The 95,683-nt window shown below is 71.0% G+C and carries 92 protein-coding genes, 1 tRNA gene and 1 pseudogene (1 of these 94 only partly in view); 55 read left to right on the forward strand and 39 right to left on the reverse strand.

All coding sequences use genetic code 11. The features are described from left to right. Nucleotides 1-684 carry the 3' portion of a GntR family transcriptional regulator gene (locus tag ITJ68_RS03390; RefSeq protein WP_228504449.1) on the forward strand. The gene continues 90 nt to the left of window position 1, outside the view, so 684 of the gene's 774 nt are visible here — the last part of the coding sequence; its start codon lies off the left edge, out of view; it ends in the stop codon at nucleotides 682-684. Nucleotides 685-952: 268 nt separating this feature from the next. Here ITJ68_RS03390 and ITJ68_RS03395 read toward each other — a convergent pair whose 3' ends face one another. Next, entirely contained in the window at nucleotides 953-1,405 is a 453-nt protein-coding gene (locus ITJ68_RS03395) for a PTS sugar transporter subunit IIA (RefSeq protein ID WP_194659911.1), read from the reverse strand. Then, the gene (locus tag ITJ68_RS03400; RefSeq protein ID WP_071279534.1) at nucleotides 1,402-1,638 is read right to left on the reverse strand and encodes a PTS transporter subunit EIIB; all 237 of its coding nucleotides are present in this window, start codon (nucleotides 1,636-1,638) and stop codon (nucleotides 1,402-1,404) included. The genes ITJ68_RS03395 and ITJ68_RS03400 overlap by 4 nt, the downstream gene beginning before the upstream one ends. 179 nt (nucleotides 1,639-1,817) lie before the next feature. Here ITJ68_RS03400 and ITJ68_RS03405 point away from each other — a divergent pair, with 179 nt between their 5' ends. The 14 genes from ITJ68_RS03405 (at nucleotide 1,818) to ITJ68_RS03470 (ending at nucleotide 13,881) form a co-directional block, all read left to right on the forward strand. Then, nucleotides 1,818-3,086 (forward strand): PTS transporter subunit EIIC, encoded by a 1,269-nt coding sequence (locus ITJ68_RS03405; protein WP_194659912.1) that lies wholly within the window; start codon nucleotides 1,818-1,820, stop codon nucleotides 3,084-3,086. Nucleotides 3,087-3,214: 128 nt separating this feature from the next. Then, nucleotides 3,215-4,126: a metal ABC transporter solute-binding protein, Zn/Mn family gene (locus tag ITJ68_RS03410; protein ID WP_194659913.1), complete on the forward strand. Its 912-nt coding sequence runs from the start codon at nucleotides 3,215-3,217 to the stop codon at nucleotides 4,124-4,126. Then, on the forward strand, nucleotides 4,123-5,016 hold the full coding sequence (locus ITJ68_RS03415; protein WP_194659914.1) for a metal ABC transporter ATP-binding protein: 894 nt from the start codon (nucleotides 4,123-4,125) through the stop codon (nucleotides 5,014-5,016). The genes ITJ68_RS03410 and ITJ68_RS03415 overlap by 4 nt, the downstream gene beginning before the upstream one ends. Further along, nucleotides 5,016-5,942, forward strand: a complete 927-nt coding sequence (locus ITJ68_RS03420; protein ID WP_228504450.1) for a metal ABC transporter permease — start codon at nucleotides 5,016-5,018, stop codon at nucleotides 5,940-5,942. The genes ITJ68_RS03415 and ITJ68_RS03420 overlap by 1 nt, the downstream gene beginning before the upstream one ends. Beyond that, complete coding sequence (locus ITJ68_RS03425) at nucleotides 5,939-6,370, forward strand: Fur family transcriptional regulator (protein ID WP_194659915.1); 432 nt, start codon at nucleotides 5,939-5,941, stop codon at nucleotides 6,368-6,370. Before ITJ68_RS03420 ends, ITJ68_RS03425 begins: the two co-directional genes overlap by 4 nt. 10 nt (nucleotides 6,371-6,380) lie before the next feature. Further along, nucleotides 6,381-7,076 carry an alpha/beta fold hydrolase gene (locus ITJ68_RS03430; RefSeq protein ID WP_194659916.1) on the forward strand — a complete coding sequence of 232 codons (696 nt, stop codon included), beginning with the start codon at nucleotides 6,381-6,383 and terminating at the stop codon, nucleotides 7,074-7,076. Nucleotides 7,077-7,267: 191 nt separating this feature from the next. Continuing rightward, on the forward strand, nucleotides 7,268-8,704 hold the full coding sequence (locus tag ITJ68_RS03435; protein ID WP_194659917.1) for a lipase maturation factor family protein: 1,437 nt from the start codon (nucleotides 7,268-7,270) through the stop codon (nucleotides 8,702-8,704). Continuing rightward, the gene (locus tag ITJ68_RS03440) at nucleotides 8,701-8,844 is read left to right on the forward strand and encodes a hypothetical protein (RefSeq protein WP_194659918.1); all 144 of its coding nucleotides are present in this window, start codon (nucleotides 8,701-8,703) and stop codon (nucleotides 8,842-8,844) included. Before ITJ68_RS03435 ends, ITJ68_RS03440 begins: the two co-directional genes overlap by 4 nt. A 214-nt stretch (nucleotides 8,845-9,058) precedes the next feature. Then, complete coding sequence (rpmB, locus tag ITJ68_RS03445) at nucleotides 9,059-9,295, forward strand: 50S ribosomal protein L28 (RefSeq protein ID WP_071279553.1); 237 nt, start codon at nucleotides 9,059-9,061, stop codon at nucleotides 9,293-9,295. Beyond that, a complete protein-coding gene (gene rpmG, locus ITJ68_RS03450; RefSeq protein WP_056123557.1) occupies nucleotides 9,295-9,465 on the forward strand; it encodes a 50S ribosomal protein L33 in 171 nt (56 codons plus the stop codon). Before rpmB ends, rpmG begins: the two co-directional genes overlap by 1 nt. Nucleotides 9,466-9,467: 2 nt before the next feature. Then, nucleotides 9,468-9,773, forward strand: coding sequence for a 30S ribosomal protein S14 (gene rpsN / locus ITJ68_RS03455; protein WP_071279555.1), 306 nt, complete (start codon nucleotides 9,468-9,470; stop codon nucleotides 9,771-9,773). A gap of 293 nt (nucleotides 9,774-10,066) precedes the next feature. After that, nucleotides 10,067-10,354, forward strand: a complete 288-nt coding sequence (locus ITJ68_RS03460) for an HU family DNA-binding protein (protein ID WP_056123550.1) — start codon at nucleotides 10,067-10,069, stop codon at nucleotides 10,352-10,354. Nucleotides 10,355-10,540: 186 nt separating this feature from the next. Beyond that, a complete protein-coding gene (locus ITJ68_RS03465; protein WP_194659919.1) occupies nucleotides 10,541-12,553 on the forward strand; it encodes a cytochrome c oxidase assembly protein in 2,013 nt (670 codons plus the stop codon). Beyond that, nucleotides 12,550-13,881, forward strand: a complete 1,332-nt coding sequence (locus ITJ68_RS03470) for an ATP-dependent DNA helicase (RefSeq protein ID WP_194659920.1) — start codon at nucleotides 12,550-12,552, stop codon at nucleotides 13,879-13,881. The genes ITJ68_RS03465 and ITJ68_RS03470 overlap by 4 nt, the downstream gene beginning before the upstream one ends. A gap of 570 nt (nucleotides 13,882-14,451) precedes the next feature. Here ITJ68_RS03470 and ITJ68_RS03475 read toward each other — a convergent pair. Next, a complete protein-coding gene (locus ITJ68_RS03475; protein ID WP_194629242.1) occupies nucleotides 14,452-14,898 on the reverse strand; it encodes a DUF4383 domain-containing protein in 447 nt (148 codons plus the stop codon). A gap of 244 nt (nucleotides 14,899-15,142) precedes the next feature. Between ITJ68_RS03475 and ITJ68_RS03480 the strand changes: the two genes are divergently transcribed. The 5 genes from ITJ68_RS03480 (at nucleotide 15,143) to ITJ68_RS03500 (ending at nucleotide 20,878) form a co-directional block, all read left to right on the forward strand. After that, nucleotides 15,143-16,051 (forward strand): phosphatase PAP2 family protein, encoded by a 909-nt coding sequence (locus tag ITJ68_RS03480; RefSeq protein ID WP_194659921.1) that lies wholly within the window; start codon nucleotides 15,143-15,145, stop codon nucleotides 16,049-16,051. A 180-nt stretch (nucleotides 16,052-16,231) separates the two neighbouring features. After that, nucleotides 16,232-17,371: an LLM class flavin-dependent oxidoreductase gene (locus tag ITJ68_RS03485; protein WP_194659922.1), complete on the forward strand. Its 1,140-nt coding sequence runs from the start codon at nucleotides 16,232-16,234 to the stop codon at nucleotides 17,369-17,371. Nucleotides 17,372-17,648: 277 nt separating this feature from the next. After that, nucleotides 17,649-18,665, forward strand: a complete 1,017-nt coding sequence (locus tag ITJ68_RS03490) for a permease (protein WP_194659923.1) — start codon at nucleotides 17,649-17,651, stop codon at nucleotides 18,663-18,665. After that, on the forward strand, nucleotides 18,652-19,485 hold the full coding sequence (locus tag ITJ68_RS03495) for a TIGR03943 family putative permease subunit (RefSeq protein WP_194659924.1): 834 nt from the start codon (nucleotides 18,652-18,654) through the stop codon (nucleotides 19,483-19,485). The genes ITJ68_RS03490 and ITJ68_RS03495 overlap by 14 nt, the downstream gene beginning before the upstream one ends. Continuing rightward, nucleotides 19,475-20,878, forward strand: a complete 1,404-nt coding sequence (locus ITJ68_RS03500; RefSeq protein WP_194659925.1) for a hypothetical protein — start codon at nucleotides 19,475-19,477, stop codon at nucleotides 20,876-20,878. Before ITJ68_RS03495 ends, ITJ68_RS03500 begins: the two co-directional genes overlap by 11 nt. An 85-nt stretch (nucleotides 20,879-20,963) precedes the next feature. Here the strand turns inward: ITJ68_RS03500 and ITJ68_RS03505 are convergent, their stop codons facing one another. Next, entirely contained in the window at nucleotides 20,964-22,010 is a 1,047-nt protein-coding gene (locus ITJ68_RS03505; protein WP_194659926.1) for an NAD(P)-dependent alcohol dehydrogenase, read from the reverse strand. 368 nt (nucleotides 22,011-22,378) lie between these two features. Between ITJ68_RS03505 and ITJ68_RS03510 the strand changes: the two genes are divergently transcribed. Further along, nucleotides 22,379-22,537 (forward strand): hypothetical protein, encoded by a 159-nt coding sequence (locus ITJ68_RS03510; RefSeq protein ID WP_194659927.1) that lies wholly within the window; start codon nucleotides 22,379-22,381, stop codon nucleotides 22,535-22,537. 30 nt (nucleotides 22,538-22,567) lie between these two features. Here ITJ68_RS03510 and ITJ68_RS03515 read toward each other — a convergent pair whose 3' ends face one another. The 10 genes from ITJ68_RS03515 to ITJ68_RS03560 all read right to left on the reverse strand — a co-directional run bounded on the left by ITJ68_RS03515 (nucleotide 22,568) and on the right by ITJ68_RS03560 (nucleotide 30,310). Continuing rightward, the gene (locus ITJ68_RS03515) at nucleotides 22,568-23,242 is read right to left on the reverse strand and encodes a DUF6766 family protein (protein ID WP_323743204.1); all 675 of its coding nucleotides are present in this window, start codon (nucleotides 23,240-23,242) and stop codon (nucleotides 22,568-22,570) included. Nucleotides 23,243-23,323: 81 nt separating this feature from the next. Next, complete coding sequence (locus ITJ68_RS03520) at nucleotides 23,324-23,770, reverse strand: hypothetical protein (RefSeq protein ID WP_194659928.1); 447 nt, start codon at nucleotides 23,768-23,770, stop codon at nucleotides 23,324-23,326. Between the two features lie 47 nt (nucleotides 23,771-23,817). Beyond that, complete coding sequence (locus tag ITJ68_RS03525) at nucleotides 23,818-24,009, reverse strand: hypothetical protein (protein WP_071279573.1); 192 nt, start codon at nucleotides 24,007-24,009, stop codon at nucleotides 23,818-23,820. A gap of 89 nt (nucleotides 24,010-24,098) precedes the next feature. Continuing rightward, the gene (locus tag ITJ68_RS03530) at nucleotides 24,099-25,274 is read right to left on the reverse strand and encodes a glycerate kinase (RefSeq protein ID WP_194659929.1); all 1,176 of its coding nucleotides are present in this window, start codon (nucleotides 25,272-25,274) and stop codon (nucleotides 24,099-24,101) included. A gap of 52 nt (nucleotides 25,275-25,326) precedes the next feature. Further along, the gene (locus ITJ68_RS03535) at nucleotides 25,327-26,436 is read right to left on the reverse strand and encodes an FAD-dependent oxidoreductase (protein WP_194659930.1); all 1,110 of its coding nucleotides are present in this window, start codon (nucleotides 26,434-26,436) and stop codon (nucleotides 25,327-25,329) included. Between the two features lie 255 nt (nucleotides 26,437-26,691). Then, a complete protein-coding gene (locus tag ITJ68_RS03540; RefSeq protein WP_194659931.1) occupies nucleotides 26,692-27,621 on the reverse strand; it encodes a helix-turn-helix transcriptional regulator in 930 nt (309 codons plus the stop codon). A gap of 121 nt (nucleotides 27,622-27,742) precedes the next feature. After that, the gene (locus ITJ68_RS03545; RefSeq protein ID WP_194659932.1) at nucleotides 27,743-28,105 is read right to left on the reverse strand and encodes a hypothetical protein; all 363 of its coding nucleotides are present in this window, start codon (nucleotides 28,103-28,105) and stop codon (nucleotides 27,743-27,745) included. A gap of 58 nt (nucleotides 28,106-28,163) precedes the next feature. Further along, nucleotides 28,164-28,709: a cysteine hydrolase family protein gene (locus ITJ68_RS03550; RefSeq protein ID WP_194659933.1), complete on the reverse strand. Its 546-nt coding sequence runs from the start codon at nucleotides 28,707-28,709 to the stop codon at nucleotides 28,164-28,166. Nucleotides 28,710-28,853: 144 nt separating this feature from the next. After that, the gene (locus ITJ68_RS03555) at nucleotides 28,854-29,759 is read right to left on the reverse strand and encodes a hypothetical protein (protein ID WP_194659934.1); all 906 of its coding nucleotides are present in this window, start codon (nucleotides 29,757-29,759) and stop codon (nucleotides 28,854-28,856) included. Further along, a complete protein-coding gene (locus tag ITJ68_RS03560; protein ID WP_194659935.1) occupies nucleotides 29,756-30,310 on the reverse strand; it encodes an RNA polymerase sigma factor in 555 nt (184 codons plus the stop codon). Before ITJ68_RS03560 ends, ITJ68_RS03555 begins: the two co-directional genes overlap by 4 nt. 61 nt (nucleotides 30,311-30,371) lie before the next feature. Between ITJ68_RS03560 and ITJ68_RS03565 the strand changes: the two genes are divergently transcribed. Together ITJ68_RS03565 and ITJ68_RS03570 are read left to right on the forward strand one after the other, a co-directional pair. Next, nucleotides 30,372-30,815, forward strand: a complete 444-nt coding sequence (locus tag ITJ68_RS03565; protein ID WP_194659936.1) for a barstar family protein — start codon at nucleotides 30,372-30,374, stop codon at nucleotides 30,813-30,815. Between the two features lie 211 nt (nucleotides 30,816-31,026). Then, nucleotides 31,027-31,458 carry a hypothetical protein gene (locus ITJ68_RS03570; RefSeq protein WP_194659937.1) on the forward strand — a complete coding sequence of 144 codons (432 nt, stop codon included), beginning with the start codon at nucleotides 31,027-31,029 and terminating at the stop codon, nucleotides 31,456-31,458. Between the two features lie 7 nt (nucleotides 31,459-31,465). Here ITJ68_RS03570 and ITJ68_RS19705 read toward each other — a convergent pair whose 3' ends face one another. The 3 genes from ITJ68_RS19705 to ITJ68_RS03585 all read right to left on the reverse strand — a co-directional run bounded on the left by ITJ68_RS19705 (nucleotide 31,466) and on the right by ITJ68_RS03585 (nucleotide 32,509). Further along, a complete protein-coding gene (locus ITJ68_RS19705; RefSeq protein ID WP_416354633.1) occupies nucleotides 31,466-31,960 on the reverse strand; it encodes a DUF4265 domain-containing protein in 495 nt (164 codons plus the stop codon). A gap of 85 nt (nucleotides 31,961-32,045) precedes the next feature. Then, entirely contained in the window at nucleotides 32,046-32,390 is a 345-nt protein-coding gene (locus ITJ68_RS03580; RefSeq protein WP_194659939.1) for a DUF2750 domain-containing protein, read from the reverse strand. Nucleotides 32,391-32,438: 48 nt separating this feature from the next. Then, nucleotides 32,439-32,509 (reverse strand) — tRNA-Gly (locus ITJ68_RS03585). A gap of 199 nt (nucleotides 32,510-32,708) precedes the next feature. Between ITJ68_RS03585 and ITJ68_RS03590 the strand changes: the two genes are divergently transcribed. Together ITJ68_RS03590 and ITJ68_RS03595 are read left to right on the forward strand one after the other, a co-directional pair. Continuing rightward, entirely contained in the window at nucleotides 32,709-33,836 is a 1,128-nt protein-coding gene (locus ITJ68_RS03590; protein WP_194659940.1) for a DUF6177 family protein, read from the forward strand. Next, nucleotides 33,826-34,173: a hypothetical protein gene (locus ITJ68_RS03595; RefSeq protein ID WP_139200826.1), complete on the forward strand. Its 348-nt coding sequence runs from the start codon at nucleotides 33,826-33,828 to the stop codon at nucleotides 34,171-34,173. The genes ITJ68_RS03590 and ITJ68_RS03595 overlap by 11 nt, the downstream gene beginning before the upstream one ends. A gap of 13 nt (nucleotides 34,174-34,186) precedes the next feature. Here ITJ68_RS03595 and ITJ68_RS03600 read toward each other — a convergent pair whose 3' ends face one another. The 3 genes from ITJ68_RS03600 to ITJ68_RS03610 form a co-directional block, all read right to left on the reverse strand. Beyond that, a complete protein-coding gene (locus tag ITJ68_RS03600) occupies nucleotides 34,187-36,232 on the reverse strand; it encodes a cytochrome c oxidase assembly protein (RefSeq protein WP_194659941.1) in 2,046 nt (681 codons plus the stop codon). Between the two features lie 86 nt (nucleotides 36,233-36,318). Further along, nucleotides 36,319-37,014 (reverse strand): DUF6882 domain-containing protein, encoded by a 696-nt coding sequence (locus ITJ68_RS03605; protein ID WP_194659942.1) that lies wholly within the window; start codon nucleotides 37,012-37,014, stop codon nucleotides 36,319-36,321. A 10-nt stretch (nucleotides 37,015-37,024) separates the two neighbouring features. Continuing rightward, nucleotides 37,025-38,173, reverse strand: coding sequence for a GNAT family N-acetyltransferase (locus ITJ68_RS03610; RefSeq protein ID WP_194659943.1), 1,149 nt, complete (start codon nucleotides 38,171-38,173; stop codon nucleotides 37,025-37,027). Nucleotides 38,174-38,259: 86 nt separating this feature from the next. On the opposite strand from ITJ68_RS03610, the gene dcd reads away from it, so the two are divergent. From dcd to ITJ68_RS03625, 3 genes are read left to right on the forward strand one after another with little or no spacing between them, the layout of a single operon-like run. Continuing rightward, the gene (gene dcd / locus ITJ68_RS03615) at nucleotides 38,260-38,847 is read left to right on the forward strand and encodes a dCTP deaminase (protein WP_071279613.1); all 588 of its coding nucleotides are present in this window, start codon (nucleotides 38,260-38,262) and stop codon (nucleotides 38,845-38,847) included. Nucleotides 38,848-38,891: 44 nt separating this feature from the next. Next, on the forward strand, nucleotides 38,892-39,407 hold the full coding sequence (locus ITJ68_RS03620; RefSeq protein ID WP_194659944.1) for a helix-turn-helix domain-containing protein: 516 nt from the start codon (nucleotides 38,892-38,894) through the stop codon (nucleotides 39,405-39,407). Further along, the gene (locus tag ITJ68_RS03625; protein ID WP_194659945.1) at nucleotides 39,404-39,733 is read left to right on the forward strand and encodes a DUF86 domain-containing protein; all 330 of its coding nucleotides are present in this window, start codon (nucleotides 39,404-39,406) and stop codon (nucleotides 39,731-39,733) included. The genes ITJ68_RS03620 and ITJ68_RS03625 overlap by 4 nt, the downstream gene beginning before the upstream one ends. Nucleotides 39,734-40,318: 585 nt before the next feature. On the opposite strand, the gene ITJ68_RS03630 is transcribed toward ITJ68_RS03625, so the two are convergent. The 5 genes from ITJ68_RS03630 to idi form a co-directional block, all read right to left on the reverse strand. Beyond that, nucleotides 40,319-41,422 carry a sugar-binding protein gene (locus ITJ68_RS03630; protein WP_194659946.1) on the reverse strand — a complete coding sequence of 368 codons (1,104 nt, stop codon included), beginning with the start codon at nucleotides 41,420-41,422 and terminating at the stop codon, nucleotides 40,319-40,321. 61 nt (nucleotides 41,423-41,483) lie between these two features. After that, nucleotides 41,484-42,776 (reverse strand): multiple monosaccharide ABC transporter permease, encoded by a 1,293-nt coding sequence (gene mmsB, locus ITJ68_RS03635; RefSeq protein ID WP_194659947.1) that lies wholly within the window; start codon nucleotides 42,774-42,776, stop codon nucleotides 41,484-41,486. Further along, nucleotides 42,773-44,296 (reverse strand): multiple monosaccharide ABC transporter ATP-binding protein, encoded by a 1,524-nt coding sequence (gene mmsA, locus ITJ68_RS03640; RefSeq protein ID WP_194660181.1) that lies wholly within the window; start codon nucleotides 44,294-44,296, stop codon nucleotides 42,773-42,775. Before mmsA ends, mmsB begins: the two co-directional genes overlap by 4 nt. 434 nt (nucleotides 44,297-44,730) lie before the next feature. Continuing rightward, nucleotides 44,731-45,753: a LacI family DNA-binding transcriptional regulator gene (locus ITJ68_RS03645; RefSeq protein ID WP_194629177.1), complete on the reverse strand. Its 1,023-nt coding sequence runs from the start codon at nucleotides 45,751-45,753 to the stop codon at nucleotides 44,731-44,733. Between the two features lie 390 nt (nucleotides 45,754-46,143). Next, nucleotides 46,144-46,677, reverse strand: a complete 534-nt coding sequence (gene idi, locus ITJ68_RS03650) for an isopentenyl-diphosphate Delta-isomerase (RefSeq protein WP_194659948.1) — start codon at nucleotides 46,675-46,677, stop codon at nucleotides 46,144-46,146. Nucleotides 46,678-46,698: 21 nt separating this feature from the next. Between idi and ITJ68_RS03655 the strand changes: the two genes are divergently transcribed. From ITJ68_RS03655 to ITJ68_RS03685, 7 genes are all read left to right on the forward strand, one after another. Beyond that, the gene (locus ITJ68_RS03655) at nucleotides 46,699-47,757 is read left to right on the forward strand and encodes a polyprenyl synthetase family protein (protein ID WP_194659949.1); all 1,059 of its coding nucleotides are present in this window, start codon (nucleotides 46,699-46,701) and stop codon (nucleotides 47,755-47,757) included. Further along, the gene (locus tag ITJ68_RS03660; RefSeq protein WP_194659950.1) at nucleotides 47,754-48,695 is read left to right on the forward strand and encodes a phytoene/squalene synthase family protein; all 942 of its coding nucleotides are present in this window, start codon (nucleotides 47,754-47,756) and stop codon (nucleotides 48,693-48,695) included. Before ITJ68_RS03655 ends, ITJ68_RS03660 begins: the two co-directional genes overlap by 4 nt. Further along, entirely contained in the window at nucleotides 48,692-50,362 is a 1,671-nt protein-coding gene (gene crtI / locus ITJ68_RS03665) for a phytoene desaturase family protein (RefSeq protein WP_194659951.1), read from the forward strand. Before ITJ68_RS03660 ends, crtI begins: the two co-directional genes overlap by 4 nt. Then, the gene (locus ITJ68_RS03670) at nucleotides 50,362-50,697 is read left to right on the forward strand and encodes a lycopene cyclase domain-containing protein (protein ID WP_194660182.1); all 336 of its coding nucleotides are present in this window, start codon (nucleotides 50,362-50,364) and stop codon (nucleotides 50,695-50,697) included. Before crtI ends, ITJ68_RS03670 begins: the two co-directional genes overlap by 1 nt. Beyond that, nucleotides 50,694-51,089, forward strand: a complete 396-nt coding sequence (locus tag ITJ68_RS03675) for a lycopene cyclase domain-containing protein (protein WP_323743205.1) — start codon at nucleotides 50,694-50,696, stop codon at nucleotides 51,087-51,089. Before ITJ68_RS03670 ends, ITJ68_RS03675 begins: the two co-directional genes overlap by 4 nt. Further along, a complete protein-coding gene (locus tag ITJ68_RS03680; protein WP_194659952.1) occupies nucleotides 51,086-52,012 on the forward strand; it encodes a prenyltransferase in 927 nt (308 codons plus the stop codon). The genes ITJ68_RS03675 and ITJ68_RS03680 overlap by 4 nt, the downstream gene beginning before the upstream one ends. Nucleotides 52,013-52,331: 319 nt before the next feature. Next, nucleotides 52,332-53,420, forward strand: a complete 1,089-nt coding sequence (locus ITJ68_RS03685) for a Gfo/Idh/MocA family protein (protein WP_194659953.1) — start codon at nucleotides 52,332-52,334, stop codon at nucleotides 53,418-53,420. Between the two features lie 140 nt (nucleotides 53,421-53,560). Here the strand turns inward: ITJ68_RS03685 and ITJ68_RS03690 are convergent, their stop codons facing one another. Continuing rightward, nucleotides 53,561-54,301 carry an MBL fold metallo-hydrolase gene (locus tag ITJ68_RS03690; protein ID WP_194659954.1) on the reverse strand — a complete coding sequence of 247 codons (741 nt, stop codon included), beginning with the start codon at nucleotides 54,299-54,301 and terminating at the stop codon, nucleotides 53,561-53,563. A 98-nt stretch (nucleotides 54,302-54,399) separates the two neighbouring features. On the opposite strand from ITJ68_RS03690, the gene ITJ68_RS03695 reads away from it, so the two are divergent. The 3 genes from ITJ68_RS03695 (at nucleotide 54,400) to ITJ68_RS03705 (ending at nucleotide 56,689) form a co-directional block, all read left to right on the forward strand. Next, entirely contained in the window at nucleotides 54,400-54,891 is a 492-nt protein-coding gene (locus ITJ68_RS03695) for a hypothetical protein (protein ID WP_194659955.1), read from the forward strand. A gap of 3 nt (nucleotides 54,892-54,894) precedes the next feature. Continuing rightward, on the forward strand, nucleotides 54,895-55,926 hold the full coding sequence (locus ITJ68_RS03700) for a YihY/virulence factor BrkB family protein (RefSeq protein ID WP_194659956.1): 1,032 nt from the start codon (nucleotides 54,895-54,897) through the stop codon (nucleotides 55,924-55,926). A gap of 67 nt (nucleotides 55,927-55,993) precedes the next feature. Then, entirely contained in the window at nucleotides 55,994-56,689 is a 696-nt protein-coding gene (locus ITJ68_RS03705) for an SDR family oxidoreductase (RefSeq protein WP_194659957.1), read from the forward strand. Between the two features lie 45 nt (nucleotides 56,690-56,734). Here ITJ68_RS03705 and ITJ68_RS03710 read toward each other — a convergent pair whose 3' ends face one another. Further along, nucleotides 56,735-58,312 carry an ABC-F family ATP-binding cassette domain-containing protein gene (locus ITJ68_RS03710; protein WP_194659958.1) on the reverse strand — a complete coding sequence of 526 codons (1,578 nt, stop codon included), beginning with the start codon at nucleotides 58,310-58,312 and terminating at the stop codon, nucleotides 56,735-56,737. 270 nt (nucleotides 58,313-58,582) lie between these two features. Here ITJ68_RS03710 and ITJ68_RS03715 point away from each other — a divergent pair, with 270 nt between their 5' ends. Continuing rightward, complete coding sequence (locus tag ITJ68_RS03715; RefSeq protein WP_194659959.1) at nucleotides 58,583-59,002, forward strand: DUF3151 domain-containing protein; 420 nt, start codon at nucleotides 58,583-58,585, stop codon at nucleotides 59,000-59,002. Nucleotides 59,003-59,116: 114 nt separating this feature from the next. Here the strand turns inward: ITJ68_RS03715 and ITJ68_RS03720 are convergent, their stop codons facing one another. The 4 genes and pseudogenes from ITJ68_RS03720 to ITJ68_RS03735 form a co-directional block, all read right to left on the reverse strand. Beyond that, nucleotides 59,117-62,143, reverse strand: a complete 3,027-nt coding sequence (locus ITJ68_RS03720; RefSeq protein ID WP_194659960.1) for a glycoside hydrolase family 2 TIM barrel-domain containing protein — start codon at nucleotides 62,141-62,143, stop codon at nucleotides 59,117-59,119. Further along, complete coding sequence (locus ITJ68_RS03725; RefSeq protein WP_228504453.1) at nucleotides 62,140-63,075, reverse strand: carbohydrate ABC transporter permease; 936 nt, start codon at nucleotides 63,073-63,075, stop codon at nucleotides 62,140-62,142. The genes ITJ68_RS03720 and ITJ68_RS03725 overlap by 4 nt, the downstream gene beginning before the upstream one ends. A 182-nt stretch (nucleotides 63,076-63,257) precedes the next feature. Then, nucleotides 63,258-64,100 (reverse strand): annotated as a pseudogene (locus ITJ68_RS03730) (carbohydrate ABC transporter permease); the annotation flags it as partial. A gap of 98 nt (nucleotides 64,101-64,198) precedes the next feature. Then, nucleotides 64,199-65,560, reverse strand: coding sequence for an ABC transporter substrate-binding protein (locus tag ITJ68_RS03735; protein WP_194659961.1), 1,362 nt, complete (start codon nucleotides 65,558-65,560; stop codon nucleotides 64,199-64,201). A gap of 200 nt (nucleotides 65,561-65,760) precedes the next feature. Between ITJ68_RS03735 and ITJ68_RS03740 the strand changes: the two genes are divergently transcribed. Both ITJ68_RS03740 and ITJ68_RS03745 read left to right on the forward strand, forming a co-directional pair. After that, complete coding sequence (locus ITJ68_RS03740) at nucleotides 65,761-66,147, forward strand: hypothetical protein (RefSeq protein ID WP_194659962.1); 387 nt, start codon at nucleotides 65,761-65,763, stop codon at nucleotides 66,145-66,147. Then, nucleotides 66,128-67,294, forward strand: a complete 1,167-nt coding sequence (locus ITJ68_RS03745) for a Vms1/Ankzf1 family peptidyl-tRNA hydrolase (protein ID WP_194659963.1) — start codon at nucleotides 66,128-66,130, stop codon at nucleotides 67,292-67,294. Before ITJ68_RS03740 ends, ITJ68_RS03745 begins: the two co-directional genes overlap by 20 nt. 108 nt (nucleotides 67,295-67,402) lie before the next feature. Here ITJ68_RS03745 and ITJ68_RS03750 read toward each other — a convergent pair whose 3' ends face one another. Beyond that, nucleotides 67,403-68,596 carry an MFS transporter gene (locus ITJ68_RS03750; RefSeq protein ID WP_194659964.1) on the reverse strand — a complete coding sequence of 398 codons (1,194 nt, stop codon included), beginning with the start codon at nucleotides 68,594-68,596 and terminating at the stop codon, nucleotides 67,403-67,405. Between the two features lie 81 nt (nucleotides 68,597-68,677). On the opposite strand from ITJ68_RS03750, the gene ITJ68_RS03755 reads away from it, so the two are divergent. The 8 genes from ITJ68_RS03755 to ITJ68_RS03790 all read left to right on the forward strand — a co-directional run bounded on the left by ITJ68_RS03755 (nucleotide 68,678) and on the right by ITJ68_RS03790 (nucleotide 78,634). Further along, nucleotides 68,678-69,394 carry a GntR family transcriptional regulator gene (locus tag ITJ68_RS03755; RefSeq protein WP_194659965.1) on the forward strand — a complete coding sequence of 239 codons (717 nt, stop codon included), beginning with the start codon at nucleotides 68,678-68,680 and terminating at the stop codon, nucleotides 69,392-69,394. A 524-nt stretch (nucleotides 69,395-69,918) separates the two neighbouring features. Beyond that, entirely contained in the window at nucleotides 69,919-71,019 is a 1,101-nt protein-coding gene (locus tag ITJ68_RS03760; RefSeq protein WP_194659966.1) for a LacI family DNA-binding transcriptional regulator, read from the forward strand. Nucleotides 71,020-71,112: 93 nt separating this feature from the next. After that, nucleotides 71,113-72,858: an ABC transporter substrate-binding protein gene (locus ITJ68_RS03765; protein WP_228504454.1), complete on the forward strand. Its 1,746-nt coding sequence runs from the start codon at nucleotides 71,113-71,115 to the stop codon at nucleotides 72,856-72,858. After that, the gene (locus tag ITJ68_RS03770) at nucleotides 72,855-73,835 is read left to right on the forward strand and encodes an ABC transporter permease (RefSeq protein ID WP_071279662.1); all 981 of its coding nucleotides are present in this window, start codon (nucleotides 72,855-72,857) and stop codon (nucleotides 73,833-73,835) included. Before ITJ68_RS03765 ends, ITJ68_RS03770 begins: the two co-directional genes overlap by 4 nt. Continuing rightward, nucleotides 73,832-74,788, forward strand: coding sequence for an ABC transporter permease (locus ITJ68_RS03775; RefSeq protein WP_194659967.1), 957 nt, complete (start codon nucleotides 73,832-73,834; stop codon nucleotides 74,786-74,788). Before ITJ68_RS03770 ends, ITJ68_RS03775 begins: the two co-directional genes overlap by 4 nt. Further along, the gene (locus tag ITJ68_RS03780) at nucleotides 74,785-76,569 is read left to right on the forward strand and encodes an ABC transporter ATP-binding protein (protein ID WP_228504455.1); all 1,785 of its coding nucleotides are present in this window, start codon (nucleotides 74,785-74,787) and stop codon (nucleotides 76,567-76,569) included. The genes ITJ68_RS03775 and ITJ68_RS03780 overlap by 4 nt, the downstream gene beginning before the upstream one ends. Next, nucleotides 76,566-77,438, forward strand: a complete 873-nt coding sequence (locus tag ITJ68_RS03785; protein WP_194659968.1) for an alpha/beta fold hydrolase — start codon at nucleotides 76,566-76,568, stop codon at nucleotides 77,436-77,438. The genes ITJ68_RS03780 and ITJ68_RS03785 overlap by 4 nt, the downstream gene beginning before the upstream one ends. Nucleotides 77,439-77,458: 20 nt before the next feature. Further along, nucleotides 77,459-78,634, forward strand: a complete 1,176-nt coding sequence (locus ITJ68_RS03790; protein WP_228504720.1) for a glycoside hydrolase family 1 protein — start codon at nucleotides 77,459-77,461, stop codon at nucleotides 78,632-78,634. A gap of 96 nt (nucleotides 78,635-78,730) precedes the next feature. Here the strand turns inward: ITJ68_RS03790 and ITJ68_RS19475 are convergent, their stop codons facing one another. Continuing rightward, on the reverse strand, nucleotides 78,731-79,936 hold the full coding sequence (locus tag ITJ68_RS19475; protein WP_194659969.1) for an ankyrin repeat domain-containing protein: 1,206 nt from the start codon (nucleotides 79,934-79,936) through the stop codon (nucleotides 78,731-78,733). Between the two features lie 72 nt (nucleotides 79,937-80,008). On the opposite strand from ITJ68_RS19475, the gene galE reads away from it, so the two are divergent. Beyond that, a complete protein-coding gene (gene galE, locus ITJ68_RS03800) occupies nucleotides 80,009-81,037 on the forward strand; it encodes a UDP-glucose 4-epimerase GalE (protein ID WP_194659970.1) in 1,029 nt (342 codons plus the stop codon). Between the two features lie 41 nt (nucleotides 81,038-81,078). Here galE and ITJ68_RS03805 read toward each other — a convergent pair whose 3' ends face one another. Beyond that, nucleotides 81,079-82,236, reverse strand: a complete 1,158-nt coding sequence (locus ITJ68_RS03805; protein ID WP_194659971.1) for a glycosyltransferase — start codon at nucleotides 82,234-82,236, stop codon at nucleotides 81,079-81,081. Nucleotides 82,237-82,265: 29 nt separating this feature from the next. Further along, entirely contained in the window at nucleotides 82,266-83,030 is a 765-nt protein-coding gene (locus ITJ68_RS03810; protein WP_194659972.1) for a glycosyltransferase, read from the reverse strand. Between the two features lie 84 nt (nucleotides 83,031-83,114). On the opposite strand from ITJ68_RS03810, the gene ITJ68_RS03815 reads away from it, so the two are divergent. From ITJ68_RS03815 to ITJ68_RS03830, 4 genes are read left to right on the forward strand one after another with little or no spacing between them, the layout of a single operon-like run. Beyond that, on the forward strand, nucleotides 83,115-84,419 hold the full coding sequence (locus ITJ68_RS03815; protein WP_194659973.1) for a hypothetical protein: 1,305 nt from the start codon (nucleotides 83,115-83,117) through the stop codon (nucleotides 84,417-84,419). After that, nucleotides 84,416-85,969, forward strand: a complete 1,554-nt coding sequence (locus tag ITJ68_RS03820; RefSeq protein WP_194659974.1) for a hypothetical protein — start codon at nucleotides 84,416-84,418, stop codon at nucleotides 85,967-85,969. The genes ITJ68_RS03815 and ITJ68_RS03820 overlap by 4 nt, the downstream gene beginning before the upstream one ends. Then, a complete protein-coding gene (locus ITJ68_RS03825) occupies nucleotides 85,966-86,976 on the forward strand; it encodes a glycosyltransferase family 4 protein (protein WP_194659975.1) in 1,011 nt (336 codons plus the stop codon). The genes ITJ68_RS03820 and ITJ68_RS03825 overlap by 4 nt, the downstream gene beginning before the upstream one ends. Before the next feature lie 43 nt (nucleotides 86,977-87,019). Beyond that, nucleotides 87,020-88,435, forward strand: coding sequence for a polysaccharide biosynthesis tyrosine autokinase (locus ITJ68_RS03830; RefSeq protein WP_194659976.1), 1,416 nt, complete (start codon nucleotides 87,020-87,022; stop codon nucleotides 88,433-88,435). Between the two features lie 3 nt (nucleotides 88,436-88,438). Here ITJ68_RS03830 and ITJ68_RS03835 read toward each other — a convergent pair whose 3' ends face one another. From ITJ68_RS03835 to dnaK, 4 genes are all read right to left on the reverse strand, one after another. Beyond that, nucleotides 88,439-88,849, reverse strand: coding sequence for a heat shock protein transcriptional repressor HspR (locus ITJ68_RS03835; protein ID WP_194660187.1), 411 nt, complete (start codon nucleotides 88,847-88,849; stop codon nucleotides 88,439-88,441). A gap of 115 nt (nucleotides 88,850-88,964) precedes the next feature. Further along, on the reverse strand, nucleotides 88,965-89,975 hold the full coding sequence (locus ITJ68_RS03840) for a DnaJ C-terminal domain-containing protein (protein WP_194659977.1): 1,011 nt from the start codon (nucleotides 89,973-89,975) through the stop codon (nucleotides 88,965-88,967). Nucleotides 89,976-90,016: 41 nt separating this feature from the next. Continuing rightward, nucleotides 90,017-90,646 (reverse strand): nucleotide exchange factor GrpE, encoded by a 630-nt coding sequence (locus ITJ68_RS03845; RefSeq protein ID WP_071279674.1) that lies wholly within the window; start codon nucleotides 90,644-90,646, stop codon nucleotides 90,017-90,019. A 3-nt stretch (nucleotides 90,647-90,649) separates the two neighbouring features. Further along, the gene (gene dnaK / locus ITJ68_RS03850; RefSeq protein ID WP_194659978.1) at nucleotides 90,650-92,521 is read right to left on the reverse strand and encodes a molecular chaperone DnaK; all 1,872 of its coding nucleotides are present in this window, start codon (nucleotides 92,519-92,521) and stop codon (nucleotides 90,650-90,652) included. An 850-nt stretch (nucleotides 92,522-93,371) separates the two neighbouring features. Between dnaK and ITJ68_RS03855 the strand changes: the two genes are divergently transcribed. Then, the coding region (locus tag ITJ68_RS03855) for a hypothetical protein (RefSeq protein WP_194659979.1) at nucleotides 93,372-95,683 on the forward strand (2,312 nt) is incomplete at its 3' end.

The following is a 95,683-nucleotide window of genomic DNA, read 5'->3' on the forward strand; positions in this document are numbered from 1 at the left end:
CGGCGCATCCTGCTCGAGCTCGCGACCGTCCGCCTGGCTCCTGGTGCGGCGATCCCCTCGGAGCGGCAGCTCATCGCCGAGTACGGCGTCTCGCGGATCACGGTGCGCGAGGCCCTCGGTCAGCTCGTCAACGAGGGCTACCTCGAACGGGTCCGCGGCAAGGGCACGTTCGTCGCTCACCGCCCGGTGCAGTCGACGCTGCACCTGGCCTCGTTCACCGAGGAGATGCGGGCGATGGGGCACGTGCCCACCACCGTGGTGCTCATCCGCGAGGAACGGGTGCCCCCGTCCGACACCGCCGCGGCCCTGCGGCTGGGCGAGCACGACACGGCGTACCACCTGAAGCGCCTGCGCATGGCCGACGGTGCCCCGGTGTCCATCGACGACGCCTGGCTCGCGGCGGACGCCTTCCCCGGGCTGCTCGAGCACGACCTGTCCGGGTCGGTGTACTCGATCGTCGCGAACGAGTACGGGCTGCCCATCGACCGGGCACAGCAGACCGTGGCGGCGAAACCCGCGGCGGACGACGTCGCGACCCTGCTCGGGACGAAGACGGGCGCCCCCGTGCTGGAGTTCGACCGGGTGTCCTACGCAGGGGACCGCCCCGTGGAGCACGCCCGCTCGTGGTACCGGTCCGACCGCTACCGCGTGCAGATGGAGGTCACGGCCACCCAGGTCGCGTGACCCCTGGTGCGCATGGTCCGCGTGCACCTGCGTCCGGCCCCCGCCGAGGCTGCCTGTCCGTGCCTTTCTGTGCGCCCACATGGAGCGACATCGGCGGTGCAGACGCGCGCCGCTTCCGCACCGATCGTGTCGCTCGCGCTCGATGCATCCACATCGAGCGACACCGGCCGGGCAGAAGCGCCGCGCAGACCGACGCGCGATGTCGCTTTCGCCGAACCGGACAGCCAGCCAGACGAGCGGAAGACACCGCTCCGCCGTCCGGCGGCCGCTAGACCGTGAAGAGCGTGTCGCCCTCGGCGACGGTCGTGCCGACGGCGTCCTGCGCGACGGAGTCCGCGGCAGAGCCGAGCACGACGACCGGGCACACCGGCGAGTAGCCGGCGGCGGTGATCGTGGCGGGGGTGAACCGGACGACGGGGTCCCCGGCGGCGACGGTGGCACCCTCGGCGACCAGGAGCTCGAAGCCCTCGCCGGCCATCTTCACGGTGTCGATGCCGACGTGCACGAGCAGGTCCGTGCCAGCCGAGCCGTGCATCGCGAAGGCGTGCGGGTGGAGCTTGACGATGGTGCCGTCGACCGGTGCCACCGCGGTGACCGTGCCGTCGACGCCCGTCGGGTCGACCGCGACCCCGGCACCGACGAGCTGTCCGGCGAACACCGGGTCCGGCACGTCGGCGAGTGCGACGACCGGCCCGGCGAACGGCGTGCGGACAGCCGTCACAGCTCGTCCTGGATGTCCTGCGCGAGGTTGTCGGCGATCGGGCCGACGATGACCTGCCAGCCGGTGCCGCCACCGACGACGGCCTGGGCGCCGGCGGTCTTGAGTGCGTCCTTGTCGACGAGGTCGCCGTCCTCCACCTCGACGCGGAGGCGCGTGATGCAGCCCTCGACCTCTTCGATGTTGTCGGCTCCGCCGAGTGCGGCGATGATGTCGGCTGCCTTGATGTCGGCCATCTGTTTCCTCCTCGTTACGGCTTCGCGATCAGGTTGACAGTCAGTACACAGGTCGTCGACACTACGTACTGGTCATGACCGGACAGGACCGGACCTCGCGACACTGCTGAGAGTACCGGCGCCGGCTGCACGACTCAACTCACCCCGACCAGCTCCACCCGATGACGAGAGGACCTCCGATGAGCACTGCTGCAACCACGGATGTGCCGGAGAAGAAGACGCCGAAGAAGCAGAGCAGGGTCTTCGCGAACGCGCAGCGACTCGGTCGGAGCCTGCTGCTCCCGATCGCGGTCATGCCCGCGGCCGGCATCCTGCTCCGTCTCGGCCAGAGCGACATGCTCGGCGCGATCCCCGGCTTCGAGAAGGGTGCCACGATCGTCGCCGCGGCCGGCAACGGTGTCTTCACCTGGCTGCCGCTGCTCTTCGCCGTCGGCATCGCGATCGGCTGGGCCAAGAAGTCCGACGGCACCACGGCCCTCGCCGCGGTCGTCGGCTACATGGTCATGTACCAGGTGTTCGCGGCGATGTCGCCGATCGTCCTCGAAGGGGTGAAGGACTCGTCCGGCAACCAGGCGACGATCAACTTCGGTGTCCTCGGCGGCATCATCATGGGTCTCGTCTCGGCAGGCCTGTGGACCCGGTTCCACCGCACGAAGATGCCCGACTTCCTCGGCTTCTTCTCCGGTCGTCGTCTCGTCCCGATCCTGGCGGCCGTCGCCGCACTGATCATCGCGGTGCTGATGTCCTTCGTGTACCGCTACTTCGACCAGGGGCTCACCTGGGTCGGCGAGCAGGTCACGGCGCAGCCGGTCATCGGTGGCGGCATCTTCGGGTTCGTCAACCGCATGCTCATCCCGATCGGGCTGCACCAGCTGCTGAACTTCTTCCCGTGGTTCCAGCTCGGGAGCTTCACCACCGGTGGTGTGACCTACCACGGTGACATCGCGCGCTTCCTCGCGGGGGACCCGACGGCCGGCATCTTCCAGACCGGCTTCTTCCCGATCATGATGTTCGCGCTCCCCGCCGGTGCCCTGGCGATCTGGCGCAACGCCCGCCCCTCGCAGCGCAAGCTCGTCGGCGGCATCATGCTCTCGGCTGCGCTGACCTCGTTCGTCACCGGCATCACCGAGCCGCTCGAGTACTCGTTCATGTTCGTCGCCTGGCCGCTGTACGTGATCCACGCCGTGCTGACGGGCACCTCGCTCGCCCTCGTCAACGCCCTGGGCATCCACGACGGCTTCTCGTTCTCGGCCGGTGCCATCGACTACGTGTTGAACTTCGGCAAGGCGCAGGGGGCGATCTGGCTCATCCCGATCGGCCTGGCGTACGCGGCGGTCTACTACTTCTTGTTCAGTTTCGTGATCAAGAAGTGGAACCTCGGGACCCCCGGCCGCGAGCCGGAGGACGAGATCGCCTCGGCCTCGGTCGACGACCTCACCAAGGCGTAGTCGCGACGCGACCCCTTCACGGACGGGAGGCGCGGGGGCCCCGGGCACCGAGCCGCCCGTCTGTTCTGGCCTCACCTTGCTGATACCGGTTTTGACAATCGTTCTCACGAAGCGCTAGCGTCGTCACCATGCACTCCCGCCTCCTCGCCCTGCCGCTCGTCGTCGGCGCCGCTGCGCTCGCCCTGACCGGGTGCGCGACGTCCTCTGCCTCCTCGGACGCGTCCGACGACGGCACCGTCCGGGTCGTCGCCTCCACCAACGTGTACGGCTCGCTCGTCGAGACGATCGGCGGTGACCACGTGCAGGTCACGAGCATCCTGAACGACCCGTCGCAGGACCCGCACTCGTTCGAGTCGAGCGCGACGACGCAGCTCGCCGTGTCCAAGGCCGACCTGCTCATCGAGAACGGCGGCGGGTACGACGACTTCATGACCACGCTGGCGAAGTCGTCGAACACGACGGCCGACACCATCAACGTGGTGGACCTGTCGGGGCTCGACACGGGCGGCTCCGCGGAGTTCAACGAGCACGTGTTCTACAGCTACCCGACGATGGTCACGCTCGTGGCGGACGTCGCGAAGCGCCTGGGGAAGCTCGACCGTGCCGACGAGGCGACGTTCACGAAGAACGCCGACGCGCTCACCACGAAGCTGCAGGACCTCGAGTCGCAGACGGCCGCTGTGAAGAAGACCGTCGGCGGGGAGCAGGTCGCGTACACCGAGCCGGTGCCCGGGTACCTGTTCGACGCGATGGGCCTCGACAACGTCACGCCGCCGGACTTCTCCGAGGCGATCGAGGAGGGCGACGACGTCCCGCCGGCCGCGCTCAACGACACCATCAAGCTGTTCTCGGGCGGGAAGGCGAAGCTGCTCGCGTACAACGAGCAGACCTCGAGCCCGGAGACCGAACAGGTCGAGAAGGCCGCCAAGCGCGCCGACGTTCCGGTGGTCGGTGTCACGGAGACGCTCCCGAAGGGGGAGGATTACGTCTCGTGGCAGCAGGCGAACATCGACGCGGTGCAGGCGGCACTGACGAAGTGACGACGGTCCAGGAACCGACGCGAGCCGCCACTGCCGAGCGCAGTGGCGGCTCCGCCGTGCTCGCGCTCCGTGACGCGGGCCTGTCGTACGGCACACGGAAGCTGTGGAGCGGACTCGACCTCGACGTCGCGCCGGGGGAGTTCCTGGCCGTGCTCGGGCCGAACGGCGCCGGCAAGACCTCGCTCCTGCGCACGGTCCTCGGGCAGCAGCGGTTGACCAGCGGGTCGATGGCGTTCCTCGGGCAGCCGGTCCGGCGCGGGCACCGACGCATCGGGTACATCCCGCAGCAGCGCCTGATGGAGTCCGGCACCCCGCTGCGCGCGCGGGACATGATCGCGCAGGGCGTCACCGGGCACCGGTGGGGCGTCCGGCCCGAGCGGAAGGCCGAGCGCGAGCGCATCGACCGCATCGTGGACGAGGTGGGGGCGACGGCGTTCGCGGACGCCCCGGTGTCCGAGCTGTCCGGCGGTGAGCAGCAGCGCACCCGTGTCGGGCAGGCCATCGCCGCCGACCCCGCCCTGCTGCTCTGCGACGAGCCGCTCATCTCGCTCGACCTCCGGCACCAGCGCGGCGTCACCGAGCTCATCGACCGGCAGCGTCGGCAGCAGGGCGCGGCCGTGCTGTTCGTCACGCACGACGTGAACCCGATCCTCGACGTCGTCGACCGGGTCCTCTACATCGCGGGCGGTCGGTTCCGCATCGGGTCGCCGGACGAGGTTCTGCGCGCCGACGTGCTCTCGGACCTGTACGGCACCCCCGTCGACGTCGTCCGGACCATGGGCCGCATCGTGATCGTCGGCGCGAACGACACCCACGACCACACCGGCGAACACCACCACCACCACGACGTCGACCCGAACGCCGCGGCACCGGACGAAGGGCGCATCTGATGGACGTCTGGTCGACGGTCTTCTCGTTCCAGGACTACGGCGAGCTCCTCGTGCTCGTGCAGAACTCGATCCTCGCGGGCGCGGTGCTCGGCATCGTCGGCGGGCTGATCGGCCCGTTCGTCGTCGCGCGGAACATGCCGTTCGCGGTGCACGGCATCAGCGAGCTGTCCTTCGCGGGTGCGAGCGCGTCCCTGCTGCTCGGGGTCAACGTGGTGACGGGCTCGCTCGTCGGGTCGGTGGTCGCGGCGCTGCTCATCGGCCTGCTCGGCTCACGGGCCCGCGACCGCAACTCGATCATCGCCGTGCTGATGCCCTTCGGGCTCGGCCTCGGCATCCTCTGCCTGGCGCTCTACAAGGGCCGCGCGGCGAACAAGTTCGGTCTGCTCACCGGGCAGATCGTCTCCGTCGACAACCCGCAGCTGACCTTCCTGATCGTCGTCAGCGCGATCGTCGTCGTCACGCTCATCGTCATCTGGCGCCCGCTGATGTTCGCGTCCGTCGACCCCGACGTCGCCGCAGCAGCCGGGGTGCCCGTCCGGACGCTCGCCCTCGTGTTCATGCTGACCCTCGGCCTCGCGACGGCCGTCTCCGTGCAGATCGTCGGCGCGCTCCTCGTGCTCTCGCTGCTCGTGACACCGGCGGCCGCGGCGCTGCGGCTCACCGTGCACCCGCTGCTGGTCCCGCTGCTGTCGATGCTGTTCGCGGTCGTGTCGGTCGTCGGTGGCATCCTGCTGGCACTCGGTGGCGGGCTGCCGATCAGTCCGTACGTGACCTCGATCTCGTTCGCCATCTGGGTCGTGTGCCGCATCGTCGGTGCGCGGAAGGAACGCCGCGGACGCGACCGGGTCGCGGTCCGCGACGAGCACGACGGGGGCACACCGAGCCTCCAGACCGGCACCGATGCACCACAGGAGGTCCGCGCATGAACGCCGTCCAGAACCCCGGCGTGACGCCGAAGCCGAAGCGCAACACCTGGCAGCGCGAAGCGGTGCGCGGCGCGCTCGACGGGTCGGAGGGCTTCGTCAGCGCCCAGGCGCTGCACGCCCACCTGCGCGAGGGCGGTTCGACGATCGGGCTCGCGACCGTCTACCGGGCGCTGGCCGACCTGGCCACCGACGGTGATGCGGACTCGCTGCAGCAGGACGGCGAGTCGCTCTACCGCGCGTGCACCACGGACAAGCACCACCACCACCTCATCTGCCGGAACTGCGGTCGGACCGTCGAGATCCAGGCCGACCCGGTCGAACAGTGGGCACAGCGTGTGGCGGCCGAACACGGCTTCACGAACGCCAGCCACGTCGTCGACATCTTCGGCGAGTGCGCCTCCTGCACCGCTGCCCGCGCGGGCGCGTAGGGTCCGGCGCATGCACGTGATCATGGTGCCGGGGTTCTGGCTCGAGGCGGACGCCTGGGACGAGGTCGTGCCGGTCCTGCGCGAGGCTGGCCACTCGGTCGAGGCCCTCACCCGCGACGGTGACACCCTCGACGAGCAGGTCGCCGCGCTGGTCGAACGCCTCGACGACGTGGCCACGCCGGAGGAACCGGTCGCACTCGTCGGGCACTCCGGCGCCGGTCCGATCGCGTACATGGCCCTCGACCGGAGGCCGTCCCTCGTCCAGCACCTGGTGTACGTCGACACGTTCCCGGGGCCCGAGGGCGGCTGCGTCAACGACGAACTCCCGGTCGTGGACGGCGGCGTGCCGCTGCCGGCATGGGACTTCTGGGAGCCGGCGACCGTCCGCGGGATGACGGCGGAGCTCCGGACCGCGTTCGAGCACCGGGCGGTCCCGGAGCCGGCAGCGGTCCCGAGCGACCCCTTCCACTACGAGGACGCCGCACGGCACACGGTCCCGGCCACCGTCATCACGTGTGAGATCTCGCCGGCCGACCTGGCGGCGATGGTCGCTGACCACCAGACCTGGGCCGCGGAGCTCGTCGCGACAGAGGAGCTCTCGATCGTCGGGCTCGACACCGGCCACTGGCCGATGTTCACGGCGCCGGTGGCGCTCGGGGACCTGATCGTGCGGGCATTGGCACCGAAGCCGACCGACGGGCCGTAGGCGCGCTCCGGCCACGGGCTCCGGACAGGAGGCCCGGCTCGCGTCGCGGACGCGGGTGCGGTCGCTCACCGGTCGCCAGCAGGGCGGTGGCTGCGTGGCGGGGGCGGGTCGCGCCTCCAGGCCGGTCTGCACCGGGCCGCGCCGGACAGGTCGTGTCCACGTCCGGAGTGCCCCGCGTACGGTGACGGCCCGTGGGACTCGACACGTGGACGAGCTGGGCCGGCGCGGCGGACTACGACGTCGCCCGCTTCGTGCTGCAGCGCGGGGTGGCGGCGATCGCGTGTCTGGCCTTCGTGTCGGCGGCGCTGCAGTTCCCGGCGCTGCTCGGCGAGCGGGGCCTGCTGCCGGTGCCCCGGTTCATGGAGCGCCCGTTCGCACGGACCCTGCCCGTGGTGTGGCGGTGGGTGCGGTACACCGACGCACGCCTGCGGACCCTCGCCGTCGGAGGAGCCGTCCTCGCGTTCGCGGTCGTCGTCGGGGTGCCGCAACTCGGACCCGCGTGGGTGCCGACGGTCTGCTTCCTGCTGCTCTGGCTCGCGTACCTGTCGATCTCCGACGTCGGCCAGACCTTCTACGCCTTCGGGTGGGAGTCGTTGCTCGTCGAGTCCCTGTTCACGGTGGCGTTCCTCGGGTCGGACCGGGTCGCGCCCCCGATCGTGGTGCTGATCGCCCTGCGGTGGCTGGTCTTCCGACTGGAGTTCGGCGCCGGCATGATCAAGATGCGTGGCGACCGGTCCTGGCGCGACCTGACCGCGCTGTACTACCACCACGAGACGCAGCCGATGCCGAACCCGGTGTCGCGGACCGCCCACCTGCTGCCGCGCCCGGTGCACCGGTTCGAGACGGCGGCGTCCCACGTGGTGCAGCTCGTCGTGCCGTTCCTCCTGTTCGCTCCGCAGCCGGTCGCCTCGGTCGCCGCGGCGCTCGTGCTCGTCACGCAGCTGTGGCTCGTGGTGTCGGGGAACTTCGCGTGGTTGAACTGGATCACGCTCGTGCTGGCGTTCGCGGCGGTCGACGACCGGTCGGTGACCGCCGTCCTGCCGTTCCTCGCGCCGGTCGCGGACGCCGGTCCGACGGCGACGCCGCCCTGGTTCGTCGTGCTGACCGTGCTCGTCGGCCTCCTGCTGCTCTGGTTGTCCGTGCCGGCCGCGCGGAACCTGGTGTCCCGACGCCAGCTGATGAACGCGTCGTTCAACCGGTGGCACCTCGTCAACGCCTACGGGGCGTTCGGCAGCGTGACGCAGCAGCGCGACGAGGTGATCGTCGAGGGGCTCGACGAGGACGGGGAGTGGCGCGCGTACGAGTTCCGGGGGAAGCCGGGCGATCCACGGCGTCGGCCCGGCCAGTTCGCGCCGTACCACCTGCGGCTCGACTGGTTGATGTGGTTCCTGGCGCTCGGGATGGAGGAGCGGTGGTTCCGGGTGTTCGTCGTGCGGTTGCTCGAGGCGGATGCGCCGACCCTGCGGCTCCTGCGGCACGACCCGTTCGCCGGAGGTCGGCCCCTGGCGGTGCGGGCCCGGGTGTTCCGGTACCGGTTCGCGACGCGGGAGGAACGGCGGCGGACGGGGATGTACTGGATCCGGCAGGAGCGGTACACGATGCTGCCGCCGACGTCGTTGCCGGGGTGAGCGTGGTGCTGGTGCTGGTGCTGGTTCTCGTGGCCGTGTTCGTGGCCGTCTTCGCGGTCGGGCCCGTGTTCGTGGCCGCGGCCGTGTTCGCGGTCGGGCTCGGCGTGGGCGCGGTTGCGACACGCCCGGCGCTCGCGTAGTGTTGGTGGCTGGTCCGCGCTCGCGCGGTCCCGTTGTTCAGCCCTCCGACCGTCGCGAACGCCGCGGTCGCGTGGTTCCGGCCCTCGCGGTCGGACTGGGCGGCACACACAACCCCCTCGTGACGTCACCTCCCGGTGGCCTGCGCGTGTGTGTGCCAGGCAAGTGACCTTGGGTGCGTCCGATCGGACGCACGGTATGCATCAGGAGGAAACCATGGCAGCAGTGTGCCAGGTGACCGGCGCCGTTCCCGGCTTCGGACACAACATCTCGCACTCGCACCGTCGGACGAAGCGTCGCTTCGACCCGAACGTGCAGAAGAAGACGTACTACGTGCCCTCGCTCCGGCGGAAGGTCACCCTCACGCTCAGCGCGAAGGGCATCAAGGTCATTGACGCTCGCGGCATCGAGTCCGTCGTCAAGGACGTCCTCGCACGCGGGGAGAAGATCTGATGGCGAAGAAGGGTCAGGACGTCCGTCCGATCATCAAGCTCCGCTCGACGGCGGGCACTGGTTTCACCTACGTGACCAAGAAGAACCGTCGCAACAACCCGGACCGTCTCGTGCTGAAGAAGTACGACCCGGTGGTCCGCAAGCACGTCGACTTCCGTGAGGAGCGCTAAGCATGGCGAAGAAGAGCATGATCGCGAAGAACAACCAGCGTGCAGTCATCATCGCGCGCTACGCCGAGCGTCGTCTCGAGCTGAAGAAGGCCCTCGTGGACCCGAACGGCACGGACGAGTCGCGTGAGGCCGCTCGCGTGGGGCTGCAGAAGCTCCCCCGCGACGCATCGCCGGTGCGCTACCGCAACCGCGACGCCATCGACGGCCGCCCCCGCGGCCACCTGACGCAGTTCGGCATCAGCCGTGTCCGCTTCCGCGACATGGCGCACCGTGGCGAGCTGCCGGGCATCACGAAGAGCTCCTGGTAAGCACGCACTCCACGAACGCCCCGTCACCCTCACCGGTGGCGGGGCGTTCGTTGCGTTCGCGTTCGTCGCATTCGGGGGACAAGGTCGTCACATTGGCCACATCTGTCGCTCCAGACGCCTGACAAGCCCGGAAATCCGGGCGAGTCGGCAGGATTCGCTGCACCCGGCTGGTAGGTTCAACTCCGGTTCCGCCGGGCCCTCGGCCCGCTGGTCCGAAGCCCGGGGCAACCGCCAAGGGCACCGGGCGCCACGTGCGTCCGACCGATACGCAAGAAGTCCGAGGAGGACACCCAATGGCTGACAAGTCACTGAACCGCACCGAGCTCGTCGCTGCTGTCGCCGCCGAGTCCGGCCAGAGCCAGGCCACCGTCAACGGCGTCGTCGACGCGCTCTTCAGCGTCGTCTCGGGCTCCGTCGCCGACGGCACGAAGGTCACGATCCCCGGTTGGATCGCCTTCGAGAAGACGCACCGTGCCGCCCGCACCGGCCGCAACCCGCAGACGGGTGACGCCATCGAGATCGCCGCGAGCGACTCGGTCAAGGTCAGCGCCGGCTCGAAGCTCAAGGCTGCGGTCAAGTAGGACTGTTCGACGCACGACGGGGACGGCTTCGGCCGTCCCCGTCGTCGTTCGTGGGGGCGGCTCCGGTCGTCCCCGTCGTCGTCGTGGGGGCGGCTCCGGTCGTCCCCGTCGTCGTCGTGCGGACGGGTCTCCACAGGTCGGTGTCCGCGGGTGCTGCCGGGGGTGGGCACCGCCTAGGCTTGACGGGTGAACCGGATCGCGCGCATCAGCGGCCCAGCCGTGCTGGTGCTCGTCGCGTTCGTGTCCGTCCTCGTCGCCCTCGTCATCGGCGGGGGAGCGGATCCCGCACTCATCGCCGACCCCGGCCCCGTCGTCCGGTTCGGCCTCCCGATCGCGCGGGTCCTCGTCGACCTGGCGGCAGCGACGGTCATCGGCGGCCTCGCCCTCGCGACGGTCGGGCTCTCACGCACCGCCCCCGAGTGGAACCGCGCGATCGACGTCGCAGCTGCCTCCGCCGGTGTGTGGACGGTCGCGTCGGCCGTCACGACCTTCCTCACGTTCCTGAGCGTCGCCGGGTCGCGGGTCAGCCTCGACGACCAGTTCGGTCAGTCGATGGGCGTGTTCCTCACCGGCACCGACCTCGGCCTCGCGTGGCTCGTGACCGTGCTCGTCGCGGCCGCCGTCACGGTGCTCTGCTTCGCCGTGCGGTCCCGGGGCATGGTGGCGCTGACCGCGGGCGTCGCGATGATCGGCCTGGTGCCGCTCGCGCAGCAGGGACACGCAGCGGGGACCGCCAGCCACGACGCCGCCGTCACCGCGCTCGGCCTGCACCTCGTCGGCGCCGCGCTCTGGATCGGTGGCATCGTCATGCTCGTGCTGGTCCGCGGGGTCGTGACCCAGGGCCGTCTCGCCGCGGTCGTCGGTCGGTACTCCAGCATCGCGCTCGGGTGCTTCGTGCTCGTCGCCGTCTCCGGTGTGGCTTCGGCGCAGATCCGCGTCGGTGCGCTGTCGAACCTGTTCAGCCCGTACGGCGCCCTGGTCCTGGTGAAGATCGGGGCGATCGTGGCACTCGGCGTCCTCGGGGCCGTGCAGCGCCGCCGCACCGTGGTCGCCCTCGCCGCGACACCCGCACGGCACCGTCCGTTCTGGACGCTGATCGTGCTGGAGCTCGCCGTGATGGGCGTGGCCTCCGGGTTCGCGGCCGCGCTCGGCCGGACGGCGCCCCCGGTCTCGCAGATCGCCCCGAGCAAGACGGCGGACCCGTCACCCGCCGAGCTCCTCACCGACGACCCGCTGCCCCACGCTCCCGGCGCCTGGGGATGGCTCACGCATTGGAACGTCGACCTGTTCTGGCTGATGGCCGCCGTGCTCGTCGTGGCGACGTACGCCGCGGGGGTCATCCGGCTCCGTCGCCGCGGGGTGTCCTGGCCGGCACGTCGGTCCGTCGCCGCGGTGCTCGCCGTCGTCAGCCTGGTCGTGGCGACCTCCGGGTCCCTCCACGAGTACGACCGGTTCCTCATCTCCGCGAACGTCGGCGCACACGTGCTGCTCGGCCTCGTCGTCCCCGCGCTGGTGTGGGCGGCCGCGCCCGTGCAGCTGATCCGGGCGGCGGTCCTGCCCCGCGACGACGACAGCACCGGCGTCCGCGAGTGGACCGGCGTGCTCGTGGACAACGCCGCCGTGCGCTACCTCGTGCAGCCCTTCCCGGCGTTCGTGCTGCTGGCCGCCGTCTGGTGGGCGTTCTACGGCACCCAGGCCGTGCGGTGGTCCACCGGCGACCCGATCGGCCGGACGGTCATCGACGTCGTCTTCCTGCTCGTCGGACTGCTCGCCCTGCCGACGCTGTTCACCCCGGTCGCTGCCGGAGCCCGTCGAGCGTCGCTGCCGGCGTTCCTGGTACGGGTCGTCGGTGCCGTGGTGGTCGCTGCCGGCACGGTGTCGCTCGGCATCGCGATGCAGGGGCCGCTCGGGCTGCTGCAGGCGTCGTGGTTCGGCGCGATGGGTCGCACCTGGGGGCCGGACCCGCTGGTCGACCAGGCGCGAGCGGGCGTGGTGCTCGTCGTGGTCGGCGTGCTGCTGGTCATCGCCGTGGTCGTCGTCGGACTCGTGCAGCTCCGGCGCCGTGCGACGAGCGCGCCGGCGTCCGGACTGCCGGCGTCCGGCATGCCCGTGTCCGGACTGCCCGCGTCCGTGCCCGACCCGGTCGCCGTCCGCGCGACCACCGCCGACGGGCTCGACGACGGGACGGCTCCCCGGTGAGCGTCGAACTCAGCACCGAACAGCGCGCCGTCTTCGAGTACATCGAGTCCACCCGTGACCACGTCTTCATCACCGGCCGCGCGGGGACGGGCAAGTCGACCCTGCTCAACCACCTGGCCTGGAACACCGACAAGCAGGTCGTCATCTGCGCCCCGACGGGTGTCGCTGCGCTCAACGTCGGCGGTCAGACCATCCACTCGCTCTTCCGGCTGCCGATCGGTCTCATCGCCGACGCCGACCTCCGCCAGGGCCCGGAGACCCGCAAGCTGCTGAACACCATGGACACCCTGGTGATCGACGAGGTCTCGATGGTCAACGCAGACCTGCTCGACGCCATCGACCGCTCGCTGCGCAAGGCCCGCGGGCGGCAGTTCGAGGCCTTCGGCGGCGTCCAGGTCGTCATGTTCGGCGACCCGTACCAGCTGCCGCCGGTGCCGGGCGACGCCGATGAACGCGCGTACTTCACCGACCACTACCGGTCGCTGTGGTTCTTCGACGCCCGTGTCTGGCTCGAGGCCGAGCTCCACATCATCGAGCTCGCCACCGTGCACCGCCAGCGCGACGACGCCTTCGCCGCGATGCTCACGGCGGTCCGCCACGGCCGGGTCACCGCGGACATCGCGAACCGCCTGAACGAGGCCGGCGCACGCCCGGCACCCGACGACGCCATCACCCTGGCGACGCGGAACGACACCGTGGCCAAGATCAACAAGGCGGCGCTCGACCGGCTCCCGGGCAAGACGAAGACCGCCAAGGCCGACGTCAACGGCGACTTCGGTGGCCGGAACTTCCCCGCGGACGAGGCCCTCGAGCTCAAGCCCGGGGCCCACGTGATGTTCCTCCGCAACGACCCGGACCAGCGCTGGGTGAACGGCACGCTCGGTGTCGTGCAGACCATCCGCGACACCGTGTGGGTCGACGTCGACGGGGAGTCCTTCGAGGTCCAGCCCTCGGTCTGGGAGAAGTTCAGGTACTCCTACGACGCCGACAAGAAGGAGCTCAAGAAGGACACCGTCGGGGAGTTCCAGCAGTTCCCCCTGCGCCTGGCCTGGGCCGTGACGATCCACAAGTCGCAGGGCAGCACCTACGACCGGGCGATGATCGACCTCGGCAACCGGGTGTTCAGCGCCGGCCAGACCTACGTCGCGCTCTCGCGGCTGACCTCGCTCGACGGGCTCTTCCTGTCGCGGCCGTTGCGCCCGTCGGACATCATCGTGGACCTCGACGTCCGACGCTTCATGTCCGAGGCGCCGCGCATCGTCGCCACCCAGCTCGAAGCCCCGAAGCCTGACGCCCCCAAGCCCGACGCTCCGAAGCCCGACGCCTGACCCAGCACCGCCCACCGGCCAGGAGGCCCGTGGCGGCCTTGCACCGAGCCTCCCGGCCCACCGGCCAGGAGGCCCGTGGCGGCCTGGCACCGAGCCTCCCGTCCGGTGGGTGGCCGGGTCCAGGGCCCGCGGCTGCATGCGTCCGCATCGTGCGACGCGGCACATGTCGTTCGACGTCCGTCGTGTCGGATCATGCCGACGGATGTGGTGCGTGCGCATGCTGCGACGTCGCACGAGTCGTTCGCCGGGTGCGGTGTCGGCGCATGCGTGTGCATGGTGCGACAACGTCGAGGTCGTACGACAGCGACGGTGTCGTTCGGCGTCGGGCGCGCACATGGCCGTCGGATGTCCCCGGCCCGCGCGACAACCTCGAGGTCGTACGACAGCGACGGTGTCGTTCCGAGTCGGGCGGGACGGGCGGGGCGGTCTGGTTGGCCAGCGTCCCCGGCCCGCGCGACACCGTCGACGTCGTACGACAGCGACGGTGTCGTTCCGAGTCGGGCCGGGGCGCTCCACACACGACGACGCCCGCCTGCCGAAACGGCAGACGGGCGTCGGACGCAGCGCGACTCAGGCCTGAGCGGCCCGCAGTGCGCTGATGTTCTGCTTGTCGGCACCGAGTGCGGTGAGCACCAGGACCACGCCGACGATGGCGTTGAAGACGTTGTCCGGGGTGTTCAGCGCGAAGACGTTGGCCGAGGTGCTGGAGAAGACGAAGCCGTACACCGCGAGGACCACGAGCACGATGCCCACGACCAGGTTCACGTTGCGCGAGCCGATGGTGTTGCCGAGCCCGACGATGAAGAGCGCGAACGCCAGCAGGGTCCAGACCGCACCGAGCGCCGGGTTCACCTGGAAGGCGTTCCACAGCAGGCCGCCGACGTCGCCGAAGAAGGCGTGACCGCGCTCGTGGGCGAAGAAGAAGCCGAGGATGCCCCAGACGGTCAGGACGGTGCCGGCCGTCAGCGCGAGCGCACGGTTCGGCGAAGCGATGATGCTCGGTTCCTTGATGGCCACGTCGGTCTCCTCGTCTGGTGCCACGATGGTCGTCGTGGCGCTTGCCGCCCGTGCAGGAACGTCACCCTGCCGGGGCGTCCGCGCAGGAGCGTCAGCCTGGCGGAACCCGCCGAGCGTGCCCTGGTTCCCAGGGTTCGACCGGCCCTCCAACGGTATCGTGTCCGACCCCGAGCGACCGAATCGGAGCAGGCCGAGCAGGCGTGCGACGACACCCGCGACGACCACCCCGAGGAGGATGATCCCCGTGATCCGGACACCCGAGCGCGACGTGCCGGGGTCGCGCGACGCTCGGGGGCCGAGTGTGTCGCGACGGCTCCGGTGGGGTGTGCTCGCGGCTCTGGGGTTCGTGATCGTGCCTCTCGTCTACGCGGTCGCCGTGCTGACGCCGCTCGGGCAGCGGGTGGAGGACTCGGCGCTCGGCGGTGTGCGCGAGACCGACCTGTTCGGGTCGGACACCGCGCTCAACGTGATCTCGGTCCCGGTGATCCTGCTGCTCGTGGTCGTGATCGCCGCCGTCGCGTTCGCACGGAGGCGGCTCGCCGTCGGTCTGGCGGCGGGGGTCGTCGTGCTCGCCTCGGCGGGGACGTCGACCCTGGTCAAGAGTATCGCCGTGCGCCCGGAGATCGCTCAGTCGACGACGCCGAACTCGTTCCCCTCGGGACACGCGACCATCGCGATGGCGGCGCCGTTCGCGGTGCTGATGGTCACACCCCGACGCTTCCGCCCGGTCGTGCTCGTCCTCGGCACGGTCTACGCCGTGTTCGTGGCGAACCAGACCGTGGTCTACGGGTGGCACCGGGTGAGCGACATCATCGGCGCCTGCGCGGTGGCGCTGTTCTGGCTCGGGCTCGTCCGGTGGCTCGGCCCGCGGGTCGACCTGGGCGTCCGCGGGGACCGTGACGGACGCCGAGGCCCGCGCAAGCTCGTGACGGCGCTGCTGCTCATCGCGACGGGGGTGACGCTCGCGGTCGGTGCGACGGCGTTCGTGGTCGCGCTGACCGACCCCTCGGGTGACCGCGACGCGATGCTCGTCGCCGGTCGGATGGCGTCCTCGGCGAGCGTGCTGCTCACGGTCACCGTGGTGTGGCTGGCGGACGGTCTGCACCACGCGGCACCGACGACGGACCCGGCGGCCCCGCCAGCTCGCCGCTGAGCACGCGGACCCGGACGCAGCAGCTGCGGCAGCACCAGAACCAGAACCAGCACCAGCACCAGCACCAGCACCAGCACCAGCACCAACAGCCGCACCCCCAGCGGGAATGTCTCCCCGTGCGCTACGTTGTACCCATCAGTTCGATGCAAACGCATCGACCTTGTGGAAGGCAGGCGCATCATGCAGTTCGGGATCTTCACGGTCAGCGACGTCACCACCGACCCCACCTCGGGGACCACCCCGGACGACACGCAGCGCGTCCGCGACATCATGACGATCGCCGAGCACGCCGACCAGGCCGGGCTCGACGTCTTCGCCACGGGGGAGCACCACAACCCGCCGTTCGTGGCCTCGAGCCCGACGACGATGCTCGGCTACCTGGCCGGGCGCACGAAGCACATCACGCTCTCCACGAGCACGACCCTCATCACGACGAACGACCCGGTGCGCATCGCCGAGGAGTACGCGATGCTCCAGGTGATCTCCGACGGCCGCATGGACCTGATGATGGGCCGCGGCAACACCGGCCCGGTCTACCCGTGGTTCGGGCAGGACATCCGGCAGGGCGTCAACCTGGCGATCGAGAACTACGCGCTCGTCCGCCAGCTGTGGGAGAACGACGTCGTGAACTGGCAGGGCCGGTTCCGCACGCCGCTGCAGGGCTTCACCTCGACCCCGCGTCCGCTCGACGGCGTCGCGCCGTTCGTCTGGCACGGCTCCATCCGCACGCCGGAGATCGCCGAGCAGGCCGCCTACTACGGCGACGGCTTCTTCCACAACAACATCTTCTGGCCGATCCAGCACACCGAGCAGATGGTCGGCCTGTACCGCCAGCGCTTCGAGCACCACGGCCACGGCAGCGCCGACCAGGCGATCGTCGGGCTCGGTGGCCAGTTCTTCGCGCGGAAGAACTCGCAGGACGCGGTCAACGAGTTCCGGCCGTACTTCGACAACGCCCCGGTCTACGGCCACGGCCCCTCGATGGAGGACTTCACCGCGCAGACCCCGCTCACCGTCGGCTCGCCCCAGCAGGTCATCGACCGGTACGCCGCGATGAAGGACCACGTCGGCCACTACCAGCGCCAGCTCTTCCTCATCGACCACGCCGGCCTGCCGCTGAAGACGGTGCTCGAGCAGATCGACGTCCTGGCCGAGGACATCGTCCCCGAGCTCCGGAGGATCAACGAGGAGGGCCGCCCCGCCCACGTCCCGAGCAACCCGCCGAGCCACGCCGAGCGCGTCGCGGCAGCCCGCCTCGCGGGTGCCGTCGGCAGTGACCACGTCGCCGCCGTCGACGAGTTCACCGGAGCGTCGGTCTGATCGTCACCCCGTGACGGCCTGGAGGCCCGGTGCCAGCTGGCACCCCTCCCTCGCAGGCTCGGTCGGCGCGCCCCGTGCAACGCTTCGCGTCGCCGCTGAGCGGGGCGCGCCCGTCCGTCAGGTGGGTCGTTCCGCGCGTTGCAGGTCGGGAGGAACGACCGCCGACGCGCGAATCGACCTCCTCCGCGCGGAACGACCCGCGGAACCCCCGCGCGGAACGACCCGCGGAACCCCCACGCGCACCGACCGCGCCACGTCCGTCGCCTATCCTGTCCCGGTGACGACGCCCACCACGCCGCCGCAGCAGCGGGCCCGGACGCTCACCGGCCCCGGCCTGGTGCTGCTGGCCGTCGTGGTCCTCCTGGGCATCCGCCTGGCCACGCCGAGCATCGGGTCAGCGGGCCTGCCCGACGTGGTGCAGGACTTCCTCACCCTGGCGATCAGCGTCGTCGTGGAGTCCCTGCCGTTCGTCGTGCTCGGCATCGTGCTCTCGATCGTCGTCGAGGTCTGGGTGCCGCAGGGTGCCCTCGAGCGCATCCTGCCGAGCCGCCCGATGCCCCGCCGAGCCGTCATCTCGCTCATCGGCATGCTGTTCCCCGTGTGCGAGTGCGGCAACGTCCCGCTCGCCCGGGGGTTGATGCTCCGCGGCTTCACCCCCGCCGAGGCGGTCACGTTCCTGGTCGCTGCCCCGATCCTCAACCCCCTCGTGATCATCAGCACGGCGCAGGCGTTCGGCTGGTCGGGGTGGATCCTGCCCGTCCGGATCCTGGGTGGCTTCGTCGTCGCGAACCTGGTCGGGTGGATCGTCGCCGCGCACCGTCGCCCCGCTGACCTGCTGCTCCCCGCGTTCGAGGCCCGCTGCCGCGCCGCCGTCGGCAGCGCCGCCCCGACGAACCGCTGGCGGGAGAGCGCCGCCCAGTTCGGCGGCGAGACCGCGACGATGATGCCGGCGCTGTTCGTCGGCGCCGGGCTCGCCGCCGCGATCCAGGTCGCGGTGCCCCGGTCCACGCTCGTGGCGATCGGGTCGAACCCGGTGCTGTCCGTCCTGGCGATGATGCTGCTCGCGATGACGGTGTCGCTGTGCTCGAACGTGGACGCCTTCTTCGCGCTGTCCTTCGCCTCGACGTTCCTGCCCGGGTCGATCACGGCGTTCCTCATCATCGGGCCGATCATCGACGTGAAGATGCTCGCCCTGCTCCGCACGACCTTCCGTGTGCGCTTCCTCGTGCTGCTCGCCGTCGTCTGTGTCCTGTTCGCCGCTGCCGTGGGGTTGGTGATGAATGTCCTCGTCTGAGCACGACGTCACGCACGGCAGCGCCCACGGTGATGGTCGTCGGCGCGCGCTGGTCGGCCTCGGCTCGGTGCTCGCCGTGGCCCTGTGCACGCTGTGGCTCGCCGCCGTCGGCCACCTCGACCTCTACATCAACCCGCGGTACTCGGTCTTCACCGTCGTGCTCGCGGCCGTCGCCGTGCCCGCGTCGGTCGCCGGCCTGCTCGTCGTCGCACGGGGAGCGGGACACACCCACGACCACGCGGGTCCCGACGACGACGTGGTCGCCTCCGGCCGGTCTGGAGGCCCGGCTCGCCTCCTCGGGACCGTCCTCGGTGGCGTCGCGGCGGCCGTCACGATCGCGCTCACGCTGGCGATGCTGGTCCTGCCCCCGACGACGCTGTCGGCCAGGACCGCGCAGCAGCGGAGCGTCGACAGCGCGACGCTCTCGGACGCCACGGGGTCGAGCGGGAACGTGGCGCTCCTCGGCAGCGGTTCCGTCGACACCGCGGGCTACGGCGTCAAGGACTGGGCAGCGCTCATCCGGCAGACGACCGACACGAGCTCGCTCGTCGGCAAGCGGGTGCAGCTCACGGGGTTCGTCGTGCCCGGCGCGGACGGCACCTTCACCCTGACGCGGTTCGTGATCAGCTGCTGTGCCGTCGACGCACAGCCCGTCGGTCTCGTCGTGACCACGGACGGCACCGTCCCCGCCGCGAACCAGTGGGTGACCGTCAGCGGGGCGCTCGCCGCCAACCCGGACCAGGCCGCCGACGCCCGCACGGTCGTGAAGGCGCAGACGGTCAAGCGCGTGCAGCAGCCCGAGGACCCCTATGAGTACTGAGACGCGGCGGCCCGTCGCCGAGCGCTTCCGACGGCGCTTCGTGGCCGTCGTGCTGGTGCTCGTGGTCGTGGCGGGACTCGCGGCCGTCGTCGGCTCGCAGCAGGGCCCACGGCTGCGGTCGGTGGCGTACGACGCCAGCGGCATCGTGTCCCGCCCGGCGCAGCGCGTCATCATCACGGCGAACCAGGCGCTGCAGCGCGTCACGGCGTCGGACGTCCGGGTCAGTCCGGCGGCGGCGCACACGGTGACCTCGAGCGGCAACACGGTGGCGGTCGAGTTCGCCGGGCCGCTCGAGTACGACCGCCGCTACACGGTCACGGTGGCGGGTGCGCGGGCGCCCGGGCAGCGGGCGACCTCGGACCTGCGGGCGACGATCCGCACGGGCAGCACCGACGTCCTCGCCCTCGTCCGCGGTGCCGGCGCGGCGAAGGACCGCATCGTGCGGCGGTCGCTCGACGCCTCGGGTGCGACGACCGTGTACGAGGGGACGGACATCACCGAGTACGTGCGCCTCAGCCGGTTCCTCGTGGTGCTCAGCGAGACCGCCGTGGGGGAGTCGAGCATCGACGTCGTGTCGTTGGCGGACGGGGTCGAGGACCAGGACGCGCCCGTCGAACACCTGACGCTGCCGACCTCCGCCGGGCACGCGTCCGCGCTGCACGCGGCGGACGACGGGGCCTCGTTCGGGTTCCAGTACGCCGACACGTCGTCGGGGGAGTCGAAGGACGTCGGGCTGTACGTCGTCGACATGACCGGCACCCACATGCCCGAGGCGATCGCGGCCGACGGCACGCCGACCACCGGTGCCGTGCCGATGACCGTCAGCCAGTGGGCCTACGTCCCACGGACCGAGAGCGCCCTGGTGCGCACGGGTACCGACGAGCTGTTCCTCGTCGACATGAGCGGGCGCGCCGAGGCCGTGCGGCTCGGGTCCGCCACCTACCTGCACGGCTTCGTCGGGTCCGGCACCACCGCGGTCGTCGAGTCCGGCACGGGCATCGAGCAGGTCGACCTGACGAGCGGGAAGCGGACGCCCATCACCGCTCCCGCGCTGAGCACCGACGCGCCCTACCTGGGACGCATCGCGCAGCTGACGGACCGGACGTACCTGCGCACGGTGGGCGACGTCCGTGACGACGGGACGATCGCCAGCCGCATCGTGCGCGTGGACGGCACCCGAGCCTCCCGGCTGCCCGTGACCATCCCGGCCGACGCGACCCTGAACGCGGTGTGCCCGTCGCCGAACGGGCAGTTCGTGGCGCTCGCCACGCGGTCCCGGGACGGCGCGCTCGTCAGCATCGTCGATGCGACCACCGGTGCGCTCGAGGCGAGCACCGCCGGCGACCAGGTCGACTGGTGCACGGCGCTGCCGAGCGGCGACGAGGTCGGGTAGTCCCTCCCCCGGGAACGAGCACGAGGGAGCAGGAGACGTCCGGTCGGACGTCCGCTGCTCCCTCGATGGGGGTGGTGCGAGTGGACTACGCCAGCGTCGCCGCGTCGATCACGAAGCGGTAGCGGACGTCCGAGGACAGCACGCGCTCGTAGGCCTCGTTGATCTGGTCGGCGCTGATGAGCTCGGTCTCCGGCAGGATCCCGTGCTCCGCGCAGAAGTCCAGCATCTCCTGGGTCTCCTTGATGCCTCCGATGGCCGAACCGGCCCAGCTGAGGCGACGCGGGATGAGGGCGAACGCGGGGACCTCGAGCGGCTCCGACGGGGCGCCGACGTTGACGAGCGTGCCGTCGACCTTGAGCAGGCCGAGGTAGGCGCCCATCGGGATCTTCGCCGAGACAGTGTTGATGATCAGCTCGAAGGAGCTCGCGAGCTTCTCGAACGTCTCCGGGTCCTTCGTCGCGAAGTGGGCCTTCGCGCCGTAGCGGAGCGAGTCCTCTTCCTTCGACGTGGTCTGCGACAGGACCGTGACCTCGGCGCCGAGTGCGACGGCGATCTTCACGGCCATGTGGCCGAGGCCACCCATGCCGATGACCGCGACCTTCGTGCCGGGGCCGGCCTTCCAGTGGTGCAGCGGCGAGTAGGTCGTGATGCCGGCGCAGAGGAGCGGGGCGACCTTCTCGATGTCGAGCGACTCGGGGACACGGAGGACGAAGTCCTGGTCGACGACGATCGCCTGGGAGTAGCCGCCCTGGGTGATCGTGCCGTCGGCCGGGTCGACGCTCGTGTACGTGCCGGTGTTGCCCTTGAGGCAGTACTGCTCCTGGCCGGCGAGGCACTGCTCGCACTCGCCGCAGGAGTTCACCATGCAGCCGACGCCGACACGGTCGCCGACCTGGTGCTTGGTGACGTTCTCGCCGACGGCACGGACGTGGCCGACGATCTCGTGGCCGACGACCTGGGGGTACTGGATGTCGCCCCACTCGCCGCGGACGGTGTGGATGTCCGAGTGGCAGATGCCGGCGTAGGCGATGTCGATCTCGACGTCGTCCGGCCCGACGTCGCGGCGCTCGATGGTGGTCTTGACGAGCGGTTCGGTGGCGGACGGTGCCGCGTACGCGTTGACGGTGCGCATTGGTCTCCTCGTGGGGTTCCGGGGTGCGAGCCGGTGGACTCGCAGGGTGCGGGCCGGTGGGCCCGCACGGGACGTCAGCGGTGCGCTCGCAGAGTGCGGGCCCGTGGGCCCGCGCGGGGCGGACCGCTTCCGATCCACCGTCCATGGTGCCCGGTGGAGCGCTCCGGAGGGAGGCACGGACAGGGCACCCCGGGCCGCTGACCAGTTCGCGCACCGGGCTTCGAGGACGTCCGGGTGAGGCCCTACGGTGGAGCTACCGAGTTGGTACCGATTCCGTCGTCACGATGTCACCCGCGTCCTGCGGATCCCTGACACAGCGGAACACCTCGGCAGCACGGGCCTTCACCGCCCACGAAGGGGCTGGTCGCATGACCGCCACGACCGCTTCACTGCCCACCCACGAATGGCACCGCCGCGGGCTCCGTTCCCCCGCCGAGATCGCCGCCCTGGTCGAGGCCCGCCTCGTCCACCACACGGACCTGCATGAACCGACCTACGCGGACTTCCTCGGCGAACAGGTCGCCTGAGCGCTGAGCCCGCCGGGCCGCTCCTCCCCGTCAGGCGCCGGTGTCCTCGTGGCTCGCCCCGACGGGTTTCGACTCGGACGACCCGCGTGCACGGAGCACGATGCCCAGCACGGCCATGCTCCCGACGGCGAGGAACTCCGACTGCCAGTTCTGCAGCGTCCGGTTCCAGAAGTCCGCACTCCGGACGTACTCGCCCCACGTGAGCGGAGCCTCCAACGCGGTGAGCTGCTGCTCGTCGTACGCGACCACCCCGGCCACCGACTGCGCCAGCCAGGACAGCAGGAAGATGGCGCCCATCACGATGAGCAGGGAGTGGGCGAACACGACCTGCCGCAGACCACCGGCACGGGCCCACGCCGGGGAGTCCGGTCGGGCGAACCGACCGACCTGCTCCTCCCGGTCCGGACCCGGCCCAGCCTGGTCCACGTCCTTCGACTCCGACGAGCCGCGCTGCACGAACCAGATCGTCGCCCAGATGTAGAGCAGGAACTGCAGGTACTCCGACTGCCAGTTCTCCGCCACGTCCGCCGCGAAGCTCGACGAGGTGACGTACTCGACCCACCCGACGGACACGAGTCCTTCGGACACCTGCGTCTCGTTGAAGGCCGCCCACCCCGCGAAGGACTGCCCGACGAGGGCGGCCACGAACAGCGCGCCGAAGAACAGGCTGAGCGAGTTCTGCCGCAGGAACCGCACCACGGTCACCGCCCCAGCAGCCCGAGGGTCAGGAAGTACCCGAGACCGACGGCGATCACGGCGACGTAGCCCCAGACGACGCGGCGCACGTCAGCTCCCGTCCACGGTGCAGTCGTACGGGGCGTCGGTCCGCGGCGCGCACCCCGCAGCACGCACCAGCCAGGTCGATCCGGAGCGGGCGAGGAACAACGCTGCCCCATCGCGGCCGACCATCGCCGCCCGGCCGTACACCCGAGCGTCGTCAGGAGCGTCGGCCGACGGCACCGCGAGCCGGAGCCGGCCGATCCCGGTCGCGCACGCCACCCCGCTCGCCGTCTCGACGTCCTCGCGGGCATCCCGCGTGAGGAGCGCACACGCTCCGGCGCCGTGGCCAGCCGAGACCGCCTGCGCGAACTGCTCGGCGGTGGTCTCGGCCCCGGCCCGTGCCGATCCACCGGCACTGCACCCGGCGACGACGACCAGGACGATCACTGCCGTGCCGACCGCACCCGACAGGCGTCCGACGACACTCGACGGTCGCGGTCGCGGTGCTCGCACTGGCCCTTCCATGGGCCCGGGGTACCCCTGCTCGGCTGAACCGACTCCTAGCTCCGCGGCGTCCGCGCGAAGAACAGTGCCAGCGCCCCGAGCACACCGGCGCCGATGATCAGGACCCAGGCCACGGCTCCCACGGCACCGTCCCACGGAGCGATCAGGAGCCCGATCCCCACGAGCAGCAGCACCAGGGCTGCGACGAGGGTCAGGACGTGCGGTCTGCGGGTCCAGGAGCCTGCCATGGCTCCACCGTACGCAGGACGGCTGGACCGCCCGTGCTCGCCCGGTCCGGCGGAGGTGGCCACCGCGCTGCGTGCAGGTCGGTCCGCGCTCAGGCCCGCGCGGCCAGCCGCTGCCCCGCGATCCGGGCGAAGCGCAGCGGGTCGGCCATCGCGTCGGACGGTTCGCCCGTGGTCTGCGTCGCGATCACCGTGAGCGAGGCCGCCGCGTCGAAGCCGTCCACGGGTGCGTCGATCGCCCCCGCGACGAGCATCCGTCGGCGACCCTCGGCCATCGCGCACACGACCGATGCGACCTTGCCCGCGGCGGACTGCCCGTCGAAGCGTCCCTCGCCCGTGACCACCACGTCGGCGGTCGCCACCACGTCGGGCAGCCCGAGCACCGCTGCCACCGCTCCGGCACCGCGCGCGAGCGTCGCGCCCCACACCAGCAGGCCGAACCCGGCCCCGCCCGCGGCACCGGCCCCGGGCGTCGTCGGGTCGACATCGGGGAAGCGTGCAGCCCAGGCGGCCAGCCGGGCCTCGTGCACCGGGACCCGGTCGGGCGTCACGCCCTTCTGCGGTCCGAAGACCGCCGCGGCACCGGTCGGGCCGAGGAGCGGCGACGTGACGTCGGTCAGGACGGTGACACCGAGGGGTGGCAGGGGCCGGAGCGTCGACGTGGTCAGGTCCCCGAGTTCGTCGAGGCCGTCGAGCCCGTCGAGCAGGGAGCCCGGTCCGGCGGAACCGGAAGCGGAATCGGAACCGGAACCGGAACCGGAACCGGGACCGGGACCGGAACCGTTGCCGGGACCGGCGCCGCCACCCGCCCCGACGCCCCCGAGTCCGAGCGCCCCGAGGAGGCCCGCCCCACCGTCCGTCGACGCACTCCCGCCGATGCCGAGCACCAGCCCCGTCGCCCCGGCGTCGAGTGCGGCGGCGATGGCCTCACCGAACCCGGTCGTCTGCGCGGCATCGGGCTCGAGCGTCGACAGCAGGGGGAGCCCACTCGTCGCCGCGAGCTCGACGACCGCACGTCCGTCGGGCAGCGCGAGCCACTCGGCGTCCACCGGGGCACCGGCCGGCCCGGTCACCGTGACCGGCATCCGCCGCGATCCGGGGACGGCGGCCGCGAACGCGTCGAGGGTGCCCTCGCCACCGTCGGCCATCGGCAGCAGCGTCACGGTGTCGTCGGGCCGGGTGGTCAGCCACCCGTCCCCGATGGCGGCGGCGACAGCGGCAGCGGTGGCCGTCCCCTTGAACGAGTCCGGCGCGACGACGACATGCACGCAGCAACGCTAGCGGTCAGCCGGGTCAGCCGGGTCGGCCGGGTCGGCCGGGTCAGCCGGGCAGCGCGAAGCGCGGGTGCGGCGCCCCGCCCGTCGCCAGGTCCGCGACCATCGTCCCGAGCAGCGGCGCGAACTTGAACCCGTGCCCGGAGAACCCCGTCGCGACCGTGACCGGTCCACGTCGGTCGATGACGAAGTCGTCAGCGGGGGAGTTGTCGTACAGGCAGCTGATCGGGTCGGGCCGGCTCGCGTCGACCCCCGGCACGAAGCGCGCCACGTAGGCCTGCAGGCGCTCCAGCTCCTCGGGGACGGGCGTGCGGTCGCGCCGGTCCGGGTCGACGACGGGGCCGGTGCCGTGGAACCCGACCTTGACGCCTTCGCCGGGGGTGAGCAGCCCGTAGACGTCGGGGCCGTCCTCCGGCCAGTGCACGAAGCTCGGCCAGGCGGCGTCCGGCAGGTGGCTGGGGAAGTGGGCCGGCTGCTCCTGGGTGACGCGGATGGCCGGGAGGCTCGCCCCGCGTCCCCGGAACAGCTCGCCGACCAGCGTGGGGGCCCAGGACCCGACCGCCGCCACGACGCTCGGCGCCGTCACGGTCGTGGCGCCGTCCGGGCTGTCGAGCGTCAGCGTGACGGTGTCCCCGTGGTCCTCGACGCCGGTGACCCGCGTGTCGAAGCGGAGCTCGGCGCCGTCCGACGCCGCCAGGTCGAGGAGCGCCTCGACGGTGTCGGCCGAGCGGATCCGACCGGCCGAGGCGTGCGTCAGGACGTGTCCCTCGAACGCCAGACCCGGCCACCGCGATTCGGCCTGCTCGGGCGTGAGGCGTTCGTGGTCGATGCCCGCCGCGGCCAGCTCCCGCGCGATGGCGTCGACCTGCGCCGGTCGGCCGTGGTCGACGGCGCCGGTGCGGTCGAGCAGCGGACGCCCGCTGGCGGCTTCGAGCGCGACCCACGCCGCCAGGGCCTGCTGGCAGAGCGCGACGTACTCGGGGTCGGCGTAGCCCATGCGGAAGATGCGGCTGGCCCCGTGCGAGGAGCCGTGGTCGTGCCCGCGGCCGTGCTGTTCGACGAGCAGGACGTGCTCGCCCCGAGCGGCGAGGGACCGTGCGCTCGCGGCACCGACGACCCCGCCCCCGACGACGACGTGGTCGAACGCTGCGTGCATCCGGCGATCCTACGGCCGCGGACTACCGAGCCGACCAGCGGTGACGCGGGATGAAGGGGCGGGGAGTGGTTGGCTCCCCGCCCCTCTTCTCGACCGTCCCTGAGCGACCGGATCGAGGCGTCCCCATGATCGAGCAGGCGTCCTGCCGATCGGAGCCGTTCGGCCTCCGCTGCGCTGCGGGGCGGCCGATCCTGCGCCGGGTGTCTCCTCGGTGCGCCCTGCGTCCAGGACGGCTCCGGTCCCGCGGCGTCGCGCTCAGCGCTCGAGCGTCTGCCGTGGGGACTCGTCGTACGCCTGGCGGTACGCCGAGCTGAAGCGGCTGAGGTTCGTGAACCCCCAGGTCCGTGCCACCTCGGTGACGGTCGTCTCGGCCGGGGTCGACGTCGCCAGGTGCTCTCGGGCGTGGCGCAGGCGCGCTCGCCGCAGGTACTCCGTGGGCGTCGTGTCGAGCGCTCGCCGGAACGCCAGCTGGATGCCCCGGACGCTCATCCGCGCGGCCTCGGCGATCTCCACGATGCCGATCGGCGCGGCAGCGTTGTCCTCGATGAACTGGGCCGCACGACGCACCGCGGTGGGCAGCGCGGCGTCGCAGGACGGGGAGCCGACCTGCTCGACCGTCATGCCGAAGGCGTCCACCGCCGAGGCCAGGACGAGGTCGGTCGTCGCCTTGCGGATGAGCGCGTAGCCGCTGAGGGCCGAGGTCGAGAAGACGCTCGCAGCGTGGCGGGCGACGTGGCACCAGTAGCTCGCTGCCGCGTCGGTGAGCGGTCCCGAGGACGCCGTCACGAGGCGCGCGCCCTGGGCGTCGGCGCCGACGTGTCGGGCGAGTGCGCCGACGTCGAGGTTGACCACCATCAGGTGGTGGTCCGACGACCACGACCGGGCGATCCCCGGGCGGAGCAGGAAGGGCTTCGTCGTGTCGAGGGGGTCGTCGTTGCTCGTGGCGCGGTACTCACTGCCCGACGCCATCCCGATGCCGACGACCCCGTCGAAGCGGACGGCGAGCTCGGACCGCGAACTCACCTCGAACCGGGCGACGCTCACCGCGTCGCTGTCGCCGACGACCCGCTGCTTGTACGTGAAGGGCGCCACGCATTCACGGAAGGCACTGCCGGGGTAGACCCGCTGGACGAGTTCCTGTGCCTCGTCGCGGTCGTGCGTCGTGAACCTCGCATCGACGAGCATGCCGTGCCTCCTCCTGGGGAGCGTGCCTGATCCGAGCGTCGGCTGGTGGGGCCGGCGCAGGTCAGGTCAGCGTACCCAGGACATCCGGCACGGATGCTCGGCGGACTCGGCTGCAGCCCGACTACGGCCGCTCGTCGACGAGGGCGACGAACCGGCTGCCCACGCCGTCGACCTCACGCCGGACGAGCCCGGCGGTCGGGTCCGGTGCCTGGTAGGGCGCGTGGTAGTCGCACATCAGGTGGTCCCAGTCCGGCCACCACTTCTTCGGCCGTGCCTCTTCCGAGTAGCCGCAGACCGAGCACTCGAGGTGGACCCAGACCTTCTTGGTCCCCGTGCGGTTCGCCCGGGACTGCACGAGCCAGGCGGGCGGGTCCTGCTCGATGGCCTGGAGTTCGGCTTCGCTGAGGCGCGACGGGATCCCGTGGTGGGTCGCCATCTCGATGGGGATGTCGAGGCGGACGGCGGCATCGCGTCGGGAGAGCATCCCCCAAGGGTAGGTTCTGTCGCTGCTCGTCGCGTCGATGCGCTCCGTGGTCCGGTCCTCAGCGCTTGGGTGTGAACTCGACCCGGTCGTGCCGTTCGACGCCGAAGCGGAGGCCCGGGTACCGCAGGCCGGAGAAGTACATGTTCGTGTGGGCGATGACCTGCCGGGCGCTGATCGGCACGCCCTCGTGTTCAGCGTCGACGGTCGTGTGTGCGTCCCCGACCAGCGTGACGTCGAACCCCCGGACCGCCGCGGACTGCGTCGTCGTGCGGATGCAGTAGTCCGTCTGCGCGCCGGCCACGACGAGGTGCGTCGCCCCCAGCTCGGCGAGGACCTCGGCGAGTTCCGTGCCGACGAACGCGTCACGCCGGGTCTTCCGCATGAGCGGTTCGTCCTGCCGCCGTCCGAGCGGTGCCGCCAGCTCCCACTCCGGCGTCCCCTCCGGGAAGTCGTCGTGGTCCTGGACCCAGATCACCGGGACACCGGCCGCGCGGGCACGCTCCACGAGCAACGCGGTGCGGCGGGTCATCCCGTCGGCGTCGTGGCAGCCGTCGAGGACGCCGACCTGCATGTCGATCACCATGACCGCGGTGGTTCCGTTCATCGGCTCATCATGGCAGTGACCGGGGCGGCCGTCGCAGGACGAGGGGCCCGCTCCGCTCACTGGATCAGGTCACTGCTCCGCGCGAGGAAGACGCCTCCCACCAACGTCGAGCTCCCCGGTCTCATGGGTCCGTCCTCCGCGTCGTCAGCCGACGGCGGGATCGACCGGTGGGTCCTCGGGCTGTGGGTGCTCGTCCTGCCAGATCGCGTCCACCGCGCCGAACTCGCGCGGGTAGCACTGCGTGTCGAAGACCTCGCTGCCGGTGGACGGCGTCGCGTACAGGTACCAGGGCCCGGTCCCTCGTCCGCTCCTGTTCCACAGGCCGTCCGCGTACCAGGTGAGGGGGACGTCGTCCATCGCCTGTCCCGCCTGTGCCTGGCACGCGAGCAGGCGGTTGAACGCCGTCCGGTACTCGTCCAGAGAGACGATGCCGTCGGTGGTCTCGGCGCGCTGCTGTGCGGAGGGTGCGGCGATGCGCGGAGCCTGTGCCCAGGACACCCAGACGGCGTACCGGTCGGTGTCACCGGCGGAGAAGGTCACTGCCGTGGCTCCGGTCGAGGCCGCCGGGGACAGCGACCAGCCGGTGGCCTCGGACGTCGGATCGCCCCGTCGACCGCAGACGCTGCCCACCGTGGGGCGGCCGGCGACCTCGACGGTGGGTGTGTCGCCGTCGAGGCACGCCCACGCCACCGCGACGCTGTCCGCGCCGGCAGGGCGATCGGACGGGGTCAGCGAGGTGGCGCCCCGCACCACCCGGAACGTCGGTTTCCCCAGGATCCGGCCGTGGTTCGCGTCCTCGACCATGTAGCGCGCCGTCGTGGCGAGGGAGCTCTGGACGGCGACGTCGGGGTCGCTGCCCGGGAGCGCCGCGGCGGTGAGCCCGCCGGTCAGGCCACCACCGACGAGGAACGCGACCACCACGGCGATGACCGCGCCACGGGTCGGACGGCGTCGGCGGTGGCGCTCGGGGCCCGTCGCGCGGGTGGACGTGACGTCGGCGACGAGGGCGTCGCGCATCGCGGTCAGGCGGGGGGAGATGTCGTCGTTCACAGTGCGCCTCCGAGGGGTTCCGCTGTGGCTGTGTAGCGCTGGTGGAGTCGAGCCTTCGCTCGGTGGAGCCGGGACTTGACGGTCCCGGGGGCGACACCGAGAGCGGCGGCGGCCTCGCGCTCGCTGAGCCCCTCGATGACGCACAACGTGAGCACGCGTTGGTCGGCGAGCCCGAGTCCGCGGAGTGCCGTCACGGCGTCGCCGTCCGTGTACTGGTCAGCGGGGTCCGGTGCCGGGTCGTCGACGGGGAACCGGCTGAGGAAGCGGCGGTGTCGCCCGGTCGACCGGGTCAGGTTGTGGGCCGCGTTCGTCGTCGTGACGAGCAGCCACGGCAGCAGCGAATCGTCGACGAAGCGGACCTCGTCGCGTCGCCGCCACGCCTCGAGGAACGCGACGGCGACGACGTCGTCCCCGTCGGCGGGGCTGGGGACGAGTCCGACCGCGTGCCGCCGCAGTCGTGGGGCATGGCGGTCGAACACCCGCCCGAACGCCTGCCCGTCGCCCGCGGTGCTCAGGGCCCAGTCGGCCCGGTCACCCGTGATCTCGTTCATGTCCTGAGTTGTCCGCAGACCCGCGATCGGTTCCCTCGTCGGCTCGTACTACAGTTCGGGCGTGCCCGCATTCTCCACCGACGACGTCCTCGGCAACAGGCTGGACTTCGAGATCGCTCGCGACGGATTCGTCCGCAGGCTGCGAGATGATGCCGAGTTGCGCAACGCCGAGACGTGGTTCCGGCGCGAGGGCTACCGGGTCGTCGAGCTGGACGCTGGGAAGTGGAACGACGACGAGCAGATGCACGTGGCCTTCGCGACGGGCCTCCGGTTCCCCCGCCACGTCGGGAAGAACCTGGACGCGCTCAACGACTGCATGTCAGACGTGGCCGAGGCGGACCACGGGTGGGACGCGTCCGAGACCGGCCTCGTCCTGATCCTCTCCGGCTTCGACCGTTTCGCTCGACGACTCCCACGGACGGCCGACCACGTGCAACACATCCTGCGGAGACAGGGAAGCTACGCAGCGCTCTTCGGGAACCGGCTCCTCACCATCCTGTCCTGAAGGGTCCTCCTCCGAACCGGCCGGCACGACACACATCCCCTACCATTGCGTCGTGGTCGCTGCAGTCCAGTTCTACGCGTCGGATGACGACGTCACAGCGTTGCTCGACCACATCGGGGAAGGACGAACGGCAACCATCTGGCAGTGGCCACTCGTGGAGCGCGAACCAGTCAGTCTCAGTCGCACGGAGGCGGGTGGACATCGGTCGGTCGTGATCCTCTCCGAGGAGTTCGGGCCGCCGGTCGTCATGTACCGCGATGACCCTGCGCTGCGGGAAGGGACTGTCACCGCGGTCATGTCGACGATCAACTTCCAGCGTCTCGACCCCGGACCAGGCGTGGGCCTCGTCCACCCCGACCGGTCACCCGTGCTCTTCTGGCAACCCGGTCGGGTCGGCGACGGGGAGTTGACGACCCACCTCATCGGCTCCCAGGCACAGGCCATGCGCGCGATCTCACCGGAGTACGAGCGATGGGTCAAGCGAGTGATGGGATGGGTCCGACGACGGGGGACCAAGGTCTGGGGACTCGAGCAGGGCGCCGTGCGCCCGGACCTGGACGTCCGCGTCAGGACGGTGAGCGCGGTCTACGCCCTTCCTGGAGCACTCCGCCTCCTCGAGGGCGGCGCGACAGGGGTCGACTAGAGGTCGTTCAGATCCACGCGGTCTCGTATACGAGGTGCCCGCCGTGCTCGAGTTCATCGAGCCCCCTGCGGAAGGACCGCAGCTGTTCACGACCGACCACGGAGCAGGCGACGAGGTGCCCGCGCGTCTCGACCTCCGCGCCGTGCGTCGTGAGGAGCTCCTGCAGAGCGGCGGCGTCTCCGTCGGGCGTGACGAGGACTCGGAGGGACCAGTGGTCGCTGCGCTCAACGACTTCCCCGGGGGACACGCCGATCTCCTGGTCGTCCTTGAGCGCGACGACGTCACCGAGGCTGTAGCCAGACGTGAAGAACGGGATGCAGCACAGCCGGAAGCGCTGATCGTCGAGCTTCTCGAAGAGCAACTGTTCGAACCGGAGCGTCCCCGGACCGCTGTCGTCGAACGTCGTGTTCGCGACGACGTCGACTCGGTCGCCCCACACCGGCGAGGGGTGGAGGACCCACTCGTCCGGATTCGATGCCGATGACAACGAGTTCCCTCCCACGATGAACGACGCCGGACGCTCGGCGTCCGCGAACGATCGTAGTGATCAGCAGCGACTCCTCCCACGACCATTCCGGAGCGGATCGTCAGGCGGTCAGTCGGGCTCGGAGCTCTCCTGGCGTCAAGTCGTAGCCCGTCGCACGAGGTCCGGACCAGTTCAGACCTGCGCTGAGTCCGTCCCGCTCGATTCCAGGAAGCCATCGGCTCTCGAAGTCAGCGCGCGAGATCTCCAGGGGTCGAAACCCCTCGTACGCCGGAACCTGTGCGATGACGCGCTCCGCCCGCGACCGCCGAGACCAGAACGGCATTGCCCGGCGACCATCGGCTGCCTTCGGTGCCGGCACGCCGTTGTCGTCTTCGACCGTCCACACCGGGCCGTTGCCACCGATCTCCCGGAAGAACGACGACGCCTGTGCAGCACTGGAACTCACAACGCCAAACTAGCGGTGACCCGGACGACACGATGGTCGGTTCTTCGGAGCGAGTGACGGGAATCGAACCCGCGCTACCAGCTTGGGAAGCTGGAGTTCTACCATTGAACTACACTCGCGCGCCCGCTCAGCGGGACTCGACAACCATACCGGATTCCGCCCTGGACGCCAGCCGACGACGTGCCGGAGGCCGATGCGCCGGGCCGAGCCGAGCCTCCCGGCCGTCGCCGCAACCGACCATGCGTGATGGCCGTGTCTCCCCTGTGAGGCCGCCCCGCTGACGGACAGGTGTCGGGGCCGTGTGTACCGTCCAGGGAGTTGATCGACCCCGACCCCGAGGAGGCCCGGATGGTCAGGCATCCCCTCATCGACGACGTGATCGGCTCCGCGATCGTGGTCGATTCCGACTCCCACGTGGTGTGGCTGACGGACGCGCTGGCCTCCCTGCTGCAGCGCGCTTCGGCCGCAGAACGCGTCGTCGTCCTGCGGACCCGCCCCGACGCCGCCATCACACCCGCACTGCGCCACGCACTCGGAGCGTACGGAGCGGCCTGGGCCGTGACGGCGCCGGACGGCAGCCTGCGCGACGGCCGGACCGGGGTCGAGGCCACGGACGTCACGGACTTCGCGACGCACGGACCGGAGCTGCTCGGGGTGCCCTCGCTCGCACACCCGGTCGCCGAGGGGTCCGTCCGGCAGATCAGCATCGACCTGACCCTCCGCCACCACGCCGAGCGGGCGGTCGACATCGGCTCCGCGATCGAGGCCCTCTGTCACACGGTCGGCACCTGTCCGACACGGTGGGGCACCACCGAGCCGCTCGCCGTGCCGTGGGACCGCTGGGTCGTCACGCAGTACGCCAAGCACGAGTCCCCGGGCATCAGCACGTCCTACGCGGTGGGCGACGGCTTCTCCGCGACGATGACCGCGCACCTGACCGACGGCGTCGTTATCGAGACCATGTCCGCCGTCCTGACCGTGCCCGACGAGGGAACCGACCCGGCGCTCGCCGAGCGGATGCTCGACGCCGTCCAGCGCGTCGCTGGCGAGGTCATGCCGGTGTTCGGCGTGGTCATGCAGCGCCGTGGTGACGCCGACCACCTCGTCCGGCCCGTGTCCCACGGGGAGCCGGCACCACTCGCGGTCGTCGTCGGACCCGAGGCCACCGGGCTCCTCGACCGCGGGGACGTGTGGCCGCCGCCGCACACCTCGACGTCGAGCTTCGTGGGCGGGACCGGTCGCGACGGTGCCGGTTCCGACGGTGCCGGGCTCATCGTCCGGCTCGAGGACGGGTGGACGGCGCTCGAGGCCTTCCTCGACCGCATCGACGAGGACCGCTTCCTGCAGCTCGTCGGTGGCGCTCCGCTCGACCCCTCGCACGACGAGGGCTCCCTCGACGGACACGTCAGCGCCGGTGGCGTGCACGGAGCGCACGGTGCCGCGTGACGTGACCCTGCTCTGCCGGGGCCCGGTGGAGGTGCGGGAGGTCGCCGAGGCGCTGCTCCTGCACGATGACACCTGGGGTGTGCGGGCGCTCGACGACGGCCCCGTGATGCAGGTCTGCCGTGACCAGGACCACCCCGTGGTGACGGTGCTCGGGGTCCGACGCGTGGACGTGCTCGACGAGGTCGAGCGGATCCTGCCGGACGCCCCGCCCATGACGATCCCCGTGTGGTGGGTCGACACGGTGATGCCCGCGGGCCCGGACGGCGAGTCCGGGATCAGCGCAGCGCTCGAGGCCGCGATGGACCTCGACGCCGTGTGCATCGTGCACGGCGACTGAGCCGAGACGCCGCTCAGTCGCGCTGGCGCATCGCGCTCAGGCGCTCGTTGTAGGCCTTGAGCTCCGCGTCGCCGTCCCGCTCTGCCTGGCGGTCGAGGCGCTTCGCGTCGCGCTTGTCCGACTTCACCCAGTTCCGGACGACGAGCAGCGCGACGAACACCATCGGCAGCTCGGAGGCACCCCACGCGATGCCGCCGCCGGTGTGCTGGTCGGCGAGCAGCCCGACGTCGTTCGTCTGCCCGAGGGCGTGGAACCAGTCGGCGGCGTACACGGCCTGCGACGTCATCACCGCGACGCCGAAGAACGCGTGGAACGCCAGGGTCGCCAGCAGCGCGATGATGAGGATCGGGTACTGGGGGCGCTGGGGGCCCGGGTCGATGCCGACGAAGACCCAGAAGAACAGGTAGCCGCTCAGCACGAAGTGGACGACCATCGCGACGTGCCACTCGTGCGACTGCATCGCGAACTGGAACGCGGGCGTGAAGTAGAACACCACGAGGGACCCGGCGAAGATCACCCCGGCGACGGCCGGCTTGGCCATGAACTGCATGTAGCGCGAGTGCACGAACAGCATCAACCACTCGCGGGCTCCGCGGGAGCCGTCGTTGCGCACCGGCAGGGTCCGCAGGGCGAGCAGCACCGGGCCGCCGAGCACGAGCGGCAGCGGCACGAACATCATCAGCAGCATGTGCTGGATCATGTGCGACGAGAAGTGGATCATGCCGTAGACCGACGGCCCGGCCGAGGTCGTCCAGATGAACACGGCGCAGCCGAGCACCCACGAGATCGTGCGGCCGACGGGCCACGAGTCCCCGCGCTTGCGGAGCTTGCGCACCGCGAGCAGGTACCAGCCGGCTCCGACGACGGCGAGCGCGAGCCACACCCAGTCGATGTGCCACTGCGTCAGGAACGTGTGGAGCGTCTGCGTCGGCGGGTACGGGTAGCCGATGAGCCCGGAGCGGGTGTCCTGGCCGGTCTCGGGTGTCTGGGGGATCGGCGGCTGGCTGCGCGACACCGCGACCGAGACACCGATGGCGATCGCCATGAAGACGACCTCGGCCAGGGCGAACCGCGTGAAGGAGCGGCGGTCGAGCGGGGAGCGCAGCAGGGCGGGGACGAGCTTGCGGCGCTGGACGATCCCGGCCAGTCCGAGCAGCACGAGGATCACGGCCTTGACCGTGATGAGCCAGCCGTAGGTCGTCGTGACCAGGTCGAGCGGACCGGTCAGCCGGAGGGACGCGTTGACGATGCCCGAGAAGGCGACGGCCGCGAACGACCACCCGGCGAGGGTCGAGTACCGCGCGACGACGCGGCCGGTGGCGCCCTTCGTACCGGTGCGGAGCAGGAGCACGGCGACCAGGCCGCCGGCCCAGACGCACACCCCGATGAGGTGGATCGCGAGGGAGTTGACCGCGTTGGCGTGCTCGAGCGACCCGGCGGCGTGCCCGGAGAGGGCGAGGGGCAGCAGCGCGAACAGCCCGGCGACCGTGGCCACCGCGAGCGTGGTGACACGGGTGGCGAAGGCGGCCAACACCGTGGCGACGAGGATCGCGACGGCCGACACCACGAGCGACTGCCCGATCTCGACCTGGAACGCGAAGACCATGAAGTTGCGGGCGAACAGCGGCGACGTGATCGAGGACCCGAGCGTGTTCGCGCCCGTGAAGACGATGCCCACGACGGCGGCGAGGAACCACACGGCCCCGGTCGTCGCCGCCCAGCGCACCGCCCGGTGCTGGACGCTCGAGATGGCTCGGTGGTCGGCCTTCTGTGCCGGCAGTGCGAACGCCGCGACGATGAGCAGGCCGATCGTCAGCGCGGCCATGGTGTCGTGCACGGCCCGCGCAACGGGGAGGCCGTACTGCACGAGGTCGCCGGCGCTGACGAGCTGCTGGTTCGCGGTGAAGGCCCCGGTCACGGTCATGCCGAGGATCGAGCACGCGACGGCGAGCGGCACGGCGACGGCGAGCACGGTCGCGACGGTGGACGTGCGAGCGGTGACGGGCGCCGCTTCCGGCGTCGGGCCTCCAGCGGTGGTTGCGGTGGTGGTGACGGACATCGACCTGTTCCGGGGACGCTTTCGCCCGCGAGACCGCGGACCCTCCATCGTAGACGCGCGGGCCTGGATCCACGCCGTCCGTCTGCTCAGGAAGCCGCGGTGCCCTCCATGTGCCCCAGGCGTCCCTGCTCGTCGAAGTCCACCGTGATCGTGCCGCCGGACAGGGGCAGTGTGCGACCGTCCCACGGCGCACCGCGGAGCGACGCCCAGCTCGCGACGGCTCGACGGTGGTCCTGGACCTCGATCGACCGGATGCCCTCACCGAACACGCGGAGCATGCGGGGGACCGTCGGGGCGTCGAAGAGCAGTCCCTCGAGCAGCAGCCACACCCGGGTGCCCCCGCCGACGTCGGCGTTGTAGCCGAACCAGGTGCCGCTCGCCAGCCGTGCTGCGATGGACAGGCCCCACCCGAGCTCGTACCCGGTGCGGACGGCGTCGTCGTCGGGGGCGCCGTCGAACGCCACCTCGCCCTGCACGAGCTCGGGGACGTCGTACCGTTCGCCGAGCGCCCGTGTCGCGGTGGCCGCGGTGAGCACCGACTCCGGGTGCTGGCCCGGGTTCGCCCATCCCCACAACCAGCTGCGCGGGCCCGGGGCAGCGGTGCCGAGGAACTGCACCGGGAAGGTGGCCGGGTTCGCCCCGGAGAAGTGGAACTGCCCCGCTGCCAGGTCCACGTCCCAGTGCTCGTGGTCCTCGAAGCGGTCAGCCAATGCCAGTTGGGCCTCGTAGGCCAGGAAGACCCCGTCGTCGATGAGTGCCTGCATCCCCCGTGAGCGCGTCATGCGGCCGACCCTACCCGGCACCCCCGGCACCGCCGGCACACTCGGCGCCTCCGGCGCCCCCGGCGCCCCCACCGCTGACCCGGTGCTCCCAGATCCCCTCGCTGCCGACGCCGACGAAGCCCACGGCTTCGTTGACGTCGAGCATCGGACGGTTCTCTTCGGCGTTGAAGGTGATGATCGACGGGTGTCCGGGGTGGTCCCGCTCGACCGTCTCGATGCCCACCACCTTGAGCAGCCACCCGAGCCGGTGCCCACGGTGCTCGCGCAGCACGAGGGTGTCCCACTGGAAGACGGGCTCGGCCACCTCGTCCGGCACCGCCAGCTGCGTGAACCCGGCGAGGACCCCGGTCGGGACGTGTTCGACGGCGACGGTGAGCATCGTGCGCGGTGACGCGTCGAGCAGCGCGTCGTGCTCCTGCAGGCGCTCCACGGTCCAGACGTCCTCGGGCTCCTCCATGTCGCCCTCGGGGGCGTCGGTGCTCATCCGGGTCTCGAGCAGCGCGATGCCCTCCTGCCACCGCGGCGGTGTCGGGCCGGTCCAGGCGTGCACCCGGTACCCCGGGCCAGCGGCGGCCACGGCGCGGTCGTGCAGGGTGCGCACGACCGAGGCGTCGGTGGGCAGCGTGAGCCGGCTGATCCGGTTCACCTGGCCGAACCGCCACCCGCGACCGGTCAGGAAGCGCACGCCGGCCTCGTCCTCCGGCACGGCACCGAACCCGGTGGGCGCCTGTAGGTACCCGGGCCCGGTCGCCGGCCCGACCTGCCGCGACACGGCGTACGTCTTCCACTGGGTGCGGCCCTCGGCCCGGGCGATGCCCTCCAGGTGGTCGGCGAGCAGTGTTCCGACGCCACGACGACGGTGGTCGGGGTCGACGCCGACGGAGAGCCAGCAGTTCGGGGTGCCGGCCGCGGTCTTCGAGTCGTAGGACCCGGCAGCGACGACGAGGTCGTCCTCGTCCCGCACGACGAACAACCGACTCGGCGCCTCGGGGTCGTGCATCATCGCGAGCTGGGCCTCGGCGGTCCAGACGAGCTCGGCCAGTCCGTGGACGGCCACCTCGGACCGGGCCGACACCGCCACCCACTCGCGGAACGCCGCGACGGCCGCCGGGTCGTCGTCCATGGTCCTCGGTACGTCGAGCTCGATGACGCGGTACACGGTGGTCCCCTCCCGCCACCGAGCACGGTGCAGGGCAGCCGGCCAGCCTACCGGCGCGTCGATCCCGGCCGCTAGGCTTCGGTACCGTGCTGCTCTCCGACCGCGACATCACCGCCCAGCTCGCCGCCGGACGGATCGGCCTCGACCCCCACGACGCCTCGCTCGTGCAGCCGTCGAGCATCGACGTCCGTCTGGACAAGTACTTCCGGCTGTTCGACAACCACAAGTACCCGCACATCGACCCCGCGGTCGACCAGCCCGACCTCACCCGGCTGGTGGAGACCGACCCGGACGAGGCCTTCGTGCTGCACCCCGGCGAGTTCGTCCTCGGCTCGACGTACGAGGTCGTCACGCTGCCCGACGACATCGCGGCCCGGCTCGAGGGCAAGAGCTCGCTCGGTCGTCTCGGCCTGCTGACGCACTCCACCGCGGGCTTCATCGACCCGGGCTTCTCGGGCCACGTCACGCTCGAGCTCTCGAACGTGGCCACCCTGCCGATCAAGCTCTGGCCGGGCATGAAGATCGGGCAGCTCTGCTTCTTCCAGCTGTCGAGCCCGGCGGACAAGCCCTACGGCTCGGCCGAGTACCAGTCCCGCTACCAGGGACAGCGCGGCCCGACGGCGTCCCGCTCGGCGCTCAACTTCCACCGTGCGGACGTGTCCGAGCGCGACTGACGCCGTCTGGCTGCGAAATACAGAATGGTGTGTATCGTTGCACCATGACCGGAGCTCCGACACGGACACCGCCGCCCGTCTCCGCCGCTGACCTGATCCGCGACGCCCGCGACCGCGCCGCCCTCACCCAGGTGCAGCTCGCCCGTCGTGCAGGGGTCACGCAGAGCGTCATCAGCACGTACGAGAACGGTCGCCGCGAGCCCTCCCTCGCCGCCCTGCAGCGGCTGCTCCGCGCCGCCGGGTTCCTGACGGTGATCGACCTCGAGCCGTTGGCCACCGTGTCGTCGCTCCGCGAGCGCGTCGCAGCCCACCGCACCGAACTGTGCGACGCCGTCACCCGTCTCGGCGGCACCAACCCGCGCCTGTTCGGCAGCGTCGCGCGCGGCGAGGACGGCCCGGACAGCGACGTCGACCTGATGGTCGACCTCTGCCCGGGTCTCGGCATGTTCACGCTGATGCGGATCCAGGACGCCGCCGAGGAGGTGCTCGGCGTGCGGGTCGACGTCGTCGCCGCCGACGGCATGCGCCCGGAGGTCGTCCGGCAGGCGGTGCCCCTGTGAACCGGGACGTCGACCAACGACTCGCGGACGTCATCCGCGCCTGCCGCGTGATCGGCCGCTACGTCTCGGCGGACACCCTGCCGGACGACGTCGTGTACGACGCCGTCCGGATGCGCCTGGTCGAGATCGGCGAGGCGGTGCGGATGCTCCCCGTCGCCGTGACCGCCGGCGAGCCCGGCATCCCGTGGTCGCGCGTCTCGCTGCTGGGGGAGCGCCTCACGCGCCGGTACTTCGACACCACCCCCGCACTCGTCCTCGGGACCGCGCAGGTCGACGTCCCGCACCTGCAGCAGGCAGCGCAGCGACTCCGGGCCAGCCAGCGCTGACGGCGGGTGCGGCCGGTCGCCAGCGCACGTCCCACCGGACGGGAGGCTCGGTCCGCGCTGGCACCGCGCCTCCCGTCCAGCCGTGGTCGCGACCACGGCCTCGGCCCGGCCGTACGCTGACGTCGCGATCTGGTGTTGACGGATCTGGTCGGCTCAGCCCGAGGATCCGGAACCGGATCCGTCAGCCGCCGTTCCGGGAACCGTCCCATGTCGACGGACGGATGGACGGACGAACGGCGGTCCGGCTGTCCGGATGTCCTGTCAGATGCGCGAGCGGGCGGATGGCCGAACGGCCGAACTCGCTTCCGGGCTTCCGGGCCTCCGGTCCGGCCGCGATCGCGGCCACTGCATCGAGCCGGCCGGGGGACGACATCGCGATCTGGTGTTGACGGATCTGGTCGGCTCGGCCCGAGGATCCGGAACCGGATCCGTCAGCCGGCAATTCGGAATCCGTTCCGGGTCCGGGTCCGGGTCCGGGTCCGGGTTCCGGTCCGGGTCCGGGTCCGGGTCCGGGCGAGCGTGCCGGGGAGACGGCACAGGGCCCCGTCCGCGATGCGGACGGGGCCCTGTGGGTGGGACGAGTGACTACTCGCCGGCCTTGGCCAGCTGCTCGAGTGCGTCGTTGCCCTTGTAGGCCTCGACGGCGTTGTCCTTCGTGACGAGCACCGGGGTGAGCTCGACGGCGGGGACGACCTTCGCACCGTTGTCGTTGTTCTTGTCCTTGGTCGTCTTCGGCGTCTTGCCGTCGGCGATGTCGGACACCAGGTCGATGGCCGCCTGGGCCTCGTCCGTCGTGTTCTTGTAGATGGTCGAGTACTGCGTGCCGTTCATGATGAGCGGGATCGACGCGGTCTCGGAGTCCTGACCGGTGACGACCGGGTTCTCCTTGCCGGCGGCCTTGGTCGCGGTGAGGATCGCACGGGCGAGCGTGTCGTTCGGCGACAGGACGCCGTCGAGCTTGGTGTCGCCCGAGTAGTACTGCGAGATCAGGTCGGTCATGCGCGACTGGGCGTTCTGCGCGAGCCAGCCCTTGGTCTGCACCTTCTGGAAGGTGGTCTGACCCGAGACGACCTTGATCGTGCCGTCGTCGATCTTCGGCTGCAGGACGTTCATCGCACCGTTGAAGAAGACGGTCGCGTTGGCGTCGTCGGCGGAACCGGCGAAGAGCTCGACGTTGTAGGGTCCGTCGCCCTTCTTCTCCTTGAGGCCCTTGAGGAGGGCGTTGGCCTGCAGCTGGCCGACCTTGTAGTTGTTGAACGCGACGTAGTAGTCGACGTTCTTCGTGTTCAGGATGTTGCGGTCCCAGGCGATGACGACGGCGCCCGAGGACTTCGCCGACTTGACCTGCGAGGTGAGCTGCGAACCGTCGGCGGCACCGATGATGACGGCCTTGGCGCCCTTGGTGATCATGCCCGAGATCTGCGACTGCTGGTCGGGGACCGGGTTGCCGGCGTTGGCGTACTGGATGTCGGCCTTGAAGCCGGCGTCCTCGATCGACTTCTTGAACGCGGCGCCCGCGAGGACCCAGTTCTGCGAGGTCTTGGCGGGGAGCGCGACGCCGATGAGGTCGCCCTTCTTGATGCTGGCGTCGGAGCCGCTGCCGGAGTCCGAGCCACGGGCCGAGCAGCCGCTGAGGGCGAGGCCCGTGATGAGCGCCAGGCTGAGGCCGGCGACGATCTTCTTGCGCATGTGATTGCTTTCTCTTCGTTGAGGAGGGTGGGGCCGAGGCCCCGCTGTGAGGGGTGGAGGGCTAGGGGAGGGTGACCTTCTCGGGCTGGTCCTCGATGGACCGCGGCTGCTGGGCCGCCACCGTGTTCTGCTCGGTGTCCTTGCGCTGGAACTGCCGCATCATGCCGCCGATGAGGGACGGACGCCCCTGCGACTTCGAGTAGACGTCGAAGGCGACGGCGACGAGCAGCACCAGACCGCGGATGATCTGCACCTTGTTGGACTCGAGGCCCATCAGCTGCAGGCCGTTGGACAGCAGCGCCATCACGAGACCACCGATGATCGAGCCGGAGATCGTGCCGACGCCACCGGCGACGGCGGCACCACCGACGAACACCGCGGCGATCGCGTCGAGCTCCCACCCGGTGCCGTCCGCGGGGCCGGAGGCACCCGAGTAGGCGACGAACACCATGCCGGCGACGGCGGCGAGGACGGACATGTTCATCATGACGAAGAAGTTGACCTTCTTCGCGCTGACACCGGAGAGCACCGCGGCGCTGGAGTTGCCACCGACCGCGTAGACCTGGCGACCGAAGATCGTGTTCTTCGTGACGAAGCCGTAGATGATCGTCAGGACACCGAGGATGATCGCGACGATCGGGACCGAGGTGCCGACGGGGCCGGCGCCGAACAGGTACGTGGCGACGAGCGTGACCGCGACGAGGATGCCGGTGCGGACGACGGAGACCCACAGCGGCGGGACCTCGGCCTGCATCTTGCGACGACGGCCACGGCCGCGGGCCTCGATGATGATCAGCGCGGCGATGGTGACGAGCCCGATGAGCAGGGTGCCGTTGCTGTAGCCGAAGTCCGGACCGAAGTCACCGAGGAAGCCGGCGCCGATCGGGGTGTAGGCGTCCGGGACGGGGACCGAGGTCGAGTTGCCGATGATCTGGTTGACGCCACGGAAGATGAGCTGGCCGGCCAGCGTCACGATGAACGCCGGGACCCGGACGAACGCGACCCAGAAGCCCTGCCAGGCACCGATGAGGGCACCGACGGCGAGGCCGAGGATGATCGCGGTCCACACCGGGAAGTGCCAGACCGCCATGGACTGCGCCACGATGATGCCGACGACCGCCGCGACCGAACCGACCGACAGGTCGATGTGGCCGGCGATGATCACCATGACCATGCCGAGCGCCAGGATGAGGATGTAGGAGTACTGCAGGAACAGGTTGATCACGTTGGTGGGCTCGAGGATGAGGCCCTGGGTCGTGATCGAGAAGAAGATCAGCAGCGCGATGAGCGCGATGACCATGCCGTACTGGCCGATGCTGTTGCCCTTGCCGAAGAGCTGTTTCAGGTTGTTCATGAGGCTGTGGCGCCCTTCCGCGCGGAGGTCATGCTGCGCATGAGCGATTCAGGATCGGCCTGGTCGGCCGGCAGGTCAGCGGTGATCTGACCCTCGAAGATGGTGTAGATGCGGTCGGAGAGCCCGAGGAGCTCGGGGAGCTCGGACGAGATGAGGATGATGCCCTTCCCCTCGGCCGCGAGCTGCTGGATGATGCCGTAGATCTCGAACTTCGCGCCGACGTCGATGCCGCGGGTGGGCTCGTCGAGGATGAGCAGGTCGGGGTCGGTGAACATCCACTTCGACAGGACGACCTTCTGCTGGTTCCCGCCGGAGAGCTTGCCGACGTTGTCCTCGACGCTCGGCACCTTCGTGCGGAGCATCTTGCGGTACTTCTCGGCGACCGAGTACTCCTCGAGCGAGTCGACGACACCGGCCTTCGAGATCTTCCGCAGGTCGGCGGCGACGGTGGAGCGCTTGACGGTGTCGAGCAGGTTCAGGCCGAGGGCCTTGCGGTCCTCGGAGACGTAGCCGATGCCGTTGTCGATGGCCTGCTGCACGGTGTTGAGCTTGATCTCGCGGCCGTCCTTGACGACCGTGCCGCCGAGGAAGGTGCCGTACGAGTGGCCGAAGAGGCTCATCGCGAGCTCGGTGCGTCCGGCGCCCATCAGCCCGGCGAACCCGACGATCTCGCCGCGTCGCACGTGGAAGTTCGAGCCCTTGCACACCAGGCGCGAGGAGTCGAGCGGGTGCTGCACGGTCCAGTCGCGGACCTCGAAGAAGGTCTCGCCGATCTTCGGGGTGCGGTCGGGGAAGCGCGACTCGAGCGAGCGGCCGACCATGCCGCGGATGATGCGGTCCTCGTTGACGCCGTCCGCCTTGACGTTGAGCGTCTCGATGGTCTTGCCGTCGCGGATGATCGTGATGCTGTCCGCGATCTGCTCGATCTCGTTGAGCTTGTGGCTGATGATGATGCTCGAGATGCCCTTGGCCTTGAGGCCGACGATCAGGTCGAGCAGGTGCTGTGAGTCGTTCTCGTTCAGGGCCGCGGTGGGCTCGTCGAGGATGAGCAGCTTGACGTCCTTGTGCAGCGCCTTCGCGATCTCCACGAGCTGCTGCTTGCCGACGCCGATGTTCTTGATCTGCGTGTCCGGGTCGTCACGGAGACCGACGCGGGCGAGCAGGTCCTGGGCGCGCAGCTGGGCGGCGGTCCAGTCGATGGTGCCGAACCGGCCGGGCTCGTTGCCGAGGAACAGGTTCTCGGTGATCGAGAGCTCCGGGATCAGCGCGAGCTCCTGGTGGATGATCACGATGCCGGCCTGCTCGGACTGCTTGATGCCCGAGAAGCGGACTTCCTGGCCCTCGAAGACGATGTCGCCGGTGTAGGTCCCGTACGGGTAGACGCCGGAGAGGACCTTCATGAGGGTCGACTTGCCGGCACCGTTCTCGCCGCAGATCGCGTGGACCTCGCCGGCGCGGACGTTGAGCGAGACCTCCGAGAGGGCCTTGACACCAGGGAACTCCTTGGTGATCGAGCGCATCTCGAGGATGGTCTCGGGTGCTGTGATCGACCGGGTCTCGAGTCCGGTGTCGATCGGGGTTGACGCCACGGTGCATCTCCTTCTGCCGCTGCGATGCGGCAGTCCTTCGGGTGGTCCTGCTGCGGCAGCGAAGGCGCAGGAGGCCTGCGTGGACTTCGTTGTCGCGTCCAGTGCCCCAGCCCGTGTGACGGTGATGTGAACGGTCACATCGGCTGGAACGGAGGCAATACTACGCACGGCGACGCCACAGGTGTCAATTCGTCACTGTCGCGTTTCGGTAACGGTCGCGGTGTCGGTGGGATCGCGGACATCTGTTGTCCCCCGATCTGGGGTCGATCGCCTGCGTTCCGCGGATCGGACGGGAGGCTCGTGGCGGCCTGGCACCGCGCCTCCAGCCCGATGGTCCGCCCGGACCGAGGTGCGTTCTCCGGCCACTACCCGCGGTGGCGGGGTGCGCTGGTCGACGCGCGGACCACGAGCTGCGGGACGATCTCGACCGCGCGGAGCACCTCGTCCTCGTCGGGCAGGAGCAGGTCGACGCAGCGGCGCCCGAGCTCGGCGAAGTCCACCTGCACGGTGGTCAGCGGCGGCCAGAAGTGCTTCGCCTCGGGGATGTCGTCGTAGCCCACGACGGACAGGTCGCCCGGCACGTCGAGCCCGTAGGACCTGGCGGCGTGCACGACCCCGAGGGCCATCGCGTCGTTCGAGCAGAACACCGCGGTGCAGTCGCGGTACCGCAGGAGCTCACGGCCGGCGTGGTACCCGAAGTCGGCGGTCCAGTCCCCGAGGATCGGCGGCTGCACGGGCTTGTCGCGGTCGGACATCTCGCGCAGGAAGCCCTGCATCCGGGCGTCGGCCTCGATCCAGTCCTGAGGGCCGGCGATGTGGCGGACGTACTCGTGGCCGAGGTCGAGCAGGTGCGCGGTGGCGAGCCTGGCGCCCTCCATCTGGTCCACCCAGAGCGCCGTCGGGTCCTCGCCGATGCTCGAGCGGAGGGTGACGTACGGCGTGCGGACGCCGAGCTCCTCGATGAGGTCGAACACCCGCTGCTGCGGCGCGATCACGATCATGCCCTCGACGTCCTGGTCGAGCAGGTGCCCGAGCCCGTCGCGCACGGCGGTGTCGGTCGGCTCGGCGATGTTCGCCGTCGTGACGGAGTACCCGCGGGCGACGGCGGCGTCCTCGATGGCCTGCATCGTGACGGCGGGGCCGTAGTGGGAGCGCTGGGCCGTCAGCACCCCGATCGTCCGGGTGCGGGACGTGACCAGCGCGCGGGCGGCCCGGTTCGGCCGGTACTGCAGCTGCTCCATCGCGGCGAGCACGCGGTCGCGGGTCTCGGCGCGGATGGCGTCGGAGTTGTTCAGGACCCGTGAGACGGTCTGGTGCGACACACCAGCGACCCGCGCGACGTCGCGGATGCTGGGCGATCGCGGTGGCTGTGTCCGCGTCGACGCCATTGCTTGCTCTCTCCCGCTCGGTGTCGTGGCACGCCCATGTGCACGTTCACATTCCGAGCCAGATCATTATGCACGCCTGCCGCCCGGGTGCCAGCCGGGAGGTCCGAGCGGGTGCGGGCCACGGCGGGCTGGCGTGCGCGAGGCCGCCGCGTGGTGCGAGCTTGCGCACCCCGTGCCGCGGGACAGGCCCGCACCGGGTGGTCGACCTCGCACGGGCCGAGGGAACGCGCACGGTGCGAGGCGACGGAACCCGCACGGGCCGAGGGAACCCGCACGGTGCGAGGCGGGCGTGCACCGACGACGACGGAACGCCGACCGTGCGCCGCAGGCCAGCACCCGCACGGCCGGGACGCCGAGCGCACGGACACGCCCGCGACGCGCCCGGAGGGGTCAGTCGAGCGCGTTGACCGGCAGCTGTTCGAGCTGCCACCCGAGCCACGGGCTGAACGCGAACGGCGCCGCCGAGACGGCACTGCGGAGCGCGCTCTCGGAGAGCCACTCGTACTCCGAGACCTCGTCGTCCGCGGGGGCGGGGAGGTCGTCGGTCACGGCGCGGAACACCGGGCAGACCTCGTTCTCCACGATCCCGGAGGCGTCGACCGCCCGGTACCGGAAGTCGGGCAGCACGCTCTGCACGTCCCGCACGGTGATGCCGAGTTCGCGCTCGGCACGACGGGCGATGGCGTCCTCGAACGTCTCGTCCGGGCCGGGGTGGCCGCAGAAGGAGTTCGTCCAGACACCGGGCCAGGCCTTCTTCGACAGCGCACGCCGCGTGACGAGCAGGTCGCCGTCCGCGTTGGTGACGTGACAGCTGAAGGCGAGGTGCAGCGGCGTGTGATCGGTGTGCACCGCGAACTTGTCCGCGGTGCCGATCGGGGTACGGTCTTCGGCCAGCAGCACGACGGTTTCAGGGAAGTGGTTCATCTAGTTCGATAGATTAGGCCAATGACGGACGAAGCGGCCACCGTGGCGCACATCGACCTCGCCCTGGTCGACGAGTGCCTGGAGCGCTTCTTCGTCGTGTCCTCGGCCCGGGCACAGGCCTTCGGCCGCCCCTCCGAGGAACTCTGGCGGGTGCTCCGCAAGGCGAGCATGGGCGGCAAGCGCTTCCGTCCTCGCATGGTCCTCACCGCGTACGCCGGCCTCGGCGGCACCGACGTCCACGCGGCGTCGCACGTCGCCGCCGCCTACGAACTCCTCCACACCGCACTGGTCGTGCACGACGACGTCATCGACCGCGACTGGTCCCGCCGCGGGCAGCCCAACGTCGCCGGGTCCTTCCGCGACACCGGCACGACGGGCGGCCTGCCGCTGCCGACCGCCGAGCACCGGGGGATGAGCGCCGCGGTCATCGCCGGCGACCTCGCGCTCTCCGGCGCCCCGCGCTTCATCGAGTCGAGCGGCGTGGACGGCGACCGGCGCACCCGCCTGCTCGACCTGTTCGACGACGCCGTCTTCGCCAGTGCCGCCGGGGAGATGGCCGACGTCGACCTGACCCACGGCGTGATGCCGACGGTGGACGAGGTCCTGGCGATGGAGCGCGCGAAGACGAGCGTCTACTCGTTCGAGGCCCCGCTGCAGTCCGGCGCCGTGCTCGCCGGCGCCGACGAGTCGATCGTCACCGCGCTCGGCGCCTTCGGCCGCGAGATCGGCATCGCCTACCAGGTGGTCGACGACCTGCTCGGGGTCTTCGGCGACGAAGCAGCGACGGGCAAGACCGCGATCGGTGACCTGCGCGAGGGCAAGCGCACGATGCTCATCGCCTACGCCGCCACCACCGAGTGCTGGGCCGAGCTCGCGCCGTACCTCGGTGATCCCGACCTGACCGAGGAACGCGCTGCCGAGATGCGCCGCCTGCTCGTGCACTGCGGGGCCCACGACGCCGCACTCGTCCGGGTCCGCGAGCACACCGCGCTCGCCCGGGCCGAGCTCGCCGCGCTGCCCTTCGACCTGGCCGACCGTCTGGAGACCCTGGTGTCGGAACTGGTGGAGCGCGTCCGGTGACCACGAGCACCACGAAGGCCGGCAGCGGGCACGCCGCTCGGCTCCCGCTGTACGACGCCACCGCAGAGGCCGCGTCCGCCGTCGTCATCGACCGCTACTCCACGTCCTTCGGGCTCGCGTCGCGCCTGCTCACGAAGGACACCCGCGAGCACATCACGAACGTCTACGCCCTGGTCCGCGTCGCCGACGAGGTCGTGGACGGCCCGGCGACCGAGGCCGGCCTCGACCCGGCACTCGCCCGCACGGTGCTCGACGAGCTCGAGGCCGACACCGAGCGTGCGATGGAGCACGGCTTCTCGGTGAACCCGGTGGTGCACGCGTTCGCCAGGACCGCACGGACGACCGGGTTCGGCCCGGAGCTGACGAAGCCGTTCTTCGCGTCCATGCGGATGGACCTCGAGCAGACCGAACACGACCAGGCGTCCTTCGACACGTATGTGTACGGCTCGGCCGAGGTCGTGGGCCTGATGTGCCTGCGCGCCTTCGTGTACCGCGCCGGCACGCCGACGTTCGACGCCACCGTGCTCGTCGACGGTGCCAGGGCCCTCGGCGCCGCCTTCCAGAAGGTCAACTTCCTCCGCGACCTGCACGCCGACTTCGAGGTGCTGGGCCGCTCGTACTTCCCGGGCGTCGACCTGCGCTCCTTCGACGAGGCCACCAAGACCCGCCTGGTCGACGACGTCCAAGCCGACCTCGACACGGCAGCACGGACCGTCCCGCTGCTGCCGAAGGACGCCCGCCAGGCCGTCGGCCTGGCCCACGCCCTGTTCCAGGAACTCAACGACCGGATCGCGGCCACACCGGCCACCCGGCTCATCACCACCCGTGTGCGCGTCCCGAACCCCGTCAAGGCGCGGCTCGCCGCGCAGGTGCTCGCCGGACGCGCGCCGATCACGTCGCGCAGGGTGACCAGCCGACACACAGGAGGCCCAGCATGAGCCCGTCACGAGCCTCCCGTCCGGAGACCACCCGCAAGGTCCCCGTGCGTCGCGCCGTCGTCATCGGCGGCGGCATCAGCGGACTCGCGTCCGCAGCGCTGCTCGCGCGGGACGGCTTCGCCGTCACCGTGCTCGAGCAGCGCACCCAGCTCGGCGGCCGTGCCGGCACGTGGGAGCAGGACGGCTTCCGGTTCGACACCGGACCCAGCTGGTACCTGATGCCCGAGGTCTTCGACCACTTCTTCCAGCTGCTGGGCACGAGCGCCGACGAGCAGCTCGACCTGGTCAAGCTCGACCCCGGCTACCGGGTCTACAGCGAGGGCTACGACGAGCCGATCGACCTCCGGGCGACGCGCGAGGACAACCTCGAGCTGTTCGAGTCGATCGAGCCGGGCGCCGGCAAGCGGATGGCGAAGTACCTCGATTCCGCTGCCGACACGTACGAGATGGCCGTCCGTCGGTTCCTCTACGGCACGTTCCAGGACTTCCGGAAGCTCGCCGCCCCCGACGTGCTGCTCCGCATGGGCAAGCTCGCGCGGCTGCTGCTCGAGCCGCTGTCGAGCTTCGCCGAGACCGCCGTGCGCGACCGCCGCCTGTGGCAGGTCCTCGGCTACCCGGCCGTGTTCCTCGGCACCAGTCCGTACTCCGCGCCGAGCATGTACCACCTGATGAGCCACCTCGACCTGGCCGACGGGGTGCTCTACCCGAAGGGCGGCATCACCGAGGTCATCTCCGCGGTCGAGCGCGTCGCCCGGGCCGAGGGCGCCCAGATCATCGCCGGCGCCAAGGTCGAGCGGATCACCGTCGAGGGCGACCACGTCACCGGTGTCGTGCACCGCGACCGGGACGGCGTCCAGCACGTCGCTCCCGCGGACGTCGTCGTCAGTGCCGCCGACCTCCGCCACACCGAGATGCAGCTGCTCGACCGCGAGCACCGCACGCACGACGAGTCGCACTGGAAGAAGCGCGACCCGGGCCCGTCTGCGGTGCTCGTGTACCTCGGCGTCGACGGACCGGTCCCCGGGCTGCTCCACCACACGCTGATGTTCACCGCGGACTGGAAGGCGAACTTCGGCGCGGTCTTCGGCGACGACCGGCACGTGCCGGACCCCGCCTCGATCTACGTGTGCGCACCGTCCGAGACCGACCCGACCGTCGCCCCGCGCGGGTCGAGCAACCTGTTCATCCTGGTGCCGCTGCCCGCCGACGTCGGCATCGGCAAGGGCGGCGTCGACGGCGCCGGCGACTGGGAGGTCGAGCGCATCGCCGACCGGGCCATCGACGTCGTCGCGGAGCGCTCGGGCGTCCCGGACCTCCGCGACCGGATCCGCGTCCGCCGCACGATCGGCCCGCGCGACTTCGCGGACGACTTCAACGCCTGGAGCGGCTCCATGCTCGGCCCGGCGCACACGCTGAAGCAGAGCGCGTTCTTCCGCGAGGGCAACGCGTCCGCCAAGGTCGACGGCCTGTACTACGCCGGGTCCTCGACGATCCCGGGCATCGGGCTGCCGATGTGCCTGATCTCCGCCGAGGTCCTGCTGAAGCGCATCCACGGCGACACCTCGACCGAGCCCCTGCCGACGCCGCTCGAGCGGTCCGCCGGCGCCCCGCCGCGGGTGACCCCGGCAGCGTCGACGCGGACCCCCACGCCGACGGCCGCTGGGTGATGCACGGGCTCTACCTCCTCGGGCTGCTGGTCTCCCTGACCGGCATGACCGTGCTCGACGCCCGGTTCCGCCTGTTCTTCTGGCGGGCACCGTGGCGCGCGGCGGCCGTCATGGCGATCGGTGTCGTGTTCTTCCTCGTCTGGGACGTGCTCGGCGTCGCGCTCGGGATCTTCTTCATCGGCCCCACCCGGCTGCTGACGGGCGTGCTGCTCGCCCCGGACGTCCCGCTCGAGGAGCTCTTCTTCCTGCTGCTGCTCTGCTACACGACGATGAACCTGTTCGGCGCCGTCCGGCCGATCGTGGCGCGGGCCGCCGACCGTCGGAGCCGGTCGTGAACGGGTCGGGCGTGTACGCGCTGCTCGCGGTGCCGTTCCTCCTCGTCGCCCTCGTGCTCGCGGTCGTCGCCGCCGTGGTGGCCGACCGACGTGCCCGGACGCGCGAGGACGCTGCCCGACGCCGACGGGTCACCGCCGTCACCGGCGTCGTCGCCGGGGTGGCGCTGCTCGTCATGACGATCGTCTTCAACAACGTCATCGTCACGCTGCGCATCGTCGCGTACGACCCGGCGCGCATCACCGGGCTCCGGATCGGGGCGTTCCCCGTCGAGGACCTGGCCTACGCCGTCGGTGCCGTGCTGCTGCTCCCGTCCCTGTGGGTCCTGCTCGACCGCGACCACCGCGCCGAGCTCACGACCCGACCACGTCCCGAACCGGAGGACCCGCGATGACGGCGACCCCTGCCTCCCGGCAGTCGACCCTCGGCGCACTGTTCGTGTCGTCCCGGCCGATCAGCTGGGTGAACACCGCCTACCCGTTCGCGGCGGCCTACCTGCTCGGCAGCGGCGTCGGCGTCGACGGCGGTGGCGGCTTCTCGCTCGTGGCGCTGCTCGTCGGTGTCGTGTACTTCCTGGTGCCCTACAACCTGGCGATGTACGGCATCAACGACGTCTTCGACTACGAGTCCGACCTCGTCAACCCCCGGAAGGGCGGGGTCGAAGGAGCGCTGCTCGACAAGAGCGTGCACCGCACCACGCTGTGGGCCGTCGTCGTCACGAACGTGCCGTTCCTCGTCGCGCTCGTGCTGCTCGGCGGTGTCGGCGGCAACGGCCCGTGGTCGTGGCTCGTGCTGGCGATCAGCGTGTTCGCCGTCATCGCCTACTCGGCACCCGGACTGCGGTTCAAGGAGAAGCCGTTCCTGGACTCCCTGACCTCGTCGACGCACTTCGTGTCCCCGGCGGTCTACGGCCTGGCGCTCGCCGGACCGCACTGGACCGGACAGCTCGTCGCCGTGTGCATCGCGTTCTTCCTGTGGGGCGTCGCCTCGCACGCGTTCGGTGCCGTGCAGGACGTGCTCGCGGACCGGGCGGGGGGCATCGGCTCCGTGGCGACGGTCATCGGTGCACGGGCGACCGTGCGCCTGGCGTTCGTGGCGTACGTCGTCGCGGGCGTCGCGCTGCTGTTCTCGGCGTTCCCGGGGCCGATCGCCGCCGTGGTCGTGATCCCGTACGCGCTCAACGTGCTGCCGTGGTGGAACGTCACCGACGCGGGCGCCGAGTCGGCGAACGCGGGGTGGAAGCGGTTCCTGTGGATCAACTACCTGGCGGGGTTCATCGTCACGATGGCGCTCATCGCGTACGCGTTCACGCACTGAGGGCGGGGTGGGTTCCTGTCCCCGCCCGCCTGTCCCGCGGCGGTGGGCTGTTCCGCGCGTGCTCGGCCCGGTCCCGCGGAGCTCGGCCCGTTCCCGCGCAGCTCGGCCCGTTCCCGCGGAGCGAGTGGGATCGCGCGTCGGGGGTCGTTCGTTCCGACCGTCAACGCGCGATACCGCTTCCCACCGCGGGCGTGACGGGAAGGAACGCGCGTGCGGGCGTCCACCCCGAGGCGCTCCCGGGACCACCCCGTCGGCGGTCCCTGCCAGGATGGACGTGACGTCGAGGTCGGCGTCGACGTGAACACGAGGGAGTGCACACATGACGGTCCGCATCATCCACGTCGGTCTCGGAGGGTGGGGCGGCAGCTGGGCCCGCGTCGCGCTCCCCGCGGTGTCGGAGGTCGAGGTCGTGGGGATCGCCGACCCGAGCGCCCCGACGCTCGAGGCCGTGCGGAAGGACCTCGGCCTGCCGGAGACCGCGGCGTTCCCGTCCCTGACCGCGGCGCTCGCCGGGGTCGATGCCGATGCCGTCGTGATCACGGCGCCCGCCGTCACGCACGTGCCACTCGCGCTCGAGGCCCTGGACGCCGGCAAGCACGTCCTGGTGGAGAAGCCCTTCGCGAACTCGGCGGCCGAGGCAGCCGAGGCCGTGCACCGCGCCGAGGAACGCGGCCTCGTGCTGCAGGTCAGCCAGAACTACCGGTTCTACCCGGCACCCCGCGTGACGAAGGACCTGCTCGCCGCGGGCACCCTCGGGGAGCTCTCCGCCATCAGCATCGACTTCCGCCAGTGGGACAACGACGCGGCGTTCGAGGACAACCCGCACTACCGGTTCCCGCACGCGATGATCAACGACATGGCGATCCACCACCTGGACCTGCTCCGGATGATCACGGGGCAGGAGGCCGTCCGGGTGTTCGCGAAGGCGACGTGGCCGTCGTTCAGCAAGTACCAGGACGAAGCCGTCGCGTCGATGCTCATCGAGATGGAGGACGGCCTGGTGGTCAGCTACCGCGGCAGCTGGTTGAGCCGGGCTGAGCACACGCCGTGGGCGGGGGAGTGGAGCATCCAGGGCGAGGACGGCGAGATCCGGTTCACCAGCCGTGCCGGCGAGCCCGGGGACGTCAGCGGTGACCTCGTCACGGTGCGGAAGGCCGGCGGCAGCAACGCGGGCGGCAGCAACGCGGGCGCCAGCGGTGCCGAGGGCCCGACGGAGACGTCGGTCGAGCTCCCGACGGCCGAGCACCACGACCGCCAGGGTGGGCTGCAGGCCTTCGCCCGGGCGGTCGACGGTGGTCCGGCGCCGGAGACGAGCGGGCGGGACAACCTCCGGAGCCTCGCGCTGATGGAGGCGGCGACGCGGTCCGCCGCGTCCGGCATGCCCGAGGACGTGGTCGTCCCCGACTGACGGGCCCGACGCCGTGCAGCTCGACTCGGTACGACACCATCGCTGTCGTACGACGTCGATCCTGTCGCTCGGCGTGTCGATCGGCCGCGCCAGCGCCCGCCCCGAGCGCCGCAGCGCCGCAGTGCCGCAGCGCCGCAACGTCAGGCCGCGCCGGCCGCCCGCCGCGCCTGCGCCACCGCGCCCCGGACGCCCCACGGCCACGCCGGCCCGTGCCCCGGCAGCACGTGCTTCGCCTCGGTGTCCTCGAGCCGCCCGAGCGACGCGACCGCGGTGTCCATGTCGGACGTCGCCGCCGGTGCCACGACCCGCGGGCCGATCCCGCCCGTGTAGGGGTCGAAGGTGACGAGCGCGTCCCCGACGACCACGGCGTCCCGGTCGGCGAAGTGCAGCGCCACGTGCCCGTCGGTGTGCCCGGGCGTCTCGATGATCCACGGAGACCCGGGGACCTCGGCGCGGGACTCGAGCGGCACGGTGTCCTCGATGCCGTCGACCGTCGCGGCGCCGGCGAGCAGCATCCGGCCGAGCGGAGCCAGCCCGCCCGGATGCGCGAGCACGAACCCGAACCGGTTCGTCTGCGGCTGGTACGAGTACGGGTGCGCCGCCAGGTCCCGGTCGCCGGGGTGCACGAACACGGGCGTGCCCCACTCGCGGTGCGCCCGGGCAGCGGTGCCGACGTGGTCGAAGTGCCCGTGGGTGAGCAGGATGCCCTCGACACGGTCGGGCGTGTACCCGAGCTCGTGCACGGCGAGCAACAGGTGCGGCCATGACGCGGGGAGTCCCGCGTCGATGACGATCAGCTGGTCGCCGGTCTCGACCAGGTACTGGTTCGTGTGGGCGATCTCGAGCCGGTGGATGCCCTCGGCGACGTCTCGGTACAGCATGCGCGGGACGGTAGACGCGACTCGCTGGACGCACTGCCGGGCTGGTCGCACAACGCGGTCCTGGGGTGCCGAGGCCCGGAACCGTGTACGAACGACGTATGGCGAACGACAGTCTCCCCGAGCTCGAGCTCGCGAACGTCCGCACGCGCGAGCGGATCACCGACACGGTCGAGCGCATCAAGCAGAAGGTCGACGTGCCCGCGCGCACCCGACTGGCCGTGGCGAAGACCCGGCAGCGCTGGCACCGCGACCCGACCCCGCTCGTCGCCCTCGCGACGATCGCGGCCACCGGCGTCGTGGCCATCGTGGTGGGCACGCGCATCGGCCGGACCCCCGCCGGGCACCTCGCGGCACCACCTGCGTCGACGGCGTTCACCGCGCTCCTGCCGTTCGGCGCGCGCGGCGACGAGTCCGCGCCCGGCCGCAAGGGGCGCAAGGCCCGCCGGGCCGGGCGGAAGGCACGGCAGGCGCAGCTCGAGCAGGACCCGGGCTACCAGCTGCGGACGAAGCAGCGCCGTCGCCTCGCCCCCGTGCAGGCGCAGGCCGCCAGGTACCGCAAGCAGGCCGCCAAGCGAGCGAAGAAGGGCTGACCCATGGCGCGCGAAGACACGAAGCCGGCACCGGACGACTCCCGGAAGGCCGACAGCCCCACCGACCTGAAGAAGCCGACGGTCGTCTACACCCTGAAGAAGACGCTGCGCGAGTTCAGCAGCGACCAGTGCACCGACCTCGCGGCGAGCCTGACGTACTACACCGTCCTCGCGCTGTTCCCCGGGCTGCTGGCCGTGGTGTCGATCCTCGGTCTCGTCTCCAACCCGAAGACCACGATCGACACGCTCCTCGAGATCATCGGCAACGTCGGCTCGCAGCAGGTCGTCGAGCTCATCAGGAACCCGGTGGAGAACCTCGTCCGGTCGCCCGCCGCACCGGTCACCTTCATCGTCGGTCTCCTCGGCGCGCTCTGGTCGGCCTCCGGGTACGTCGGCGCGTTCGGCCGTGCGATGAACCGGATCTACAACGTCCGCGAGGGCCGTCCGATCTGGAAGCTCCGCCCGACCATGCTCGGCGTCACCGTGACCACGGTCGTCCTGCTGGTGATCGGCCTGCTGGCACTCGTCTCCGGCCCGCTCGCGCGGAGCTTCGGCGACCTCATCGGCCTCGGCGACGCAGCCGCCCTGGTGCTGTCGATCGTGCAGTGGCCGATCCTGCTGGTGATCGCCATCGTCGTGATCGCCGTGCTCTACTACTGGTCCCCGAACGTCAAGCAGCCGAAGTTCACGTGGGTGAGCGGCGGGTCCATCCTCGCGCTGCTCATCTGGGTCATCGCGAGCGTCGGCTTCGGGTTCTACGTCGGCAACTTCTCGAACTACAACGCCACGTACGGCTCCCTCGGTGGCGTCATCGTGTTCCTGCTGTGGATCTGGATCACGAACAACGCGCTGCTCTTCGGCGCCGAGTTCGACGCCGAGATCGAGCGCGGCCGTGAACTCCAGGCCGGCATCCGCGCCGAGGAGGACATCCAGCTCCCCGAGCGCGACACCCGTCAGATCGAGAAGCAGGACGAGAAGCGCGCCCAGGACGTCCTCGAGGGCATCCGGATCCGCCAGGGCGTCGACAACGACTGACCAGCGGCGGTCCGGTTGACGGACACCCGGACTGGAGGCTCGCCCCGGCATCCGTAGGCTGGCCTGCGTGACGCAGACACAGCCTCCAGTCCGTCCGGTCGCCCTGGTGACCGGAGCCACCCGCGGCATCGGCCGCGCGATCGCGGCCGACCTCGGCCGCACCCACCACGTGCTGGTCGGTGGCCGCAGTGCCGACGCGGTCGCCGCCGTCGTGGCGGACCTGCCGAGCGCGGAGCCCTTCGTGGGTGACCTCGGTGCCGGCGACGTGCCCGACCTGCCGGAGCGGCTCGACGTCCTCGTGCACTCCGCCGGGGTCGAGCAGGGCACCCGGGTCGCGGACACCCCGCGCGCCACGTGGGAGGCCGTCTTCGCGACCAACGTCTTCGCGGTCGCCGAGCTGACCCGGCTGGCGCTGCCGGCGCTCCGGGCCTCCCGGGGGATCGTCGTCACGATCAACTCCGGCTCGGGCTTCGTCTCCGGCCCGGGCGGTGGCGTGTACGGGGCGTCGAAGTTCGCGCTCCGTGCGTTCACCGACGCCCTGCGGGAAGAGGAACGGGACGCCGGCGTGCGGGTGTCGAGCGTGCACCCGGGCCGGACGGACTCGGACATGCAGCGGCAGCTCGTGGAGAAGCTCGGCGAGGACTACGACACCGAGTACTACCTCGCGCCGTCGGACGTCGCCGATGCCGTGCGCACGGTCGTGGACCTGCCCGAGCGCGGCACCGTCGAGTCGCTCTCGATCCGCCCGACCCGGAAGCGCTAGCCCGACCCCGTCACGCGAGCGCCGTCGTCACGCGAGCTCCCGCCGTCACGCGAGTTCCAGGCGGACGTCGGGCTCCAGCCGCGCCAGGAACGAGTCGTCGTGGCTCACGACGACGACAGCACCGCGGTAGGCCCGCAGCGCGTCGACGAGCTGGTCGACGCTCGCCAGGTCGAGGTCGTTCGTCGGTTCGTCGAGCACCAGGAGCTGCGGCGGCGGGTCCGCGAGCACCAGCCCGGCCAGCGCGACCCGGAAGCGCTCGCCGCCGGACAGCGCCCCGGCCGGGCGGTCGACCGTGTCCCCGCGCACCAGGAACCGCGCCAGACGGTTGCGGAGCTCGGCGGGCGGTACATGCGGGGCGCTCCGGCGGACGTTCTCGAGCACGGTGGCGGCGTCGTCGAGCGAGTCCTTCCGCTGCGGCAGGTACGCGATCTGCTCGACGTGCGCGACGGCTCCGGTGCCGGGGAGCGGATGGTCCCGCGCGGTGGGCACGCCGACCAGCTGCTCGAGCAGCGTGGTCTTGCCGACGCCGTTGTCCCCGCCGAGCGCGACCCGTTCCGGCCCCTGCACGACGGTGTCCCGGCCGCGCAGCGTGATCGTGGCGATGCGGCGCGACGCGGGCACGTGCGGGTCGGGCAGCTCGACGTGCACGGACTCGTCGTCGCGGAGCCGGAGTTGGGCGTCGCGTTTCGTCGCCAGTGCCGCGGCCTCGTCGTCGGCGAACCCGACGCGCAGCCGGCCCGCGGTCTCCTGCGCGTGCTTCCGCATCTCGTTCGCGTACGACTTCGGCATCGACCGGCCGGCCTTCTCGCCCGCCTTGGCGCGACGGGCGATCGTCGTCTCGGCCGCGATGCGCTGCCGTTTCTCGGTGCGGTGCCGCTGGTCGGCGACGCGGACCTCGCGCTCGACGGCGGCCTGCTGCACGGCGAGGTGCTCCTCGTACGCCGAGAAGGTCCCGCCGAAGACCGTGACCGACCCCGTGCGGAGCTCGCACGTCTCGTCGACGTGCTCCAGGAGCTCCCGGTCGTGGCTGACGAGCACCAGGGTCCCGCGCCAGGAGTCCACGACGTCCAGGAGCATCGCGCGCGCCCGGCGGTCGAGGTTGTTCGTCGGTTCGTCGAGGAACGCGATCGGCCGACCCCGCAGGCGGATCCCCGCGATCGCGACGAGCACGGCCTGCCCGCCCGACAAGGTCGACACCGGGCGGTCGAGGTCCAGGCCGAGGGGATCGATGGCTGCCGTGGCCCGCTCCTCGACGTCCCAGTCGTCACCGAGGGCGTCGAAGTGCGCGGGGTCGGGATCCCCGCCGAGGATCGCGCGGAGTGCCGCGAGCGACGGTGCGACACCGAGCAGGTCCGCGACGGTGTCGGTCGCCCGCGCCCCGTCGGCTGCCGCGAGCAGCCGCTGGGGCAGGACGTCGACCGAACCCGTCGTCTGGACGGAACCGGACGTGGGCTGGAGCCGACCGGTGACCAGCCGGACGAGCGTGGACTTGCCGGCCCCGTTCCTCCCGACCAGACCGGTCCGGCCCGACCCGAAGGCGGCGGTGAGGTGGTCGAGCGCGACGGTGCCGTCGGGCCAGGTGAAGCTGAGGTCGTGCAGGACGACGGATGGATTGGTGGGCATGGAGGTGTCTCCCAGTGTCGGTGCTGGGCGCACGACACCGACCCACCGCGGTGCGGTGGAGCGCCCGACGGGGCGCGCGATCACGGTGTCAGCGCGTGGGCTGAGCAGGACCGGTGATCGAGAGCAATCCGTCGTCTTCCGTCGGGGACCCCCGTGTCCGCCATCCGAGCCGCCGGTCGGTCTCCCGCCCCGGGGCCTCGTGATGACGACGAGGTGGCACCACGGTAGGCCCGGTCCCCACACGGGCGCAAGGGATGACAGGGTGGAGGCATGCCCGAGAACCTGCTGCCGACCCCGTCGGCCAACCCCGAGACCCTGCTGCCCGCCGACCCTGCGGTGGACGCCGCGCTCGCCGCGAACGCCCCCGTGGCGTCCGTGGTCGTCGCGCACCCCTCGTCGAGCCTGGCGTGGGCACTCCTGGCGGACGAGGCCTGGGGCCGTGGCGCGACGCTGGAGTCCTACGCGTACGCCCGCGTCGGGTACCACCGCGGGCTCGACTCGCTGCGCGGGGCCGGCTGGCGCGGTGCCGGGCCGGTGCCGTGGTCGCACGAGCCGAACCGCGGCGTGCTGCGTTCCCTGTTCGCCCTGCGCCGTGCGGCGATCGCCATCGACGAGCCCGGCGAGCCCGAGCGCCTGACCGACTTCCTGAACGGTGCCGACCCCGCGGCGCTCCCCGCGCTCGGGGCGTAGCCGGTCAGCCCTCCGCAAAACACCGGTGTTCGTGCTCCGCGCCGCGGAAGAACGCGGCGCGACCGACGAACACCGGTGTCTTACAAGCCCGGCGGGCCCGCAGACCCCCGCGCCCTACCCCAGCAGCACGCTCCACGCCGTCGTCGCCGGCCACAGCTGGTGCTCCGGCAGCACGTCGAGCCCGCACGCGCGGGACCCCAGCCCGTGCTGCGCCGCGTCGAGGTACAGGTACAGCGCATCCGACGCCGGCAGCTCGTACGGGTGCCCCGCACGGCCGACCTGCTGCGCGGTCCACGGCGTCAGCGTGAAGCCGGTCCGCCGTGCACCGACCGACGAGACCGTGAACGGCCCCACGGTGAGCGAGCGCAGGTCCGGACGGTGCCCGGTCTCCTGCGGCATCGAGTAGTTCACGGTCAGCAGCGACACCGGCGCAGCGAACCGGCCGACGTGCGCCGCGTGCGAGGAGTCCGCGTACGACTCCAGCGGCCCGGTGCCGAACCACTCCGCCGACTCGTCGACGAGCGACGCCGGCAGGTCGATGCGGACGCCGATGCGCGGCCACGTGATGCCCCAGGCGCCGAACGGGACCGCGGTCGTGTCGAGCTGCAGCCCGGCCTCGGTCAGGGTCCAGCGGTGCGTCACCTCGACGCCGGCGCCGCTGTTCGCCGCCGAGACGCGGACGCGCTGCACGAGGCCGTGCTCCGTCCGCGACACCGAGACGAGCCGGTGCGTCAGCCGGTCCAGCCCGTGCGCCTCCCACTTCGACGCCGACGACGGCGCGTCCGGGTCGCCGACACCGTGCGTCAGCACCGGGTCGGCGGTCTCGTAGCCACCCTGCGAGGCCAGCCGGTCGTTGTCGGTCGGTGCCCGCCAGAGCTCCAGGCGCGGCCCGGCGACGGGCAGCTCCTTCCAGCTCGACAGGTCACCGCGGGCCGTGAAGGTCGCCTCCCCGAGCCGGTCGCCGTCCCAGCCCGCACCGGAGGCTCGTGGGGCCTCCGCCGGTCGGCTCGCGACGAGCGTCTGGGTGCGTGCCACGACGTGGCCGGTGTCCGCCCACGCCGTCGGTCCTGCGAGCTCCGCGACGACGTCGAACCAGATTTCCTCGCCGGGGGCGAGGGGCCCGGCCGCGGCCGCGAGCACCTCGCTCGGCACGGGCACGGTGGCCGACTCCCGCGGCGGCACGACACCGGGCGCCAGGCGTCCGGTGGCCTCGACGACGCCGTTCCGCGCCAGGGTCCACGTGAAGCGGAGCCCGGAGGTGGACGCCGAGTGGAACCGGTTCTCGACCAGGACGGTGCCGCCGCCCGCGGTGGTCGTGCCGTGCAGCGGGGACACCGACAGGCGGACCGGCGCGACGACGGCCGCGAACTCCGCCAGACCCGGGGTCGGGGTGTCGTCCGGCAGCACCAGGCCGTCCATCACGAAGTTGCCGTCGTGGACGACCTCGTGGAAGTCGCCGCCGTAGGCGTAGTAGGGGGTGCCGTCGGGGGTGTGCGCGAGCAGCCCGTGGTCGCGCCACTCCCACACGAAGCCGCCGTGCAGCCGCGGGTAGCGGTCGACCAGGTCCTCGTACTCCTGGATCTGCCCGGGGCCGTTGCCCATCGCGTGCACGTACTCGCAGTGGATGAAGGGCTTGGACCGCTGCCGCGCCGCCTCGGCCGGGCCGCACTCGAGCAGCGGCGTCGCCGGACCGCCGCCGATCGACTCGGTCTCCTGCAGCGTCGGGTACATCCGCGAGTACACGTCGGTGTACTCGCCCGTGTAGTCGCCCTCGTAGTGCACGGGACGTTCGGCGTCGCGAGCGCGGACCCACGACGACATCGCCGCGAGGTTCCGCCCGGTGCCGGACTCGTTGCCGAGCGACCACATCACGATCGACGCGTGGTTCTTGTCACGCTCGACGGTCCGCGCGATGCGGTCGAGGTAGGCCTCCTCCCACGCCGGGTCGTCGGAGGGGTTGCCGACCCAGTCGACGAAGAGGAACCCGTGCGTCTCGAGGTCGCACTCCAGCACCACCCAGAATCCGAGCTCGTCGGCCAGGTCCAGCACGCGCGGGTGCGGCGGGTAGTGCGAGGTGCGGATGGCGTTGACGTTGTGGCGCTTCATGAGCGCCATGTCGGCTCGTGCGTGGGCCTCGTCGAACACGCGGCCGCGCTCGGGGTGGGTCTCGTGACGGTTCACGCCGTGGAACACGACGCGCTCGCCGTTGACCAGGAACCGGTCGCCCTCGATGGACACCGTGCGGAAGCCCAGGCGGAGCGAGACCGTCTCGCCGTCCGAGGACAGCGTGGCGTCGTACAGCCGGGGGAGTTCGGCGCTCCACGGTTCGACGCCCTCGACCGTGATCGGGGCGACGTCCTCCGCGGAGTCCCAGACGACGGAGACGTCGAGTTCGGGGACGGCGAACCGCACGGGGAAGACGGCGTCGAGCGTGGGGACGGAGATCGTGCCGGTGCCCGTCGCGGGACGGCCGGACGCGGCGGTCCCGGCCGAGGCCGCGTTCCCCGTGGTGGCTGTCCAGCCCGCGCGCACGAACACGTCGTCGATCGGGGCCGCGGGACGCGCGAGCAGGGTGACGTCACGGAAGATGCCCGGCAGCCACCACTGGTCCTGGTCCTCCAGGTACGACGCCGCTGACCACTGGTGCACCCGCACGCGGACCTCGTTCGCCCCGGGCCGCAGCAGCGACGTGACGTCGAACTCGGTCGCGAGCCGGGAGCCCGTCGACCAGCCGACCAGGGCGTCGTTCAGCCAGACGCGGAAGTGCGACTCCACGCCGTCGAACCGGAGCAGCACCCGGGCGGCCGCGTCGAACGACGTCGGCAGCGAGAAGGTGCGCCGGTGGTCGCCGGTCGGGTTCTCCTCGGGCGGGTGCGGCGGGTCGATCGGGAACGGGTACTGCAGGTTCGTGTAGCTCGGAGCCCCGTGCCCGTGCAGGACCCAGTGCGCGGGGACCGGCAGCGTGCCCCAGCCGTCCGGGTCGTCGAAGCCGGGGGCGTCCGCCACCGGCGACCAGCGGAAGTCCCACTCCCCGTTCAGCGTCAGGGCGGGTGCATCGGTGTGCAACCACGCCCTCGGTGCCAGTCGGGACGCCGATCCGGGCGTCGTGGCGTGCAGGTCGTCGGTGGCGGTGGAGGTCAACCCTTGACCGATCCTTCCGTGAGGCCCCCGCGCCAGAAGCGCTGCAGGACGATGATGGCGATGACGAGCGGGATGACCGAGACGAGCACTCCGCCGGTGGTGAGCTGGTAGAACTCTGGCAGACGGTCCACCTGGGACCGCCAGTTGTTCAGTCCCAGTGTGATCGGGTACAGCTTCTGGTCTGCCAGCATGATGAGCGGCAGGAAGAAGTTGTTCCAGATGCCGACGACCTGGAACAGGAACACCGTGACGAGCGCCGGCGTCATCTGCCGGAGCGCGATGGTGTGGAAGATCCGCAGTTCACTGGCGCCGTCGAGCCGTGCGGACTCCATCAGCGCCGTGTCGATCGACGCCGAGGCGTAGACCCGGCACAGGAACAGGCCGAACGGCGAGACCAGGCTCGGGATGAGCACGCTCCAGTACGTGTCGGTCAGGCCCATCGTCGAGAACAGCAGGAACAGCGGCAGGGCCGTCGCGGTCCCCGGCACGAGCACGCCGCCGAGGATCGTCCCGAACACCAGCTGCCGACCGCGGAACTCGTACTTCGCGAGCGCGTAGCCGCCGGCCGCCGCGAAGTAGGTCGCCAGGACCGCGCCGACGCCGGAGTACAGGATGCTGTTCGCGATCCACCGGACGAAGATCCCGCCGTCGTACGTGAACACCTGCTGCAGGTTGCTGAACAGCGCGAAGTCGCCGCCGAACCAGAACCCGTTCGTCGAGAACAGCGCCCCCGTCGTCTTCGTGGCGGCGATCACGACCCAGTACAGCGGCACCAGGAAGTACAGCGCGACGACGACGAGGATGCCCGTCACCACGATCTGCGACCGCGGCGAGCGGTCGAGCTTGCGGCGCTGGTGCGCCGAGATGGACGTCGTGTCGACGGGCTCGGCCGCCTGCCGCGTGATGGGTGCCTGGATCGTCTCGCCGCTCATGCGCTCGTCCCCTTCGGTCCGGACTGGAGGCTCGTCCCGGCCCCGGTGGTCGTGCTGCGGGTGACGGCACCGGTCGCCGGACGCGACCCGGTGGCGGAGGTGCCGCGCGTCTGGAGCGCGCGCCGGGCCTCCAGGCCGTCCTTCCTGGCCCGCTTGCGCTGGTCGCGCTCGTCCTTGGGCGGACGGTTGGTCAGCGCCAGGAACGTGAAGGACAGGATGAAGGCGGCCAACGCGATGATGACCGCCTGTGCACTCGCGACGCCGTACTCGTTGAACGCGAACGCGTTCGTGTACGCGGCGTAGTTCGGCGTGTACTCGGTGTCGATGGCGGGGGCGACCGTCGACAGGATCTGCGGCTCCGCGAAGAGCTGCAGCGTGCCGATGATCGAGAACACCGTCGTCAGCACCAGGGCCGGCGCGATGAGCGGGATCTGGATGCGCCACGCGACCTGGAAGGGACCGGCGCCGTCCATCTTGGCGGCCTCGTACACCTCGCCGGGGATCGACTTCAGCTGCGCCACGATGATGAGCATGTTGTAGCCGGTGTAGGTCCACGTCACGATGTTCGCGATCGACCACAGCACGCTGTTGGCGCCGAGGAAGTCCGGCTGCAGCCCCATCGACTGCAGCAGCGACACGATCGGCGACAGGCCGGGCACGTAGAGGAACGACCAGAGGATCGTCGCGATGACGCCGGGGACGCCGTACGGCATGAAGTAGATCGCCCGGAAGAAGCCCGGCCAGCGGGCGCTCGCCGACTCGAGCAGCAGCGCCAGGACCGTGCAGGCGATGATCATGACCGGCACCTGCACGATGCCGAACAGGAGCATGCGGCCGATCGAGGCGACGAAGCCGTTGTCGTTCAGCGCGGTGACGTAGTTGTCGAAGCCGGCGAACCGGCCGGTGACGCCGTCCTCGCCGAACAGGCCCTTCCGGTCGACGGTGGTGAAGCTCTGGAACAGGGCGCTGATGATCGGGATGATGAACGTCAGGACGAAGAGCGCCAGGAACGGTGCGAGCAGCATCCACGGGGCACGCTTCTGTGCCCGGGTGGCCTTGGTGCTCGTGCGGAAGGTGGGCTGCGCGCGCTCGGTGGTGCGCGCCTGGGTGGGGGTCTGGGTGCTCACGATGCCGTCCTGACGCTGAGGCCCTTGTCCTTGAACGACTGGACGATCTCGCGCTGGGCGAGTTCGACGGCGTCGCTGAGCTTGAGTCCGCCGGTGATCTTGCGGCGGAACTGGTTCTGCAGCGACGTGAACGCCGACTGCGTGACGGGGGACCAGGACCAGTCGATGTTCTGCTCCTTGGCAGCCGGGGCGAAGACGTCCTCGTTGTAGTTCTGCCCCGAGAACCAGGCACTCGGCTGCTCGCGCTGGGCGCCGATGTAGTCCTTCGCGGGGGACCAGCCGATGCCGCAGTGCTTGATCATGGCGTCGACCCCTTCCTTCGAGGTGGTCATCCACGTGATGAAGTCGAGCGCTTCCTTGGGGTGCTTCGCGTTGGCGAGGACCGCGGCCGTCGAGCCGCCGATCGCGCTCGACCCGAAGCCGTCGGCGCTCCACTTCTGCATCGGGGCGACCTTCCACTTGCCCTTGCCGCCCTGGATCGACTCGATGAGGGCGTCGCCCCAGCTCGCGCTGGTCACGGCGGCGATCCGACCGCTGGCGCACGCGGCGTACCAGCCGGGGGAGTAGGCGCCGGCGCTGGTGTCGACCAGCTTCTCGTCGATGCACCCGTCGAAGAAGTCGGCGACCTCCAGCGTGGCGTCGTCCGTCATGTCGACGACCCACTCGTCGCCGTCGACCTTGAACCAGCGCGCCCCGGCCTGCTGCGCGTACGCCGCGAACGGTGAGGCGTCGGCGACCGGGAAGACCTCGAGGTAGTTCTGCTTGCCGGTGCCCCGGACCTTGTCGGCCAGGACCTTCCACTCGTCCCACGTCGTCGGGGGCTCACCGCCGGCCTGCTCGAGGATCGCGGTCTGGTAGTAGAAGCCCATCGGGCCGGTGTCCTGCGGGATGCCGTAGACGCCGTCGACGAAGGAGACCTGGGCCCAGGCGGCTTCGTCGTACTTGTCCTGCACGTCCTTCGCGCCGTAGCGGGCCAGGTCGACCAGGCCGTTCGCGAGCATGAACTCGGGGATCTGCCGGAGCTCGACCTGGCCGATGTCGGGCCCGCCACCGGCCGCGAGCGCGGAGTACATCTTCTGGTACCCGCCGCTGTTGCCGCCGGGGATCCAGTTCGCCGTGACCTGCACGTCGGGGTGCTTCGCGTTCCAGACGTCGCAGACCTTCTGCAGGTCCTTGAGCCAGGCCCAGTAGGTGAGCTGGATGGTCTCGCCGCTCGCCGCCGCGGGGACGAGGGCCGCCCGGTTGACGTTCGTCGAGCCGGGCACCGCGCAACCGGCGAGGAGACCCGTCGCAGCCGCTCCGATGCCGAGCCCGAAGAGCTGGCGTCTCGTGATTGGTGGTCGTGATGATGGCGTCATTGCCTGCACTCCGGTTCGTCATTGATCGGGGTTGCGCCTCAGCAAACCACGGAACCCGAGTGGCGGTGGGTGTTCGGGCCTGGGTGTTCGCTCCGACCTTGGAACGGCGTCAGCTCGGAGCGCGGACGGTGGGGACCCAGAGCAAGCACGAAGGCCGCCGACGGCGATCGCCACCGGCGACACGAACGGGAGGAGCACTGATGGCTGAACGCGGGAACACCACCCACCGGCCAGAGCTCGACGAGCAGCTCGCGCACGAGGCGCAGAGCATCGTCCAGGGCCACGGCAGCAACAGCCACGTCGAGGAGTTCCGGCAGTCCGAGCCGGTCCCCGACGACACCGACGACGCCGAGACGCTCCGGGCGTCCGGCTACGACGGCGAGGTCGAGGGCGAGCTGCAGGACGACAGCACGGACGTCCTGCCCGAGGACGACGCCGACGTCGTCACGGACACGGACGGCCGGGGCGCGATCGGCGGGGGCGCGGTCGCCGGCGACACCGTGGGCGGCGACGACACCGTCTTCACGACCGAGACCGGCGAGGAGACCGAGAACGAGGTGGTGGACGGTGGCACAGACGACGCGTGAGACAACGGCGCTGCAGCCCGACCTGGTCGAGGCACTGCAGGCTCCCGGCACCTGGACCTGGGCGTACGTCGACGCCTCCGGCAACCGCGAGGACCCCCGTCGGCTCGCCGCGCTCCAGCGGCGCACCGTGTCGGACGGACTGCAGCAGCAGGGCGCTTCGGGCCGGGCGGTGGAGGTCATCGAGGAGGAGCTCGTCGAGCAGCCGGGCGTCCCGGCGCCCGTCGCCCGCTACGTGCTCGTCCGCGACGACGAACTCGTGCTGAGCGAGGTCCTCCCCGGTCACCTGCACGGGCAGGAGTCCGTCGGCACGGGCACGGTCCCCGACCTGCTCCCGCTGTTGGCACACCGCCCGTTCGACCTGCCGTTCCTGGTCGTCCAGGTCGGCCGCGAGGGCGGTGGCTTCCGCGGCTACCGTCTCGGACACGCCCCGTCCGGCGCCCCCGAGGACGAGCAGCGTGTCCAGGGCCGCACGGACACGCTGCACAAGGTCAAGTCCGGGAACGGCTGGAAGCAGTCGCACTGGCAGCAGCACACCGAGGAGATCTGGAAGCAGACGGCCGGTGAGGTCGCCGCCGCGCTGGAGGAGGCCGTCCGCACCACCTCGCCCCGGCTCATCGTCGTGGCGGGGGACATCCGCGCCCGCGAACTGCTGCGCGGAGAGCTCTCCGCGGCCACCAGGGCGCTCGTCACCGAGGTCGCCGTCGACCCGCGGGCCGACGACGCGTCCGAGAAGGCGCTCGTGCAGCACGTCGACCTGGCACTCGCGCGGGTCCTCGCATCGCGGCGGCACGACGTGCAGGACCTCCTGCGCACGCACGAGGGCCGCGGCGACAACGAGAGCGTCAGCGGGATCGGCCCCGTGGTCGACGCGCTGCAGCAGGCACAGGCGGCCGTGGTTGCTCTCGACGCCGCGGCGCTCGGCGACCGCACGCTGTACGCCCTCGCCGCAGCACCCTGGGTGGCGACGGCGCCCGAGCAGGCGGGCGGGGTCGAGGTGCTCGGGCAGGTGCCCGCGGTGTGCGCCCTGGTCCGGGCGATCGTGCTGACCGACGCCGAGCTCGTGCTCGTCAACGCCGCGTCGTTGCCGAGCGGTGCACCGGCGTCAGCGCTGCTCCGGTGGCGGGTGGGCCCGGCCGTCCCGGCCTGACGCGGGGCGGTGCAGGTCGGATCGTGCGTCGAGGGTGGGTTCTCCCGACCCTCCACGCGCGATCCGACCTGCCACCGCGGACGTCTCGGGTCGGAACGCCCGCCGGCTTCACCCGGTCGAGCGGTCGGAGCGCGGCACCAACGGCAGCGCCAGCAACGGCAGCACCGCCACGATCCCGAACGACGCCGCGAAGCCGAGCACCCCGACCAGGGCACCGATGCCCGGGCCGACGGCGCTCGCCGCGATGAACTGGCCGGTGTTCTGCGCGCCGAGGGCCCGGCCGGACCAGAACGGCCCCGCTGCCTCGGCGACCGACGTGTACGCGAGCCCGTTGTCCGCGACCGTGACACTCGTGGCCACGACGAGGAACACGGCGGCACCCGCCAGGTGGGAGACGTCGACGAGCGCCATGACGGCCATCACGACCGCCGCGCTCACGGCGACGACCCGCAGCGGACCGACGCGGGAGCGTGCCCGGTCGCTCCACACCCCCACGAGGATGCGCCCGATCGCCCCGACGAACTGCGACGCCCCGACGAGCAGCCCCGCCGCGGCCGTGGGCCACCCGAGCCCGACGAGCCACACCAGTCCGTACGTCGACAGCGTGAACTGCGGGACCACGAGCAGCACGGACACCGCGTGGACCCGCCACAGGAAGCCCGACGTCCGGTAGGGGTTGGCGACGTGGGCCGCGGGAGCGTCACTGCGTGCCGGTCGCGGCGGGTTGGCGATGCCGATCGCACAGAGCACGGCGAGCACCGCGCACAGCACGATGGGCAGCACCAGGGCCGCCCGGATGCCGGACGTCTCGGCGAGCTGCGGCACCGTGACCGCCGCGAGCGTCACGCCGAGCGGCTGCGACATCTGCCGGATCCCCATCGCCAGGCCGCGCCGCTCCTTCGGGAACCACCCCACCACGACCCGTCCGCTGGCGGCGTTCGTCGACGCGCTCGTCATCCCGCCCGCCAGGAACGCCAGGCCGAGCAGCACCGGGTCACCCGCAGCCAGCCATGCACCGACCGCAGCGAGGGTGGTCAGGACGAGCCCGCCCGCGATGACGACCCGCTCGCCGATCCGGTCGGTGAGCGCTCCCCACGCGATGAGCGTCAGCACCATGCCGAAGGTCGGCGCGGCGGCGAGCACCCCGGCGACCGGCAGGGGTGTGCCGTGCGCGTGCAGGTACGAGATGAGCAGGGCCGGGGCCGAGACGACGAGCGTGCCCGCTGCCTGTGCGGCCACGCCGAGCGCGAGCATCGACCACGCGCGGGCGGTGGTCGTGGGCGCGGAGGCAGTCGTGGTCATGGCCGTCGTTTCGTCGCGGAACGGTTTGGTATACCAAAACGGTATACCATCCGGACCGCTCCGCCGCTACGCTGGTCCGTCGTGACCGAACCGACCGACGCAGCGCCCGTGTCGCAGACGGCCCAGCTCTACGACAACCTGCGCGCCGCGATCCTGACGCTCGAGATCGCGCCGGGGGAGCGCATCTCCGAACGCGGGCTCGAAGCCCGGTTCCACGCGTCGCGAACCCCCGTCCGCGCGGCCCTGTCCCGGCTCGAACGCGAGGGGCTCATCCTGCACGAGGGTCGCTCGTGGACGGTCACGCCGATCGACCTCGACGAGATCGCCTCGCTCGCCGAACTCCGTGGCGTGCTCGAGCCCGCCGCCGTCCGGTTCGCCGTCGAGCGGGCGGACGCCGCAGCGCTCGCCGAGGTCCGGGCGCACCTCGACGCCCTCCGTCCGACGCCCGACCAGCAGGCCGGCATCCGGATGGGCTCGACGTTCCACCTCGACCTGGCGGCGCTCGGCGGCAACCGGTTCGTCACGGACGCCATCGGCGACGCCCTCACCCGGCTCGAACGCACCCGCTGGATCGAGGTCCGCACGCCTGAGGCCCGCGACGCCGCGTGGGACGAGCACAGCGCCGTCCTCGACGCCGTGCAGGCCGGGGACGCCGACCGTGCGGCCGACCTGCTCGCCGCGCACGTCGCCGGGACGAACGACCGCCTGATCGCCTGGATCGCCCAGGAGCGCCGACGACTGCGCGGTGCCGGCATGGCGATCATCGGCGCGACCGACCGGACGTCGCCCACGGCCTGAGGGCAACTGCCCCCGCACAGTCGTGCTCGTGTCCGGACGCGACCGCGCGCGGGACCCGACCCGCCCTGCGGGGGCGAGCCGGGCCTCCATGGCCGTGTGCCGCGTCCTGATCCGGCCGCGGCGCCGCTCACTCGATGCGCGTGCGCCCGTCCGCGCCGTCGAGCTGCGCGAAGGCGGCTGCGCCCTCCCGCGGTTCGTGCGTGCGTTCGAGGAGTGCTTCGCGCACCTCGGCTTCGTCCAGGCTGACCCTGACCGCGTCGCGGCGTCCTGACTGCGTCGACTGTGACATCTCGTGTCGTCCTTCCCGTAGGCGGGCTCGGCCCGCGTCGATGCGGGCACCGCCCGCTGGTTGCGCTTCCTCACGGGACGTACTGAGGTCGCCCCAGTGTGATCCGCTGCTGCCGTCCGCCGCAAGGGCCTGGCAGCGGTTGTGGAGAAGTGTGTCGAGACGGGGTGCCTAGGATGGTCGGCGGTCGGGGCGGCTCGCCTCCGGCGCGCACGAGCGGACGGACGGGAGGCCCTGGTTGGCCGAGCAGCGCACCGCACCTCCCACGGTCTACGACGTCGCCGCCGCCTCCGGGGTGTCCATCGCCACCGTCTCCCGCGTCCTCCGCACACCCGACGCCGTCCGCGAGGGCACACGCGACCGCGTGCAGGCTGCCATCCGGCACCTCGGCTACGTGCCGTCGGGGAACGCCCGGGCATTGGCGGGCAAGCGGACCGGCGTGATCGGACTCCTGCTGCCCGGGTTCGACGTGGTGCCGGACGAGCGACCGGGGCTCGTGACGGACGGCGGGGTGCGGGTCGTCGACGACCGCCGACACGTGACGCAGCCGTTCGCGTCCAACCTGTACTTCGACGAGGTGCTCCGCGGCGCCGAGACCGAGGCCTGGCAGCGCGGCCTCGCCCTCATGGTCGCCGCCGGGCGCGGCCCCTCCCGCGACGTCATCGTGAACGACGTCGCCGGGCGGGTGGACGGCCTCGCCGTGCTGGCGCAGACCGTGCCGGACGAGCTGCTCGAGCACGTCGCCCGCCGGGTGCCCGTGGTGGTGCTCGCGGACGACCGGCGCTCGCACGGGTTCGACTCCGTCAGCGTCGACAACGCCGCGGGCATGCGCACCCTGGCCGCACACGTGATCGGTCGGCTCGGCATCCGGTCGATCGCCTACGTCGCGGGGCCGATCGACTCCCCGGACGACCAGGAACGCTCGGCGGGGTTCCGCCAGGCGCTCGACGACCACGGGGTCGAGCCCCGTTCCGTCCGCACCGTGCACGGCGACTTCGGACGGGGCCGGGCGCGGGAGCTGGCGGTCGCACTGCTGGCGGACACCCCACCGCGGGCCATCGTCTGCTCGAACGACCAGTCCGCGCTGGGGGCGCTCGACGCGGTGCTCGCGGCGGGGCTCCGGGTGCCGGAGGACATCGTCGTGACGGGCTTCGACGGCATCGACGCCGGTCGGTTCTCCACGCCGAGGCTCACCACCGTGCACCAGCCGATGGGGGAGCTCGGGCGGGCCGCGGTCGTGGCGATCGTCGACCGGCTGGAGCGCCGCGAGGGGCCGCCGCGTGCCGTGCGGCTCCCCGTCGAGGTGCTCCTGCGCGAGAGCTGCCCCCCGACCCTGTAGTGCCGGCTGCTCCGCAGCACCACGACTTGCGCGGCGTGATGTAAGCGCATACATTGACCCTCGTACCCACTCGACACGGAGGTCGACCGAGCAATGACGCTTCCCCCACAGCGCACCCCACGGCGCACGAGGCGCGAGTCGCGGAGCACGCCGCACACGCGGCGCGGCCGCCTCGTCGCAGCCCTCGCCGGCATCGCGGTCGTGGCCCTCGCGGCGACCGGCTGCAGCATCCAGGTCCGGTCGGAGCCGGACCCGAGCATCGGCAAGGACACGATGCTCATCAACGCCGACCACGGCAACCCGCTGTTCGACCGCAACTTCAACCCGTACATCACGAACGCCCGCACGGCGTCGAAGTGGATGTACGAGCCCCTCATCGAGGTCAACCCCCTCGACGGCAAGCGGAACCCCTGGCTCGCCAGCTCGTGGGAGCAGCCGGACGCCCGGACGATCGACATGACGATCCGCACCGGCGTCGAGTGGTCCGACGGCACGCCGTTCACCGCGCGCGACGTCGTCTTCACGTTCGAGCTGCTCAAGAAGTTCCCCGCGATGGACGTCAAGGGCGCCTGGCAGCACATCGACACCGTCGAGCAGCAGGGCGACCACGTGGTCTTCCACCTGAAGTCCGACGACGTCCCGAGCCTGACGATCATCGGCCAGACGTACATCCTCGGCGAGCACCACTGGGGGAGGGTCGAGGACCCGACGACGTGGCGTGACCCGAACCCGGTCGGCACGGGGCCGTTCGTCCTCGGCAACTACTCCGACCAGCAGTACTCGATGGACAAGAACCCGCGGTACTGGCAGGCGGGCAAGATCGCGATCAAGCACCTCGTCCTGCCGGCGACGAACACGCAGCTCGACACCGTCACCCGCGGCTACGACTGGGCGTACTCGTTCATCTCCGACGTCAAGGGCACGTGGGGTGCCGCATCGGACACGAACACGTACTGGTTCCCGCCGGGGGGCGTGATCGGCCTCATCCCGAACCTGACGAAGGCGCCGTACGACGACGTCAACGTCCGCCGGGGCATCTCCCTCGCGCTCGACCGTGACGACATCGCCGAGACCGCCACCGAGGGCAACCTCACCGCGGCGGCCCAGACCGGCCTGATCCTGCCGAACCAGGAGCGGTACGCGAACCCCGACATCCCCGACAAGGGCATGGTCACGCAGGACGTCGCCGCGGCGAAGGCGTCGTTCGCGAAGTCCGGGTGGGTCGAGCAGGGCGGGAAGATCGTCAAGGACGGCAAGCAGCTCGAGATCACCATCACGACCGCGAACGGCTACGCCGACTGGCTCCGCGCCGCGCAGGAGGTCCGCCGCGACCTCACCGCCATCGGCGTCAAGGTGTCGATCAGCGCGCCGCAGCCCGCCGGGTACCAGCAGGCCATCAACAACGGCACCTTCGAGATGGCGATGGGCGGCATGGGCAACGGCGACGTCTACCAGGCGTTCAACTCGCTCATGTCGACCGACTTCTACCAGCCCGTCGGCAAGTCGACCGTGAACAACTACGAGCGCTACCGGGACCCGGCGACGCAGCGGCTGCTCGACGAGTACAAGGCCACCACGGACACGACGCGGCAGCAGGAGATCCTCGACCAGCTGCAGACCATCGTGTACGACCAGCTGCCCGTCATCGGCATGTACCACGGCGGGCTCTGGGGCCTGTTCAACACCGGCAAGTTCGTCGGCTGGCCGAGCGCGGAGGACCCGTACATGGCCCCGCAGAACTACGACTCCGCGCCGTTGCTCATCTTCACCAAGCTCCGGCTGCGCGACAGCGCCGCCGGGCGCGCGATCGTCGCGACCGAGAGCGAGCAGGGCAAGTGAAGTACATCCTCCAGAAACTCGTCCTCTTCGTCCTGACCCTCTGGGCCGCGGTCACGCTGAACTTCGTGCTCCCGCGCCTCATGCCGGGCAGCCCGAGCGACGCGGCCCTCGCGAAGCTCAGCCAGAACGGCCCCGTCACCGACGCCACGAAGAAGGCCATCGAGGCCCAGCTCGGCGTCCCGACCGGCAGCCTCTGGGCCCAGTACGGCAGCTACCTGCACCAGGTCGTCACCCTCGACTTCGGCACGAGCTACACGTTCTACCCGCAGCCCGTCGGCGACCTCGTCGGCAAGGCCCTGCCGTACACACTGATCCTGGTCGGGGTCGTGACGATCCTGGCGTTCGTCCTCGGCACCCTGATCGGCATCGCGGCGGCCTGGAAGCGGGGGACCTGGCTCGACTCGCTCCCCACCCTGTCGGGGTCGTTCATGTCGACGTTCCCGTACTTCTGGACGGCGCTGCTCCTGCTGTTCTTCCTCGGCTACGTCCTGCACTGGTTCCCGACCACCGGCGCGTACTCGGCGACGACCACCCCCGGCCTGAACCTGGCGTTCACGGGTGACGCCCTGCAGCACGCGGTCCTGCCGGCGGTGACGATCCTGGTGACCAGCCTGGGCGGGTGGATCATCGGCATGCGCAACGCGATGATCAACACGCTCGGCGACGACTACGTCACCTTCGCCGAGGCGAACGGCCTGCGCGGTCGCACCGTGGCCATCCGCTACGCCGCCCGCAACGCGATCCTGCCGAACCTGACCGGCTTCGGCCTGGCCCTCGGCGGTGTGGTCGGTGGCTCGGTGCTCGTCGAGCAGGTGTTCGGGTACCCGGGCATCGGCTACCTGCTGTTCAACGCCGTCATCGGGCAGGACTACCCGCTCATGCAGGCGCTCTTCCTGATGATCACCGTGTCGGTGCTCATCGCCAACTTCATCGTGGACGTGCTGTACGGCGTCCTGGACCCGAGGACGCGCCGATGACGAACACGAGCACACCCGACGCAACCGTCGCAGTCCGCACGCAGGACGCACCGGAACAGCAGGCCCCGTCCAGGCTCAGGTCCGCCGCCCGCCAGTTCGGCGTCGTCTGGTCGAACACCAAGGCCAGGATCGGCATCGTCGTCCTCGCGGTGTTCGTCGTCGTGGCGATCGCGGCACCCCTCCTCGCCCCGTACGGCGCCAGCCAGAACGGCTTCCCGCGCAGCGAGGACGCCACGTGGGCCCACTGGATGGGCACCACCGCCGCCGGCGAGGACGTCCTCTCCCAGCTGATCTACGGCGCCCGCATCTCGGTCATGGTCGGCGCGGTCGCGGGCATCCTCTCCACGCTCGTCGCCGTCGCGATCGGCCTCAGCTGGGGCTACGTCCGTGGCTGGATCGCCGAGGTCATCGGCTTCATCGTGAACCTGTTCCTGGTGATCCCGGGCCTGCCGCTCATGATCGTCATCGCGGCCTACCTGCAGAACGGCGGCATCGCGGTCATCATCGCGGTGATCGTCGTCACCGGCTGGGCCTGGGGCGCTCGCGTCCTGCGCAGTCAGACGCAGTCCCTCCGTGGTCGGGACTTCGTGACGGCCGCGCAGTTCTCCGGCGAGGGTGCCACCCGCATCGTCTTCCGCGAGATCCTGCCGAACATGACGAGCCTCATCGTCGGCAGCTTCTTCGGCGCCGCCACGAGCGCGATCCTGGCCGAGGCCGGCCTGGAGTTCCTCGGCCTCGGCGACTCCTCGATCGTCAGCTGGGGCACGATCCTCTACTGGGCGCAGAACTCGAACGCGCTGCTCACCGGCCAGTGGATCCTGCTGTTCGCCCCCGGGCTCTGCATCGCCCTCCTCGCGATGAGCCTCACCCTGATCAACTTCGGCGTCGACGCCGTGTCGAACCCGCGTCTGCGCGAAGGCGCGCGCCCGAAGCGCAAGGAGGCGACCGCATGAGCGGTGCACGTCCCGTCCCCACCACCGGACTGGAGGCCCCCACCGGCGCCGCCACGAGCCTCCCGTCCGGCGGGTCCACCGCCGGTGACGTCCTGCTGGACGTCCGCGACCTGTCGGTCGTCTACGAGTCGTCCGGCCAGACCGCCGTCCAGGCGGTCGACCACGTGTCGTTCTCCCTGCGGAAGGGCGAGTTCGTCGGCCTGGTCGGCGAGTCCGGCTCCGGCAAGTCGACGCTCGGCTACGCGCTGACCCGGCTGCAGAAGCCCCCGGCGCGGACGAACGGCGGCAGCATCGTGTTCGCGGGGAAGGACATCCGCGACCTCGGCGACGAGGAGCTCCGGCAGCAGCGCCAGGGCGGCTTCGCGATGGTGCTGCAGTCGGGCATGAACGCGCTCAACCCGGTGCGCACGATCCGCAACCACTTCATCGACGTCTTCAAGGCCCACGGCCACGTGCCGCGCGAGCGGTGGGACAGCCGGATGCGGGAGCTCGTCGGCAAGGTGAAGCTGCCCGACTCGATGCTGGCGCGGTTCCCCGGCGAGCTGTCCGGCGGCATGCGGCAGCGCGTGTCGATCGCCCTGGCGCTGTCGCTCGAACCGCAGCTCATGGTGTTCGACGAGCCGACCACGGCGCTCGACGTCCTCGTGCAGCACGCGGTGATGGACACGATCATCGAGCTGCAGCGTGCCGAGGGCTTCACGGCGGTGCTCATCAGCCACGACCTCGGCATCGTGCTCGAGGCCACCGAGCGCGTCCTCGTCATGCACGAGGGCCGGATCGTCGAGGACGGCGGGTCGCGCGAGGTGCTCCGTGCCCCGCAGGACCCGTACACGCAGATGCTCCTGTCGCACTACGCCGACCCGAGGGCGTCGGTCGTGTCCCTGCCCGGGTTCCCGGACCGCTCGCTCCGTGCGGAACACGGCGAGAAGCGGCAGGAGGCCACCACCTCCCACGCCACGGTCGGCTCGCGCGAGCGCAGCGCGGCGCGGAACCCGATCGTCGTCGACCACCTCGTGAAGACCTACGCCCCGCCCCGTCGTGGCGAGGATCCGGTGCGGGCCGTCCGCGACGTGTCGTTCACGCTCGAACCGGGGCAGTCCCTCGCACTCGTCGGCCAGTCGGGCTCCGGCAAGTCGACCATCGCGAAGCTGCTCACCGGCGTCGAGAAGCCGAGCTCGGGCACCGTCCGGTTCGGTGACCTCGACGTGGCGAAGCTCGGCCGTCGGGGCATGCGCGACCTGCGCTCCGAGGTGCAGATGGTGTTCCAGGACCCGTACTCGGCGCTCAACCCGCTGCACACGGTGGAGTACACGCTCACCCGTCCGGTCGTGAACTACACCGGGCTGCGCGGCAAGGACGCCCGACGCCGCGTGCTCGAGCTCCTCGAGACCGTGGGCCTGACGCCCGTGGAGCAGTTCGCGCAGAAGCTCCCGCACCAGCTCTCCGGCGGGCAGCGGCAGCGCGTCGTCATCGCCCGGGCGCTCGCGAGTGACCCGCAGGTGATCATCGCCGACGAGCCGGTCTCGATGCTCGACGTGACCCTGCGTGCCGGGGTGCTCGCACTCCTCGAGGACCTGCGCGAGCAGTGGGGCGTCTCGCTCCTCTACATCACGCACGACCTGTTGAGCGCCCGGCTCATCACCGACGACATCATGGTGCTTCACGACGGCGCTGTGGTCGAGCGGGGTCGGACCGCCGACGTGCTGCAGCACCCGCAGGACGACTACACGGTCGCGCTGCTGGACGCCGTGCCCAATCCCCGGAGAAGGCTGTCGGCATGACGAACCTGCACGCGTTCCCCGCCGTCCCGCCGTTCGGCCACCTGCCCACCCCCGAGGGCGTCGACGTCGTCGGCATCGACCTGCCCGTCGGCCGGCTCACCGCCTACCGCGTCGTCCCGACGGGCCCGTCGAAGGGCGTCGTGCTCGTCGTCCCCGGGTACACCGGCTCGAAGGAGGACTGGCGCACGTTCATGCCCCTGCTCCGTGACGCCGGCTGGACCGCGGTCGCGATCAGCCGCCGCGGCCAGGCCGACTCCGTGGCGCCGACCGAACCCCGGGACCACGCCTTGGAAGAAGAGGCCGCCGACGTGGTCCGGGTCGCCCGGTTGCTCGACGACGGCGCTCCCGTGCACCTGGTCGGGCACTCGCTCGGCGGGGTGATCGTCCGCGCCGCCGCGATCCAGGACCCGAGCGCCTTCCGCGACGTCGTGCAGTTCTGCTCCGGCCCGTACGGCTGGCCGTACCGGAAGGTCACCGAGCTGACGATCATGCACGACACCGGCGGGAACAACCGCACGCTGTTCGACGCCACGAACCCGCTCTGGGCCTACCGCCCCGACGAGGAGCTGCCCGACGACGTGCGCATGGTCCGCGAGCGCTTCGATGCCACGAGCCCCCTGAGCATCGTCGCCGGCGGCCACATCCTCGAGGACCACACCGACAGCTCCGCCGAACTCCGCGCCACCGGGCTCCCCGTCCTCGTCACGCACGGGGAGTGGGACGGCGCCTGGCCGATCCCGTGGCAGCGGGCCATGGCCGAGGACACCGGCGCCGAGTACGTCGTGATCCCGGAGAGCTGGCACGGCCCCCAGATCGAGAACCCGCAGGGGACCGTCGAGGTCTTCGACCGGTTCCTGTCCGCCCACTGAAAGGCACCATCATCGTTTCGCTGCACTTCCCCGACGGCTTCCTCTGGGGTGCCGCCACGGCTGCCCACCAGATCGAGGGCAACAACGTCAACAGCAACTGGTGGGTGCACGAGCACGAACCGGACACCACGATCGTCGAGCCCTCCGGCGACGCGGCCGACAGCTACCACCGCTACCGCGAGGACATCCGGATCGCCGCCGACCTCGGCCTGAACTCCTACCGGTTCAGCATCGAGTGGTCACGCATCGAGCCCGAGCGCGGGTTCGTCAGCCGCGCCGAGGTCGACCACTACCGCCGCATGGTCGAGGCCTGCCACGAGTCCGGCATCGAGCCGATCGTCACCCTCATGCACTTCACCGTGCCGCGCTGGTTCGAACGCGACGGCTTCTGGCGTGCCCCCGACGCCGCCGACCTGTTCGCCCGGTACACCGAGGCCGCGCTCCCCGTCGTGCAGGACGGCGTCCGCTACGTCTGCACGATCAACGAGCCGAACATCGCCGCGATGCTCGCCGGCGGCGAGGACGCAGCCAACCTGGTGGCCTTCGGCCTGCCGAACCCGGACCTGCAGGTGGCCGACGCTCTGCTGGCCAGCCACAAGCGGTCGCGCGAGGTCCTGGGACAGGTGTCGGGCCTCCAGTCCGGGTGGACCATCGCGACCCAGGCGTTCCAGGAGACCGACCAGCCGGGCTCGGCCGAGAAGCTCCGCGAGTACGGGTACCCGCGTGACGACTGGTACCTGGAGCAGTCCGCGGGCGACGACTTCGTCGGCGTCCAGGCCTACACACGCACGTTCATCGGCACCGACGGCCCGCTGCCCGTCTCGGACGACGTCGAGACCACGTTGACCGGCTGGGAGTTCTGGCCCGAGGCCGCTGCGGCCGGCATCCGCAGCGCCTGGGAGCTGTCCGGTCACGTGCCGGTCATGGTCACCGAGAACGGAATCGCCACCGCGGACGACACCCGCCGCATCGCCTACACGCAGGGTGCGCTCGAGGGCGTCCACCGCTGCATCGAGGACGGCATCGACGTCCGCGGCTACCAGCACTGGTCGCTGCTCGACAACTACGAGTGGGCGTCCGGCTTCCGGCCGACCTTCGGTCTCGTCGCGTGGGACCGCGAGACCTTCGCGCGCACCCCGAAGCCCTCGGCGCACTGGTACGGCGGCGTCGCGTCCGCCAACGCCCTGACCGTCTGACGGGAGGCTCGTCCCGCGTCCGTCGCGCCGGCTCGGTCCGGCCGTGGCCGGCCCCGGTGCCTCGTGTCGGGTGCCCGGTCGGGTCGGGTCGGGTCGCTAGTCGGTCGCGTCCGCGGCGAGCAGGGCCGTGATCGCGCCGTCGCGGAGGAGCCCAGCGCGGTCCGCGGCGGTGGAGCCCTCGTCGTCCTCGGCGGCACGGTCCACGTCCAGGGCGAGCACCGCGCGGACCGTGTCCACGTCCGCGGAGTCGACCGCCGCGATGAGCAGGGTCGCACCGCGCGAGCCCCGGGCCCGGACGTCGGCACCCGCGGCGGCGAGGGCCCGCACGACCTCCGCGTGGCCACCCCATGCAGCGCGGACGACCGGGGTGGTGCCGTCACTGTCCCGAGCCTCCAGGTCGGCGCCCGCCGCGATCAGGACCCGGAGTGCCCGCCGGGCGTCGCGGTCGACCGCCAGCGTCAGCGGCGTCCGCCCCTCGGAGTCCACCAGGGCGAGCGTCGCCCCGCGGCGGAGGAGCTCCTCGAGCATCTCGGGCCGGTCGAACCACGCGGCGGCGTGCAGCGGGGCGAAGCCCCATCGCGGGTCGACGTCGTCGACGTCGCTGGCGTCGTCGGCGAGGTGCAGCCCACCGAGGTCGCCGTACGCGGCGGCGCGGACGCCCTCGGTCGCCCACTCCACCCAGCCGTCGGGCACCGGGCCGTGCCAGCCGCGTGTCGGGCGGTCGCCGAGCACGTCGTAGTCGGACTCGTCGACGCTGCGCACCGAGACCTGGGCGTCCCGGAACCGGATCGCGACCTCGCCGACGGGGGAGACGAGCAGCCGCAGTTCCCAGGCGTCCGCACCGGTCACGTGGTCGAGCTCGCCGCGGGCGATGTGGGCGTCCCCGGCCAGCACCGCGCCGGCGTCCACGTCGGGCGGGTCGATCACGGCGTCGTCGAAGCGCAGGGTCACACGGGCATGGTTCCAGCGCCGCCAGAGTCCGTCGGCGGTGTCGAGCACCTCGTCGTTCCGGACGACGACCTCGGCGTGCACGACCACCGGGTCGGGCAGGCCGTGCCCCGGGATCGCGGTGGTGTCGGTCGTCCCGTCGTCTGCCGCGTCCGTCGGGGCATCAGAGGCGTGTCGGTGTGCCGCTTCGCTGCGCAGGGTCGCGACCCGGGCGTCGGTCCAGCGCACGGTGGCGAGGGCTGCGACCGGAGGAGGAGCGTCCACGAGCAGCCGTGCGATGTGCTCGGGCTGTCCGTCGAAGTCCTCGAGGGACACGTAGCCCACCGAGGGCCAGTTCACTCGACTCCAGCGCACGGGGTCGACACTACTGCCCTAGCTCAAGACGTACCGTGGTGTTGCAATATCACATGTTGGTACACTGGTTTGATGTCCGTTCTCCTGCGCCCTCTGAAGACCGTCCTCGTCACCGGCGCGGCCGGCTACATCGGCTCCCACGTCGCTCGTGTCCTCCGTGACCGGGGTGATCGCGTCGTGACCCTCGACGACCTCTCCACCGGCGCAGCGCGTCGGCTCGGTGCCCCACTCGACCTCCGGGTCGACCTCGCATCTGCCGCCGCGTCCGACGTCCTCGAGCGGGGGCTCGTCGACCACGGCGTCACCGACGTCGTCCACCTCGCTGCCATGAAGCAGGTCGGCGAGTCGATGGCGTTCCCGACGCGCTACATGGACCGCAACGTGGGCGGCCTCGTGACCCTGCTCGCCGCGATGGAGCGCGTGGGTGTCGATCGCCTGGTGTTCTCGTCGTCCGCCGCGGTCTACGGCGAGACGACGGAGCCGCTCGTGGCCGAGGACCACCGCTGCGCGCCAGCCAACCCGTACGGGCAGTCGAAGCTCATCGGCGAGTGGATGACCGAGAACGCGGCACGGGCATGGGGCCTGCGTGCGGCGAACCTGCGCTACTTCAACGTCGCTGGCGCCGGGTGGCCGGAGCTCGCGGACGACGGCGTCGCGAACCTCATCCCGATCGTCCTCCGGGCGGCGCGGCAGGGTCGGACCGTCCCGGTGTTCGGGACCGACCACCCGACACCCGACGGCACCTGTGTCCGGGACTTCGTCCACGTGCTGGACCTCGCCCGCGCGCACGTCGCCGCGCTCGACCACCTCGAGTCCACCTCGGGTGCCCACGCGTTCAACATCGGGACGGGGACCGGCACGTCCGTCCGCCGTGTGGTGGAGATCGCCGAGGCGGTCACCGGCATCCGGATCGCGACGCAGGACGCCCCCGCACGGTCGGGCGACCCGGCGATCGTGGTGGCCGATGTCGAGCGTGCGGTCCGACTGCTCGACTGGTCTGCGAGCTGCTCGATCACGGAAGCGGTGTCGTCGGCGTGGTCGGCCGCGGGTGCATCGGAGCGTCACGAGCCGTCGGCGCTCGTCGGGCTGCCGGCCGCCTGATGCGGCGGATGCCCGTCCCGCGCCAGGACGGGCATCCTGTCTCAGCGGGGCCTGGCGTCCAGGAAGTACTGCGCGCACCGTTCCCAGACACCGGTGCGGTCGAAGTGCTGCTCGACCTCGTCACGACCCGCAGCACGGAGACGCGCACCGAGCGCCTCGTCACCGAGCACGCCGCGGAGTCCTGCGGCGAGCGCGCGGTGGTCGCCCGTGGGCACGACCACGCCGGTCTGCCCGTCGACGACCAGGTCCCGGATCCCGGTGCAGTCGGTCACGACCACGGGGATCCCCGTCGCCCAGGCTTCGAGGACGACGGTCGGCAGCCCCTCGCGGTGGGACGGCAGGCAGAACACGTCGAAGGCGGCGAACACCTCCGCCGGGTCCGTCAGGTTCCCGGTGCTCGTGACCCACGGCCTGCCGAGGAGTCCACGGACGTCGGCGTCCAGCGCGTCCGTGCCCTCGTCGGGTCCGATCAGGGCGAGGCGGAGGGGCAGGCCCTCGTCCCGGAGTGCCGCGACCGCCCGGACCAGCTCCTCGATCCCCTTGTCGCGGGTGACTCGTCCGACGAACCCGACGACGAGTTCGTCGGGACGGACACCGAGCGCACGACGTTGCTCGCGGCGGAGTGCGGCGTCCTCACCGATCCGGCGAGCACGCTGCCCGTCGACCCCGACCACTGACCCCTTCCCGATGACGTCGACGCGCGCCACGTCGACCCCCAGTTCCGCGAGGCGCGAGCGCAGCCCGTGGCTGACCGCGACCGTGTGCGTCGACAGTGCCAGGGCGAGCCGCTCGGTCATCAGGAGGAACCGGCGGAACAGTCCGCTCGTCGTCTCCAGCCGGAGGCAGTGCAGGACCTGGATCCTCACCGGCACGCGGCAGATCCGCGCCGCGAGGCCGGCGAGCAGGGTCGCCTTCGGGGTGCCGTAGACGACGCGGTACGGCCGGAGGCGTCGCATCAGCGCGATCAGCTGGACCAGTCCGCGCAGGTCGGCGATGGGCGACGGTTCGCGCTCGAGCGAGATGACGTGGGAGTCGACGCCCTCGCGCGCCCGGACGCGTCCGAGCCGTCCGGTGTCGTCGGACGCGACGCGCACGGGCGCCAGCTCCGTGGAGTCGAGGTACCGGAGCTGGTCACGGAGCATGACGTCGAGCGCGATGTCGGTCTTGACGATGAGCGTGCCGGAACGTGGGTGGGTCATGGCGGGTCCTCCTGAGGTCGTCGTTCGGGTCAGCGGGTGAGGTATCGCGGGCGGCGCAGGCCCCAGTGGCGGGCCGACTGCGACGCGGTCCACGCGAGGTTGCGCAGCGTCTGGCCGGCGACGGACCGGCCGAGGTGGCGCGCGAGGGCGAGGCGGGAGGCGCGGATCCGCGTCGCTGAGGCGCTGAAGGGGCTGGTCTCCCGGCTGTGCATCGTCGCGTGGACGCGGTACCGCGTGAGGCGTCCAGGGAGGTTCGTCACGCGTCCGACCCGTGCGAGACGGAGCCACAGGTCGTAGTCCTGCATCCGGACGCATCGGGTGTCGTACCCGCCCACGGACACCAGTGCCGAGCGCCGGATGAGGACGGAGGAGTGCACGACGAGGTTCTTCCGGAGCAGCCCCCTCGCGAGGTCGGTGCCGGCGGGGGGATCAATGGCCCCGACGGTGTTCCCGGCGTCGTCGATGACCGTGGCGGCGGTGCCGACGGCGACGATGCCGGGGTCGGCGTCGAGGAGCGCGACCTGCGCGGCGACACGACCTGGTTCGGCCAGGTCGTCGGCGTCGAGGCGGCCGATGAACTCGCCACGCGCGACGGCCGTGCCGGCGTTGATGGCGGCGGCGGACCCGGAGCGCTGCGGCAGCGTGACGGTCCGCACGCACTCGTGGCGGGGCATCCCGGTGGTGTCCTCGACGCCGTCCAGCACCACGACGACCTCGAGTTCCGCGGTCTGCGCGAGCAAGGACTGCAGGGCTGCACGGAGCCAGTCGTCGACACGGACGGTGGGGACGATCACGGACACTCTCGGCGGTGTGGACATCGTTCGAGTATGACATATCAGATGCTATGCTCGATGTTCCCGTCCTGATCAGGAGACCACGTGCCTTCCACGAAGTGGCGAGCTGTCGCCCAGCGCTCTGCGCACCTGCTCCGCGTGACGCTGCCGGCGTTCGGCGGACGCGGCGTGCAGTTCCTCGCGCTCGCCGCCATGGCTGCCGTCGTCTCGCCGGCCGACTACGGTCGGTTCTCCACCCTCCAGGTGCTCGTCTTCGGCCTCGCGAGCATCACCGCGTCCTCGATGGGGGCGTCGTCGAACGCAGCGGCTGCCCGCGCCACACGCGACGGTGCCCTCGGGGTGTGGGCCATCCTCGCCACGCTGCTCCGCGCACGCCGTCGCGCCCTGCTCGTCAACCTCGTGGTCTCGTCGCTCGCCGTGCCCGTCGGGTACTTCCTCGTCGTCGGTGTCACCCCCGAGCGGCTCCCGATGCTCGTCGCCATCGGGGTCATGAGCGCCGCGCTCCCGGTCGGCGAGACCGTCGTCGCGGTGCTCGCCGGCAGCGGCCGGTACCGCACCGCGTCGTGGACGGACGCGGTCCGGGCCGTCGCCGGTGCAGCGCTCGCGCTCGTCCTGGGGGTGGTGTCCGGCCCGTGGTGGGCCACGGTCGGACTGCTCGCGACCGACGTCCTGATCGCGGTCGCCGCCATCGTGCTCGCCACGAACCACCGGCGGGCGACGACGACCCTGACGGGGCTTGCGGGCCCTGCGCCTGCAGCTCCGGACCGGTCCGCGGACGGACTGCACGCCGGTCTGGTGGCGAACGTCCTCGGTCAGGTGGCCAACTGGGTGGTGCTCTGGGCGATCGGAGCGATCGGTGGTGCCCTCGGGCTCGGCGCGTACGGCGTCGCACTGCGCTTCGCCTCCGTCGTGACGCTCGCCCCGGTGTACTTCGGCAAGACGGTCATCGGACAGCTGGCCGCCCCAGGGCTCTCCGCGAACCAGTGGACGCCGCGGTCCTTCGTCGGGATGCTCGCCGGGCTCTCCGTCGTCGGCTCGCTCCTGGCTGCAGGCGTGATGGCCCTCGGGTTCCCGTCGCTCACCGACCGCTACGACGGACTCTGGTGGATGCTGGCCGCGGTCCTCACGGCGACGTCGCTCCGAGCGGTGCTCATCGGCCTCGGGCAGGTCTGCGTCGCCCAGCGGCGGTGGCGGACCTGGGTCGTCGCCGATGCGGCGAGCCTCGTGGTGACGGTCATCGGTGTCCTCGTCGCCTCCGTCGGGCCGACCGGCATGCACGGCGCCGTCCTCGTCGTGCTGGCGTCCGCCGTCGCCAACGTCGCGGGCATCGCGACGCGCTTCGTCGGACTGCGCAGGCCGACCAGCCGGGTCCCGGAGACTGTCCGATGACCGAGTCCGACGTGGTGCGGTCCAGCCGTGCCACGGTGCACTGGCTGCTGCGCGGGGTCGTCGTCATCGCGGCGACGCTCTCCCTGGCACAGGCCTGCCTCGTCGGGGGTCCTGCCGGTCCCTTCGTGCTCCCCGTCCTCCTGCAGTCCGTCGTCGTCCTCGCGGGCATCGAGGTCTCCCGGGCATCGCGGACCGGTCTGCGCGTCGACGCGCTGACGCTCTTCCTCGGGTGGGAGTCCCTCCGTGGCTGTGTCGCGCCCGTCATCATCCAGTGGTTCGGGTCCGGCGGGAACTTCTTCTGGCGCCCCGGCACCTACGCGGACGCGACCGTCGTCCTGTACCTCGGTCTGGCGTTCGCGGCGACGGTGGTCGTCACGCGAGCGACCGCCGGGGCCCTGGCCGCCGCGGCGGGCGACCGGACACGTCGGGCGACGGGAGCCGCCGTGCGGTCCCCACTGGTCACGGTGCCACCGCTGGTCGACGGACCGCTCACGCCCGCGGTGTTCATCGCGCTCGGCCTGGTCGGTCTGGTCCTCCGGTTCCCCGACGTCGCATCGGTCACGTCGTTCCTCGCCGGTGACATCGACGGCCTGCAGCGGAACGACGTCGTACCGAAGGGACCGATCACCTTCTTCTCCGAGGTCGCTCGTCCCCTCCTCTTCATCGGTCTCGCGATGCTCATGCGGAAGCGGCACCGCGCGGGCTCGTCCACGTGGTGGCTCGTGCTCCCGCTCCTCGGCTCGGTCGTGTTCGCGCTCGGCTCCTACGGACTCCGTCGCGCCGTGATGGCCTTCGCGGTGATCGCGCTCGTGTTCGTCCTCCTCGACCGGAGCAGCCGGCGCATCCGCCTGGTCCCGTCGGTCGCTGCCGTGGCGGTGCTCGGGGCGTTCTTCTTCGGCGCCGGCACGCTGAGGTCGACGCTCTGGCTCGAGCGCACCGGTCTCGAGGCGCCCGAGGTGGGCGTCGTCCCGGCGCTGCAGTCGGTCCTGGTGTACGCGGCCAGCCCGATGCAGCTCTCCGGGGCGATGCCGTGGGCCGCGGAGACCGGCGCCTTCACCCCGTGGACGTTCGTCCTCTCCCTGCTCGGCCCGGTGCCGGGGATCCCTGACGAGTGGCGACTGCAGTCAGGCGTCGCCCTGTTCAACCACGCGGTCTACCACAGCTTCGTCGGCCGGGACCAGCTCGTGCCGACGTGGTTCGAGGGCTACCTGTCGTTCGGTGTGCCCGGGGTCTTCGGGGTGGGGCTCGTCTTCGGTCTGCTCATGCTCCTGAGCGACCGGATGCGGACACGGCTGCAGTCGTTCCCCGCCGCGTACGCAGCGGCCATCGTGGCGCTCTGGGTGTCCCAGCCGAGCGCCGTCGGGACGTACTCGATCTTCCAGAACCTCCTCTGCTACGCCCTCCCACCGCTCTTCCTCGTCGCGGTGGGGTCGGTGCTCCCCTCGCGTGCGCTCGGCCCTCGCCAGCCGTTCGTCCCGACGACCGCGGTCGAACCGGCCCCTCCGCGACACCAGACCACTCGTTCCCTCACCGGAAGGCCCACCACATGAAGGTCCTCATGCTCAGCGGCATCTTCGCCCAGACCCAGGAGTACCGCGCCACGCACATGGCAGAGACGCCCGACTCGCTCCTCGCGGCCGGGCTCGCACGGGCCGGCGTCGACGTGACGACCGCGGCGCCGCGCTTCCGCGGGGACTGGAGCCGCTACGACGTCGTGCACCTCAACCACCTGATGAACGCGTGCGTGCGGTCCCTGGTCACGCCGAGCGCGCGCGTCGTCTTCACACCGCACTTCAGCGGCTGGAAGCCCGTGCACCACCGGATCGCGCTCCGCGCCACCGAACGTCGGGCGGACCGTGTCGTGGTCTTCACCGAGGACGAGCGTCGGCGACTCGGTGGCCGGATCGCCGAGGACAAGGTCGTCGTGATCAGGAACGCGCTCGACGTCGAACACTTCTCGGCGGTGCCGCGGGTCCGTCCCGCCGCGGGGGAGCCCTGGGAGCTGCTGTACGTCGGTCAGCTGGTCGAGTTCAAGCGCGTGCACCTGGCGCTGCGGCTCCTGCAGCGGATCCGACAGTCGGGCGACCGCGCAGTCCTCCGGGTCGTGTCGCACCGGGAGACGCTGCGGCTCGAACTCGAAGCCGAGGCTGAGCGGCTCGGTGTCGCGCAGGACGTGCACTACGTCGGCTCCCGCGACCGCGCCGGCATCGGCGAGGAGATGCGTCGCGCGCACATGCTCGTGCTGCCGTCGTACCGCGAGGGGCAGTCGACCGTGGCGGGAGAGGCCGTCATCAGCGGTCTCCCCGTCCACATGTTCGACGTCGCCGCTGCCTGCGAGCAGGTCCCGGTCGGCCACGAGCTGCCGGCCGTCGAGGACGTCGAGCGGTGGCTGACCCTCGGCTGCGAACGTCTCGTCGACTACGAGCACCAAGCCCGGACGTTCCTCGCCCAGGCGCCCGTCGAACGGGAACTGCTGTCGCTCGACCGAGCCGTCCGGGAGCACATCGAGCTCTACGAGCACGTGGTCGAGCAACGTCCTGCCGCTGCGTCAGCGTAGTGATATACAATGTTTGCAATACCGACCTGATCAGAGGAACCCGATGGACTTCGAATCGATCATCCGCATCCTGCGCCGAGGATGGCTCGTGCTCCTCGCCGCGACCCTGGTCGGTGGCGCGGGGGGCTGGGTCCTCGCCGCTGTCCAGGAGCCCACCTACGAGGCCTCGACGTCGCTCTACGTGTCGGTCCCCGGCGCAGCGAACTCCTCGGAGCTCGCGCAGGGCGGGACCGCGGCCGAGCAGAAGGTGCAGTCCTTCGCCAACGTCGCGGTGAGCGCCAGGGTGCTCCGACCCGTGATCGAGGACCTCGGCATCGACACCACGCCGGAGCGCCTGGCGAAGCGGGTCTCTGCGCAGTCGCCGATCGACAGCGTGCTCGTCAACGTGACGGTGTCGGACGACGACCCGGAGCGGGCGGCGGCGATCGCGAACGGGATCGGGACGAGCCTGGCCCACGTCGTGACCGACGAGCTCGAGGAACCCGTGGAGGGCACGAGTCCGTTCCGGATCAGCACGATCGAACCAGCCGTCGCGCCGACCACGGCATCGTCACCGAAGCCGGTGGCCAACGTCGCCGGCGGCCTGGCGATCGGGCTCCTGCTCGGCTTCGCGATCGCGGCGCTGCGTGCGACGCTCGACAACCGCCTGGACTCCCGCGCAGACGTCGAGTCGATCAGTGGCGCACCCGCCGTCGGGGAGATCCCCTACGACAAGTCGATGCGGCAGGACCCCCTGATCCTGCGGGGGGAACCAACCAGCCCCGGCGCCGAGACGTTCCGCCGCCTCCGGATGAACCTGCAGTTCCTCGAGATCGGGCGACCGACCCGGAGCTTCGTCGTCACGTCCTCCATCCCGGGCGAGGGCAAGACGACCACGATCGCCAACACCGCACTCGCGCTCGCCGAGAACGGTCTCCGGGTGGTCCTCGTCGACGCCGACCTCCGTCGGCCGCGCATCGCGGACGTCATGGGCGTCGAGGGCTCCGCTGGTCTGACCGACGTGCTCATCGCCCGCCTGGAGCTCGACGACGCCCTGCAACCGTGGGGCCGCGACGGGTTGGCCGTCCTGCCGTCCGGGGCCATCCCTCCGAACCCGACCGAACTCCTCGGCAGTGACGCGATGGCCGCCGTCATCGCTGAACTCGAGCGCCGTTACGACGTCGTGCTCGTGGACGCCCCGCCGCTCCTGCCGGTGGCCGACGCCGCGGTGCTCACGAAGCTGACGGGCGGCGCACTGCTCGTCGCCTCGATGCACCGGACCACGCGGAAGCAGCTGGCCGGCGCCCGAGCGGCGCTCGCAGACGTCGGGTGCGCCGCAGTCGGGTCGATCATGACGATGGCGAAGCCCGCCCGACGGTCTGCGTACGACTACCGGTACGACGCCGCGTCGGGGCCGGAACGGCTCGTCGTCGACCCGGACACGGGTGGTCGCCACTCACGACCGGTGCAGGGGACCTGACGGTCAGTGCGGTCCGCGGTACAACACGATCTGCGTGTTCCGCTGCGGCCGGGCACCGGCGCGCAGTGAGATGGCCGCACCACTGGCCGTCGCCGCGAACACGCGTGCACCCGGGCGGCTGATCAGCTGGTCCGCGAGCGCCCGCTCGAGTTCGCGCACCCGGTCGCGCAGCGTCTTGTTCTCGTTCTCGAGTTCCAGCACCCGCCGGATGCCCTCGAGGGACACCCCCTCGGAACCGAGCCGCGCGATCTCGCGCAGCTGCACGACGTCCCGCATGGAGTACCGACGCGACCCACCGCGCGTCCGCCCCGGCACGACCAGGCCGAGCCGGTCGTACTGCCGCAGCGTCTGCGGGTGCATCTCCGCCAGCTCCGCGGCGACCGCGATCGCGAAGACGGGCGAGTTCTCGTCCATGTCGGTCATGGGGTTGTCCTTTCCGTCGTTCGCGTGGTCCTGGAAACCAGACTGGAGGCTCGGTGCGGTTCCTGACGGAGCCGCACCGAGCCTCCAGTCGGTTCTGCTGGTGCTGCTAGCTGCGCGCCTTGGCGAGCAGGTCCTCACGGGGGTCCTCGTCGGGCAGTGCGGCGGCGAGTGCCTCGACGGCATCGCGTGCCTTGTCCGACAGGTGCGAGGGCACCGCGACCTGGACGGTGGCGAGCAGGTCGCCCGTGCCGTCCTTCGTCGCGACGCCGCGTCCCTTGACCCGGAGGACCCGACCGGAGGGCGTGCCCGGCGCGACCCGGAGCTTGACGGGCTCGCCGCCGAGCGTGGGCACCTGGATCGTGGCACCGAGCGCTGCCTCGACGAACGTCACGGGGACATCCACGCGGAGGTGCTGCCCGTCGCGCTCGAAGACCGGGTGCTTGCGGACGTGCACGAGCACGACCAGGTCACCGGCGTCGCCGCCGTCGGGCGAGGGCTCGCCCCGACCACGCAACCGGATCTTCTGCCCGTCGGCGACACCCGCCGGGATCCGGACGTTGACCGGCCGGCCGTTGCCCTGCGACAGCTTGATCGTGTCGCCGGCGATGGCCGTCGTGAAGTCCAGGGTCGTCGACGCGGTGACGTCACGGCCCTTGGACGGACCACCGAAGCCGCGGTAGCCGCCGGAGGGCTGGCCGAAACCAGCCCCGCCGGCGCCGCCACCGAACATGCCGCCGAGGATGTCCTCGAAGCCGCCACCCTGGCCGAAGCGGACGCGCTGTCCGCCGCCGCCGGGCTGGCCGCCGCCACCGAACATCCCGCCGAAGACGTCCTCGAACCCGCCGCCCTGACCCGGGCCACCCGCGGTGAAGCGGGCGCCCGAACCCATGGCACGGACCTGGTCGTACTCGGCGCGCTGTTCCTTGTCGGAGAGCACCGAGTAGGCCTCGCTGATCTCCTTGAACTTCGCCTCGGCCGCAGCGTCACCCGGGTTGGAGTCCGGGTGGAACTGCCGCGCGAGCTTGCGGTAGGTCTTCTTCAGGTCGGCGTCGGACGCCTTCTTGTCGACGCCGAGGACCGCGTAGAAGTCCTTGTCGAACCAGTCCTGACTGGCCACGGCTACCTACCTTCTTCTTCCATGTCCGAGCGCTCCCCGGCTCAGGCCGGGACCGCCACGGCGACCTTGGCCGCACGGATGACGCGCTCACCGAGCTTGTAGCCCGGCTCGACGACGTCCGCCACGGTCTGGCCGGTGGCACCCGGGGTGGGGAGCTGGACGATCGCCTCGTGGATGTTCGGGTCGAAGGCCTCGCCCTTCTCGCCGATCTGGACGAGCTTGAACTTCTCGAAGCCGCCACGGATCTTCTGGCCGATGACCTGCATGGGCCCCTCGGTCAGGTCGCCGTGCGCCTCGGCGCGGCTCAGGTCGTCGAGCGCCGGCAGGAGTGCACGGACGACCTCGGCGATCGCGACCTCGCGGTTGGCCTCGCGGTCACGCTCGACGCGCTTCCGGAAGTTCACCAGTTCGGCCTGCGCACGGAGCATGTCCGTCCGCATCTCGGCGACCAGGTCGCGGTCGCTCGCGGACAGGCCGTCCTCGGCGATACCGCGGGCGGCGTCGTCGAGCAGGGCCTGGTCCTCGGGGCTCAGGTCGCTCGGCACCTCGACGTCGGGACCCTCGGCCTCGATGAGGTCCTCCGGCTGCTCCGCGTTGGTGGCGTCGCCCTCGACCTGGGGCTCCGGCTCGTTCTGGACGTTGTCGTCGTTGGCGTTCTTCTCGTCAGCCATCGCTTACTTCTTGTCCTTGTCGTCCTCGTCGTCCACGACCTCGGCGTCGACGATGTCCTCGTCGTTGCCGTCCTGGGGCTGCTCGCCGGCACCCTCAGCGCCCGGAGCACCGGCAGCGCCGGCGTCCTGCTGGGAGTAGATGGCCTGGCCGAGCTTGCCCTGCGACTCGTTGAGCTTGTCGTAGGCGGTCTTGACCGCGTCGTCGTCGTCACCCGCGAGGGCGGACTTCAGCGCGTCGACGTCGGCCTGCACCTCGGACTTGACGTCCGCGGGGAGCTTCTCGTCGTTCTCCTTGATGAGCTTCTCGATCGAGTAGACGAGCTGCTCGGCCTGGTTGCGACGCTCGTTGGCCTCGCGACGGGCCTTGTCCTCGGCCGCGTGCTCCTCGGCTTCGCGGACCATGCGCTCGATGTCCTCCTTCGGCAGCGAGGAACCGCCGGAGATGACCATCGACTGCTCCTTGCCGGTGCCCTTGTCCTTCGCGGACACGTGCACGATGCCGTTGGCGTCGATGTCGAAGGTGACCTCGACCTGCGGCACGCCACGGGGAGCCGGCGCGATGCCGGTGAGCTCGAAGGTGCCGAGCGGCTTGTTGTCGCGGGTGAACTCGCGCTCGCCCTGGAAGACCTGGATCGCGACCGACGGCTGGTTGTCGTCAGCGGTCGTGAAGGTCTCGCTGCGCTTGGTCGGGATCGCGGTGTTGCGGTCGATGAGCTTCGTCATCAGGCCGCCCTTGGTCTCGATGCCGAGCGAGAGCGGCGTGACGTCGATGAGCAGGACGTCCTTGCGCTCGCCCTTGAGGACACCGGCCTGCAGCGCGGCGCCGACGGCGACGACCTCGTCCGGGTTCACGCCCTGGTTCGGCGACTTGCCACCGGTCAGCGACTTGACGACCTCGGCCACGGCGGGCATGCGGGTCGAGCCACCGACGAGGACCACGTGCGCGATGTCGTTGACCGACACGCCCGCTTCCTTGATGACGTCGTTGAAGGGCTTCTTGGTGCGGTCGAGCAGGTCAGAGGTCATCTGCTCGAACTGGGCGCGCGAGATGGTCTCGTCGAGGTTCAGCGGGCCGTTGGCCGTCAGCGTCAGGTACGGGAGCTGGATGTTCGCCGACATCTGCGACGACAGTTCCTTCTTCGCCTGCTCGGCGGCTTCCTTGAGGCGCTGCTTCGCGATCTTGTCCGTGGACAGGTCGACGCCGTGCTCGTCCTTGAACTTCTTGACGAGGTAGTCGACGATGCGCTGGTCCCAGTCGTCGCCGCCGAGGCGGTTGTCGCCGGACGTCGAGCGGACCTGGATCGTGGAGAAGTCGTCGTCCTTGCCCACCTCGAGCAGGGAGACGTCGAACGTGCCGCCACCGAGGTCGAAGACCAGGATGAGCTCGTCTTCCTTGCCCTTGTCGAGGCCGTAGGCCAGAGCGGCCGCGGTCGGCTCGTTGATGATGCGGAGGACGTTGAGTCCGGCGATCTCACCGGCGTCCTTCGTGGCCTGGCGCTCGGCGTCGTTGAAGTACGCCGGCACGGTGATGACCGCGTCGGTGACGTCCTCACCGAGGTACTGCTCGGCGTCGCGCTTGAGCTTGCCGAGGGTACGGGCCGAGATCTCCTGCGGCGTGTACTTCTTGCCGTCGATGTCCGTCGTCCAGTCGGTACCGATGTGGCGCTTCACGCTGGCGATGGTGCGGTCGACGTTCGTCACGGCCTGACGCTTCGCGGTCTCACCGACGAGGACTTCCCCGTCCTTGGTGAACGCGACGATCGACGGCGTGGTGCGGAGTCCCTCGGCGTTGGCGATGACCGTGGGCTCGCCGCCCTCGAGCACGCTGACGACCGAGTTGGTGGTTCCGAGGTCGATGCCTACTGCACGTCCCATGTGTGGGTGCTCCTTCTTGCTAGGGGTAAGTCGTTGGACTTGCGTCCGATGGACTCAACTCTACTCAGGCCCGCCTGGACGTCAAGTCGAGGAGGCAGAAGTTGCGTCGATCAGGCTCAACTCTCAGTTTCCACATGAGGATGGGTCTGGCCGTCCGTTCGTATTTCACATGATATTCTTGATACACACGTTGCGCCATGGGTGGCGCAGCTGCTCCCTTCCCGCAAGCCGTGCACGATGCGGCCTGTCCTGAAAGATGCACATGTCTCACAAGAAGAGGGCCTCGACTGCCCTCAAGTCCATGGGTGCGGCCGGGCTGGCCGCCGCCACAATCGTCAGCGGCCTTTCCTTCGGTGCCGCTCCCGCATCTGCTGTGGACTCAAGCAAGGCAGTAGGAACTCGTATCGCAGCGCCACCTACCGGAACGGTCGTTCCTTTCGCGGCCCCGCGGGCGAACGGCACTGCGTTCTACTCACCCAACACGGAGTGGAGGGAATCGTCCACACTTACTGGCGCCATCTCGAGCGCATCGAAGCTGCGCGTCGAGCGGGTGCCGAACTCCGATTTCTTCTTCCTGCGCTGGACCTCTGGCGAATGGAATGGTTACTGCCTCTCCGCGAACACGACCGTGTACAACGACACGGTCAGCATGAGTAGATCGAAATCCTGCTCGGAAGCCGACTATTGGCAACTCGATGCTCAGGGCAGGCTCTCTCTGTTGTCGAAGCCAGGCAAGTACATGGTCACCGAAGGGCTCACGTACATGGGCTTCAAATACGTCGCGGTAGGCACATCCGGGCATGCAGCGAGGCTTCCGGGCCTCAACAACCTGCGCGCTCTGACTGCGTCAGTGAAGTCGCAGAGCAACATCACCAGGACCGCTGTGCTGCAGGGCACGGCGACCCCGGGAGCGCGGATCGAGGCCAAGGGCAAGAGCACGACGGCGGATCCGACCACCGGTGCCTGGGAACTGACAGTCGATGACCTCACGGCAGGTGCGAACGCGATCAACGTGGTCCAGAGGGTCGACAACAGCACCGTCGACAATCAGGACATCACCGCCACGATCGTCGAGGGTGGCGGACTCTTCGGCATCGACCAGGGCCCGGTCGAGCTCAAGCGTGGCGCGACCACGAAGGTGCCGTTCGTCGTCGAGAACCGCGTCTCACGCACCGACACCAAGGGCACCGTCGTGCTGACCGCTCCGGACGGCGCGACCTTCTCCGAGCAGGACACCGTCCAGGGCTCCTGGCGACGCGTCGGCAACACCGCATGGAACGCCTCCACCTCCATCCCGCTCACCAACGGCCGCCTGTCGAACGACAACACGACGCTGACGTTCGACGCGGACTGGACCAGCGAGCGTCCGGCCGACCAGCAGTACCGCTTCATGGTCGACGTCACCGCTGGCGACGAAGCTCCTGAGGAGCCGAGCGCCATGGACTTCGTCTTCAGCGGCACGAGCAGCACGAACGACTTCCGTGCCGAAGGCACGACCACCACCAGGATCGGGGCGCCGGCGCAGACACCGCTGGAAGCGAAGGTGGACTCGGTCGACAACGTCAACAAGACCGCGGTCGTCTCGGGCACGGCGACGAAGGGCGCCACGGTGGCCATCGGGGACGAGTCCGTCGAGGTCACGAACGACGACGGCTCGTGGACGCTGACGGTCGGCGGTCTGGAGTACGGCGACAACACACTGCACGTCGTGCAGACGATCGGCGGCCAGGAGTTCGACTCGACGGACGTCGTGGCGAAGGTCGACGGCATCAACCGTGACTTCACCGTCGCGACGCCGGAGAACGACTCCGAGCACAAGGGCGAGTCGGTCACCTTCTCGGGCAACGGCCGCGCAGGGGAGACCGTGCGCGTCCACGTGACGAACTTCGACAGCGCCGACGTCACCGCGAAGGTGGACGACGACGGGCACTGGTCGGTCTCGCGGTGGATCGGGACCGGCATGTACGTCTTCGACGTCACGCAGACGAACGCTGCCGGCTCGGTCACGGGTGAGGTCCGCGGCCTGACCATCAACAAGCCCGCTGACGAGGACCCCGTGAACCTGCCCTGGGCGGTCACGGCGCCGGAGTCCGGTTCCGAGCACCGCGGTGAGATGGTCACGTGGACGGGTACGGGCAACGCTGGCGACACCGTGTCCTTCACCCCGAAGAACCCGGAGCAGTCGGCCTGGTCGACGGTCGTCAAGAACAACGGCACCTGGAGCGTGGACCACTTCGCGGGTACCGGGGCCTACGACATCGACGTGGTGATGAAGAACGCGGCCGGTTCGGCCACTGGCGAGTCGAAGAACGTGCTGCTGAACCAGTCCGTCAACCTGCCCTTCGCAGTGACCTCGCCGGAGAGCGGCACGGACCACAAGGGTGAACTCGTGACCTTCGAGGGCACCGGCAACGCGAACGAGGAGATCTCGCTGAAGGTCACCAACTTCGAGAGCTCGTCCCCGACGCCGGTCCGCGTCGACCGCACGGGTCACTGGAAGATCGAGAAGTTCCTCGGTACCGGTGCGTACACGATCGACATCACGCAGAAGAACGTCTCGACTGGTCTGGTGACCGGCGAAGCCAAGGACCTCAAGTTCAACCAGCCGTCGGACGAGGACCCGGTGAACCTGCCGTGGGCGATCACGTCGCCGGAGTCGGGTTCCGAGCACCTCGGTGAGAACGTCACCTGGGCGGGCACCGGCAACGCTGGCGACACGGTGTACTTCACCCCGAAGAACCCGGAGCAGTCCTCCTGGACGACGGTCGTGGGCAAGAACGGCCACTGGAGCGTCAACCGCTGGGCCGGCGTCAGCGTCTACGACGTCGACGTGGTCATGAAGAACTCCGCCGACGCCATCACGGGCGAGTCCAAGAACATCGTCCTGAACTCGGTCGTGAACCTGCCCTTCGCGGTGACCTCGCCGGAGAACGGCTCGGACCACCGGGGCGAGCCGGTCACCTTCGAGGGGACTGGCAACGCGAACGAGGAGATCTCGCTGAAGGTCACCAACTTCGAGAGCTCGTCCCCGACGCCGGTCCGCGTCGACCGCACGGGTCACTGGAAGATCGAGAAGTTCCTTGGCACCGGTGCGTACACGATCGACATCACGCAGAAGAACGTCTCGACTGGTCTGGTGACCGGCGAAGCCAAGGACCTCAA

The organism is Curtobacterium sp. VKM Ac-1395, from assembly GCF_015350975.1.
In the GTDB taxonomy this organism is placed as follows: Bacteria; Actinomycetota; Actinomycetes; order Actinomycetales; family Microbacteriaceae; genus Curtobacterium.

Excerpts from the sequence above, each read along its gene's own strand:
- ITJ68_RS03400 (WP_071279534.1), bottom strand. The coding sequence starts at position 1,638 with ATGGCCGACATCAAGGCAGCCGACATCATCGCCGCACTCGGCGGAGCC.
- ITJ68_RS03405 (WP_194659912.1), top strand. The coding sequence starts at position 1,818 with ATGAGCACTGCTGCAACCACGGATGTGCCGGAGAAGAAGACGCCGAAG.
- ITJ68_RS03410 (WP_194659913.1), top strand. The coding sequence starts at position 3,215 with ATGCACTCCCGCCTCCTCGCCCTGCCGCTCGTCGTCGGCGCCGCTGCG.
- ITJ68_RS03420 (WP_228504450.1), top strand. The coding sequence starts at position 5,016 with ATGGACGTCTGGTCGACGGTCTTCTCGTTCCAGGACTACGGCGAGCTC.
- ITJ68_RS03425 (WP_194659915.1), top strand. The coding sequence starts at position 5,939 with ATGAACGCCGTCCAGAACCCCGGCGTGACGCCGAAGCCGAAGCGCAAC.
- ITJ68_RS03430 (WP_194659916.1), top strand. The coding sequence starts at position 6,381 with ATGCACGTGATCATGGTGCCGGGGTTCTGGCTCGAGGCGGACGCCTGG.
- rpmB (WP_071279553.1), top strand. The coding sequence starts at position 9,059 with ATGGCAGCAGTGTGCCAGGTGACCGGCGCCGTTCCCGGCTTCGGACAC.
- rpmG (WP_056123557.1), top strand. The coding sequence starts at position 9,295 with ATGGCGAAGAAGGGTCAGGACGTCCGTCCGATCATCAAGCTCCGCTCG.
- rpsN (WP_071279555.1), top strand. The coding sequence starts at position 9,468 with ATGGCGAAGAAGAGCATGATCGCGAAGAACAACCAGCGTGCAGTCATC.
- ITJ68_RS03460 (WP_056123550.1), top strand. The coding sequence starts at position 10,067 with ATGGCTGACAAGTCACTGAACCGCACCGAGCTCGTCGCTGCTGTCGCC.
- ITJ68_RS03485 (WP_194659922.1), top strand. The coding sequence starts at position 16,232 with ATGCAGTTCGGGATCTTCACGGTCAGCGACGTCACCACCGACCCCACC.
- ITJ68_RS03495 (WP_194659924.1), top strand. The coding sequence starts at position 18,652 with ATGTCCTCGTCTGAGCACGACGTCACGCACGGCAGCGCCCACGGTGAT.
- ITJ68_RS03500 (WP_194659925.1), top strand. The coding sequence starts at position 19,475 with ATGAGTACTGAGACGCGGCGGCCCGTCGCCGAGCGCTTCCGACGGCGC.
- ITJ68_RS03505 (WP_194659926.1), bottom strand. The coding sequence starts at position 22,010 with ATGCGCACCGTCAACGCGTACGCGGCACCGTCCGCCACCGAACCGCTC.
- ITJ68_RS03510 (WP_194659927.1), top strand. The coding sequence starts at position 22,379 with ATGACCGCCACGACCGCTTCACTGCCCACCCACGAATGGCACCGCCGC.
- ITJ68_RS03525 (WP_071279573.1), bottom strand. The coding sequence starts at position 24,009 with ATGGCAGGCTCCTGGACCCGCAGACCGCACGTCCTGACCCTCGTCGCA.
- ITJ68_RS03535 (WP_194659930.1), bottom strand. The coding sequence starts at position 26,436 with ATGCACGCAGCGTTCGACCACGTCGTCGTCGGGGGCGGGGTCGTCGGT.
- ITJ68_RS03540 (WP_194659931.1), bottom strand. The coding sequence starts at position 27,621 with ATGCTCGTCGATGCGAGGTTCACGACGCACGACCGCGACGAGGCACAG.
- ITJ68_RS03545 (WP_194659932.1), bottom strand. The coding sequence starts at position 28,105 with ATGCTCTCCCGACGCGATGCCGCCGTCCGCCTCGACATCCCCATCGAG.
- ITJ68_RS03550 (WP_194659933.1), bottom strand. The coding sequence starts at position 28,709 with ATGAACGGAACCACCGCGGTCATGGTGATCGACATGCAGGTCGGCGTC.
- ITJ68_RS03560 (WP_194659935.1), bottom strand. The coding sequence starts at position 30,310 with ATGAACGAGATCACGGGTGACCGGGCCGACTGGGCCCTGAGCACCGCG.
- ITJ68_RS03600 (WP_194659941.1), bottom strand. The coding sequence starts at position 36,232 with ATGTCCGTCACCACCACCGCAACCACCGCTGGAGGCCCGACGCCGGAA.
- ITJ68_RS03605 (WP_194659942.1), bottom strand. The coding sequence starts at position 37,014 with ATGACGCGCTCACGGGGGATGCAGGCACTCATCGACGACGGGGTCTTC.
- ITJ68_RS03620 (WP_194659944.1), top strand. The coding sequence starts at position 38,892 with ATGACCGGAGCTCCGACACGGACACCGCCGCCCGTCTCCGCCGCTGAC.
- ITJ68_RS03630 (WP_194659946.1), bottom strand. The coding sequence starts at position 41,422 with ATGCGCAAGAAGATCGTCGCCGGCCTCAGCCTGGCGCTCATCACGGGC.
- mmsB (WP_194659947.1), bottom strand. The coding sequence starts at position 42,776 with ATGAACAACCTGAAACAGCTCTTCGGCAAGGGCAACAGCATCGGCCAG.
- mmsA (WP_194660181.1), bottom strand. The coding sequence starts at position 44,296 with ATGCGCTCGATCACCAAGGAGTTCCCTGGTGTCAAGGCCCTCTCGGAG.
- ITJ68_RS03645 (WP_194629177.1), bottom strand. The coding sequence starts at position 45,753 with ATGGCGTCGACGCGGACACAGCCACCGCGATCGCCCAGCATCCGCGAC.
- idi (WP_194659948.1), bottom strand. The coding sequence starts at position 46,677 with ATGAACCACTTCCCTGAAACCGTCGTGCTGCTGGCCGAAGACCGTACC.
- ITJ68_RS03655 (WP_194659949.1), top strand. The coding sequence starts at position 46,699 with ATGACGGACGAAGCGGCCACCGTGGCGCACATCGACCTCGCCCTGGTC.
- crtI (WP_194659951.1), top strand. The coding sequence starts at position 48,692 with ATGAGCCCGTCACGAGCCTCCCGTCCGGAGACCACCCGCAAGGTCCCC.
- ITJ68_RS03670 (WP_194660182.1), top strand. The coding sequence starts at position 50,362 with ATGCACGGGCTCTACCTCCTCGGGCTGCTGGTCTCCCTGACCGGCATG.
- ITJ68_RS03680 (WP_194659952.1), top strand. The coding sequence starts at position 51,086 with ATGACGGCGACCCCTGCCTCCCGGCAGTCGACCCTCGGCGCACTGTTC.
- ITJ68_RS03685 (WP_194659953.1), top strand. The coding sequence starts at position 52,332 with ATGACGGTCCGCATCATCCACGTCGGTCTCGGAGGGTGGGGCGGCAGC.
- ITJ68_RS03690 (WP_194659954.1), bottom strand. The coding sequence starts at position 54,301 with ATGCTGTACCGAGACGTCGCCGAGGGCATCCACCGGCTCGAGATCGCC.
- ITJ68_RS03695 (WP_194659955.1), top strand. The coding sequence starts at position 54,400 with ATGGCGAACGACAGTCTCCCCGAGCTCGAGCTCGCGAACGTCCGCACG.
- ITJ68_RS03700 (WP_194659956.1), top strand. The coding sequence starts at position 54,895 with ATGGCGCGCGAAGACACGAAGCCGGCACCGGACGACTCCCGGAAGGCC.
- ITJ68_RS03710 (WP_194659958.1), bottom strand. The coding sequence starts at position 58,312 with ATGCCCACCAATCCATCCGTCGTCCTGCACGACCTCAGCTTCACCTGG.
- ITJ68_RS03715 (WP_194659959.1), top strand. The coding sequence starts at position 58,583 with ATGCCCGAGAACCTGCTGCCGACCCCGTCGGCCAACCCCGAGACCCTG.
- ITJ68_RS03725 (WP_228504453.1), bottom strand. The coding sequence starts at position 63,075 with ATGAGCGGCGAGACGATCCAGGCACCCATCACGCGGCAGGCGGCCGAG.
- ITJ68_RS03735 (WP_194659961.1), bottom strand. The coding sequence starts at position 65,560 with ATGACGCCATCATCACGACCACCAATCACGAGACGCCAGCTCTTCGGG.
- ITJ68_RS03740 (WP_194659962.1), top strand. The coding sequence starts at position 65,761 with ATGGCTGAACGCGGGAACACCACCCACCGGCCAGAGCTCGACGAGCAG.
- ITJ68_RS03750 (WP_194659964.1), bottom strand. The coding sequence starts at position 68,596 with ATGACCACGACTGCCTCCGCGCCCACGACCACCGCCCGCGCGTGGTCG.
- ITJ68_RS03765 (WP_228504454.1), top strand. The coding sequence starts at position 71,113 with ATGACGCTTCCCCCACAGCGCACCCCACGGCGCACGAGGCGCGAGTCG.
- ITJ68_RS03775 (WP_194659967.1), top strand. The coding sequence starts at position 73,832 with ATGACGAACACGAGCACACCCGACGCAACCGTCGCAGTCCGCACGCAG.
- ITJ68_RS03780 (WP_228504455.1), top strand. The coding sequence starts at position 74,785 with ATGAGCGGTGCACGTCCCGTCCCCACCACCGGACTGGAGGCCCCCACC.
- ITJ68_RS03785 (WP_194659968.1), top strand. The coding sequence starts at position 76,566 with ATGACGAACCTGCACGCGTTCCCCGCCGTCCCGCCGTTCGGCCACCTG.
- galE (WP_194659970.1), top strand. The coding sequence starts at position 80,009 with ATGTCCGTTCTCCTGCGCCCTCTGAAGACCGTCCTCGTCACCGGCGCG.
- ITJ68_RS03805 (WP_194659971.1), bottom strand. The coding sequence starts at position 82,236 with ATGACCCACCCACGTTCCGGCACGCTCATCGTCAAGACCGACATCGCG.
- ITJ68_RS03820 (WP_194659974.1), top strand. The coding sequence starts at position 84,416 with ATGACCGAGTCCGACGTGGTGCGGTCCAGCCGTGCCACGGTGCACTGG.
- ITJ68_RS03825 (WP_194659975.1), top strand. The coding sequence starts at position 85,966 with ATGAAGGTCCTCATGCTCAGCGGCATCTTCGCCCAGACCCAGGAGTAC.
- ITJ68_RS03830 (WP_194659976.1), top strand. The coding sequence starts at position 87,020 with ATGGACTTCGAATCGATCATCCGCATCCTGCGCCGAGGATGGCTCGTG.
- ITJ68_RS03835 (WP_194660187.1), bottom strand. The coding sequence starts at position 88,849 with ATGGACGAGAACTCGCCCGTCTTCGCGATCGCGGTCGCCGCGGAGCTG.
- ITJ68_RS03845 (WP_071279674.1), bottom strand. The coding sequence starts at position 90,646 with ATGGCTGACGAGAAGAACGCCAACGACGACAACGTCCAGAACGAGCCG.
- dnaK (WP_194659978.1), bottom strand. The coding sequence starts at position 92,521 with ATGGGACGTGCAGTAGGCATCGACCTCGGAACCACCAACTCGGTCGTC.